Annotated in this window: 99 protein-coding genes and 1 tRNA gene (2 of these 100 cut by a window edge); 40 read left to right on the forward strand and 60 right to left on the reverse strand. The window is 36.7% G+C overall.

The features are described from left to right. On the reverse strand, positions 1 to 604 hold the 5' portion of the coding sequence (locus Q4493_RS10730) for a sterol desaturase family protein (protein ID WP_303452408.1). It extends 149 nt beyond the left edge of the window; only the first 604 of its 753 coding nucleotides appear in the window; the start codon lies at positions 602 to 604; its stop codon lies beyond the left edge, outside the window. Positions 605 to 830: 226 nt separating this feature from the next. Here Q4493_RS10730 and Q4493_RS10735 point away from each other — a divergent pair, with 226 nt between their 5' ends. Both Q4493_RS10735 and gloA read left to right on the forward strand, forming a co-directional pair. After that, entirely contained in the window at positions 831 to 2,714 is a 1,884-nt protein-coding gene (locus Q4493_RS10735) for a winged helix-turn-helix domain-containing protein (protein WP_303452410.1), read from the forward strand. A 172-nt stretch (positions 2,715 to 2,886) separates the two neighbouring features. Beyond that, positions 2,887 to 3,306 (forward strand): lactoylglutathione lyase, encoded by a 420-nt coding sequence (gene gloA, locus Q4493_RS10740; protein WP_303452412.1) that lies wholly within the window; start codon positions 2,887 to 2,889, stop codon positions 3,304 to 3,306. Between the two features lie 70 nt (positions 3,307 to 3,376). On the opposite strand, the gene Q4493_RS10745 is transcribed toward gloA, so the two are convergent. Next, positions 3,377 to 4,273, reverse strand: a complete 897-nt coding sequence (locus Q4493_RS10745) for a LysR family transcriptional regulator ArgP (protein WP_303452414.1) — start codon at positions 4,271 to 4,273, stop codon at positions 3,377 to 3,379. A 124-nt stretch (positions 4,274 to 4,397) separates the two neighbouring features. Here Q4493_RS10745 and Q4493_RS10750 point away from each other — a divergent pair, with 124 nt between their 5' ends. Further along, positions 4,398 to 4,994 (forward strand): LysE/ArgO family amino acid transporter, encoded by a 597-nt coding sequence (locus Q4493_RS10750; RefSeq protein ID WP_303452416.1) that lies wholly within the window; start codon positions 4,398 to 4,400, stop codon positions 4,992 to 4,994. Positions 4,995 to 5,007: 13 nt separating this feature from the next. On the opposite strand, the gene Q4493_RS10755 is transcribed toward Q4493_RS10750, so the two are convergent. Beyond that, the gene (locus Q4493_RS10755; RefSeq protein WP_303452418.1) at positions 5,008 to 7,089 is read right to left on the reverse strand and encodes a fused MFS/spermidine synthase; all 2,082 of its coding nucleotides are present in this window, start codon (positions 7,087 to 7,089) and stop codon (positions 5,008 to 5,010) included. A 245-nt stretch (positions 7,090 to 7,334) separates the two neighbouring features. On the opposite strand from Q4493_RS10755, the gene Q4493_RS10760 reads away from it, so the two are divergent. The 5 genes from Q4493_RS10760 (at position 7,335) to Q4493_RS10780 (ending at position 9,695) form a co-directional block, all read left to right on the forward strand. Beyond that, the gene (locus Q4493_RS10760; RefSeq protein ID WP_303452420.1) at positions 7,335 to 7,574 is read left to right on the forward strand and encodes an RNA-binding protein; all 240 of its coding nucleotides are present in this window, start codon (positions 7,335 to 7,337) and stop codon (positions 7,572 to 7,574) included. Positions 7,575 to 7,868: 294 nt separating this feature from the next. After that, on the forward strand, positions 7,869 to 8,426 hold the full coding sequence (locus Q4493_RS10765) for a hypothetical protein (protein ID WP_303452422.1): 558 nt from the start codon (positions 7,869 to 7,871) through the stop codon (positions 8,424 to 8,426). 147 nt (positions 8,427 to 8,573) lie between these two features. Beyond that, positions 8,574 to 9,083, forward strand: a complete 510-nt coding sequence (locus tag Q4493_RS10770) for a hypothetical protein (protein ID WP_303452424.1) — start codon at positions 8,574 to 8,576, stop codon at positions 9,081 to 9,083. A gap of 130 nt (positions 9,084 to 9,213) precedes the next feature. Then, on the forward strand, positions 9,214 to 9,387 hold the full coding sequence (locus tag Q4493_RS10775) for a hypothetical protein (RefSeq protein WP_303452426.1): 174 nt from the start codon (positions 9,214 to 9,216) through the stop codon (positions 9,385 to 9,387). 41 nt (positions 9,388 to 9,428) lie between these two features. Next, positions 9,429 to 9,695, forward strand: coding sequence for a hypothetical protein (locus Q4493_RS10780; protein ID WP_303452428.1), 267 nt, complete (start codon positions 9,429 to 9,431; stop codon positions 9,693 to 9,695). Between the two features lie 97 nt (positions 9,696 to 9,792). Here Q4493_RS10780 and Q4493_RS10785 read toward each other — a convergent pair whose 3' ends face one another. From Q4493_RS10785 to Q4493_RS10800, 4 genes are all read right to left on the reverse strand, one after another. Continuing rightward, positions 9,793 to 10,125: a PBPRA1643 family SWIM/SEC-C metal-binding motif protein gene (locus tag Q4493_RS10785; RefSeq protein ID WP_303452430.1), complete on the reverse strand. Its 333-nt coding sequence runs from the start codon at positions 10,123 to 10,125 to the stop codon at positions 9,793 to 9,795. Positions 10,126 to 10,268: 143 nt separating this feature from the next. Further along, positions 10,269 to 11,372, reverse strand: a complete 1,104-nt coding sequence (locus Q4493_RS10790; protein WP_303452432.1) for a GGDEF domain-containing protein — start codon at positions 11,370 to 11,372, stop codon at positions 10,269 to 10,271. 509 nt (positions 11,373 to 11,881) lie between these two features. Beyond that, positions 11,882 to 12,007, reverse strand: coding sequence for a hypothetical protein (locus tag Q4493_RS10795; RefSeq protein WP_303452434.1), 126 nt, complete (start codon positions 12,005 to 12,007; stop codon positions 11,882 to 11,884). A gap of 155 nt (positions 12,008 to 12,162) precedes the next feature. After that, the gene (locus tag Q4493_RS10800) at positions 12,163 to 13,068 is read right to left on the reverse strand and encodes a hydrogen peroxide-inducible genes activator (RefSeq protein WP_303452437.1); all 906 of its coding nucleotides are present in this window, start codon (positions 13,066 to 13,068) and stop codon (positions 12,163 to 12,165) included. Between the two features lie 229 nt (positions 13,069 to 13,297). Here Q4493_RS10800 and ahpC point away from each other — a divergent pair, with 229 nt between their 5' ends. Next, complete coding sequence (ahpC, locus tag Q4493_RS10805; protein ID WP_303452439.1) at positions 13,298 to 13,861, forward strand: alkyl hydroperoxide reductase subunit C; 564 nt, start codon at positions 13,298 to 13,300, stop codon at positions 13,859 to 13,861. 126 nt (positions 13,862 to 13,987) lie between these two features. Continuing rightward, a complete protein-coding gene (gene ahpF / locus Q4493_RS10810) occupies positions 13,988 to 15,553 on the forward strand; it encodes an alkyl hydroperoxide reductase subunit F (protein WP_303452441.1) in 1,566 nt (521 codons plus the stop codon). 157 nt (positions 15,554 to 15,710) lie between these two features. Here the strand turns inward: ahpF and Q4493_RS10815 are convergent, their stop codons facing one another. The 15 genes from Q4493_RS10815 to trmJ form a co-directional block, all read right to left on the reverse strand. Next, positions 15,711 to 18,881: an Ig-like domain-containing protein gene (locus tag Q4493_RS10815; protein WP_303452443.1), complete on the reverse strand. Its 3,171-nt coding sequence runs from the start codon at positions 18,879 to 18,881 to the stop codon at positions 15,711 to 15,713. Positions 18,882 to 19,258: 377 nt separating this feature from the next. Then, the gene (fdx, locus tag Q4493_RS10820; protein WP_303452445.1) at positions 19,259 to 19,597 is read right to left on the reverse strand and encodes an ISC system 2Fe-2S type ferredoxin; all 339 of its coding nucleotides are present in this window, start codon (positions 19,595 to 19,597) and stop codon (positions 19,259 to 19,261) included. A 56-nt stretch (positions 19,598 to 19,653) separates the two neighbouring features. Continuing rightward, the gene (hscA, locus tag Q4493_RS10825; RefSeq protein ID WP_303452448.1) at positions 19,654 to 21,528 is read right to left on the reverse strand and encodes a Fe-S protein assembly chaperone HscA; all 1,875 of its coding nucleotides are present in this window, start codon (positions 21,526 to 21,528) and stop codon (positions 19,654 to 19,656) included. A 34-nt stretch (positions 21,529 to 21,562) separates the two neighbouring features. Further along, entirely contained in the window at positions 21,563 to 22,090 is a 528-nt protein-coding gene (gene hscB / locus Q4493_RS10830) for a co-chaperone HscB (protein WP_303452450.1), read from the reverse strand. A 46-nt stretch (positions 22,091 to 22,136) separates the two neighbouring features. Further along, complete coding sequence (iscA, locus tag Q4493_RS10835; protein WP_303452452.1) at positions 22,137 to 22,460, reverse strand: iron-sulfur cluster assembly protein IscA; 324 nt, start codon at positions 22,458 to 22,460, stop codon at positions 22,137 to 22,139. A 12-nt stretch (positions 22,461 to 22,472) separates the two neighbouring features. Further along, complete coding sequence (gene iscU / locus Q4493_RS10840; RefSeq protein WP_303452454.1) at positions 22,473 to 22,856, reverse strand: Fe-S cluster assembly scaffold IscU; 384 nt, start codon at positions 22,854 to 22,856, stop codon at positions 22,473 to 22,475. 86 nt (positions 22,857 to 22,942) lie between these two features. After that, complete coding sequence (locus tag Q4493_RS10845) at positions 22,943 to 24,157, reverse strand: IscS subfamily cysteine desulfurase (protein WP_303452456.1); 1,215 nt, start codon at positions 24,155 to 24,157, stop codon at positions 22,943 to 22,945. Between the two features lie 36 nt (positions 24,158 to 24,193). Further along, positions 24,194 to 24,700, reverse strand: a complete 507-nt coding sequence (gene iscR, locus Q4493_RS10850; protein ID WP_303452458.1) for a Fe-S cluster assembly transcriptional regulator IscR — start codon at positions 24,698 to 24,700, stop codon at positions 24,194 to 24,196. Between the two features lie 153 nt (positions 24,701 to 24,853). Next, positions 24,854 to 25,897 (reverse strand): 2Fe-2S iron-sulfur cluster-binding protein, encoded by a 1,044-nt coding sequence (locus tag Q4493_RS10855; protein ID WP_303452460.1) that lies wholly within the window; start codon positions 25,895 to 25,897, stop codon positions 24,854 to 24,856. After that, complete coding sequence (locus Q4493_RS10860) at positions 25,897 to 26,628, reverse strand: PepSY domain-containing protein (RefSeq protein ID WP_303452462.1); 732 nt, start codon at positions 26,626 to 26,628, stop codon at positions 25,897 to 25,899. The genes Q4493_RS10855 and Q4493_RS10860 overlap by 1 nt, the downstream gene beginning before the upstream one ends. A gap of 65 nt (positions 26,629 to 26,693) precedes the next feature. Further along, positions 26,694 to 29,843: an efflux RND transporter permease subunit gene (locus Q4493_RS10865; RefSeq protein ID WP_303452464.1), complete on the reverse strand. Its 3,150-nt coding sequence runs from the start codon at positions 29,841 to 29,843 to the stop codon at positions 26,694 to 26,696. Continuing rightward, a complete protein-coding gene (locus tag Q4493_RS10870; RefSeq protein WP_303452466.1) occupies positions 29,844 to 31,727 on the reverse strand; it encodes an efflux RND transporter periplasmic adaptor subunit in 1,884 nt (627 codons plus the stop codon). A 158-nt stretch (positions 31,728 to 31,885) separates the two neighbouring features. After that, a complete protein-coding gene (locus tag Q4493_RS10875) occupies positions 31,886 to 32,227 on the reverse strand; it encodes a hypothetical protein (protein ID WP_303452468.1) in 342 nt (113 codons plus the stop codon). Positions 32,228 to 32,504: 277 nt separating this feature from the next. Then, positions 32,505 to 33,314, reverse strand: coding sequence for a serine O-acetyltransferase (gene cysE / locus Q4493_RS10880; protein WP_303452470.1), 810 nt, complete (start codon positions 33,312 to 33,314; stop codon positions 32,505 to 32,507). Between the two features lie 15 nt (positions 33,315 to 33,329). Continuing rightward, positions 33,330 to 34,094 (reverse strand): tRNA (cytosine(32)/uridine(32)-2'-O)-methyltransferase TrmJ, encoded by a 765-nt coding sequence (gene trmJ, locus Q4493_RS10885; protein WP_303452472.1) that lies wholly within the window; start codon positions 34,092 to 34,094, stop codon positions 33,330 to 33,332. A gap of 379 nt (positions 34,095 to 34,473) precedes the next feature. Between trmJ and suhB the strand changes: the two genes are divergently transcribed. The 5 genes from suhB to Q4493_RS10910 all read left to right on the forward strand — a co-directional run bounded on the left by suhB (position 34,474) and on the right by Q4493_RS10910 (position 38,813). Continuing rightward, positions 34,474 to 35,277, forward strand: a complete 804-nt coding sequence (gene suhB, locus Q4493_RS10890) for an inositol-1-monophosphatase (RefSeq protein WP_303452474.1) — start codon at positions 34,474 to 34,476, stop codon at positions 35,275 to 35,277. 260 nt (positions 35,278 to 35,537) lie between these two features. Next, the gene (gene cobA / locus Q4493_RS10895; protein ID WP_303452476.1) at positions 35,538 to 36,341 is read left to right on the forward strand and encodes a uroporphyrinogen-III C-methyltransferase; all 804 of its coding nucleotides are present in this window, start codon (positions 35,538 to 35,540) and stop codon (positions 36,339 to 36,341) included. Positions 36,342 to 36,510: 169 nt separating this feature from the next. Beyond that, complete coding sequence (locus Q4493_RS10900) at positions 36,511 to 37,236, forward strand: SDR family NAD(P)-dependent oxidoreductase (protein ID WP_303452478.1); 726 nt, start codon at positions 36,511 to 36,513, stop codon at positions 37,234 to 37,236. A 4-nt stretch (positions 37,237 to 37,240) separates the two neighbouring features. Beyond that, positions 37,241 to 38,182: an amidohydrolase gene (locus Q4493_RS10905; protein ID WP_303452480.1), complete on the forward strand. Its 942-nt coding sequence runs from the start codon at positions 37,241 to 37,243 to the stop codon at positions 38,180 to 38,182. A gap of 172 nt (positions 38,183 to 38,354) precedes the next feature. Next, positions 38,355 to 38,813 carry an Lrp/AsnC family transcriptional regulator gene (locus Q4493_RS10910; protein ID WP_303452482.1) on the forward strand — a complete coding sequence of 153 codons (459 nt, stop codon included), beginning with the start codon at positions 38,355 to 38,357 and terminating at the stop codon, positions 38,811 to 38,813. Between the two features lie 9 nt (positions 38,814 to 38,822). Here Q4493_RS10910 and Q4493_RS10915 read toward each other — a convergent pair whose 3' ends face one another. From Q4493_RS10915 to Q4493_RS10930, 4 genes are all read right to left on the reverse strand, one after another. Continuing rightward, positions 38,823 to 39,167 carry a YajD family HNH nuclease gene (locus Q4493_RS10915; RefSeq protein ID WP_303452485.1) on the reverse strand — a complete coding sequence of 115 codons (345 nt, stop codon included), beginning with the start codon at positions 39,165 to 39,167 and terminating at the stop codon, positions 38,823 to 38,825. A gap of 99 nt (positions 39,168 to 39,266) precedes the next feature. Beyond that, positions 39,267 to 40,451, reverse strand: coding sequence for a mandelate racemase/muconate lactonizing enzyme family protein (locus Q4493_RS10920; RefSeq protein WP_303452487.1), 1,185 nt, complete (start codon positions 40,449 to 40,451; stop codon positions 39,267 to 39,269). Positions 40,452 to 40,515: 64 nt separating this feature from the next. After that, positions 40,516 to 41,286, reverse strand: a complete 771-nt coding sequence (locus tag Q4493_RS10925) for a class II aldolase/adducin family protein (RefSeq protein WP_303452489.1) — start codon at positions 41,284 to 41,286, stop codon at positions 40,516 to 40,518. 144 nt (positions 41,287 to 41,430) lie between these two features. Next, positions 41,431 to 41,607 (reverse strand): hypothetical protein, encoded by a 177-nt coding sequence (locus tag Q4493_RS10930; RefSeq protein ID WP_303452491.1) that lies wholly within the window; start codon positions 41,605 to 41,607, stop codon positions 41,431 to 41,433. 99 nt (positions 41,608 to 41,706) lie between these two features. On the opposite strand from Q4493_RS10930, the gene Q4493_RS10935 reads away from it, so the two are divergent. From Q4493_RS10935 to Q4493_RS10945, 3 genes are read left to right on the forward strand one after another with little or no spacing between them, the layout of a single operon-like run. Beyond that, positions 41,707 to 42,936 carry a threonine/serine exporter ThrE family protein gene (locus Q4493_RS10935; protein WP_303452493.1) on the forward strand — a complete coding sequence of 410 codons (1,230 nt, stop codon included), beginning with the start codon at positions 41,707 to 41,709 and terminating at the stop codon, positions 42,934 to 42,936. Positions 42,937 to 42,938: 2 nt separating this feature from the next. Then, a complete protein-coding gene (locus Q4493_RS10940; RefSeq protein WP_303452495.1) occupies positions 42,939 to 43,589 on the forward strand; it encodes a TetR/AcrR family transcriptional regulator in 651 nt (216 codons plus the stop codon). Positions 43,590 to 43,610: 21 nt separating this feature from the next. Then, complete coding sequence (locus Q4493_RS10945; RefSeq protein ID WP_303452497.1) at positions 43,611 to 44,222, forward strand: PilZ domain-containing protein; 612 nt, start codon at positions 43,611 to 43,613, stop codon at positions 44,220 to 44,222. Positions 44,223 to 44,288: 66 nt separating this feature from the next. On the opposite strand, the gene Q4493_RS10950 is transcribed toward Q4493_RS10945, so the two are convergent. Beyond that, complete coding sequence (locus tag Q4493_RS10950) at positions 44,289 to 45,572, reverse strand: methyl-accepting chemotaxis protein (RefSeq protein ID WP_303452499.1); 1,284 nt, start codon at positions 45,570 to 45,572, stop codon at positions 44,289 to 44,291. Between the two features lie 242 nt (positions 45,573 to 45,814). Here Q4493_RS10950 and Q4493_RS10955 point away from each other — a divergent pair, with 242 nt between their 5' ends. After that, a complete protein-coding gene (locus Q4493_RS10955) occupies positions 45,815 to 45,982 on the forward strand; it encodes a DUF2897 family protein (protein WP_303452501.1) in 168 nt (55 codons plus the stop codon). Between the two features lie 576 nt (positions 45,983 to 46,558). Next, positions 46,559 to 49,615: a TonB-dependent receptor gene (locus Q4493_RS10960; protein ID WP_303452503.1), complete on the forward strand. Its 3,057-nt coding sequence runs from the start codon at positions 46,559 to 46,561 to the stop codon at positions 49,613 to 49,615. A gap of 113 nt (positions 49,616 to 49,728) precedes the next feature. On the opposite strand, the gene Q4493_RS10965 is transcribed toward Q4493_RS10960, so the two are convergent. Next, positions 49,729 to 50,007 carry a peptidylprolyl isomerase gene (locus Q4493_RS10965; RefSeq protein WP_303452505.1) on the reverse strand — a complete coding sequence of 93 codons (279 nt, stop codon included), beginning with the start codon at positions 50,005 to 50,007 and terminating at the stop codon, positions 49,729 to 49,731. A gap of 143 nt (positions 50,008 to 50,150) precedes the next feature. Here Q4493_RS10965 and can point away from each other — a divergent pair, with 143 nt between their 5' ends. Then, positions 50,151 to 50,753: a carbonate dehydratase gene (gene can, locus Q4493_RS10970; RefSeq protein WP_303452507.1), complete on the forward strand. Its 603-nt coding sequence runs from the start codon at positions 50,151 to 50,153 to the stop codon at positions 50,751 to 50,753. Between the two features lie 66 nt (positions 50,754 to 50,819). On the opposite strand, the gene hppD is transcribed toward can, so the two are convergent. Further along, a complete protein-coding gene (gene hppD, locus Q4493_RS10975; RefSeq protein ID WP_303452509.1) occupies positions 50,820 to 51,863 on the reverse strand; it encodes a 4-hydroxyphenylpyruvate dioxygenase in 1,044 nt (347 codons plus the stop codon). A 245-nt stretch (positions 51,864 to 52,108) separates the two neighbouring features. Then, a complete protein-coding gene (locus tag Q4493_RS10980; protein ID WP_303452511.1) occupies positions 52,109 to 53,851 on the reverse strand; it encodes a Na+/H+ antiporter NhaC family protein in 1,743 nt (580 codons plus the stop codon). 330 nt (positions 53,852 to 54,181) lie between these two features. Between Q4493_RS10980 and Q4493_RS10985 the strand changes: the two genes are divergently transcribed. Further along, the gene (locus tag Q4493_RS10985) at positions 54,182 to 54,913 is read left to right on the forward strand and encodes a transporter substrate-binding domain-containing protein (RefSeq protein WP_303452514.1); all 732 of its coding nucleotides are present in this window, start codon (positions 54,182 to 54,184) and stop codon (positions 54,911 to 54,913) included. A 44-nt stretch (positions 54,914 to 54,957) separates the two neighbouring features. Next, positions 54,958 to 55,596, forward strand: a complete 639-nt coding sequence (locus tag Q4493_RS10990; RefSeq protein ID WP_303452516.1) for a sulfotransferase — start codon at positions 54,958 to 54,960, stop codon at positions 55,594 to 55,596. A gap of 22 nt (positions 55,597 to 55,618) precedes the next feature. On the opposite strand, the gene Q4493_RS10995 is transcribed toward Q4493_RS10990, so the two are convergent. The 3 genes from Q4493_RS10995 to Q4493_RS11005 form a co-directional block, all read right to left on the reverse strand. Next, on the reverse strand, positions 55,619 to 56,590 hold the full coding sequence (locus tag Q4493_RS10995; protein ID WP_303452518.1) for a magnesium transporter CorA family protein: 972 nt from the start codon (positions 56,588 to 56,590) through the stop codon (positions 55,619 to 55,621). Positions 56,591 to 56,738: 148 nt separating this feature from the next. Beyond that, positions 56,739 to 58,088 (reverse strand): M24 family metallopeptidase, encoded by a 1,350-nt coding sequence (locus tag Q4493_RS11000; protein ID WP_303452520.1) that lies wholly within the window; start codon positions 58,086 to 58,088, stop codon positions 56,739 to 56,741. Between the two features lie 47 nt (positions 58,089 to 58,135). Further along, a complete protein-coding gene (locus Q4493_RS11005; RefSeq protein WP_303452522.1) occupies positions 58,136 to 58,777 on the reverse strand; it encodes a hypothetical protein in 642 nt (213 codons plus the stop codon). A gap of 197 nt (positions 58,778 to 58,974) precedes the next feature. Here Q4493_RS11005 and Q4493_RS11010 point away from each other — a divergent pair, with 197 nt between their 5' ends. Further along, entirely contained in the window at positions 58,975 to 60,150 is a 1,176-nt protein-coding gene (locus tag Q4493_RS11010) for an HD-GYP domain-containing protein (RefSeq protein ID WP_303452524.1), read from the forward strand. Between the two features lie 105 nt (positions 60,151 to 60,255). Here Q4493_RS11010 and secF read toward each other — a convergent pair whose 3' ends face one another. From secF to queA, 5 genes are all read right to left on the reverse strand, one after another. Next, positions 60,256 to 61,203 carry a protein translocase subunit SecF gene (gene secF, locus Q4493_RS11015; protein WP_303452527.1) on the reverse strand — a complete coding sequence of 316 codons (948 nt, stop codon included), beginning with the start codon at positions 61,201 to 61,203 and terminating at the stop codon, positions 60,256 to 60,258. Between the two features lie 11 nt (positions 61,204 to 61,214). After that, positions 61,215 to 63,062, reverse strand: a complete 1,848-nt coding sequence (secD, locus tag Q4493_RS11020) for a protein translocase subunit SecD (protein ID WP_303452530.1) — start codon at positions 63,060 to 63,062, stop codon at positions 61,215 to 61,217. 92 nt (positions 63,063 to 63,154) lie between these two features. Further along, the gene (yajC, locus tag Q4493_RS11025) at positions 63,155 to 63,490 is read right to left on the reverse strand and encodes a preprotein translocase subunit YajC (protein ID WP_303452532.1); all 336 of its coding nucleotides are present in this window, start codon (positions 63,488 to 63,490) and stop codon (positions 63,155 to 63,157) included. Between the two features lie 74 nt (positions 63,491 to 63,564). After that, a complete protein-coding gene (gene tgt / locus Q4493_RS11030) occupies positions 63,565 to 64,698 on the reverse strand; it encodes a tRNA guanosine(34) transglycosylase Tgt (RefSeq protein WP_303452695.1) in 1,134 nt (377 codons plus the stop codon). An 84-nt stretch (positions 64,699 to 64,782) separates the two neighbouring features. After that, positions 64,783 to 65,829 carry a tRNA preQ1(34) S-adenosylmethionine ribosyltransferase-isomerase QueA gene (queA, locus tag Q4493_RS11035; protein WP_303452534.1) on the reverse strand — a complete coding sequence of 349 codons (1,047 nt, stop codon included), beginning with the start codon at positions 65,827 to 65,829 and terminating at the stop codon, positions 64,783 to 64,785. Between the two features lie 199 nt (positions 65,830 to 66,028). Here queA and aceK point away from each other — a divergent pair, with 199 nt between their 5' ends. The 4 genes from aceK (at position 66,029) to rimI (ending at position 68,987) form a co-directional block, all read left to right on the forward strand. After that, positions 66,029 to 67,771 carry a bifunctional isocitrate dehydrogenase kinase/phosphatase gene (aceK, locus tag Q4493_RS11040; protein WP_303452536.1) on the forward strand — a complete coding sequence of 581 codons (1,743 nt, stop codon included), beginning with the start codon at positions 66,029 to 66,031 and terminating at the stop codon, positions 67,769 to 67,771. Between the two features lie 91 nt (positions 67,772 to 67,862). Then, a tRNA-Trp gene (locus tag Q4493_RS11045) sits at positions 67,863 to 67,939 on the forward strand. Positions 67,940 to 68,152: 213 nt separating this feature from the next. Then, positions 68,153 to 68,533, forward strand: a complete 381-nt coding sequence (locus tag Q4493_RS11050; RefSeq protein ID WP_303452538.1) for a DNA polymerase III subunit psi — start codon at positions 68,153 to 68,155, stop codon at positions 68,531 to 68,533. Between the two features lie 7 nt (positions 68,534 to 68,540). After that, positions 68,541 to 68,987, forward strand: a complete 447-nt coding sequence (gene rimI, locus Q4493_RS11055) for a ribosomal protein S18-alanine N-acetyltransferase (protein ID WP_303452540.1) — start codon at positions 68,541 to 68,543, stop codon at positions 68,985 to 68,987. Between the two features lie 74 nt (positions 68,988 to 69,061). Here rimI and Q4493_RS11060 read toward each other — a convergent pair whose 3' ends face one another. Together Q4493_RS11060 and Q4493_RS11065 are read right to left on the reverse strand one after the other, a co-directional pair. Continuing rightward, a complete protein-coding gene (locus tag Q4493_RS11060) occupies positions 69,062 to 70,318 on the reverse strand; it encodes a M56 family metallopeptidase (protein ID WP_303452542.1) in 1,257 nt (418 codons plus the stop codon). Continuing rightward, positions 70,311 to 70,709: a BlaI/MecI/CopY family transcriptional regulator gene (locus Q4493_RS11065; RefSeq protein WP_303452544.1), complete on the reverse strand. Its 399-nt coding sequence runs from the start codon at positions 70,707 to 70,709 to the stop codon at positions 70,311 to 70,313. Before Q4493_RS11065 ends, Q4493_RS11060 begins: the two co-directional genes overlap by 8 nt. A gap of 264 nt (positions 70,710 to 70,973) precedes the next feature. Here Q4493_RS11065 and prfC point away from each other — a divergent pair, with 264 nt between their 5' ends. From prfC to Q4493_RS11085, 4 genes are all read left to right on the forward strand, one after another. Next, entirely contained in the window at positions 70,974 to 72,554 is a 1,581-nt protein-coding gene (gene prfC, locus Q4493_RS11070; RefSeq protein ID WP_303452546.1) for a peptide chain release factor 3, read from the forward strand. A 205-nt stretch (positions 72,555 to 72,759) separates the two neighbouring features. Continuing rightward, positions 72,760 to 74,514, forward strand: coding sequence for an arginine--tRNA ligase (argS, locus tag Q4493_RS11075; RefSeq protein WP_303452548.1), 1,755 nt, complete (start codon positions 72,760 to 72,762; stop codon positions 74,512 to 74,514). Positions 74,515 to 74,639: 125 nt separating this feature from the next. Then, positions 74,640 to 75,758 carry an HDOD domain-containing protein gene (locus tag Q4493_RS11080; protein WP_303452551.1) on the forward strand — a complete coding sequence of 373 codons (1,119 nt, stop codon included), beginning with the start codon at positions 74,640 to 74,642 and terminating at the stop codon, positions 75,756 to 75,758. A gap of 97 nt (positions 75,759 to 75,855) precedes the next feature. After that, positions 75,856 to 76,644, forward strand: coding sequence for a TatD family hydrolase (locus Q4493_RS11085; protein ID WP_303452553.1), 789 nt, complete (start codon positions 75,856 to 75,858; stop codon positions 76,642 to 76,644). Here the strand turns inward: Q4493_RS11085 and Q4493_RS11090 are convergent, their stop codons facing one another. Continuing rightward, positions 76,645 to 77,310, reverse strand: coding sequence for an AhpA/YtjB family protein (locus tag Q4493_RS11090; protein WP_303452554.1), 666 nt, complete (start codon positions 77,308 to 77,310; stop codon positions 76,645 to 76,647). 129 nt (positions 77,311 to 77,439) lie between these two features. Here Q4493_RS11090 and serB point away from each other — a divergent pair, with 129 nt between their 5' ends. Continuing rightward, on the forward strand, positions 77,440 to 78,501 hold the full coding sequence (gene serB, locus Q4493_RS11095) for a phosphoserine phosphatase SerB (protein WP_303452556.1): 1,062 nt from the start codon (positions 77,440 to 77,442) through the stop codon (positions 78,499 to 78,501). Positions 78,502 to 78,690: 189 nt separating this feature from the next. On the opposite strand, the gene Q4493_RS11100 is transcribed toward serB, so the two are convergent. Beyond that, positions 78,691 to 81,144 carry a PilZ domain-containing protein gene (locus Q4493_RS11100; protein ID WP_303452558.1) on the reverse strand — a complete coding sequence of 818 codons (2,454 nt, stop codon included), beginning with the start codon at positions 81,142 to 81,144 and terminating at the stop codon, positions 78,691 to 78,693. A 284-nt stretch (positions 81,145 to 81,428) separates the two neighbouring features. On the opposite strand from Q4493_RS11100, the gene radA reads away from it, so the two are divergent. Both radA and Q4493_RS11110 read left to right on the forward strand, forming a co-directional pair. Continuing rightward, positions 81,429 to 82,790 carry a DNA repair protein RadA gene (gene radA / locus Q4493_RS11105; RefSeq protein ID WP_303452560.1) on the forward strand — a complete coding sequence of 454 codons (1,362 nt, stop codon included), beginning with the start codon at positions 81,429 to 81,431 and terminating at the stop codon, positions 82,788 to 82,790. Between the two features lie 280 nt (positions 82,791 to 83,070). Beyond that, complete coding sequence (locus Q4493_RS11110; protein WP_303452563.1) at positions 83,071 to 85,161, forward strand: M13 family metallopeptidase; 2,091 nt, start codon at positions 83,071 to 83,073, stop codon at positions 85,159 to 85,161. Positions 85,162 to 85,306: 145 nt separating this feature from the next. Here Q4493_RS11110 and metH read toward each other — a convergent pair whose 3' ends face one another. The 3 genes from metH to recA all read right to left on the reverse strand — a co-directional run bounded on the left by metH (position 85,307) and on the right by recA (position 91,327). Beyond that, positions 85,307 to 89,005 (reverse strand): methionine synthase, encoded by a 3,699-nt coding sequence (metH, locus tag Q4493_RS11115; RefSeq protein WP_303452565.1) that lies wholly within the window; start codon positions 89,003 to 89,005, stop codon positions 85,307 to 85,309. Positions 89,006 to 89,062: 57 nt separating this feature from the next. Continuing rightward, positions 89,063 to 90,010 (reverse strand): homoserine O-succinyltransferase, encoded by a 948-nt coding sequence (metA, locus tag Q4493_RS11120; RefSeq protein ID WP_303452567.1) that lies wholly within the window; start codon positions 90,008 to 90,010, stop codon positions 89,063 to 89,065. A gap of 285 nt (positions 90,011 to 90,295) precedes the next feature. After that, positions 90,296 to 91,327 carry a recombinase RecA gene (gene recA / locus Q4493_RS11125; RefSeq protein WP_303452569.1) on the reverse strand — a complete coding sequence of 344 codons (1,032 nt, stop codon included), beginning with the start codon at positions 91,325 to 91,327 and terminating at the stop codon, positions 90,296 to 90,298. A 481-nt stretch (positions 91,328 to 91,808) separates the two neighbouring features. On the opposite strand from recA, the gene Q4493_RS11130 reads away from it, so the two are divergent. Both Q4493_RS11130 and Q4493_RS11135 read left to right on the forward strand, forming a co-directional pair. Continuing rightward, on the forward strand, positions 91,809 to 92,432 hold the full coding sequence (locus Q4493_RS11130) for a phospholipid-binding protein MlaC (protein WP_303452571.1): 624 nt from the start codon (positions 91,809 to 91,811) through the stop codon (positions 92,430 to 92,432). A gap of 218 nt (positions 92,433 to 92,650) precedes the next feature. After that, entirely contained in the window at positions 92,651 to 93,505 is an 855-nt protein-coding gene (locus Q4493_RS11135; RefSeq protein WP_303452573.1) for a mechanosensitive ion channel family protein, read from the forward strand. Between the two features lie 143 nt (positions 93,506 to 93,648). Here the strand turns inward: Q4493_RS11135 and Q4493_RS11140 are convergent, their stop codons facing one another. The 4 genes from Q4493_RS11140 to rimK are packed head-to-tail and all read right to left on the reverse strand — an operon-like array spanning position 93,649 to position 96,946. Beyond that, positions 93,649 to 94,539, reverse strand: a complete 891-nt coding sequence (locus tag Q4493_RS11140; RefSeq protein ID WP_303452575.1) for a mechanosensitive ion channel family protein — start codon at positions 94,537 to 94,539, stop codon at positions 93,649 to 93,651. A gap of 12 nt (positions 94,540 to 94,551) precedes the next feature. Beyond that, positions 94,552 to 94,989 (reverse strand): RimK/LysX family protein, encoded by a 438-nt coding sequence (locus tag Q4493_RS11145; protein ID WP_303452577.1) that lies wholly within the window; start codon positions 94,987 to 94,989, stop codon positions 94,552 to 94,554. An 8-nt stretch (positions 94,990 to 94,997) separates the two neighbouring features. Continuing rightward, the gene (locus Q4493_RS11150) at positions 94,998 to 96,023 is read right to left on the reverse strand and encodes a succinylglutamate desuccinylase/aspartoacylase family protein (protein ID WP_303452579.1); all 1,026 of its coding nucleotides are present in this window, start codon (positions 96,021 to 96,023) and stop codon (positions 94,998 to 95,000) included. A 17-nt stretch (positions 96,024 to 96,040) separates the two neighbouring features. Further along, the gene (gene rimK / locus Q4493_RS11155) at positions 96,041 to 96,946 is read right to left on the reverse strand and encodes a 30S ribosomal protein S6--L-glutamate ligase (protein WP_303452581.1); all 906 of its coding nucleotides are present in this window, start codon (positions 96,944 to 96,946) and stop codon (positions 96,041 to 96,043) included. A gap of 149 nt (positions 96,947 to 97,095) precedes the next feature. Here rimK and Q4493_RS11160 point away from each other — a divergent pair, with 149 nt between their 5' ends. Further along, entirely contained in the window at positions 97,096 to 97,944 is an 849-nt protein-coding gene (locus tag Q4493_RS11160) for a LysR family transcriptional regulator (RefSeq protein WP_303452582.1), read from the forward strand. A 199-nt stretch (positions 97,945 to 98,143) separates the two neighbouring features. Here Q4493_RS11160 and Q4493_RS11165 read toward each other — a convergent pair whose 3' ends face one another. The 6 genes from Q4493_RS11165 to manD form a co-directional block, all read right to left on the reverse strand. Then, on the reverse strand, positions 98,144 to 98,440 hold the full coding sequence (locus Q4493_RS11165; protein ID WP_303452584.1) for a hypothetical protein: 297 nt from the start codon (positions 98,438 to 98,440) through the stop codon (positions 98,144 to 98,146). A gap of 3 nt (positions 98,441 to 98,443) precedes the next feature. Next, positions 98,444 to 98,659 carry a hypothetical protein gene (locus tag Q4493_RS11170; RefSeq protein WP_303452586.1) on the reverse strand — a complete coding sequence of 72 codons (216 nt, stop codon included), beginning with the start codon at positions 98,657 to 98,659 and terminating at the stop codon, positions 98,444 to 98,446. Positions 98,660 to 99,059: 400 nt separating this feature from the next. Then, complete coding sequence (locus tag Q4493_RS11175; protein ID WP_303452589.1) at positions 99,060 to 99,899, reverse strand: hypothetical protein; 840 nt, start codon at positions 99,897 to 99,899, stop codon at positions 99,060 to 99,062. A gap of 15 nt (positions 99,900 to 99,914) precedes the next feature. Beyond that, the gene (locus Q4493_RS11180) at positions 99,915 to 101,693 is read right to left on the reverse strand and encodes a transporter (protein ID WP_303452591.1); all 1,779 of its coding nucleotides are present in this window, start codon (positions 101,691 to 101,693) and stop codon (positions 99,915 to 99,917) included. Between the two features lie 13 nt (positions 101,694 to 101,706). Beyond that, positions 101,707 to 102,846 (reverse strand): Gfo/Idh/MocA family protein, encoded by a 1,140-nt coding sequence (locus Q4493_RS11185; protein ID WP_303452593.1) that lies wholly within the window; start codon positions 102,844 to 102,846, stop codon positions 101,707 to 101,709. Between the two features lie 52 nt (positions 102,847 to 102,898). Further along, positions 102,899 to 104,116: a D-mannonate dehydratase ManD gene (gene manD, locus Q4493_RS11190; protein WP_303452595.1), complete on the reverse strand. Its 1,218-nt coding sequence runs from the start codon at positions 104,114 to 104,116 to the stop codon at positions 102,899 to 102,901. 156 nt (positions 104,117 to 104,272) lie between these two features. On the opposite strand from manD, the gene Q4493_RS11195 reads away from it, so the two are divergent. Beyond that, on the forward strand, positions 104,273 to 105,283 hold the full coding sequence (locus tag Q4493_RS11195) for a LacI family DNA-binding transcriptional regulator (protein WP_303452597.1): 1,011 nt from the start codon (positions 104,273 to 104,275) through the stop codon (positions 105,281 to 105,283). A 71-nt stretch (positions 105,284 to 105,354) separates the two neighbouring features. Here the strand turns inward: Q4493_RS11195 and Q4493_RS11200 are convergent, their stop codons facing one another. Further along, a complete protein-coding gene (locus Q4493_RS11200) occupies positions 105,355 to 106,728 on the reverse strand; it encodes an MATE family efflux transporter (protein WP_303452598.1) in 1,374 nt (457 codons plus the stop codon). A gap of 383 nt (positions 106,729 to 107,111) precedes the next feature. On the opposite strand from Q4493_RS11200, the gene mutS reads away from it, so the two are divergent. Further along, positions 107,112 to 109,664, forward strand: coding sequence for a DNA mismatch repair protein MutS (mutS, locus tag Q4493_RS11205; RefSeq protein WP_303452600.1), 2,553 nt, complete (start codon positions 107,112 to 107,114; stop codon positions 109,662 to 109,664). A 154-nt stretch (positions 109,665 to 109,818) separates the two neighbouring features. Here the strand turns inward: mutS and Q4493_RS11210 are convergent, their stop codons facing one another. From Q4493_RS11210 to Q4493_RS11225, 4 genes are all read right to left on the reverse strand, one after another. Then, entirely contained in the window at positions 109,819 to 113,652 is a 3,834-nt protein-coding gene (locus tag Q4493_RS11210) for a hypothetical protein (protein ID WP_303452602.1), read from the reverse strand. Position 113,653: 1 nt separating this feature from the next. Continuing rightward, the gene (locus Q4493_RS11215; RefSeq protein WP_303452604.1) at positions 113,654 to 113,830 is read right to left on the reverse strand and encodes a hypothetical protein; all 177 of its coding nucleotides are present in this window, start codon (positions 113,828 to 113,830) and stop codon (positions 113,654 to 113,656) included. Positions 113,831 to 113,918: 88 nt separating this feature from the next. Next, entirely contained in the window at positions 113,919 to 115,124 is a 1,206-nt protein-coding gene (locus Q4493_RS11220; protein ID WP_303452606.1) for a hypothetical protein, read from the reverse strand. 171 nt (positions 115,125 to 115,295) lie between these two features. Next, on the reverse strand, positions 115,296 to 115,343 hold the 3' end of the coding sequence (locus Q4493_RS11225; RefSeq protein WP_303452608.1) for a hypothetical protein. The gene runs 405 nt beyond the window's last position; 48 of the gene's 453 nt are visible here — the last part of the coding sequence; the start codon falls outside the window, past its right edge — the gene reads right to left on this strand; its stop codon occupies positions 115,296 to 115,298.

Here is a 115,343-nt window from a genome sequence, read left to right on the forward strand (position 1 = left end):
AACGATGAATTCCCAAGCCATGGTGTAAACTATGACTTTCGGGGCGTTGCACAATATAGCCTAACCATTGGGGTGTTTTAATATTTGTATGTTGAAACGTCGCTAACAATATCGACGCGTAAAGAAAATAACTTGCGGCTTCTGGCGTCACACCAATAACCACCACTAAACTCAAACTTCCCAACATGGTAAAACCAATCATATCAAGTGGGCTAAAGTAAAATGCACCGAGCACATCTACCCGTTCTGCACTATGATGCATTTGGTGAAATATACGCCACAACCATTTATTTTGGTGCATGGCGCGATGCCACACATAGACCAAAAATTCAAAAATTAATAACGCGATAAAGGCGCTAACAAAAGGGTTTAACGATTCTAGGTTAACAATTTGAAATTGACTCAAATAACTATCCCATATCATCGGCATATAGGTCGATAAATAAAAATACAGAATAAACATCACTATTGCCCTTGGATACCAGTCTTTAGGTTTAGGCTGTTTTCGACCAGGTGCAATAAACTCAAGCAGTAAAAGTCCTCCAAGAATAACGAGAATTGTGAGTGATACTGGGTCAAGTAATATTTCAATAGGTGTCGGCATTTTTAAAGTCCTTAGTAAACGAAAAAATAACGTTTCCTAGTATGCGCTTTATGCAATTAGTTACTTAACATTTACATAACGATTAGCTAATACTTATCTAATATTTCACTAATCTAATATTTCGCTAATTAATATGCTAGATTGACTAAAGTAACTATTCGTCAATCATTTACCCCTTACATCATCAACCGTAACGTTAAAATAAAAATAGAAGCTTGAGAAAAATATGAAGTATTACGTAGGCACATTTGAAATAGATACCACTCAATTTCAAATCTCTACTGCTAATAAGTTAATTGCCGTTGAACCTAAAGTTTTCGACCTGCTTGTTTATCTGATAGAAAATAGACAACGTCTAGTGAGCAGAGATGAATTATTCGAAAATATTTGGTTAGATCGAGAAGTATCCGACACCACCTTAAGTAATCATATTAAAAGTGCTCGAAAAATTTTGGGGGATGATGGCGATAAACAGGAAATGATAAAAACTGTTCGAGGCCGTGGCTATCAGTTTATTGCCAAGGTAACATCTACTAACTCAGATACTAACGAAGAATTAGTAGCATTAGAGACGCAACCTCAGCTAGGGCACTTTTCTTTAGCAAAAAATCGAAAGAAATACTTAATTTCTTTCGTACTTTTCTTAATAATCATCACTTTAGGCTACTGGCAACTGACCGCGGAAAAAACACCCGCTCAAGATCGACCATATATACTAGTACTTCCTTTTGAAGCTATCGGCGAAGAACAACAGAAATGGCAACCTTTTGCAGAGCAAATGACTCGACAAGTTATTCGAGAATTAAGAAAAATTGCAAGTTTACATGTGGTACCAACCTCCTCCGCATTTACCTTTAAGCAAAATAAAAACCGACAATATATTCAAGAGCAATTACCTAATGTACGTTATGTTCTTTCAGCAACTATTAATATTCATGGAACATCTCAAATTCAAGTGTCACCTGAATTAGAAGAATTAAAGTCTGGTAAATTAATCTGGGATAATCGCTATAGTAGTCGAGTCGATGATACAACTTTTTTTTCTATTCAAACCAATATTGCTACGGCTTTATCTAAATCGCTAAATGTGGCTATAAACGATACAGAAAAAGCTAGCTTAGGCGAGTTACCGACGACAAATTTAAAAGCCTATGAGTTCTATATTGCAGGGCAAAATCATCGGGACATGCTCACTCATCAATCGTTAAAAAAAGCGATAGAATTATTTACACAAGCGATAAAACTCGACCCAACATTTGAAGCGGCTTATATTGCCAAAGCAGATGCTTATCGCCTGATCATGGCCTATTTTGAAAAACCAATTGAAGTATTACCCTTTGTTATAGATACCGTTGCAGAGGCTCTTAAAATTAATCCAAACTCGGCAGAAGCTCGTTCATCTCTTGGTTTAGCATATATTTTAGCTTGGCGCTGGCAAGATGCATGGAACATGTTGAACCAAGCCAATACATTAGATAACAGCATCGCTTTAACGCAACTTGGGTTTGCGCTTTATTATTCAGGAATCGGCGATGTAAATGGTGTAGTAGAATCGTTAGAAAAAGCAGATCAGCTTGACCCTCTCAATATTGAAATTGCCGACTGGGGACATTGGGCTTTAGCCATGGTAGGCGAATTAAACGCGGCTAATAAATGGGCGGATAATAAACTTCAATTACATCCAGACGTTGGTATTCTTTATAGCGGAGCAAGTGTTTCTGCCTCATTAAAAGGCGAACATCAACGAGCCATTAAACTTGCAAAAAAAGGGATAATGTTAGACAAAGATGCATCTTATCCTTTATTAGCCTTAGCACAAGCTTATGGTCATGCAGGAGAAGTAGATAAAATACCGCCTTTATTACAACAAGCGCAAGCCAGCCTCAATTACCAATGCCCCTATGAAACCGCTATAACGTATTTATTGATAAATAACATCGAAGAAACTTTTAAGCAGTTAAATTTAGCGGTGAATTATCGTTCAAACTGTTTAGTTTTTACTCGCAACGATTTACGGTTAAACCCAATTAGGAAAGATCCTCGTTTCACAGCATTATTAGTAAGACTTGGTCTAGATAATAAATCGATTGAAAAATACTCAAGATATTAGGAACGGCAATAAGCTAATCAAATTATCAATAAAAATAGCAAGTCGTAAATTGCTTTATCAAACAAGAGATTGATTACGTTAGTATCAAAATTCTTTATAATAAAAAAACTAGAGCGGCGCTTAAAATTAATTATCGCCGTATTAAACGATGTGAATTTAATAAAGGCTTATAATGAAATTACTCCACACTATGATCCGCGTTGCCGACCTCGATAAATCATTGCATTTTTATTGCGACCTACTTGGTTTAGAAGAAGTAAGGCGTAAAGAAGTGCCACAAGGAAAGTTCACCTTAGTTTTTCTATCTGCACAAGGCTGTGATTATGAAATTGAACTTACTTATAATTGGGGATCAACAGAAGAATACACCAGCGGGAGAAATTTTGGTCATTTAGCTTTTGAAGTAGACAACATTTATTCCCTTTGTGAACAGTTACAATCCCAAGGAGTTATTATTAATCGCCCGCCTCGTTGTGGTCATATGGCGTTTATAAAATCACCTGATGGTGTCTCGATTGAACTACTTCAAAAAGGCGAGGCATTAGCACCACAAGAGCCTTGGTTAAGTATGGAAAACACCGGCACTTGGTAACTCTTTTTAACGATTAGATATACCGTGCTTCAATAGATGATTGAAAATCAGCGTTATGGATTTTTAGCTTTTATATAATCATTTCCAGTTTACTTTTAGCAATAGTAATGGCGAAATTTCGCAGCGACTTTAGCTGCGGACTTTCTGTTTGCCAATAATGCCAATACAAAGGAATATCAATATAATAGCCTGGTACTAAATCAACCAGTTCCCCGTTTTCAATAGAATCACCTAGCTGTAATGTTGGTAAAAGTCCATAACCTAACCCTGCTATCATCGCTTGTTTAAACCCTTCTGATGATGGACAAATATGAGTAAACTTAGGCTGAGTGTCATACAATTCCTTTAAAAACTGGTGCTGTAACTGATCGTGTTCGTCATACACTAAACAAGGTAAATCGGTAAGTTGATGAGCAGAGGTAATGTCATAGCGTTTAACAAAGCTAGGACTAGCGATCACTTTATATCGAAAAGCACCTAACGGGCTTGCTAAGCCACCATTTATCGGAGCTTTAGTCGAACAAATGCAAACCATTACCTCACCAGCCTTCATCCTTTTTAACGCGATAGATTGATCTTCGGCAATTATTTCAAAACGAAAGTCACAGATTTTTTCTTCATCGGGTAACATTAATGCTTCAGGTAACCAAGTCGCTAACGAATCAGCATTTACCGCTAATTTCACCGTTAATGGTGCGCCTTGTACATTGTCTTCTGCCAAAGAGCGAATACTTAACGCCACTTCAAGTTGCCGAACTTGCTGTAAGTGATTCATTAACCGCTTGCCAATTGCGGTAGGTTTTGGTGGTTGGGTGCGGATCAACACCGGCTCGCCAAGCATCGACTCTAACTGATGGATACGCCGACTGACTGCAGATTGGGTAATAAATAACTTTTTCGCGGCTTTTTCAAAACCTCTTTCGCTAACAATTGCAGCTAAAGCGTCCAAAAGCTGATAATCAATCATGATTTTTTTTCATACATCATTATTTATATTCATTTTACTTATATCAACTTTGTCTTTAAGCTGCAATTCTTTACTGATTTACTAGATTGTTTTTAACGAAACATAAAAATAAAGGGTTGAAATAATGTCATTTTTTTCCGGTATGATGCTGGGGTTAAGTTTAATTATTGCTATTGGAGCCCAAAACATTTGGGTATTAAGTCAATGTATGGCGGGAGCAAATCGTTTAGTTATCGGCTTGGTTTGTATTATTTGTGATACTAGCTTAATTCTTATCGGTGTATATGCAGCAAGTGAGCTACAAGAGTGGTTACCAGAATTTATCCCTTTATTTACTTGGGGAGGAATAATCTTATTACTGTATTTAGCGTATGGCTCATTATCGCGTGCAATCAAAGGCACTTCAGGACTACAGTTAAAAACAACGATTAAAGCAACATGGTGGAAAACGGCACTGGCTGCTTTAGCCATTAGTTTATTAAATCCGCATGTTTATCTAGATACGGTTGTTTTACTTGGCAGTGTTGGTGCACTGCAACCCGATCCAACCTTGTTTGCTCTAGGCGCTTGTTTAGGATCCATTATTTGGTTTACTAGCTTGGTTGGTTTTGCGCCTAAATTAAAAGTGATACTAAACTCGCCAGCGCGATGGCGAGTGTTTGACTTTGGCATTGCATCATTATTAGTGATGGTTGCTGCTCAACTATTTTTAATGGCATAAATCGTTTAGCTTTTTATTTCAACACTGACAATAGGTGACTAAAGTCGTCACTCCAAACAACCGGCTTGTCATTATTTGGTATTGTGGTGCGATACGCTTTGGTAACCGAGTTTTCAAGTAACACTTGGTTATTTGTAAGCCATACCCATTGGGTATCGTGGCCATTTTCTGTTTGCGCTTTGGTTTTAAAATAAACCAGTTCTTTATCGCTTTGCTGTGCTAACCCTTGCATTAACGGTAATAAATTTAAGTGAGTGTTAGAAATATGTACCGCTATCACACCATTAGCAGTTAAATGCTGCCAATATAACTTCATCGACTCTACCGTTAACAAGTGCTGAGGAATACTATCGCCAGAAAAAGCATCGATCACTAACAGATCAAAATTTTCACGATTATTGGCATTTAATGTTTTTGTTAGTGACACTCGGCCATCGCCAACAACGATATCAATATCTGCTTTTGAATGTTTTAAGTAACTAAAATACTGGTTAGCAGCCTCAACCACCGCCGGATTTAATTCATAAAACCGATAACTATCACCTTCATTACCATACGCAGCTAATGTACCTGCTCCTAAGCCAATAAAACCGGCATGTAATGATTGTTGTGATTGTTTTTTCATGGCACTTAATTGTTCAATTGCGATAGCAACGCCAGTATTTTCTCGATAATAACTCATCGGAATATGGGCAGTTTCAGGCATTAATGATTGCGTGCCATGTGAAGTTGTACCATCAATTAAACGACGTTCTTTTTTGCCGTCAATTTCAACATCTTTAACACTTAAAATACCGTAAAAATTCCGTTCACTATGCACATCGGTTTTCACATATAAGTTATTTAATTGCCATAATGTAAGGCCACAGAATATTGCAAGCGCGAGACTCGTAAGTGACAATTTATCAACCCGATTATTTTCTCGATATACCGCGACAGAAAATAAAATGAATAAGCCGACAATAGCGAGCGGAAATTCAAGAAATTGCGTGAAAATATTTTGCGCGACAAAAGCGACCAACACACTTCCTAAAAAACCGCCAAAAGCTAGTGTTAAATAGTAAAACGTTAATTTATCAACGGCAGGTTTTAGCCGAGCTAGTTCACCATGACAAAGCATACAAGCCGAAAATAATATGCTCGAATAAATCACCACTTGCGAAGTAATATCAAACTGTGAGCCAATAAAAAACATAAAAATGGCAATAAAAGCCGTTAACATAAAGAGCGCAAACCAATACCAACGCACATACCATTTAGGACTATGAAAACTAATAATAAAACTCAATAAATACAAACACAGCGGCAATACCCATAGAAACGGCACGGGAGGCACATTTTGTGTCATCGCATTAGTAGTAGACACGAGAAATATCACGCCTAATGTTGAAAATCCTAACCACAATAGTGGTGTCCATCGAGTGTAGATACTCACAAAATCATGTTGCTTGCTAATGTCATCTTCCCGTTCAACTCGCGATTCACCACTCAATTTTGGCTGATTATTATTTCGAGCAATTTGCACTAATAACGCCGCCATCACGATGGCATACACAAAATAGATCACTGACCAATACAAGGATTGCTGAGCACTGGTAAAAAATGGTTCAATTAAAAAAGGGAAGCTTAATAATGCGATTAAAGAAGCCACATTGGATAACGAATAAAGTTTATAAGGCGATTGTTTGTGATTTGCCAAACTAAACCAATGTTGAGCGATTGGCCCTGTTGAAGACAAAATAAAATAAGGTAGTCCAATAGAAGTTGCTAGTAACAATAATATGTTTGTTAACGGTAAGTTTTCTGTTTCTGCCAGTTTAGCCACGGTTTCAACGGGTAAACTGCCTATCGGTAATAAACACAAACTTAACAATATTAATACGCTATGTACGAGCGCCTGCTTTTTGAAATCACCTATTTTTGACAATAAATGTGCGTATAAATACCCGAGTAATAAAAAGGCTTGAAAGAATAGTAAACATGCCGTCCAAACTGCTGCACCACCACCAAAATAAGGCAAAATAACTTTAGCAATTAAGGGTTGCACTTGAAAAAGTAAAAAAGCGCCGATAAAAATGGCAATGAAAAAAAGCATAGTAAACCAAAGAAATAAAACAAAGTCGTTATTTAAAAGCAAATACCTTAATAAATCAAAATTTTATCGACTATTAATGGCAGTCTTTTGATATTTTATCAGCCATTTATACAATAAACTTAAACTCCACTAAACAAGCTATGCGCCTATCACTTACCTATTTAACACAATTACCAAGGAATCACTTGGTCTAAAGGCAATAACTTGAGACAATAGAGCATTATTCAATACCTTATTGGTTACCCATGAAACTTTTAGTTCGCAACCTTTCACGCTCGACAACAGAACAAGAAATACGCATTTTATTTTCAGAACACGGTGAGGTGAACGAATGCACCTTAGTGTTAGATCAAGCAACTGGCAAATCAAAAGGCTTTGGTTTTGTAGTAATGCCTAATGAAAGTGAAGCGAATGCCGCAATAACTGCATTACATGAAGCGAGAGTCGCGAAGAACAGGATCAGAGTTAAAATCGCTCAAGACTAATCCCACTTTTATTGTTAATGAAGAACTTATAAAAACTAATACTAAGCATTATCAGTAATTCCCCTGACATAAATAAAGTATCTCTAACACACTGAATGTATTTAATAATATCTTATTTAACCATAAGGGTATTACTATGAAGTATCAGTAATATCCTTCTTATTAGTTAATTAAGCTAAACATCACTAATGTAACAAGTTGAATTTTTAAGTTTTTCTGTTAGTTTAAGAATTAATTCGTAGGCTGATGTTACTGAGAGGTCTACATAATAAGTGTTATGTACTCGGAGGTACTTTGGAAGCTTCAGCATTATTTAAGAGTAGATTGTCCGACATATCACTGAACTTTACTGTCTATAGTGAATTGTTCGACAATACTCATTCTGTAAATACGCTAAATAACTTTCATTCATTCGTTTTTGGTAACTATCAAAAATGCTTAGTTGATGCTCTCTATTTAGAAATAGCAAAGCTATTTGATCCTAAAGGCAAAAAAGATAAGAACTTGTCTTTCTTGTACCTAATATCATTAACTAATGACATTAATCACGCTGAATTAAAAGAAAATTTTGAAGAATTATGCATACTTTTTAAATCATCAAATTTGAAGGCATATCGAAATAAACTCCTTGCTCATAATGACCTTAAAGCCATTCAAGGAGTCAGGGCAGCAAAGCCAGAGGTAACAACTGAAACTCTAAAGGTTTTACTGGAGCGGTGTTGGTCGTTATTTGGTAAAATTGAATATGCTCTTGGTATTACAGATCGTGCTTATCAAACATCTCCTCATATTCTATTGCCTACAGGAACAGGAATAGATGAGTTCATTACAAAATTGCAAAAACGTACATAACAAGTCGTTTAAAAGGACAAAAAACAGTTGGCTGTTTTCGTTCCTCAACATTTTAGCCAACAATTTTTTGCCTCTTAACGAGGCGTTATGTTGCTATTGAAGCTGTGCAGATTGTATTAAAGGTAAATCAACAAGGAGGTATTACTAATGATCGGAATTATAGCTTTATTTTTTCTTGTTATTATATTTGTTATTGTACACAGTATTGCTAATCGCTTTGCGAATGACTTTTCTAGCGAAAACAATCCTAAACTTAGAAAACGTTTATATAAATTCGCATTTAGTTTTTGTGTCTTACTGTTGGTGGGTGATGAAGTTGTCGGAGGTACTCAAATGGCGTATTTTTGTCTTTCAGAGCCTAAATTAGAAATTCTGGTAGATGATCTTAAAGATCGAACTGTTAAAGGGAGCTCTGTTCGTTCACACCAAGAATTCACATTGATTAAAATTATGAAGTTAATTACAACTGTAGTAGATGTTAATACTGGTGAGTTAATTACTAAAACGTATTGGTATAAAGCTACAGGCGGCTGGCTTAGCCGGACTATAGCTTTTAATGGTAGTAAAAAACCAATTTTATTTAATGGGGAGTGCTCAAATACTAAAGAATTTTATCAATTAAGACGCCAAAATAATGTGAAGTATTTACCGCAATAAAAAGACGATTAACTCGCAACATAACAAGCGCATTAAGCATGCAAGGGAAAGTATGAGTGAATATAATCATTTCTCAGACCGATTAAGAGAACCGTTAAATGAGACTACGAGGAAAGTTAGGCGAAATTTAATGGCAGCATCAGTTATTGGAGTTGTACTTACCAAAGTTGGTTTAGTTCCAACAAAAATTTCAGCTTTTGGTGTTGAGTTTAGTTCATCAAACCAAAACGCATTAATGCTTTTATTAGCGAGCGCAATTGGTTATTTTCAATTAGCTTTCTTGTTTACGTATATTCAGAATTAACCGCTTGGCAGCTCCTATTTACTTCTAAAGAAATGGAAGATATGAAAAAGCAGGCGATTCAACATGAAACTGACTTCCTATCAGGTATAAGTGATGACCGTAAATTTCAGGAGCATATTCGACATTTGTATTTTCGAACCAGACCTACTTTCTACATTAGGTTGTTTGTTGAGTTAATCATTCCTCTTGTTTTTGCGTCTTATTCAGCTTATTCACTACTATCAAAAGATATCAGTCAAGAGTCTCAAGTTGAGGCAGTAGTGGAAAAGCATGCTAACAAGCAAATTAATCAGACAGTTCAAGTATGAGCAACTATAGACAATTTCACCATATTCAAACTAGGCGAAGTTTAAGATGTTTTCGAAGTTAAATATGTTTATTTTCCCTAGCAATTATCCTTGATATTTAGCCACAACACTTTTTATATTTTTTACCGCTTCCGCAAATACACGGAGCATTTCGTTCAGGTACTTTTTCAAAACGTTGTGTTTTAGGTTTATTTAACACGGCTTCTAATTCAAGAATATTTTCTTCTTCACTTTCGTTAACCGTGATCTGGCCATGTAAGGCATGCGCTAACAAGGTGCTTTCAATTTCTGTTTTACGTTGTTCAGACTTTACGCTTAGCGTTAATGGTTTGGCTTCACTGCCAAGCTTAACGTTACGCTTTGGGCTATAACCACTTTTTCCGTATTTTCCCATAACATCTATGGTGCCTTTAAAAAAGAATTTCGACATAACGTTTTCCTAAAGAAATTTAGGTGAATTAAAAGTGGCGCGATGTTAACAGCTTATTAGTGTTAAAGCGATGAACTATCAATAAAGGTAATCGAAAGTTCAACAGATATATCACAATAATAAACATTTAGTGTTGGCTGTTTCTATAAAATTATTGCGGTATTACGACCTTCATTTTTCGCTTGGTACAAGGCTTTATCAGCACGAGAGAGTAACTCATCTTGTGTATCATGTATTTGATACATGGTGGCACCAATACTTATCGTTACTTTTCCGGCAGGACCAAAATTAGCCGATGCTATTTTTTGACGTAACTTTTCACACAAAACAGCTAAACTTTGCTCTTCTACTTCAACGGCTATAATAACAAACTCCTCTCCCCCCCAACGAATCAAGGTGTCATTTTCACGCAATGAATCTTTTAATAAATTGGCAATATGTTGTAAAACTTTATCTCCTTGATCATGGCCAAAATTATCATTAATTTTTTTGAAATGATCGACATCAAACATTAAAAAACCAAAGGGTTTTTCATATCTTAGCGCCCGGCCAATCTCTTGATTAATCGTGATGTTGAGCTGGTTGCGATTGAAAATACCAGTAAGTGGATCCGTTAGTGCTAATTGATGCAACTTCTGTTGACTGATAAAAACAGCTTTTCTGGAACGATCAAATATCAATGCCGCTAAAAAGCCAAATGAAAAACTACAAAAAATCCAAAATACATGTATCGCATAAATATCAGGATCTGCCATTAAAAAATAAGAAGATACTATTAAAATAATTGAGGAAATTACTGCAGCAATAAGCGCATATCGAAAGGTAATACCCGAAATAACAAAAACCCAGAACACACCTAAATAACCTTCTATTAAAAACGGACCAAAGTTAGTTAATTTAGTTGTGATATAAGCATGACAAGAAATAGAGATAATCGGATAAATTGAAATTAAAAACATGACATAGTTATAAAAACGTTTTTTATACGCTAATAAACTAATAGTAAGCAGCAAAGGTACAATAATAAATATATGTAATTGCAGCATTAATAACTGTACGTTGGCAGGCGCCCATGATTTTTCAAGAAAAGTGAAAATAAGATACAAAACAGCCGTTAATGCAGTGACCGCAGAAATTTGAATTTGCCGTGAAGGTTTATCCCATTCGATAAAGCGCTTACGAGTATTCTCATCGACAAAATGTCGAGGTGAATCAAAAGGAAGAATTGACTGAAGTAAATTTTTCATTGCTCGTTATCGGGTAAAAATCAATGGAACCCAATATCCCTATAAGGCATAAGAAATTAGCATATCCTTATCAACGAGAAAATTAAAGTAGATTCATTTAATATTATCTTTAAATAATTTTTTCACCGCTCTTTCGTCATATTTTCGCTATTTAAAGCTCATTCGAATGACAAGGTATAATATGCTTTATACGTAATCATTTTGATGAAAAAACATAGTTGCTATGAAACGCATTTAAAACGTAATGGTAGGAAAACCTTGTTAGCAAATAAAAACTAACGGTAAATCATTAGCATACAAGTTTCATACACCTTTAATGCTGCAAGTTCATGCTTAATAAATAATGCACGAATTTTATAAAAATAATCGCAAATAACAACGGGTTATTCCACTATTTAACAAAACTCTTTGTATAGGGAACGTTGAACATTGCGATTAATTTTCTACTAGCCTGTTTTGCTGTTTTTCTATCAATAGCACTTTATCGTCAACTTGCATTAAGTCATGACTTAACGACAAAGTTGATCGCCGTAATAGTTATCTGGGTAATTACATGCTTTCGATTGGTCATTCACTTGATGATTTGTTTCGTTGATCTGCAATAGTGATTTGAACTGGTTTATTAATTTTTTCATTTTCGAGTCCTCAATGTTTAACTAATGTAAGTAAAAGTACGTTAAATTAATCTTTATTCAGATAGGAAAGATTAATTGGCTTTATCATGAGGTCTTATCAACAATTAGTATATTAGATTAATTCAATAACATTAATCTACAAAACTGATTTATAATTACTCGATACATCTTTTCATTAATTCTTGATGAAATATTTCTTTTAACAAGGTGATTTCATTCGTTCTTATATAGTTAGGTCGAATGATTAACGCAATAGTTCGATGCGGACCAGGTTCATTAAGATGCACCGCTCTAAGTTCAGACTCATTATAAATTAACTGATCAAGCGCCATTTGCGGCACTAGCGTACTGCCGAGTTTTCCCGCAACCATTTGAATTAATGTGTGTAAGCTTGCAGAATCAAAATCGGAGTCTTGCTTTTTATTTTGTAAGCTACACGCAGCCAAAGCATGATCTTTTAAACAATGGCCATCTTTAAGTAGCATCAGCTTTTCAACTGCTAGCTCTTCACTGGTAATTTCTTGAAGCTGGCTAGGACACTCATCTTTATGGCTCACCCAATAAAAATCTTCCTGCCAAAATTCAAAACTCATTAAACCATCAATTGAAAAAGGTAACGCTAAAATTGCTGCATCTATGTCGCCATTTCTAACCATATCAACCAAAACATGAGATTGTTCTTCTAATATCTTCAATTTAAACTCAGGATAAGTTTTACGCATTTCAGGTAAAACTTTCGGCAACAAATATGGCCCAATAGTTGGAATAACACCAAGGGTCATGGCATTAGAAAAAGGCTGTTGATCTATGCTTGCCAGTTGTAATAATTCATCAACTTCTAACTTTACCCGTTTTGCTTTATTAAGAATTACCGAACCTTTGGTTGTTACCAGAACCTTTTTATTATTACGCTCAAAGATTGTCACGCCTAATTGTTTTTCTAGTTCATGAATTGCAGTACTTAACGCTGACTGAGAAACATTGCTGGCTTCAGCAGCCTTTTTAAAATGTAAGGTTTTTTCAACGGCCAGTGCATATTGCAGCTGTTTTAATGAAATCATAATATTCCCCCATTGGCATGTGTTTTATATCAGCGTTATTTTAAGCGCAAAGTAAAGTAAAGTATCAAACTATGCTAGCACAGTAATTCTGTTTTACTGAACATAAAATTCAATTTAATCAAATTTACCAATCACAACCTTCACTTTACTATACCTCCATCGAAAGCAAACAAGCTTTCAATACTTAAAACTTAACAAGACATTTTTTTAAACTAGAGAGGAAATACTCATGGCACAGATAGGCAAATTAATCCCAGAATTTAAAGCACAAGCGTTTCACAATGGTGAGTTTGTTGAAGTTACATCGGAAAGTGTGAAAGGAAAATGGTCAATTTTCTTATTCTATCCTGCTGACTTTACGTTTGTTTGTCCGACTGAATTAGAAGATATGGCAAACCAATACGCAGAATTACAAGAGCTAGGTGTTGAAGTTTATGCTGTATCAACAGACACCCACTTTTCACATAAAGCTTGGCATGATTCGTCAGAGGCAATTGGCAAAATTAAATTCCCAATGATTGGCGACCAAACTGGCAACATTACACGCGGTTTTGACGTAATGATTGAAGAAGACCACATGGCTCATCGCGGTACTTTCTTAGCAGATCCTGACGGTGTAATCCAAGTTGCTCACATTCACGCAGGTGGTATTGGCCGTAGCGCTAAAGACATGGTTCGTAATGTTAAAGCAGCACAATATGTTCGTGAAAACGACGGTGAAGTTTGTCCTGCCGCTTGGGAGCAAGGTGAAGCAACATTAACACCTAGTTTAGACTTGGTTGGCAAAATCTAAGCGCTAACTACCAATTGAACGTTATAGCAATTGCTATATCACTCTCCAAAGTACTGGCGAGAACAGGAAGCCCCTTTTCTCGCCTTTTTTATCCATAGTTCACTAGACGATAAAGGCGGAAATACTATGTTAAATAACGATATTTTAAACGCATTAACAACATATACTCAAAATATGACTAACAAGGTGACGCTAGTTTTACAAACTGGTGAACACGAAAAACGAGCAGAATTAGTTAAATTTCTCACTCAATTAACTTCAGTATCAGACAACTTAACCTTAGTTGAACGAGATGAAAATTTACGTAGTCCTATTACTTTTTATTTAGAAGTTGACGAAAAAAATAATGGTATTCACTTTTCAGGTATTCCCAGTGGGCATGAGTTTAATTCGTTAGTACTAGCAATATTACATTCTTCAGGTACTGAGCATAAACTCGATCAAACCTTGAGTAATATGGTGGCAAAAATAAATGAGCCTTTACACTTTGAAGTGTTTATTTCTTTAAGCTGTCATAACTGTCCTGATGTAGTGCAATCGTTAAATCAGTTTGCCTTATTAAACGATAATATAAACAGTGAAATGATTGATGGCGGTTTATTCCAAACACTTGTTAACGAGCGCAATATTCAAGGCGTACCTAGTGTTTATTTAAATGGCGAATTGTTTGCTAACGGTAAAATCGACACGGCACAATTAGTTGATAAGTTAATTGCACGTTTTCCTTATATCCTTCAAGGCGACACTTCGGAAGCATTGCCGTTACAAGATGTTACGATTATTGGTGGTGGCCCTGCCGGCATTGCATCAGCTATTTATGCTGCGCGTAAAGGTTTGAACGTTACCATGATTGCCGATCGCATTGGCGGGCAAGTAAAAGATACAGTAGGTATTGAAAATTTAATTTCGGTACCGAAAACTACCGGCTCTGAATTAACCGGTAATATGCAAGCGCATTTAAATGATTACGATGTCACCATTAAAGAGTTTTTACGCGTTGATCATATTGAAAAAGCAGATGCTAACAAGAATACAGCCCATAAATTACACCTTTCAAGCGGAGAAATCATTGAAAGTAAAACGATTATTGTTGCCACTGGAGCAAAATGGCGTGAGCTAGGCGTACCAGGTGAAAAAGAAAATATCGGCTCAGGTGTTGCCTATTGTCCACATTGTGATGGTCCATTTTTCAAAGGAAAAGATGTTGCTGTCGTAGGTGGTGGAAACTCAGGCATTGAAGCTGCACTTGATTTAGCCGGCATGGTTAATCATGTCACTGTTTTTGAATTTTTACCAAATTTAAAAGCCGATCAAGTATTGGTAGATAAAGCCGAAGCACATGAAAAAATCACTATTATCAAAAATGTCGCGACCAAAGAAGTTATTGCAGAAAATGGCAAAGTTACCGCGATTGCCTATGAAAATCGTGAAACGGGCGAAATAAAACAACAAGCCCTATCAGGTATTTTTGTACAAATAGGTTTATTACCTAATAGTGACTTTTTAAATGGTGTGGTTGAGCGTACACAATATGGCGAAGTGATTATTGATGAAAAATGTCAAACTACAGAGCCAGGCATATTTGCCGCCGGCGATGTGACAACCGTTCCGTATAAGCAAATTGTTATCGCCATGGGAGAGGGATCAAAAGCCTCGTTATCAGCCTTTGATTATATCATTAGAGAGAGTTAATTATATTAATTAAAGAATGTGAAAATACCATATTTGAACTCGATTAACGTTTTAAAAATGGCTAATAAAGAAGAGTAATAGTAATTAAACTATTACTCTTACTTAACTTATTCCAACAAATTTAAAGTAAAAATAGGACACTTAAAAAGCGATACTTTTACTTTACTAAAAGATATTTCATTTTATTTTGTCGAATACAAACTAAACTCATTAACCCAAATAATAAGAAATAATTCACACTTCCCCCACCGTCACTAGAATCTTTACTAGTGTTAGGTGGAGTTATAATAGGAGCAGGCTCAACGCTAAATTCTAATACGCCTTGAGCACGGTTTTTCCCATCGGTGACTTCATATGTAACTGAATCATTTCCTGAATAACCACTATTAGGAGTATATGAATAATCACCTTCACTCGTTAAAGTAAGTGTACCATTTGTAACATCTGTAATAATTGAATAAATTAGATTTTCACCATCCACATCATGAGTTAATAATGCCCCTGAATTAGCACCATTATGACTTACATTCATGTATAAGGACTCTGCCACAGGTAAATCATCGACGCCTTCAATATCAATAACGATGGTCCCTTGCGTGGCACCCTGTTCTACATCCGAAACTAAAACATTAAAAGTAGCTTGGCCATTAAAATTTGGATTCGGTGTAAAAGTAAACATACCATTACTTTGAATACTTACTTGACCGTTAATTCCTGAGTCAGCAACAATAGAAAATGTAAGCGATTGGTCTTCAACATCATTTGCGATAATTTGTCCTTTAATTTGGTTATCTTCCAACCCAGTAAAATCTGCTATTTCAATAACAGGTAAATCATTCACACTTTCTATGCTGATAGATATAGTTTCGCTAACACTAACACCATTACTATCTAAAACTTTAATTTCTACAGAATCAATACCGTAATAGTTAGGGTTGGCTAGATACTCTAACTCCCCAGAATCATTTATACTTGCCACACCATGTGAAGCCGGTGCTGTGATTGTATATGTTAGCTGATCTCCATCAATATCTAAGATATCTAACGACGCTAAAATTTTGGTATCTTCTAAAGTACTTAAAGAGTTCACTCCAACAGTTGGCGCATCATTCACAGGTAATACTGTTACTACAATTTCTTGTTCGGTAAAATTGCCATAAACATCTTCTGCTTTAATCGTAAACTTATCTTCGCCATTAAAATTACTAGTTGGGGTATAAATAAAACCTGAATTGAAAATTAAATCACCATTTACAGGACTCTCGACAATAGACTGGGTAATTTCATCATTATCTGGATCAATAAACATTGCGGTTATATTAATATTTTCATCTTCATTGACTTCGATAGTATTTATTGACGCTTCAGGGGCATTATTAAACTGCATAAATTTAATAACACCAGAATAATAATCATTTATTATCAGCATATTTTCATTAAAATTTAGTTTAGTATCATAAGTCAAATCTATATTTGTTTTAGAGATAAGAACGGGTAGTAACTCATTAGAAAAATCATAAAGGTATATAGCTTCATTTGTAGCAACCACTAATTTTTCATCAATAATAAGAGCAGAAATCACTTCAGCACTAAAATTGGTTTCTATTGTTTTATGTACGATAAATTCGTTCTCGTCATTTAGAGAAGTTATTTTTATAGCAGTACTATTAATGAAATATAAATAATTTGAATTTACAACAGTTGCATAACTATAAGGGTAGATAGGGTCTATCATCTTAATATAAGTTGGAGTGTCATCTTCCTTGTTAGAGAAGAGGTGGTATTTATAGTTTTCACATCCGTCTTTAGCGAGTAGATAATATTTATACTGAACTAAAAGCTCAGGACAAGTATTATCAGATTCAGGAAAATTAACAACCAAAGGTGATTCATACAGTTTATAAGGGCTTGAGATATTAAGTTTTCCTAAAAAACTGCCGCTTTCGTAACTCCAACCAATATAAAATAAATATTGTTCGTCAAAAATAGAGTCGCTATTGAATCCTTGATTGATACTGCTTAATTTATTAAATCCGTCATACTTTTCAAACTCTTGAATAGAAAGATGGCTACTTCCTAAAAATAAATAATTTCCATTTAAAGGAGTAATACTACGTATTGTGGTGTTACTTGATTTTTTTGAATTCCAAGTAATATTGTTCGGCTTACTAATATCTAGAGATACAAGAGAATCATTTAAAACGCTCGAGAAATAGTATGTATCATCGATAACTACTCCAGGACCTTTATAACCACCTTGATAAAATAAATGCTCTGCATTACCAATCAACATATTTTCTTCTATTGGTATTTCCGAGATACCAAAATTACTTGATACTAAGACGAGTTGCTCGTTTACTAAATCAATATCACTAATTTCTATCGAATAACTACTATTCTCTGCATTAGAAAAATCAACTTCTGAACTTTTAGTAACATTATTAATTGTGTCAATACTGTATGATGAAAATAAATTAAGTGATTGAGACCAAAGGGTATTATCAAAATATTCAAACCTATTTGAGCCCCATGTGTAATAATCTGAAAAATTGTCTTCTATAACTATGCCATTATCATTTAACAATAAAGTTTTTAATTTGCTATTAGGATTAATAATTATCCTATTTTTATCGATAGCTGTCGCATGATTAAAATATAGGTCTTGCGTATTATAAATATAACTATTATTTAGCTCATAAGTACTTTCATCATATCGCTCAATTAAAAAATGCCATTCATCAATATCGCGATTGTAATAGTTACCAATAAAAATAATATTATCATCAACAACAAATAGCATTTTTGAATCAAGTGATTCCAAGCTCTCTTTAGCAACTTGAATCACATTTATAATTTCAAAGTCATCATTAATATAATCAATAATAAATATTTGTTTACCACTTACGATGTATATTTTATCTCTAACATACATATTATCTCTATCTGCATAAAAACCGTCATTTAAATTAATAGAAAATTCTAACGTAAAGTCGGTTATGTCATTTTTACTAAATATAGAAAATTTACTAGCGGTAACAATAACTAAGTATTCATTAAATTTCTCAATAACTTGAATATTTGAATTATTTCCTTCGCTCAGAGAAAACCTTTCTATAAGTGAAGCTTCCCCCTCTTTTGTTGGATCGATAACATCGATACGATTTGAGTTGTGAGTCGAAACATAGTAATAACCACTTAATTTTACCATGTGTTTATAAGACGCAGAGCCCCATTCCCCGTAAGGGATTAATTTTGACTCTTGCGCTGAGATTAAATTTGAGACAAGTAAAAAAGTTGCAGAAAGCAACAGTAATAGAAAATATTTCACAAACATTCCTTTGTATTATTTATTTTTATAATTATTCGATTCCGAAAAGATATTACATTTTATTAACAATCGTGTCACGAAGATAATCTTTATTATTTCTCCTTTGATTCTCTACTTGAGTAACAACGATAGGTTAAGTGAAATTGACGACTTGATTAGAACAAATGTGAAGTTTTATTCTGCCTATATTTGTAAGTAATTTGATTAATTCAATTTAGAATAGCAAATGTAGCAAATTACTTATTACAGTAGAAATGTATTTAAAAGCCACTATCCTGACCATTTAGGTGCTCATTCATTTATAAATGAAAAAAGGGTAATAACATCGCTGTTATTACCCTTTTCAAATCAATTTATAATTTATTTTTTAACGCAAATTAGTGATTTTCAGAGACCATATTCACGGTATATTTTGGAATTTCTACCACGAGATCTTCATTAGCAACACGCGCTTGACAGCTCAGACGAGAATCAGGCTCTAAGCCCCAGGCTTTATCTAATAAATCGTCTTCAAGTTCATCACTTTCTTCGAGTGAATCAAAGCCTTCACGAATAATAACGTGACAAGTTGTACAGGCACATACTTTTTCACAGGCGTGCTCTAAATCAATATCATTTTTCAAGACAACATTTAATACGCTTTCACCAGTTTCAGCTTCTAATACTGCACCATCTGGACAAAGCTCTTCATGAGGTAATACTATAATCTTTGGCATCTTCTTCTCTTTAAACTTTTCTAATCTTTTAGTAAATCAATGAATGTTATTACTCGTTATATATCATCAACCGTTTGGCCTGATAAAGCGGTACGAATCGAAGCATCCATTCGTCTTTCCGCAAAAGCACCCGTATGATGATTTAACGTTTCAATAGTTTTCTCAATTTCATCCGCATTATCACCTTGACTCGCTTTTGCTAACGCAGAAATAGCCTCGTTAATAATAGTAAGTTCTTCTGCTGCTAATAAATGGCTATCGGCAGCTAAGGCTGATTGAATAGATTCAATCACCCTTGCCGCTTCAACTTGCTGCTCTTTCAACATACGTGCTTGCATATCTTGCGCAGCGTTTGTCATCGACGCTTTTAGCATGTTGGTGATTTCTTCTTCGGCTAAACCAAAAGAAGGTTTAACTTCAATGCTCGCTTCAATGCCAGTAGACTTTTCCATGGCAGAAACTTCTAATAAACCATCGGCATCTACTTTAAATGTCACACGAATATGAGCAGCGCCTGCAGCCATTGCCGGAATTCCACGTAATTCAAAACGAGCAAGTGAGCGACAATCGTCGACTAATTCGCGTTCACCTTGTAACACATGAATAGCCATCGCCGTTTGACCATCTTTGAAGGTGGTAAATTCTTGTGCTTTAGCGACAGGAATCGTGGTATTTCTTGCAATAACTTTTTCTACTAAGCCACCCATGGTTTCAAGACCAAGAGATAATGGAATAACATCCAATAACAACATGTCACTGTCGGGCTTATTGCCCGCAAGGATATCGGCTTGAATAGCTGCACCAATCGCCACTACTTTATCAGGGTCGATTGATGTTAAAGGTGTTTTGGCAAAGTATTTTTCAGTTTCAGTGCGCACTAAAGGCACTCTTGTTGAGCCACCAACCATAACAACTTCATTTACATCGCTAACGGCGACTTCTGCATCTTTTAATGCACGACGACAAGCGCGAAGGGTTTTAGCAACTAAAGGCTTGATTAATTGTTCAAACTGAGTTTTGGTTACTTCACCAGACCATTGCTGTTCATTCGCTAACGTTAGGTTTAGTTGATAAGTGTCATCAGTGGTTAGTGCTTCTTTTGCTTTACAAGCCTGATCAAGTAATTGACGTTCAATCGATGTCGATAAAGGACGTTCAAGCCCAGCTTGTTCAACAATATGATCAACCAGAGCAACATCAAAATCATCGCCGCCAAGAGCAGAATCACCACCGGTAGCTAAAACTTCAAACACCCCTTTATTTAAGCGTAGAATTGAAATATCAAAAGTACCACCACCTAAATCATAAACCGCAATAATCCCTTCTTGCTGTCCTTGTTGCTCTTTATCTAACCCATACGCGACGGCAGCAGCAGTAGGCTCACTTAATAATCGTAAAACATTCACGCCTGCAAGTTTAGCCGCATCTTTGGTACTTTGACGTTGAGCATCATCGAAATAGGCTGGGACAGTGATCACAACACCCGTGAGCTCACCACCTAACGCCGCTTGCGCACGCTCAGATAATGCCTTCAAGATTTCAGCTGACACTTGAACGGGATTAATTTTTCCTGCACGCGTGACAAAACTTGGATGATTTTCATCACCACAAAAATCATAAGGTAAAGAGTGGTACTTACTTTTGATGTCCGTTAAAGAACGGCCAATAAGTCGTTTGGCAGAAACAATGGTATTTTCAGGATCAATTATCGCTAAAGCTTTGGCTTTATTACCAACTAAAATGCCTGATTCTTGATAGCTAACTACTGAAGGAAGAATGTCTTGACCGTCACTATCGATTAATGTTTCTGGAAGGCCACTTTTCACGGTAGCGACCAATGAATTCGTGGTTCCTAAATCAATACCTACAGCAAGTCGGTGTTCATGAGGGACAGTGCTTTGACCCGGTTCTGCAATTTGTAATAACGCCATGTGGGGCTCGTAATGTCAAAAATGGATGAAAAGATTAATCGTCAAATAATTGATCTTCTAAACGATCTAATTCTAGGTGAAGTTTTTGATAAAACTTTAGTTTTCGTAAATTTTCGCAAGCGTCTTTATTGGCGCTTTCTGTATTTTCTTCTAGTGATGCTTGCATCGCTTTAAATAGTTGTTGAAATTCAGTATCTAAAACTTGATTAGCTTCAAAAACAGCGGCATCGATATCATCAGAAAATTTTATCTCTGCTAACATTTCACGAAGTTCCATTTGGCGCATCAAAAACATATTATCACTAAAAGTCATTTGCTCACTTGGTAATTCAACACCGCGTAAGCTTAATATATATTCTGCGCGTTTAATGGGATTTTTTAGCGTCTCATAAGCATCATTTACTGCGGTCGATTTTTTTACGGCAAGCATTTGATCTTGACTTGAGCCATGGGTGAAGCGATCAGGGTGCACACTTTTTTGAATCGCTTGAAAACGTTCCGATAACTTTTTTAAATCAAGGGTAAACGAAATATCTAGGCCAAAAATTTCAAAATAGTTCACAACTAAAACCTACTAAGACAACTGAGACAATTTTTGCTGGCGGCGATTATACATTAAAGCTTTCACCACAACCACATTCGCCTTTTGCGTTTGGGTTTGTGAACTTAAAGCCTTCGTTTAACCCTTCTTTGACAAAATCTAACTCAATGCCATCAAGGTAAACAAGGCTTTTGCCATCAATTATGATATTGACATCATTAATTGAAAACATAGTATCGTCTTCATTAAGTTCGTCAACAAATTCAAGTACATACGCCAGGCCAGAACAACCTGTTGTTTTTATACCTAAACGCAAGCCAAGGCCTTTACCTCGATTATCAATAAAGCTTTTAACTCGATCTGACGCAGCAGGCGTCATTGTTACACTCATTTAACGCCCTACCTATGAACTGTGCTTTGTACGGTAATCTTCAATTGCTGCTTTAATGGCATCTTCCGCTAAAATTGAACAGTGAATCTTAACCGGTGGTAATGCTAATTCTTCAGCGATAGCGGTGTTTTTAATTTCGCCAGCTTCGTCAATTGATTTACCTTTTACCCATTCAGTTACTAATGAACTTGAAGCAATAGCTGAACCACAACCGTAAGTTTTAAACTTGGCATCTTCAATAATACCAGCGTCACTGATTTTCAATTGTAACTTCATGACATCACCACATGCAGGTGCGCCTACCATACCTGTTGCAACATTCGGATCATTTTTGTCCATTGAACCAACGTTACGTGGGTTTTCATAATGGTCGATTACTTTTTCGCTATAAGCCATGTTACTCTCCTACTTTTTAGCAGCAACTTAGTACTGCTAAAAGTTAAATTTACTAAAATATCAAACAATTATTAACAAAGGGCTGCTTAGTGCGCTGCCCATTCAATTGAGTCTAAATCAATACCGTCTTTAAACATTTCCCAAAGTGGTGACATGTCACGTAAATGACCGATTGATTTTTGAATAATTTCAATTGCGTAATCAATTTCTTCTTCTGTGGTAAAACGACCAAAGCTGAAACGAATTGAGCTATGTGCCATTTCGTCATTCAAACCTAAAGCACGTAAAACGTACGAAGGTTCTAAACTTGCAGAGGTACAGGCTGAACCCGATGAAACCGCTAAGTCTTTTAGTGCCATAATCAATGATTCACCTTCAACAAAGTTAAAGCTAACATTTAAATTACCCGGGTAACGTTTATCTGGGTCACCATTGATAAATACTTGTTCCATGTTGCTTAAACCCGCCCATAAACGGTCACGCATTTTAGTAACATGAGCGATGTCTTGTGCCATTTCTTCTTTAGCAATGCGGCACGCTTCACCCATTCCAACAATTTGGTGAGTTGCTAAGGTACCACTGCGCATACCACGTTCATGGCCACCACCGTGCATTTGTGCTTCTAAACGAATACGTGGCTTACGACGCACATATAAGGCACCAATACCTTTTGGACCATACATTTTATGTGCAGAAATAGATAACAAATCAACTTTAAGTACTTGCATGTCAATGTGAATTTTTCCAACACTTTGCGCAGCATCGACATGAAAAACGACTTTACGTGCACGACACATTTCGCCAATTTCAGCGATGTCTTGAATGACACCAATTTCGTTATTTACGTGCATGATACTAACTAAAACAGTGTCATCACGCATAGCTGCTTCAAGCTTATTTAAATCGATAAGACCATTTTCTTCTGGATCTAAATATGTCACTTCAAAACCTTGACGCTCTAACTCACGACAAGTATCTAAAACAGCTTTATGCTCTGTTTTACAGGTAATGATGTGTTTGCCTTTTTTGCTATAAAAATTGGCTACACCTTTAATCGCTAAGTTATCAGATTCAGATGCACCTGATGTGAAAACAATTTCACGAGGATCAGCGTTGATTAATTCGGCAATTTGGTTACGTGCAATATCTACCGCTTCTTCGGCTTGCCAACCAAATTTATGCGAACGAGAGGCTGGGTTGCCATAAAAACCGTCAGTGGTCATGTATTGCATCATTTTCTCAGCAACACGCTTATCTACGGGTGTTGTTGCTGAATAATCAAAATATATAGGAAGCTTCATTTGGCTAACTTTCTCCAACTCAATAAAATTATTGTACTAGCAGTCATGTACTATATTTGTGGTTGCTATTAAGGTTTCTAAGGTATGTTTTGATTCTGCTTTTTTTTGCAGGCTATCTTGTCTTTTAGAAACCATTTTGACATTTCTTTGTTCAACGAGCTCAGACAAAGTAATGCCTTGTAAAAAATCTTCAATTCTTTGGCTCAACCCTTCCCATAAGGAGTGTGTTAAGCATTGTTTGCCTGATTGACAATCGCCAGTACCACCACATTTGGTCGCATTAACGCTTTCATCTACAGCACTGATAACATCTGCAACGGCTATTTTGGCTGAGCAACGACCTAAACGGTAACCACCGCCAGGACCACGAATACTATTTACTAAACCGTGTTTACGCAGTCGTGAAAACAATTGCTCTAAATAAGACAGGGAAATACCTTGACGATCAGAGATATCAGCTAAAGAAACAGGGCCTGTTGATGCATGTATAGCAACATCAAGCATAGCTGTTACGGCATATCGACCTTTAGATGTTAATTTCATGAATGACCCCTGTTAAATTGCCGCGCAATTTTACATAACCCTACAAAATAGTCAATTGAATACCTGACTACTACACTCAAGTATTCTAATCGTATTCGAGTAATAACTCAAGTAATACCTTAGTAATTTACTCAAGTATTATTATCGCATTAATTAGTTCACAAGCGTGATAGTTTTATTACCTGCTAGAAATTGCTGACAAGATAATCGATAACCCTTTTTTAATTGGCTAACAGAGAGTTTTTCACGTTCAGCTTGGTTGATTGGCGCTGCGGGGGATAATAAAATTCGACAACTTCCACAGGTACCGCCTCCACCACACACGGAAGGAATATTAATATTATTTTCGGTTAAACCATCGAGTAAATTAGTGTGGGCATTTAATATTACTTCGCCTAAAGGTTGCTGTTTTTTATTTAATAACTTTACAGCTCGGTTCTTCGAAAACAAGGTAAATTGATATTGGCCATTCAATGCAAGTTCAATTGTCCAAATAAACCCCGTTAACGTTAACCATAAGGTGATAAAAGCAAATAGAATAATTTGAACACTATTAAAATTTCCTTCCATGCCATAATCCATAAAATGGAGCATAAAGAAAAAGTCAGCAAAACGTTTATCATCATTACTATGACCTACAAGACGCCCGCTACCAACTTCAATATAAATGCTGGTATTTAATTCGTCGTCATAATTTACTCGCCAGGTGGCATTTTGCTCTTTGGGAAAATCATCGTTGCCATTTTCTAAAAAACTTACATTAATTACCTCTCCCGGACCTTTATAGCTTGCCGAAGCTAGCTTTTCAGCTTTTTCGGCATCAATAATAACTTCTTTCCCAGAATAAGCGTCTACAAGCGTGTATTCATTAAGAAAATGTGGATAAAGCGCCCTATTTTGATTTATCACATAAATAGGTTGCGAAAGTAATTGGCTTAAGGTGATTGATACTATAGTAATGGTAGATTTATTCTGGTCGTTTTTACTTTGTTCACTTTGTTTTTTCAGTAATGCCTCTGGTTCAATCAGTCGCTCTATTTCAATGTTCACAGGTTGCACATTAGATATGCGATATTGCGTGCCTTTCGCTTTCGTGTGATCCATTAAATTAAAATAAAAACCAGACCCAAGCCAAATAAGCACTTGTAAACCAACAATTAATGACGCCCATTTATGAATTTTTTTAATAGCTGTCATTATTGGGCTCTCTTATTTGATAAACGAAAATACAATAAAATCAGCCCACTTAAACCTGCCAACAAACCAAAAAAAGAAAAGGTAAAGAGCAAGTTATTATCAACTTCACTGTCTTGATAATCCATGACATGAAAACGAAATATCCAGTCGAACAAGCGCCAAAACTCATGTCGCTTACCGACGATTTTTCCCGAGGTAGCTGAAACATAAAGCGTAGGTTCGGCAAAATCATCAAAATTTATTCGCCATGCAGGTAAAACACTCGCACGTAACTCAAAGGGAGGATTTTCAGTAATTAGCGAAATGCTTACAATATCACCTTCCCCCGTATACTCCTGTTGTGCAACAGCAACTGCATCTATTTTTGTAATAGGTGATAATAATCGACCTGAATTGGCATCCAGTAAAACATTGTCTTCACCAACCTTAAATCGATACACTGGTTTTGTTAAAAAGCTTGAAAGCTCAATCTTTTTAGCTAATGGGTATTGTCTCAAAAGTGCTTTTATCGAGAAATTGACATTGGCATCCACAAGACTAACTTGCTGGTTTTTTACTAGCGTATCACCATGTATATAATCAATATTAAAAAAGACCATATAAGCGCCCGTTACCGACCAAATAACAAATTGCACGCCCAAAAACAGCATTAGCCACTTATGGGTTTTTCGCGTTGCTTTTAGTAAACTAAAAGGAGGCTTTGTCGTTTGCTTTATTACTTCTTTTTGCATGTTTCTACTTCTTTTTATAATTATTATGTTTTGTAATTGTTTAATCATTTATGACTTTAAAGATGTTATTTAGCCTCACCTAGTACTGACATTTGTCCTTTTCGCCATAAAAAATAAACTGCCGGCAACACCAACAAGGTTAAAAATACCGCACTTGCCATGCCACCAACCATAGGGGCAGCAATTCGGCTCATCACTTCTGAACCTGTGCCTGTACCATATAAAATAGGCAATAAACCGATAATAATCGTAGCCACTGTCATCATAATAGGACGAACACGCATACCTGCGCCTTGGATAATAGCCTTGGTCAACTCTTTATTATCAAATGCTCTTTGTTGCCCAGCACATTCATTTTTAGCTTGTAAGTATGCCTGATTCAAATACACCAACATGATCACACCAATTTCAACGGAGACCCCTGCAAGGGCAATAAAACCAACACTTACAGCGACAGAAAAATTAAAACCTTCTAAATATAATAACCACACTCCACCTATCATGGCTAAAGGCAAGGTTCCCATAATAATCGCCACTTCGACAAAGTTTCTAAAACTTAAATAAAGCAAAACAATGATAATAGCGAGAGTGAGTGGCAAGACAAATTTCAACTTCTCTTTTGCACGTTCCATGTATTCATATTGCCCCGCCCAAGTAAGAGAATAACCGGCCGGTAATGAAAGCTCTTTTGCTAGTTTTTCTTTCGCTTTCGCAACATAAGTTCCCACATCAATATTTTCAATATCTATGTATATCCAGCCATTAATGCGAGCATTCTCACTTTTAATTCCCGGAGGTCCCTCTTCAATATAAACCTTAGCGACATCTGCTAATGCAATTCTTTGCCCTTCTTTCGTCACAATGGGGAGTAACTTTAATTGCTCTGGTGAATCTCTATAGTCTTGTGGATACCGTAAATTAATGGGGTATCGTTCTAATCCTTCCACCGTTTGTGCAACATTAACCCCGCCAATTGCGGTTGCCACTACTTGTTGAACATCTGATATATTTAACCCATAGCGAGCCGCCTTTTGTCGATTAATATCGACTTTTATATAACGTCCACCAGCAACGCGTTCAGAATAAACAGAGGCAGTCCCTTCAAAATCTTTCAGTAATGCTTCAATTTCAAGCCCTATCTCTTGGATAACGCGAATATCGCTACCGGCAACTTTGATACCAACAGGAGTTTTAATACCGGTTGCTAGCATATCTATACGCGTTTTAATCGGCATGACCCACGCATTAGTGACACCAGGGAATTTAACTAAGGCATCTAATTCTTTTTTTAAGCTTTCAGTTGTCATGCCATCTCGCCATTGTGCTACGGGTTTTAGTTGAATAAAAGTTTCAATCATCGTTAACGGGGCTGGATCTGTCGCTGTTTCAGCACGACCCACTTTACCAAACACATTATCCACTTCTGGTATGGTGCGAATCAGTTTATTGGTTTGCTGCAATAACTCACGAGCCTTACCAATAGAGATCCCTGGATACGTCGTGGGCATATACATTAAGTCGCCTTCATCGAGTGGCGGAATAAATTCACTGCCTATTTTATTAATGGGCATAAAGCCAACCCAAGTAATTATTAAAGCAGCTACTAAAGTAAGCTTTGGAAAACGCAACACTACTTTTAAAAAAGGCAGATAACTTGCAATCAATAACCGATTAATGGGGTTTTTACGCTCAGACATGATTTTTCCTCGAACAAAATAGCCCATCAGGACAGGGATTAAAGTAATAGCAAGTCCAGCTGATGCAGCCATTGCATAGGTTTTTGTGTAAGCGAGCGGCGCAAACATTCGCCCTTCTTGGGCTTCTAAAATAAAGACAGGTAAAAAACTAACGGTAATAATCAATAAACTAAAAAATAATGCCGGCCCCACTTCTGAAGCAGACTTAGCAACTAATTGCCAACGGACCTCATTGGTTAACGGCTTATCTTTAGCATGAGCTTCGATATGTTTGTGCATATTTTCAATCATAACGATAGCGCCATCAGTCATGGCGCCAATCGCGATAGCAATACCGCCGAGCGACATAATATTGGCATTAACGCCTTGAAAATACATAATAATAAAAGAGACTAAGATGCCAAGCGGCAAGCTAATGATCGCCACTAGCGAAGAACGTAAATGAAAAAGAAAAACGATACAAACAATAGCGACTACGGCCAACTCTTCGAATAGTTTAGCTTGTAAATTATCTACAGCGTTTGCAATTAAGTTCGACCTATCATAAACGGTGATAATTTCGACTCCATCAGGTAGCCCCTGTTTTAGTGACTCGAGCTTAGCTTTCACACCATTAATCGTCTTTTGCGCATTTTCACCAAAACGCATGACCACCACACCGCCAACCGTTTCACCTTCACCGTTTAACTCAGCAACACCTCGTCGCATTTGAGGGCCAGTAGTAATGTCAGCAACATCTTGTAAAAGTAATGGAGTGCCTTTGTGGTTTAATCCTAAGGGAATTGAAGATAAATCAGCAATATTCTTAATATAGCCGGAAGCCGTCACCATATATTCGGCTTCAGCCATTTCAACGACTGATGCGCCTACTTCTTGGTTACCTTGTTTAATAGCGGTTTGGATTAAACTAAGTGGAATATTATAAGCACGTAATTTATCTGGATGAACCACGACCTGATACTGCTTAACCATGCCGCCGATCGCGGCAACCTCAGAAACACCTGCTACGGTTTGTAGTTCATATTTAAGGAACCAATCTTGAATAGAACGCAATTGACTAATGTCATGCTGACCAGTTTTATCAACTAGCGCGTATAAATAAACCCAACCAACCCCAGTTGCATCAGGGCCTAATTGCGGTTTAGCACTTTCAGGTAAACTAGAGGCAACTTGTGATAAGTATTCTAAGACTCGAGACCGTGCCCAATAAATATCCGTGTCATCATCAAAAATAATGTAAACATACGAATCACCGAAAAATGAAAAACCACGTACTGTTTTAGCGCCCGGCACCGATAACATTGCCGTTGTTAATGGGTAAGTAACTTGGTCTTCAACGACTTGCGGCGCCTGACCTGGATAACTGGTTTTAATGATCACTTGCACATCGGATAAATCAGGAATAGCGTCAACCGGTGTTTTATTAAATGCAAAAATGCCAAAACCAATCAGTATTACCGTTAATAACAAGACAAAAAAACGATTATAAACTGACCAGTGAATTATACGTTCAATCATCTATTTACCCTCACGGTTATGCAAGGTTGTGATAATGAATTCGCCATCGATAATGGCAAATGTAAAATCAATCGATTGTTCTTTTTTGAAAGCATCAATTGATAACAACGGTGAGACCACAAAATCCATCGTTGCCGCTTCTCGCCCCCATTTCTCTATTGGCCCTCTTGAAATATTGACCTGCTTCGCAGCTTTATCAATACTATTAACAACTCCGTTCACACGCGCAGAACTTGATGTGTCATCAGAGTCATTCATATCTTCCATCTCATCCATACTTTCCATGTCACCCATACCCGCCATAATATGAATATTCGATAAGATGTTCTCTCCGTTTTCGCGTTGTGATATTTCTACATGCAGCGATAAGCCATTTTCAAGTTGGCTGATATCAACATTTTCACTGACGATAAAGTCCATGGTCATTTCTGGCCAATCCCATTCATCAATCGCTTGATGAGTCATCGTCACCATACGGTGATTTAACATCACCTTTTCGATCCTCGCTTGGGTCCACACTTTTTTCTCGTTCGCTGGTTCACTTACCGAATCGATAGCCGACATACGAAGAAAGTCCGACGTTTTACTCGACTCCGAATCAATTAAAAATTGCGCAGATACGACAATTTTATCGCCTTCATTTAACCCGGAAAGCACTTCAATATGCTCAGCATCTTGATTACCAATTTTTACGGTAATAGATTTAAATTCTCCCTCGTTTAATGCCAAAACCACACGATCTTGTTTGCCTGTTCGTATTAACGCTTCTTTAGGTATTAATAATTGTTGCTGATCATTTGAATCATGAATCGTTACTTGAGCAAACATATTGGGTTTTAGGGATAAATCAGGGTTTTGAAACCTTAATCGAACTCGCACCGTTCTTGTTTCGGCATCCAATATCGGATAAATATAATCAACTTCACCTTGCCAGACATGTTCAGGAAGGTAGTCGAGATTCATCGACACCTTGTCGCCTTGATGAATTTTTCGATACTGACGTTCGAACACTTCAGCCTCAACCCACACTTGTGAAAGATCGCCAATTGAAAACAGTTTAGTGCCAAGTTCCACATAAAAACCTTCACGAATATTAAGATCTTTAACAAAGCCTGATTGGGGAGCAGTAAACATCACATGCTGCTTTACTTGTTTTGTCGATTTAATTTCGTTGAGTACTTCTTGAGGAATGTGCAGCGCTTTTAAACGATTTTCAGAAGCTGCGATTAAGCGTTTATCATTAGCCGCTAACGTTAATAAATATTCTTCTTGTGCGTTAACGAGCTCAGGCGAATATAGTTCATAAAGCGGTTGGCCTTTTTCCACTAAGTCGCCAGTGGCTTTAATATAAAGTTTTTCGATCCAACCGGCGATTCTAGGATGAATATGGGAAAGTTTATCTTCATTGTACGTAATAACCCCGACGGTATTTATCTGATTATCTAACCTTGCGTAGCTTACTTTTGCCGTTCGAACCCCAAGGTTATTAACGACACTAGGGTTAATTTTGACGACACCTTCTTCAGCGTTTCTTTTTGCTTGTGCATAAACTGGCACAAGATCCATACCCATTGGCGATTTACCTGGCTTATCTCTACGATAATTATCATCCATAGGCGCAACCCAATAAAGTGGCTCATTTGTTGTTTGTTCATTTGAAGCAGAAGATTGTTCGTTTGTAGCTGCCGATTGATTTTGACTTGGGTTATGCATAGCTGCACTATGCTGATTAGAACTATCTTGTGTAGAGCTATCTTGCGTAGAATGAGGTATTCGGCTTAATTCGCCAAACTGCTTATCGTAGGAAACACCCACTGCCAAACCAATTAATAGTGCAATTGTGGTTATAAATAATCTGTTGTTTAACGTTGTTTTCAATGACATTACGTCGCCTTACTTCATTTAATTTTTAAATAAAAATCAAATAATTATCAAGTTATAATATTAAGGGAATTATGCTTTTTTATAGCTATTTACTTTCATACTTAATTTTCGTATTCAAGTTGAGAAGCTATATTTAGCGAAAAATGGACAGATCTGTCCTAGGCTAACGGGCTGATTGGAGGTTTAAATAAATAATTGAGGTATTGTGCTTGATGAGCAGAGGCAATAAATAAAATTTTTGTGTGTTGTGCTTGATTTGTAAATATAAAACCCGTTGAATGGTTCATTAAGTTACTGTAACTACAACTGGCGATTTCACACATACAATTTTTGTCACAGCAATCTTCTTGCGTATTTTCTTGCGAAGAGGAGGTAACCTTTGAGGAATCGCCGCTAATATCAGTACTAGAAAACATCATCGCATGTTGACTGTGATCCATCATTTGATGAGGGTTATCACTGGTTATATGAGAAGAAGATAACGCACTAGTTATCATCATGGCAGAACACGAACTAACTGCTGACGCAGAAACTTGTACCAAGAATAGTACCAGTACTATAAAAGTAATCACTTTATTCGTTATTGAGTGCATCACAAAAAGTTCAATTCGCTCGGTTCAGTTAATTTCAAATCGTTATGGTTAGTTGTTTACGTGAATTTATCACTGATTTCACATAATTTAAGCCTATAAGATTATGCTTAGTCTTGCTAAAAATCAATACCTAACAGTGCAACCTAACTTATTCGCACACAAGAAATGACCTGTTCTGTGTTAATTAAATTTCAGGATCAAACGATTCGACATGCGACTGGCGTCTTTCCGCAGCCGCTTTTTCGTCTTCAACAAATTCACCAACACGTAACTCAGGCAGTGCTTCTTGACAAACTTCACCACCTAATTGGTTAATTTCTTTACACAATATTGCAACTTTATTGTCCATTAAATGCATATGATCTAGTAAACGTCCAATTGCTTTAGCGACTGGATCTGGGTTGTCAGATGATACCGCATAAGCATCGAAACCATATTTTTTCGCCACTTCTTCTCTTTTTTCAGAAGTGTCATTAGATTTATTGGGATTGACAATACGTCCTGGGATACCTACGGCGGTAGCACCAGCCGGTAAATCTTTGACAACAACCGAATTAGAGCCAACTTTACCACCTTTACCTATGGTTATTGGCCCTAATACTTGAGCACCTGCACCAATCACAACATTATCTTCTAAGGTAGGGTGGCGTTTACCACCATTCCAACTCACGCCACCTAAAGTGACGCCATGATATAAAGTTACATCGTTGCCTATTTCAGCCGTCTCACCAATGACGATGCCCATACCATGATCAATAAAAAATCGTCGACCTAACGTAGCACCAGGATGAATTTCTACCCCAGTTAACCAACGAGAAAAAGTCGATAATAAACGCGCAATTAACTTCCAGTTATTACGCCATAGTTTATTACTCAACCGATGGATCCAGATTGCATGCATACCAGGATAATTGGTTAATACTTCAAAAGTTGTTCGAGCTGCAGGATCTCTATCAAAGACACTTTTAATATCTTCTTTGATACGGCTAAACATATTATTTCCTATCTTTTATTGTTGATTGCGTTTTGCTGACTTTTCCACTGAAGACAACATTCCACGCCACATTTTTACTTCTTTACTATCAGGTCGAGCACGATTGATAAATCGTCTTAATTTGGTCATCACTAAACCTGGATGACTCGGCACGATAAATCCGGTTGCTTTTAATGCTTGTTCAAAGTGTTCAAACATTCTTTCTGTTTCTTCAACAACAGGATATTGCTCATCATTATCATTTTTTTCAGACGTTTGTTTATCAAATTGTTTTTGCTCTTGTGCTTTTTCATGCGCTAAAAATGCCATGCGAACTTCATAACTTAGCGTTTGTACTGCCATGGCTAAGTTCAAAGAACTATATTCTGGATTTGCCGGTATTTGCACATGAAAATGACAAAGTTGTAATTCTTCATTGGTTAAGCCGCTACTTTCACGACCAAAAACTAAGGCAACCGGATAATCGCTCACTTCAGCAATTAATTTCTCACCACATTCTCTAGGATCTAACATTGGCCAAGGTAAAGTGCGCGATCTCGCACTAGTGCCAACCACTAAACCACAATCAGTTATCGCTTCTTCTAAAGTGCTAACTACCTTAGCATTCGCTAAAACATCGGTTGCACCCGCAGCTAGCGCTTGCGCTTGGCCATTTGGCATTTCTATGGGATCAACCAAGACAAGTTGGCTTAATCCCATGGTTTTCATTGCTCTAGCGGCAGAGCCGATATTTCGGCAATCAGATGTGTTAACCAACACAATACGAACTGAATTTAACATAGTGTTACTGTCTCTCTTTGACCAATGAGTAAATTGTTATTAACTCATAGTCTGGTATAGGCCTAACGGCTAAAAATGCAGACAATATTAACACAGAACAATATCCTTGTACTGAGAAAAAAGCATCAGATTTTGTTATTTTTACTAGTGCAAATGATTATGAATAAGTCATTTAATGTATAAGAAATAATATGTTACTTTTGCTTTTAACTTTCAAGAAATACGCTATAACTAGTAGCAAGTATTAATTTTGAGCAAATATTATCAATTTGATTCGCTTAAATAAGAGAGATTTGTTACAATGCGCGCCGCTAATTTCTGAGTGGAGAAATTAGGTCTCGTTCTTTTACAAAGTTGTTTAAATTATTAAGGTGATGGTATGCATCCTATGCTAAATATTGCTGTGCGCGCTGCGCGTACTGCAGGTAACGTAATTACTCGTGCTTTCGAGCAAGCAGATAAAGTTGAAATTGAGTCGAAAGGTACAAACGATTTTGTCACGAATGTTGATATTGCTGCTGAGCAAGCAATTGTTGAAACTATTCGTAAGTCATACCCAGAACATACTATTATCGGTGAAGAAACCGGTCAACATGAAGGTTCTGATAACGATTTTCAATGGATAATCGACCCTATTGATGGAACAACAAACTTTGTAAAAGGCATCCCTCATTTTGCCGTTTCAATTGCGCTAAAAGTTAAAGGTAAGCTTGATCAAGCGGTTATTTATGATCCAATTCGTGGTGAACTATTTACTGCTAGCCGTGGTAAAGGCGCTCAATTAAACGGCTTTCGTATTCGTGTAAAACAAAATAAAGAATTAACTGGCGCTATTTTAGCAACAGGTTTTCCATTCAAAAAGAAACAACATATGCCTGCTTATATGAATATGTTTCAAGCGTTATTTGAAAAAACGTCTGATATGCGTCGTGCAGGCTCTGCCGCGCTAGATTTAGCTTACGTAGCTGCTGGACGTGTTGATGGCTTTTTCGAAATAGGCTTAAAACCATGGGATACTGCCGCGGGCGAATTATTAGTCATCGAAGCAGGCGGATTAGTAACCGATTTTACTGGCGGTCATAACCATACAAAATCTGGCAATATTGTCGCGAGTAGTCCAGGTTTGTTGAAAGAAATTTTAAAAGATATTCGCCCTCACTTAGGTGATGCTTTAAGCAAGTAATTCACCGCTTAAGCTGTCACTGACTAAGAAAGGTATGTAGTTATTCTGCATACCTTTTTTTTGTTTTTCTGCAAAGAAAAACCTTAATATCTTCGTAAAAATTGTTAGTGTTGCTTTGCTCTAATGCGATCACGACAAATATTACTGATGGGCTAAAGCATAACTAAGAAAAAAATTATCTATCTGGCGAATAGAATACCATGGATAACCTTACGCTTAATCGCTAATATAGAACTCCAGTCCAATGATTAAAGATGTTAATGATGTATTTACCCTCCTCTGCGAAACAAACTTTCGTTCAAGGCGAAGTTGCCCTTGTTGGTACAGGTCCGGGCGATCCAGATTTATTAACATTACAAGCTTATCGTTTTATTCAACAAGCAGACATCGTTATTTATGATCGTTTAGTCAGTAAAGAAATTATGGCGCTAGTGCCCGATTTAGCTGAAAGAATTTATGTCGGTAAAAAGCAAGCACAACACCGTGTTCCTCAAGAAGGTATTAACCAATTATTAGTTGAGCATGCAAAATTATCCAAAAAAGTGGTGCGTTTAAAAGGTGGCGACCCTTTTGTATTTGGACGCGGTGGTGAAGAAGCTCAACATCTGTTAGCAAATAATGTCGCTTGTCATATTGTACCTGGCATGACAGCCGCCTCTGCTTGTACAAGTTATGTAGGTATTCCACTTACCCATCGACAAGTATCACAAAGCTGTACCTTTATTACAGGTCACGTGAAAGATTGCGGGGAATTAGATTTACCTTGGCATTCGCTTAAAGATGAAAAACAAACTGTCGTTTTTTATATGGGTATTAAAAGTTTGCCGATGATCACACAGAAACTGATTGAAGCCGGACGCAGTGCTAACACTCCAGTGGCGCTCATTCATAAAGGCACCACACCAGAGCAAAAAGTCTATCATGGAAATTTAGCATCATTAGAAGTTATGGTAGAGAAATACCACATCAAGCCGCCTACGTTAATTGTGATTGGTGATGTCGTAAAAACATTTGATGAAAATCAATTAGCGGGTATTGGCTACCTAGCGCCTAATCAACCTTAACCTCAGTTTAAACAAACACTGCCCGATAAAATCACCAAGTAAAAGATCTGAGCATTTAACCTTTGATCTTTTCTTCATAACTCAGTTTTTCCCCTTGAAGCTCAATAGCTAACTAGCCGAACAGCTAGGTATTAGGTATGATAATCAAAACTTTGCAATTGAATTGGTTATGAAAAAAACGTGTATTGTCACTGGTGGTAGCTCAGGTATTGGCCTAAGTATCGTAAAATTATTTCTCGAGAATCAATATCGTGTCTTTAATTTAGATTTAGCCCCCTCTGAATATGGTGAATTTAAAGCGTGCGATGTCACAAATAAAAAGCAAGTTGGCGAAATAATCAAAACAATCAGTGACGAATATGTCATTGACGTATTTATTTCAAATGCGGGAATACATTTTTCTGGCACCATAGAAGATACGAGTGAAGCGGAATTTGATCGAGTGTTTAATATTAACGTTAAAGGTGCTTTTTCAGCGATACAAGCAGTTTTGCCAAATATGAAAACCAATAAAAATGGCGCGATTATTTTAATGGCATCCGATCAAGCTTTAATCGCAAAACATAATTCCTTCGCTTATAACATGAGTAAAACGGCACTTGCTTCAATGGCTAAAACCACAGCTTTAGATTATGCCAAGTTTAATATTCGAGCCAATGCGGTTTGCCCTGGTACAATTGAAACACCACTTTATCATCAAGCGATTGATAATTACTGTCAGCGCTCTGGTGCCGACAAGCATAATGTTCATGCAGAAGAAGCAGCGTTACAACCACTTGGACGATTAGGTCAACCTGAAGAAGTTGCAGAATTAGTGCTGTTTTTAGCCTCTGACAAAGCAAAGTTTATTACCGGCAGCTTGCAAGTAATAGATGGCGGTTATACGGCGCAATAACTAAATGGCTGAGAAGAAAGACATTAATGTTATCGACTCACATATTCATCTTTTTGATTTAGAGCAAGGTGAATATCAATGGTTAAAGTCCGATAAGCCACCGTTTTGGCCAGACAAACATATTATTGAGCAAAGCTTCACTGAAGATGATCTTTTGTTAAATGAAGAATTAAAACTTGCGGGCTTTGTTCATATTGAAGCGGGTTTTAATAATCAAGAACCTTGGCGCGAAATTGACTGGTTAGAATCACACTGCCAACAACCTTTTCGCTCAATTGCCGGTATAGATTTAACGCTTAATGATGAACAATTTTCAACTTGTATAAGCCAAATTAAAACCTATAAGTCTGTGGTAGGTGTTCGAGATATTCTAGATGATAACGCCTTTGAATATTTATCTAGCAAACAAGTGAAATCCAATCTAAAACACTTAGCAGATCAACAATTAATATTCGAATTGCAAATGACGTTAACCGATTTAGTCACGGTTGATTTATTGCTTGAGATATTAAAAAGCACCGCAAATTTACAAATTATCATCAATCATGCTGGTTTTCCTCCTAAAAACATTTCGACTGAAAACGCTCAACAAATCCAACAAACTCAAAGCATGAAACAGTGTATATTAGAGAAACAAAAAACAGCCTGGCAACAATGGCAAATGGCGATTAAAAAACTTGGGCAATTTAAGCAATGTGCGATTAAATGCTCAGGATTTGAGATGATAAATCGCCAGTACCAAGCACCTTGGCAAAATGAGGTTATTAATACCTGTCTCACGCATTTTGGCATACAGCGAGTGATGCTTGCCAGCAACTTTCCTTTGTGTTTATTTTCAATTAGCTACCAAGAGTATTGGAAAAATTTGCTTGATAATCCGCTTTATACACAAAATGAACGAGATAGTTTGTGCTATCTCAATGCCAAGCGAATTTATCAATTCTAGCGTTTACCTGTAACCCACTCTTACTTCTCTAAGTCATTTACTTTGCAATTGGGTCCTCACAACATTCTTTTAAATAGAATTCTTGATAAAAGAGTAATAATAGAACAAAATTCTATATAAAATCATTCATACAACATTTAAATTTAATAAAACTCAAACATTGAGAAATACTATGGACGCCTTTGACAAAAAAATACTCGAGATATTACAAAAAGACTGTACGCAATCAGTCAGCGATATTGCCGATCAAATAGGCTTATCAACAACCCCTTGTTGGCGACGTATACAAGCAATGGAAAAAAACGGCATCATCAAAGGCCGTGTTGCGTTGGCAGATCCAGAAAAGCTCAATGTAGGTTTAACCGTTTTTGTGATGATAAAGACCAATCAACATAACCCTGACTGGTTAAATGATTTTAGTCAGATTTCTGAAGACTTCCCAGAAATCAGTGAGTTTTATCGTATGAGTGGCGAGGTAGATTACCTGCTACGCGTGGTAGTTTCAGACATGAAAGCTTATGATGCGTTTTATAAAAAGTTAATTACTCAAGCAAGTTTTGCTGATATTAGCTCGAGCTTTGCTATGGAAGAAATTAAATACTCCACAGCGTTACCCGTTGATTACGTTTAAAACTAATCATTACTTTTTCATCAAAGCTTTTAAATCCGCAAAAGGATTATGAGTAGCTGTGGATTGATTGTTATCTCCAGCTTTTACCTCTGTTTGATATTGGGCATGTTCGGTATATTTTGCATGCTCATTATCATGACAATAAATACATAATAATTCCCAATTACTACCGTCATTCGGATTATTCGTATGATCATGGTCAACATGATGCACAGTTAATTCTTTTAAATTAGAAAAAACAAATTCGCGCGCACAACGCCCACATATCCAAGGAAAAAGTTTTAGGGCTTTATCACGATAGCCTTGTTCTTTTTGTTTGTAATGTGCACTTGTGCCATAACGATCAGATGACATATTTATCTCGCTTAAAACATCAAAATATAAATGAAAATGGATAAATCCTATTATCCATTGCTAATTCAAAAAGTTTTTCAAAACTTAACGTGTATAAGCTTATTTCAACGATTTTACCGTCACATTAGGCGAACGGTAGACAATTTCATCGTTCAATTCTATACCGATCCCCGGCACTTCAGTGACTTCAAAAAAGCCATCTACCGGTTGTGGATCTTGAATACACAATTCTCTGTTCCAGGCTTTCGTGGCATAAGTGTGATGCTCATGAATTAAAAAGTTAGGTATTGCTGTTTCTAAGTGCAGTGATGCCGCCGTTGCCACAGGACCACCACAAACATGGGCTTGAATACGAATATCATACACATCCGCATAATCGCAAACTTTTTTCGCTTCAGTAAAGCCGCCACATAAACCAACATCTGGTTGTAACACATCAATACTTTGGTCTTCAAAATACGGACGAACATCCCAACGATGATATAAACGCTCGCCACCAGCAATAGGGACATTGACGTTATCAGCCACTTTTTTATGTACTTTAGAATTTAAATAATTCACCGGCTCTTCGTACATCATACAACCAACTTCTTCGATAACTTCACCCATTTGAATCGCTGAAGCTGCACCCATTAATGAATGAGACTCAAAAATAATATCTACATCTTCACCTACCGCATTTCGTATTGCACGAAGTCTATCGCCAAATAAGCGCATTTGCGGCTTTGTAAATAATTTTGTTCTATCAAACGAAGACGTGCCATCAAGGTTGTAAACAATAGGATCTACTTTTACCGCGTCATAGCCTTCTGCTACAGCCTTTAACGCGGCTTCAGCATATTCTTCAGGTTGAAATAACTTTTTAATTTCAACGTCCCAATCAAATTGTAATTGGCTGGCATAAGTACGTAACTTATCATTAACTTTACCACCCAATAATTGATAAACTGGCACACCTAAGGCTTTACCTTTAATATCCCAAAGCGCCGTATCAATTGCACTCATCGCAGAATATAAAACAGGTCCGCCGCCCAAACCCCAAAAGCTTTCACGTAACATTTTTGACCAAAGCAGTTCAGTATTAAAGGGATTAAAGCCGATCAATACTGCTTCTGAAATTTCTTTGATCATCGCAGCGGCAGCGCTGTGCCCCCAGTCATAGGCAAGGCCGGCTTCACCAACACCACTTATACCTTCATCAGTATGAATACGAATAAACACCGGGTTCCATGGCGGTCTTTCAGGACATTCAATATCAAATATTTCTACGTGAGTAATTTTCATTAATAACACTCTTTTTTAAAATTAGTTTTAATTGCCAATAAATAGCCTTTGTATACAGATAATCTTAATCAGCAAAGCTAGGATCATGGCGATAAACACGGCGCAACATAGCAGGCCAAGATTTTTGCCCGCCCGTTAATCCCGTATGAACGACACTTGCTTGCGCTTTTATGCCAGCAACAATTTTTTTCGGTGCATAAACCGGTTCCATCCCCGTTGACATTATTTGTAATTGTACTTGGCATGCGCGGGTTAAATCGTACATATGCATAAAAGCATCGCCAATCGTTTGGCCTAACGTTAATGCGCCATGGTTACGTAATAACATAAAATTACTGTCGCCTAAGTCATTTTGTAAACGCAGTTTTTCATCTTCATTTACCGCTAAACCTTCATAATCGTGATAGCTCATTGACGCTAGTGCAAACATTGCATATTGGCTTAATGGTAATAAGCCTTCTGCTAGACTTGCAACCGCAATAGTCTCATTGGTATGTAGATGGAATACGCATTGTTCTTCATGGCGTGCTTGATGGACCGCACTATGAATCGTAAAACCTGCTGGGTTAATGTCAAAAGGACAATCAGGGTCAATAATATTGCCATCGATATCAATTTTTACCAGATTAGAGGCGGTGATCTCATCAAAAGTTAAGCCAAAAGCATTGATCAAAATATGATCTGTATTCGGAATTCTTGCAGAGATATGCGTATAAATTAAATCATCCCAGCCATGCAGGGCAACTAATCGATAGCAGGCAGCTAAATCAATGCGGGTCTGCCACTCTTGTGCTGATACCTTATTTTTCAAATTTAATTTCGGAAGTTCAAACATACCTGTTCCTTTCTAAGCGTATCAGGAGTAATGGAGTTATTCAGTCGTATTTTAATCAAGCTTGGTTTTGAATAAAAGATAGTTATCATCACTTTTTAATCTAAGTAAGCCTGAATCATTTATTGAAGCCAGCCTTGTGAAGAGTTATTCAATTGCCAACTTAACAATCGCAATAATAATTAGCGCAAAAACTAATATTCGTGTCCATTTTGAATATTTCACTTGTTCTTGTTCTTCCATTGGCTTGCCAAATCGCTCACCTAAAATCACCATTAAAATTACCGCTAAAAAGACTAAACCTAAAATAACTAATAGTGTCATAATAAAATAACTTTGTTTGATAAAAGTAAAAGTTAACATAGAATATCAAATAGTTAACCGATAACCTATTTTCGTCTATAAATGGCGAGGTAAAATGTAATGACAGAACTTGATGACTTTATAGAAAAACGACGATTTATTATTCGTCTAGGCAAAGCATTACATAAGTTTGGTACGCCTGCATACCGTTTAGAAGCGCATTTACAAAGTATTTCTCAGTCTTTAGGCTTACAAGCCAGTTTTATTATAACGCCAACGTCTTTAACCTTTATATTAATGGACGACGACGATAATCAAAATTACAACCATATTTTAAGAGTTACTCCTGGTGATATTGATTTAGGCGCTTTAGCACGTACTGATGAGTTGGTTGATGAAGTTAGTTCAGGTCAGCGCAGTTTATCTGAAGCAATTGTTCGACTAGATGAAATCGCAAATAAATCTAACCCTTATGGCCGAATATTAACCTTTTTTGCCTTCGCCGCTTCTAGCGGTGCATTTGCCATGTTAATGCGTACCAGCTGGAATGATGTTTTTTGGTCTACCCTATTGGGTTCTTTAGTCTGTATTTTTGTTTTTTGGTCTGAGCGCTCAAAGCGTGTTACTGAAATGCTAGAGCCATTATCAGCATTAACCTGTGCTTTATTAGCGTCAGGTATTACCTTAATTGATCCAACCGTAAATGTACCTTTGGTTATATTATCTAGCATTATTGCATTTATACCCGGTTTAGCATTGACACTTGGTTTATCAGAGCTTGCCGCAAGAAATTTAATGGCAGGAACCGCTCGAATAATGGATGCTATTATGGTGTTATTTAAACTCTACTTTGGCGCGGTGTTAGGCATCGCCCTAGGAAAAAAAATATGGGGAGAAGTAGAATATATCGTCCCTCATGTCATGCCAAATTGGACATCCTGGGCTGCCGTTACCACGCTATCAATTAGCTTAGTCATATTATTTAAAGCAAGAAAAAAAGATGCTCCGTGGGGGATAATTTCAGGTTATGTCGCTTTTGGTGCCAGTATGTGGGGTGGTATTCATTTAGGTATTGCATTAGGCGCTTTTGTGGGTGCATTTGCCTTAGGGATTTATAGCAATCTTTTCTCACGTATCATGAATTTACCTTCAAGTATCGTAAAACTATTAGGGTTAGTCGTACTGGTTCCGGGAAGCAAAGTGTATATTGGTTTAAATACCGCAATATCAGGACAAGAAATGATAGGTAATAGCGCCGATATTGGCTCGCAAACATTTTTAATTTTTATGTCATTAGTTGCAGGTCTTATCTTCGCGAATGTTATTTATCCATCCAGAAAAATGTTATAGAAATGGCTATTAATAAAAAAACGGTTAAAGCAAAATCGAAAGACAAAGTCTCATATCATCATGGCGACCTCTATAGTGCCTTATTGAAAATAGCGACAAAGATGTTAAATGAGCAAGGTATAGACAGCCTTTCACTGCGTAAAATTGCTGAAAATGTTGGTGTTTCTAGAACGGCAGCGTACCACCATTTTAAAGATAAAAATGATCTATTATGCGCCATTGCCGCACAAGGTTTTAATCAATGGCAAAAACATGCTGAAAAAATATTTACTAATAATAACCTAACGAAAGAACAACAATATCGTGACTTTGTTTATGGTTATATTCACTTTGCCACTAAGAATCCAAATTTATATGATTTAATGTTTGGTCGTACAATTTGGAAAGATCGGGGCAGTAACGAAACCTTGCGTCTTGCGGCTTTTCCTAGTTTTGATTTTCAAGTAAAAATGACCAAGCATTGGCAACAAATGGCTTTATTACCAAGCAGCGAATCATCATTACGTTTGGCACAAGTTATTTGGGGAACTTTACATGGCATTGCTAAATTAATGATCGATGGCATTTATACCGATAACTCAAGTGTTGATGAAATGTGTGAATGTGCGGTGAATTTATTTTTATCAACCGCGCAATCAACCAGTCATTCATAAAAATGAATCAAAGGAAATCTTATGACCAGCAGTAATACATTAACTAAACTTGAGCAATTTAATGAGTTTTTCACCATTGAATATGAATTTAGCGTCAATGTTAGCTTGCTTGAGAAAGACAAAACCTATGATTACCAAAGCTTTCTTAATCAGATGCCTACTCCATTTAAAATGGCAAGTGACATGGCGACTTTAGATCAGGCAGCACTTAGACCTTTGCAGGCGTTAAGCGGTGTTGCTGGTCAACTTGTTGATTATCTTAATCATCAAGCACAAAAAATAGATCTTTTGATGGGCTATATTTTAAGTCAACAAGTCGAAGAAGCACACCAATATCAAGGGTTAACTTTTGGCGGTGGTGGCATTACTTTTTCTAGCGATACCAAGTTTGATTTGGAAGATTATCTTGAACTGAAAATATTTATTCAAGATGATAATTGTGCGGTTTATTGTTTTGGTGAAATCATTGACATAGAACAAATAGACAATACTTCTGTTTATAAAGTCATTTTTCACTTAATTCGAGATGAAGACCGAGAAATATTAGTGAGAGCCAGCTTACATAAACAATCTGAACAATTAAAAGCTTTGGCTAAAAAACGTCAGCAATCTTCAGAGGATGCCAATCAATAACAGTTTTAAATTGCCAATAAAAAAGAGCTAAATCTAGCTCTTTTTTATCAACTTATTTTAAAAAAGCTAAACGCAAATTCTGTTTAGGGTTCTATCAACGTCTTCGGCAGTCGCTTTTTGTTGTTCAGCATGCTCCGCAACTATCGTCAAACCTTTATTAATATCTTGGCTCAATGACACAACAGCCGCCATATTATCATTGATAGAAGCAGTAGATTGTTGCTGTTGCTCTGTGCCGTTAGCAATTTGTGATGTTAAAGTATTAACTTCAGTAAAAACTTGACCAATCTTTTCTAAAGCGTCTACAACTTCTTCAGATTGTTGCAAACTGTCTTGCGTGAGGCTTTCACCTTTAGCGATAGCATTTACCGCATTGGTCGATTTTTCTTGTAAGCCTTCAACCATAGATTGAATTTCAACAGTAGACTCTTGGGTTCTGTGCGCTAATGCTCTAACTTCATCTGCAACAACGGCAAAACCTCGCCCTTGTTCACCTGCGCGAGCTGCCTCAATTGCGGCATTTAATGCTAATAAATTCGTTTGATCAGCAATGCCACGAATAACATCAAGCACGGAACCGATACGAGAACATTCTTCTTGTAATAAGGCTAACTCATTTGCCATTTCAGTAACTTCATTAGCAAATGCAGCAATGGTGTCTTGACTAGTATTTGACGCTGTAGTTCCTTGTTGCAACAAACTTAATACTTCATTTGACGTGTCACTCACTTGTGCAGCCCCTTGAGACAAGGTAGTAGATGTTGATGCTATTTCATCGATTGAAGCGGCCATTTGTTCAATTTGATCAGCGGATTGATCAACTATAATCACAGAGTCGCTGATTTGACTAGTTAATGAGCCAGCTCCTTGCCTTAACGTATCAGATTCATCTCTAATTTCTTTAATAACATCGGCTAAATTAGCAATAAATAAACTCAATTCATTAACCACATCAGCAAGGTCATCGCTTTTATCATCTTTCAAAGGCGCAGGTGGCGCCTGATCTACACTAATCACTAGATCTAAATAGTGCTTTAAATTATCGATTCGATTAGCTAAAAATTGTGTTGAAAAAAAGAAGCTAGCGGCAACCTGAGCTATCACTAAAACTAAGAGTAATGTTACTACACTACCTTTTTCCATATTTTCAGTAAAAAGAATGACAAACAACAGTGCAATGAAGCCAATAATCGCACTAGGAAATAATAATTTAATATGTAATCGATTGAACATAATCCATCCAATTTTGTCTTGTAGAATTTTATTATTGTCTAAATAAATATTAAGCCAAGTTAACTTATATTTACTCTCTTGCATAAAGTTACAGATAAATAGACGAATTTGCGACATATATTTTGCAAATTAACCGAAAATTTCATCGTTTGTATAACAAGATGTTTAGCTCAAGTTAGCTAGGGGCTGTTGATCTTTCGAGATTGTTTTTTCAGCATTTTGTTGGGTAGTTATACAAGGCAGAGCCTTTGTAATATGGTTTTTAATATTTGTCAGAAACAATCATAGACGAAGCTAAAATCCATCAGTAACATAATACTACCCTATAAAGTCGATTTATCTATAACCTGAGCACCCAAATGAACTTAACCATACTCTTACTTATTTTTTGCTGCTTGGCAGTTGTAATAGGATCTATTATGACGATTAGAAAGTCAGCGAATAAATTTATTTTATCCGAAGAACAGAAAAAGAAAATTAAACAAAGGGAAATAGAACAACAACAAAAAGATAAACTTCAGAAATAACCCACCATGAAAACCTGAATAGTATTCTCCAACTTTTACCATCAAAAGTCTGTTTTTCTATTGTTGTTACACTTCTTACAATTCTTACATTTTATATATGAAATACATTCACTTAGCAGTGTAACATAATATTTACAACAACAACTAACGCTGTAACCAATTGTTTTATATAACAAAAAATACAAAACCTCTTTTTCTATGTTTTAGAAGTTTTAATTAAATCATATCAATACACACAAAAACACAATATAAACCATTGTTTTATATACTAAAAAAACACAATCCAACAAAAATGACGCTTTGAGGCTCCTATTTGTGTCTTTTTAGAAATATTTCGCACAAGGAAAACACTTAAAACCCTGTTTTACATGAATTTAATAGCACTTAAAAAATATTACCATTTGTAACTAAATGGTTAAAACCCTGATATGCCGGTTTGTATAAAAAATGGAGTTAAGTTTAGTATCTCATTCGACTAAAAATGTCGAATAAAAATAAAACTTACAAAGTAACTTTCAGAAAGTTTAACTTTGTAAAAAACCACAAAAATCACTCAAGTGATTCAGGGAGAATAAAATGAAAAATTCAAATACACATTATTTGAAAACATTTAAACGTTCGCTTACTGCAATTGCCATATCGACAGTTATCGGTATGTCAACAGCGTCAGCAGAAGATATTAAAGGTAATGTAATAGTTACTGACGGCACAACAACGGGCTTATCAGTTAAAGCCGTTAACACTGCAACAAATACGACTCGTTCAGTTGACGTAGATGCTGATGGTTCATATCGTCTTTCTAAACTGCCTACAGGTTCATATGAAGTCACAGTTTCCAAAGGGAATACAACATTAGCAAAAGAAACTATTCGAGTATCTTTAGGTAATAATACTACTGCTGACTTTTCTGTAGAGTCATCAGTTGAAGTGATCAGTGTTACTGGTTCAAGAGTGTCTATGGTTGATGTATCTTCTATGGATTCAGGCTTGACTATCGGTGAAGGTGATATCGATAGAATGCCAATAGCACGTAATTTAACTGCTGTGGCATTATTAGCACCTGGTGTTGTTCTAGGTGACAATAAATTTGCTGGCGCAGGTGTCGGCTTCGCATCATTTGGTGGTTCTTCAGTTGCAGAAAACTCATGTTATATTAACGGACTTGAAGTAACTAATACTCGTCAAGGTTTAGGTTGTGGCTCTGTTCCATTTGAATTCTATAATGAATTTCAAGTAAAAACAGGTGGTTACTCAGCTAAATTTGGTCGTGCAACTGGTGGTGTTATTAACTCAAACACTAAAAGTGGTACTAATGATTGGGAATTCACAGCGTCAGCTACATTCCAACCCGATAGTTTAAGAGAAGAAGGTTCTGTATCTCGCCAAAATGGCGGTACAGGTCGAATTTTCCGAGATACACGATCAGATGTTAACGGTTCTACAGAGTTAACTTTCTCTGCTGCCGGCCCTATCATTGAAGATACATTATTTATCTACGCGTTAGTTAACCCAAGAGACACAGAAAGAAGTTACACAGACTTTACTGGTCGTGACCAAGATAATGGTGTTTCTGAGTTCCGTGAGCGTGAATCTTCTGGTTCTGACAACTTGTTCTGGGGTGGTAAAATTGATTGGGATATCAATGAAGATCACCGTTTAAGTTATTTCACTTACTCAGATGAGAATACCGCTGAAGAGAAAATTTATCGTTTCGATGGTGCAAACGGTACTTATGGTAATGAACTGATCGATACAGAAATTCGTGATCGTGGCGGTAAAGCATGGAGCCTTAGCTACACAGGTTATCTTACTAATGACTTAGTTGTTACTGCGATGACAGGTAACATTCGTACAGAATATACCACGAATATTGCTAACCAAGAATGTGCGTCAGTTGCTGATTCTCGTAACACAGCAAACCCAGCACAAGGCTGTGGCTCTGGTGGTCGCATTGGTCAAAATTATGATGATAACGATCAAACACGTATTGATATCGAATATCAACTAGGCGATCACACAATTTCTGCAGGTTATGATTACCAAAAACGTTCATCAACTAACCGTATCGACAGAATGGCGGGTGATCACGCATGGACTTATAACACGATTGCAGCTGATGGTAATTTAACAACCAATGGTATTAACTATACTAATACCACAGGTGCTGCTCATGATTATGTAGCTGACCGTATATTTATCGGTGGTGGTGACTTTTATTCAGACTTAAAAGCTTACTACATCGAAGATAATTGGCAAATTACTGATGACTTATTATTATCAATTGGTGGTCGTATAGATGAGTTTGATAGCTACGCGGTTGGCGGTGGTTTATTAACATCATTTAAAACAGACATTGCTCCTCGTTTAGGTTTTAGCTGGGACGTAAATGGTGACGGTGAATCAAAACTTTACGGTACATTTGGTCACTATTATCTACCTGTTGCGAATAACACGATTTACCGTGTAGGTTCTGGTATCAGTGATTCAACGGCTTACTACACCTTCGATAGTATTGATCCTTCGACAGGTAACCCTGTCAACCCAACGCCTATTACAGGCAACATCACATCTTCAACAAGCATCAGCAGCCCTGCTATTGCTCCAGCTAATGAAGTGTTCCAAGCACAAGAAGCCGACCCATTCTCTAAACAAGAGTTTACTATCGGTTATGACCAAGCGCTTAATGATAACCTATCAGTATCAATCCGCGGTACATACCGTACTATCTTAACTGCGTTAGACGATTACTGTGGTAAGTACTCTTATCCACATTGTGTGATGTTAAACCCAGGCGAAGCTTCTAGCTGGTATAAAGATGGTTTATATTGGGATGGCTCTGCATGGGGGGATGCTGGTGGAAATACAACCGATGGTCAACCAGATCCAGGCTCTTTACGTAAGCATACTAAAGAAGAAATCGGATTACCTGAAGCGAAAAACGATTACTTAGCATGGCAATTATCAACTAAATACAATCAAGATAATTTCCGTTTTGACCTAACTTATACATGGTCACGTAGTACTGGTAATTTCGAAGGTGGTGTCAAATCTGATATCGGTCAAGCAGATGCGGGCTTAACACAAGACTTTGACTTTGCAGCATTAATGGATGGTTCAGATGGCTATCAACCAAATGATCGCCGTCACGTATTCAAGTTCTTCGGTAGCTATGACTATAACGATGACTTAACGTTTGGTGTTAATGCAACATTATCAAGTGGTCGCCCATTGTCTATCTACGGTAAAGGCCATCCAAGTGATGATCCTAACTTATTCGGTGGTTGGGGTGATTTCTTCTACACCTATCACGGTTGTGATTTAACTGATGATGGTGCAGGTGGTCAAGAGTGTTTAAATGAAAACAAACATTATAATAAACACCCTCGTGGCTCAGCTGGAAGAACTTCTTGGACATTCAATGTTGATTTATCTGCAAGCTATATGTTTGAAGTTTCAGGTATCGATATGAGAGCATCTGTAGATGTATTCAATGTGTTAAACAGTCAACAAGCAACTTCTTTAAATGAACATTATGAGTCAGGTTCTGAAGGTACTACCAACTCTTGGTATGGCGCAGCATACTCATGGCAAACACCTCGTTACGTACGTTTAGGTTTAGAAGCACGCTTCTAATTTAAGCTAACGTCAATAACTAAAAAAGCCTCTGATGAGGCTTTTTTTTTATGCACAAAATAATGCGATTTAACCACGTAAATAATGATGACTCTTACGCTTCATTTTATAGTTTAATTACGATAAATAGTTTGAATCAAATGGTAACCAAAACGTGTTTTAACGGGTCCATGAACGGTTAATACTTCTTTTTTAAAGACCACATCATCAAATGCTTTCACCATTTGGCCTTTTTTAAATTCACCTAAATCCCCTCCCTTTTTCTTCGACGGACAAGTTGAAAATTTCTTCGCCATTTGACCAAAATCTGCACCTTTCGCAATTTTCTCTTTGATCTGAGCCGCTTGTTTTTCTGTTTTGACCAATATATGCCTTGCACACGCTAACGCCATTAGGGTTCCTCTTTATTACCTTATTCGGTCAATTATATCTTAATTTCATAAAAATATTGCCTTATAAAAAGCGGAAGTGCTTTGCTTCAAGGAATAAATTGACATAAAATGTCGAGCTATCTTTAGTCAACAATGAGGCTGGCATGTCAGATTTAAATGATTTATTTGAAAACAATAGACGTTGGGCTGAAAAGATCAATCAAGAAGATCCCACCTTTTTCGATAAACTCGCTAAACAACAAAAACCAGAATATCTATGGATAGGTTGTTCTGATTCACGTGTTCCTGCAAATGAGCTTCTTGGCATGATGCCAGGTGAAGTATTTGTGCATCGCAATATTGCCAATCAGGTTATTCATACGGATCTCAACTGTCTTTCAGTGATTCAATTTGCCGTAGATTACTTAAAGGTGAAACACATTATTGTCTGTGGTCATTATGGCTGTGGCGGTGTGTTAGCGTCTATGGATAATGAAAGTTATGGCTTAATTGATAATTGGTTACGTCATATAAAAGACGTGCATCGTTTCCATCAAGAAAAACTCGATGCAATTACCGACCATACCGAGAAATTTAATACCTTGTGTGAACTTAATGTAATCGAACAAGTTGCTAACGTCTGTAATACCACTATCATTCGCAACGCATGGGAAGCTAAACAAGATCTCACTGTGCATGGCTTCGTTTATAATTTATCCGATGGTATTTTAAAGAACCTGAAAGTGTCTTCTTCTAGTGACTCATGAGATAAATAAAAAAGTGTAAACCCAAAAAAACCGGCGAATTTGCCGGTTTTTTTCATTACACGAGGTTTATAACACACCACGTTCCATTTGATTCAATTCAATAGATTTAAACAAGGCAGTAAAGTTGCCTTCACCAAAGCCTTGATCATCAACCCGTTGGATCATTTCAATAAAAATAGGACCAAAAATATTTTTAGTGAAAATTTGTAATAAATAAGAATTTTCTTTTTGGCTATCCACTAAAACTTGGTGATCACGAATTCGTTGGTGATCTTCCTTCACCCATGGAATACGATCAAATACATCATCGTAATATTCTGGGACAATATTCAAGGTATCAATAATATCTTTATCTAGCCTATCTAATGAGCCTAATAAATCTTTTGAGATAAAAGCTAAATGCTGAACACCTGGACCATTATATTCATCTAAATATTCGTCAATTTGATTATTCTTTTTCCCTTTACCTTCATTAATTGGTAAACAGAAGGTGCCACAAGGTGATTGTAATGCATAAGAAACTAACGCCGTTTTTTCGCCTTTAATATCAAAATAGCGAACATCAGAAAAACCAAAGATATCTTTATAAAAATTTGACCAATACTCCATGGTACCTTGATGAACATTATTCGTTAAATGATCAACACGTAGAAAGCCTTTCTCTTCGTTGATCACTGGCTCAGCGATATCTTCAAAATCATCTTCGTAAATAGAGCCTTCAGCACCAAACTTATCGATAAAATAAATTAAGCTATCACCAATGCCGTAAATTGCCGGATAAGGTAGTTTATTATCAGCATCTGCTGCCGACTTAGCACCACGCTTTACTGCTTCTTCAAAAGCAAAATTTGCATCATCTACTCTCCACCCCATAGAACAAATGGCTGGACCATGGCTTTTAGCAAACTCTTTAGAAAAACCGGCTTGTTCATTATTCAATAAGAAATGAATGTCATTTTGATTAAAATAATCAATATCACGTCCTTTAAACTTTTTAGTTTTAGAAAAACCAAAGCCGTAAAAGGCATTTTCCATAAAGTCAGAATCTGGTGACGCGTACTCAGTAAATTCAATACCACGTAAATTTAACGGGTTAGCTAGTTCAGTCATGTTTATCTCTCTTTAACATCAATAAAGTCATTATCACCATGTTAAATAAGAAGAGAAAGCTTCGAGAAAATAGAGTGCAGTATGCTTACGTAAAACTTTATGTACGATAAAATCGTTCAATAAAGATTCGACTCAAAGCAAGGCCAATCAATGCCTACAAAAAGGATGTAAAGTTATTATTACACTAGATTTGATATCACAATAATTTAGAAATTATCTTAAGCAATGCTAGAAAAACTTAATCATTAAGCAAGAAAGTAAACACATGCTGTCCATAACAATCCTGCCATTACTGCGGCAAACGTTGCCGGTACAATTTGTGACTTAACATGATCCATTAAATCACAACCCGTTGTCATAGCACTTAAAATCGTGGTATCAGAAATTGGAGAGCACTGATCACCATAAACACTACCGTTTAATACTGTCGCAAAGCATATCATCATAAATATTTCTGGATTAGCCAAGCCCTGTGATTGGCAAACTGCCCAAGCTAATGGCATAGCTAAAGGAAATGCGATGGCATAAGTTCCCCAACTTGTCCCGGTTGAAAAAGCGATAACCATAGTGATTAACTGTAAAATTACAGGCAAGGTCCAAAATGGTAAATGTTCACCTAATTGCGAAACTAAATATAAGCCGCCACCAATTTCTTTACTGATTGTACCTATAATTACGGCCAACATTAAAATAACCGATGCCATCACAACCCCTTTTAGACCATTACCAAAGCCATCAATTAAATCCATTAATGACATTCCTTTACCTAGAGCAATAAACGCAGACAATAAAAGCGCAGCACCAAAGGCCCAGTTAATCTTAGGAGATTCAAAAACAACGAAAGTAATAACGGCAGTCGCAACTAAAGTGATTAAAGGAAGAATAAACTCTAAGTGATGAGAGTGATAACCTTCCGGTACTTCACAGCGTTGTAATTCTTTGGCACTTAATGGTTTTGCATTTGGCGCATCTAGCTCGCCAGTAGTTAAAGCTCGATGCTGAGCAGCACGAATACGTTTACCTGCAAAAGTAGTGATATTCAAACTCAACAATAAAGTACCTAAAACCGCCAATATGCCATAAAAACTAAAAGGAACACTTGAAAAGAAGAACGCGATGCGATCAGATTCGGTCGCTAAAAAGGATACGCCCGGGACAAATATAAGGGCTTGCACATATGCGGGCCAAGCATTGAAAGCAATAACGGCGGCAATTGGAGAAGCAGTAGAGTCAACTATATAACTCATTTCTTCATGACTGACCTTGGCTTTATCAGCCAAAGGTCTAACTGTCGTGCCAACTAAAACAGTACTCATAGTACCGCCTTGAAAGAACAGAATCCCCATAAACCAAGAAACTAACTTGGCTGATCTTGGCCCTTTAACATAATGCTCTGTCATGTAGTGAGCAAATGCTTGCGCGGCACCAGTTTTCGACCAAATACCTAAAAGGCCCCCTAACAGCCATAAATAAAGCAATAACAAGCCCGCTGCCCCTTCACTAGCAAGATTTGGAATAATGACACTGTCGGTAAGATCATAATCGCCAAGCATTAATGCACCCACAACAATGCCACCAAATAAAGCGGTTAAAGGCTCTCTTGTGATCAAACATAAAGCGATAGTAATAAACGCGGGTAATAACGACCATAACCCATAATGAAAAGCGGGCTTTAACAGAAATAGCGATTGATTATCATCTATCACCCACTGTTGTTTCATGGTTGGTGCTTGGTTAAGCTGATTGAGGTGTTGCTGGTTTAACTCAGATGTTTGATAGGAAACCACATCAGTAATTTCAACTTCCTCTCCTTTATATTTATAAGCATTAACCCCTTTATCAGTTTGGTAAATATCATAAACATAACGCTGTTCAAGCCAGGTTTGGTCAACGTTATGATGTATATATATCGCTAAACTAAATCCGGTAATAAAAATGAATAGGGCTAAACGGTTAAGGTTAGAAAATAAAGTCATCGTTGAAAACATTGATTGTCCTATGCTCTTAGTGGCATTAATAGCTCAAACATAACAAACTTTTTAAGCGAATAATGTTTATTCTTATAACAAAGTTTACCTTTATTTAAACCATTTAGTCATTTTACTTTTGATAATACGGCATTCTTTATTAAAGGTATTGGTTTCCAACGAAATAATACTTGTAATACTTAACGGAAGTATCACGGTTAATTTTACTTTTTTGTCTTTATTTTTACTCTTCTCAATTCAATTAAAAAATAACTATTAGTTTGATTTACTTCAGCTATAATAATTTTGATCACAGCTATTAAAAGAAGATTGAATTTGTATAAGTTGTTATTGAAAATCCCTTTTGTACTTTGTTTGTTACTTTTCTCTAGTTGCCCGATCGCAAAAACAGCCATTGATCTATTTATTTATGTTGATAAACCCCCTTTCACTGTCGATAAAAATGCAAAATTAGGCTTAAACTACGACTTTGCCGCAGCGCTAAATAGACACTCTAAAGAATTTCATTACTCAATCGTTCATATTCCTAAGCCAAGAATATTAACAGTGGATAATAATCCTGGTGTTGTTTTATGGACCACGCCTACATGGGTCGATGATACTGCTATGAGCAAATATGATTGGATTTTAGATTTAATTCCAGAGCAGGAATTATATATTACCCACGACAAAACCATGCATTACCAAGAGGAAAGTTCATTACACAATAAAACTATCGCCACAGTAAGAAGCTATACCTACTTTAATTTAGAAAAATTATTTAAAAACAAGCTCGCAATTCGTGTCAATGTTCATAATGAAAAAGCGGTGGCGTTAATGCTAATGCATAAAAGAGCCGATCTTGGCGTTATCGGACTTCAAACATTCGAGTATTTCAAACGAACCATTCCTGACATTAATGACCATTTAAAAATCTTAACCGGTTATAATAAAGTGTTTCAACGTAGTATTTTAATCAGTCAATCGACCCCTGAGATAAAACAAGATATTCAAGGTTGGCTTAATTCAGAAGAAGGGAAAGCAGAATGGCAGGCAATAAAAGATAAGTGGTTACTCCACTAACCCATACAATATGCATTCTCTTTCTATTTTTATAGATACTACACATGACAAATCAAAAAACATTTATCCTCGGCTTACCCAGAACAGGCACCACTAGCATTTGTAGTAAATGTCTTGAATTAGGTTTTACCGTAGCCCATACCGCTTATACACAAAAAACGTTTAATAATGCTGAAGTAATTGCAGACACGCCTATTTTTACTGACTTTCAAGCGCTTGATGAATATTACCCCAATAGCAAGTTTATTTATTTAGACAGAGATCTTAGTTTATGGTTGCCATCAATTAAACAATTATTACAACGAATGCACCATAATCTTACTCGAAATGATGGTGGCTTTAATCCCTACTTAAAAAGATGCTATCTACAAATTTTCTCCCCATTTACCTTAGAAAATATCAATAACGATCAGTTTTTAACTGATTGCTATTTAAAGCATAAAAAAGATGTGAGCGATTATTTTCTAAACCGAGATAACGATTTTTTGTTAATAGACATCAGTCAAGCAGAAAGCTTAAACCAATTACAATGTTTTTTAGGCTTAGATAAAACCTCAGACAGTTTTGAAAAATTAAATCGTGGCGGTAAAGTAACCGCTTGGAAAGATATTAAGCACCCTTCAAAAGTAGAGTCTACCCACAAGGGTAGGATCTCAACTTTAGCATATTTACAGCAAGACTAACTTTCACGATTGATGGTTAAATTTATAACCATTTCTTACGTTTAAACAAAACGACTAACGCAACTGAAATCGTGAACATAACGCCTAACAAAATAAAATAACCATTTTTAGCTTTTAACTCTGGAATATACTCAAAGTTCATTCCATAAATACCCGCTAAAAAAGTTAACGGCACAAATAACGCGGTGATAACCGTTAAAATACGCATTGTGGCATTTAATTGATGTGAAGTGATCGACATATAACCATCAACTAAATCGCCACAAATATCATAATACATTTGAGAAAGACTTAATAACCTATCTAAACGCTCTCTTAAATCATTAACTGTATGAATTTCTTTTGCGGTAATTAATGACGTTTCTTCATCTTCAAGCAAGGTATTTAAAGTATTACCTATGGCAACGTGATAGTTAAAGGTCCGTCTAATTTTTACCAATTGAGAACGATAACTGGTAATTTCTCGCATCATTTTATCATTACCACTTAATTGAAATTGATCTTCAATTTTTTCTAATTTTGTCTCGAAAGAAAATAACTGCTTTAAATAATTACCACAACTACTGTGAAAGATCATGAGCGCTAAATGCATAGGACTGCGCTTTAAATGTTTTTCGCTTGCAAGATTGAGTAACGAATTGATAGCAATCGAGCTTTCAGTGTGGCAAGTAATTAAAATACGATGTCCAATGAACATACTAATTTGCAAGTTTTCAAAATTTAAACTTTCATTATTCGCGACAAAGCCTCGATACAATAAAAAAATATAATCATTAAACGCTTCTACTTTTGGCGGATGTCTATCTCTTTGGGTATCTTGAATCGCTAGTTGATGACAACCAAAGTCTTCCAGCATCTTCTTTTCTTTGGCTCTATCTAATCCTTCAAGATCAAGCCATAAAAAACTATCATCGTTGTTTTGCCATTGTTGGATAAGCTCTTCACCGCCTAATTTAGGAGGGGTATTGGACGATACTAAAAGAGATTTAATCATTAATTTTTACCTTATTGAAACAATATTTATTGTCGTCAGTTAAAGTCTGTTGTTTATATAAAACAACGCACTTCCAATAAATTAACTTTGGTCTGAATTACACAAAAACTCAACAAATGTAATCCACGTCAATGCCAAACATTGAGTTTTATTTATGCTTAATTATATGCAATCTCGTTTGCCTTTCATCAAAGTATTGTACTTTTTCCCCATTAAAAAAAGCGTCTTCTTCAAGCATAATGCGAATCTCTTTATTCCATATTTTCAAAAAGATGGCATTATTTAATTCAATCGAATATGCCGTATTAGCGTGCAAAGGATAATCCCCACTACCTGCAACACCTTGCTGTGCATCCCACATGCCAATCGTAGTACCTGCTCCGTGACCATGAAAGCCAATTGGGTGAGTATAAATAGTGGGCGTTAATCCTTGAGCAACTGCTTGACTTCTCGCGTTTTTCAACACTTCATTGCCAGTTTTCCCAAGGATAAAGTTGTCAGTAAGAATATCTTGCAGTTTATTGCCTAATGTAAACGCGGCAATTAATTCTTCTGGTGCTTGTTTTTCATTTTCCTTCAAAACATAAGCATGCTGCTGAATATCCGTATTTAATCGTAAATAATGAATACCAAAATCTACATGAAGTAAATCACCAGGTATAATGATATTTTCTTGATAGCCATTAGTGAAACTATCGACATGATCAAACTTTTTATTATCTTGTCGTTGAATACTCACGCTAGGGTGAAACCAAGTTTGCAATCTTAATTTACGCACTTGCTCTCGAAACCACCAAACCAAATCATCCGTCGTTGTTTTGCCAACTTCAATGACATTATTTGAAAAACCTTGAGCAATAATGTCGTGGGTTAAAGCAACCATGCTTTCATATACCGCTATTTCATCTGGGATACGTTGCTCTAACCAGGCAACACCTAGCTTCTCGGCAGAGAAAACACGTGATTGATACTGTTTTGGTAAAACTGCAAAGAGTTTTTCTTTTTCAGTAGCTGTCAATCCGTCAGCATGCGCCCAATGTTGAGATTGATTAAGGCCAATTTTCTTAGGATCATAGTGTTTTATTAAGGCTAGCAATGCTTGCCATTGATCAGGATGTTTGGTTTTATCCCATGCTTTTTTGAAAAGATCGCCAATTTTATAAGGCGCAATCGCATAAGCACTTACCGTGTTATCTAGGTTTTTAGCAAAAACAAGCATGGTTGTACGACGTGCTGATAACCACTGGGCGGGTAAAAATGTTTTTAAGATAGGGTCTTCATTATATTCCCGACTGATCATTAACCAGAAATCTATTCCCGAATCATCCATTAATTTTGGTAATAACTGCTCTACTCTTTGACGAGTATTGTTATTGATAAAGTTCGCTCGCTGCTCCATAGTTAAAACAGTAGCATCATCAAAGGTGATGTTATCGAATGCTTTACCAGAAAAAGTCACTAGCAATAACGTTATAATAATTATAAATTTAGTGTCCATAAAACCTCTTTATCACCGTTATTAAAATACTCAACCGTTTAACTCATCTACTTTATTGCATCTTTATCAGGAACATTTTCTTCAGCTGTATCATCTTTGACTATTTTTTCTTTGGACGTCTCAATTGGCAGCTGTTTTTTCATATAAGCAATACTTTCCACAGGGATGACAATCGCTTCTTTTTCATCAAGATCATAAAAATAAGAGAAGCGACTTGAAGAGCCTAATAGTGCTAGCTTTTGTTCCCCTGTATCGTTTGGTAATAAAGCACTGTAACCATCAAAACTACCCGATTTAATTTTTATTGTGTTATCAATTGCTAAGTTTTTAACAAAAATCACCGTTATGACTGTAATAGCTAAACAAAAAAGGATGGGGTCAGAGTATTTAGGCTTCATGGTTCTTTCAACAAATCGGCCATAACCGCTAAACTTATCCCTAGCCCAAAGTTCTAGTTTAAAGGAAAGAAGGTAAAATATTAGCCAAAAAACAAATACGACTATCGATAAAGGTTCAAGTATAGACGCAAGTAAAAAGTCACTTAAATCAGCAAATTTTAATATTTCGATACCAAATTCTGCATAAAAGTAGTAACTATAAATCACCCCTATAATTGTGACGATAAAATAACAAATAGATAATAGTAATGTCGGATGCTCTTTAGCATATACACGAAGTAAATTATTCATATTATTTTTAATGTTTCATTATTAACTTCACCATACTATATCGAAGATATTATTAACTAAACATTAAATTAAGGTAAATTCATGAAGCAATTCAAGTGAATACTTCGCAAACCCTACAAAATAAGCTAAAGTTGGGTAATAAAAATTAAACGGTCAATGCCTAAAAAAATAATAATAATAAGGCTATAATTCTTAATATGCTTAAAGACTTAACGATTGATGAACTAAAAGTAGGAATGTTTGTGAAAGACATTTTCCTCAAAGATAGTGATCATAAAGTAAAAAATCAGGGAGTGGTTAACTCAGCAAGAACCATTGAGCTTTTAAAAAAGCAAGGTGTGGTTCGTGTTGTCATTGATTGTGAGCAATCAAATTTTTCCGACGATGAACCAGACATCGAAGATAATGAATCCGACACTGAAAACGATGTTGAAGAAACTAGTTTAACCGATGAGTTTGCACGTTCGTGTGATATCTACCAACAATCAGCAGAAAACGTTAAAGCGCTAATGCTAAATGCATCATCAGCTAAACCTCTTTCTATGGAAGCTATGACAGTGCTTGCGGGTGAAATTACCAATTCGATCACCCGAAATGAACACGCAATGACGATACTCACACGTATTCGTCAAAAGTCGAATTATCAATGGGAGCATGCCATTAACTGTGCGGTGCTGATCTGTGGTTTTTCACTTTATCTTGGTTTCAAAAAAAATACCGTTCAAGAATTAACCTTAGGCGCATTAATACATGACATAGGCTCAGCAAAAGTATCGAGAGCCATTTTAGAAAAGCAAGATAAGTTAACTAAAAATGAGATGTCAGTAGTGCAAAAGCATGTGCTTTGGGGAATGGAGCTTTCTAAAAGAGAAGGTTTTTCAAGCCCAATTCTTTCAGATATGTTAGTGAATCATCACGAAAGGCTTGACGGCTCAGGTTATCCAAGAGGCATAGCAGGCGATAAAATATCTAAACTTTCTCGAATTACTGCTATCGTTGATGTTTACGATGCAATGACTGCCGATAAACCTTATAAAAAAGCAATGCTCCCTCAAGCTGTTTTTCGTCATCTTTTGAATGAAAAGAAAAAATTTGATGCCGATATTGTTCAGCAATTTATCAAATACCTAGGCATACACCCGGTTGGTTCATTGGTTGAATTATCGAATGAGAAAATAGCCATTGTAATTGAAGGAAATAGAACGGATCCCCTTAAGCCTAAAATAAAAGTTATATACAGCCTGAAATTAAATAGCTATACCAAACCGGTAGACTTTGATTTAACCCAAGAAGAATTCGTGATTATTAACTCGATTAAAGCCAGTGATTATCAAATAAATCTCAATAAAACCATTCGAGATATTGTTACTTAGCCAAGGCCTTATTTTCAATATAAGATGAGTAAGAAAACGCCCATAAAAAAAGCCAATCACCTGTAGTGATTGGCTTTTAAAGTATTTGCTCAAACTAATAATACCTTATGGCATCATCATTTCTTGATCAGCGCCTTCTTTTTCAATCACTTCTGGGATCAAATCTTCTTTCGATATACCTAAGGCAAGTGCAACGGCACTAGCGACATAAATAGAAGAATAGGTACCAACAAAAACACCAAATAATAACGCGGTAGCAAAACCATGGATAAGTGCGCCACCTTGATAAAATAAAGCGATTAATACTAACAAAGTGGTAATTGAAGTAATAAAGGTTCGACTTAAGGTTTGCGTTAAAGAAATATTAATAATTTCCGCTGGGCCGCCTTCTCGAATTTTTCTAAAGTTTTCTCGAATTCGATCAGAAACAACAATGGTATCATTTAATGAGTAACCTATTACCGCTAAGATTGCAGCTAATACTGTTAAATCAAACTCTAATCCTAAAAAGGAGAATAAACCTAAGGTTAATAAAACATCATGAAATAAGGCAAAAACTGAGCCTAGTGCAAAACGCCATTCAAAACGAAATGCGACATACACTAAAATACAGATAAGTGCTGTAAGCATGGCTAAGCCGCCCTGCTCAGTTAATTCATCACCAACACTTGCACCAACAAATTCGATACGACGCATCACTAACTTTTGGCCTGTACCTTCTTGTAACATAGATAAAATTTGATTACCTAACATTTCCGCTTTAATGTCTTCACGTTGTGCTAAACGAATAACAACATCGCGCGAACTACCATAAAGTTGTACAACGGCATCATCAAAACCATTAGTGTCCATGATTTGACGAATTTTATTTAAGTCTGCTGCTTGCTCAAAACCAACTTCAATTAAGGTTCCCCCAGTAAAGTCTAAACCAAAATTTAACTTATTTATCGATAACGAAGTTATTGCCGCTAACATGATGAGAATACTAAAGATCATCGCAACTTTGCGATGCTTCATAAAATCAACGGTTTCTTTCAATTTTAATAATTGCATATTTTGATCACCTATATTGAAAGCTTGTCGAGACGTTTTCCGCCCCACACAGAATTAACGATTGTTCGCGTACCAATAATGGCCGTAAACATTGATGTGATAATACCGATAGACAAGGTGATAGCGAAGCCTTTGATAGGACCTGTTCCCACTGCATATAAAATTATCGCCGCAATTAACGTGGTGATATTCGCATCAAGAATAGTTGAAAATGCCGCATCATAACCTTGATGAATAGCTTGCTGTACTGATTTACCTTCACGAAGTTCTTCTCTTATTCGTTCAAAAATCAATACGTTAGCATCAACTGCCATACCAACGGTTAATACGATACCTGCCATACCTGGTAAAGTTAACGTTGCTCCCGGAATTAAAGAGATAACGCCAACAATTAGCACTAAGTTAGCCGTCAGCGCTAAGTTTGCCACCACACCAAAGGCGCGGTAATAAATCAACATAAAGATAAAGACAAGCGCGAAACCGCCCATAATTGCTTGAAAGCCTAACTGTACGTTTTCAGCACCTAACGTTGGACCAACAGTTCGTTCTTCAACAATACGGATTGGCGCAATGAGTGCACCAGCTCTTAACAGTAAAGCTAGGTTATGCGCTTCAGCTTGCGTGCCTGAACCTGTAATTCTAAAGGTTTTACCTAAACGACCTTGGATTGTAGCAACACTAATAATTTCTTCGATTTTTTCATAAACAATGTTGCCTTCAGCATCAACTCGATCTGTCGGTTTAAACTCAATAAAAACCGTAGCCATTGGTTTACCAATGTTATTTTTCGTCGCGTTTGACCATTTACTGCCGCCAGGAGAATCAAGGGTTATATTAACTTGAGGACGAGAATATTCATCAAAGCTAGAACCTGCATCAACAATATGATCACCGGTTAACATCACGCGTTTTTTCAATAATGATGGACGACCATCGCGATCATATAATAATTGAGAACTTGAAGGAACACGGCCGTTCAATGCCGCGCTTAAGTCGCCATCACTATCAACCATTCTAAATTCAATCGTTGCCGTCGCACTTAAAATTTCTTTCGCTTTAGCCGTATCTTGAACACCTGGTAACTCAATAATAATATTCTTTTGGCCTTGGCGTTGAACTAATGGCTCTGCAACCCCTAGTTCATTAACACGATTACGAATAATCGTAATATTTTGTTGCAGGGCATACTCTCTAATTTCTTTAAGTTTCTGCTCAGTCATTGATGCAGACAATGTCATTTTGTCACTGTTGTCTTCAAACAATAAATCACGGTATCGTTTTGATAAGAATGATTCAGCAATATCTACGTCTTCAGCATTTCTAAATTGTATCTCAATGGCAGATCCAACTTCTTTGACACTACGGTAGCGAATATTTTCACCACGTAAATCAGTACGAAAATCACCAATCATGCCGTCAGTAGCTTTAGCAATGGCTTCATCCATATTCACTTCCATGGTAAAGCTTACGCCACCACTTAAGTCTAAGCCTAGCTTCATAGGAACACCGCCTACGCTTGCTAACCAATCTGGCGTGTTTGGCGTTAGGTTTAAGGCAACTGAATATTTATCACCAAGATTTGATTCTAATAAATCACGCGCTTTAAGCTGGTTTTCAGTATCAGAGAACTTCGTTAAAATTTGACCGTTTTCAAAGGTGATTTTTGAATAATCAATGCCTTCTTTTGTCAATTGTGACTTAATGGTGTCCAGTGTTGCCGCATTTGCTTCTACGCCGCGTAAACCTGACACTTGTACTGCTGGAGATTCACCGTAAATATTAGGTAACGCATAAAGTGCACCTATAGCTACGACAAATAGTACCAACAATTTTTTCCATAATGGAGAATGGTTTAACACAATGTCATCCTATTTTTATCAATGGCTTATTGTAGTATTTCATAAAATAACTGGCTGAAATTTAATTAAAGCCAGTTATTTAACAATGAATACTATAGATTTTTCATTGTACCTTTAGGTAATACTGCATTAACAGCAGCTTTTTGAACGGTAACTTCAGTACCTTCTGCAATACTAATCACGATAAAGTCTTTATCATCAGACACTTTAATGATTTTACCAACAATACCGCCTTGCGTTAATACTTCATCGCCTTTAGAAAGGGCTGACATTAAACCTTTATGCTCTTTGACACGCTTAGCTTGTGGACGATAAATCATGAAATAAAATACAAAACCAAACACTAATAACATGATAACCATTTCCATACCGCCGCCTTGTGGTGCTGGTGCCGCAGCTGCATGTGCTTGACTAATAAATAAACTCATAATTTCCTCTTATACTTCTTCTATTAAATGATAATTTTTATTGTAAATTGGTCATTTTCACAACCAATTAATCGTTAAACTTGTTCACTTCCTGGCGCTAAAGGAGGCACAGGTAAATCACGTAACGCATAAAATGCTTCGACATATTCAGTTAACTTACCTTGCTCAATAGCATCACGCAATTCTTTCATAATACGCTGATAAAAACGTAAATTATGTAAGGTGTTCAATTGCGACCCTAAAATTTCATTACACTTATCTAAATGATGTAAATAAGCTCGTGAATAATTTTTACAGGTATAACAATCACATTCTGCATCTAAAGGGCTAGTATCCGTTTTATGTCGTGCATTACGGATTTTTAATACGCCGTTGGTGACAAATAAATGTCCATTACGGGCATTTCGTGTTGGCATCACACAATCGAACATGTCGATACCGCGACGCACACCTTCTACTAAATCTTCAGGTTTACCTACTCCCATGAGATATCGGGGCTTATTTTCAGGGATCAAGGGGGTGGTATGATCTAAAATTCTAACCATATCCTCTTTTGGCTCGCCTACTGACAAACCACCAATTGCATAACCATCAAAATCAATAGCTTTTAAGCCTTCCACTGAAATTTCACGTAAATCCTCATACATTCCGCCTTGCACTATGCCAAATAACGCATTCGGGTTTTCTTGGTGAGCATCTTTAGAACGCTGCGCCCAACGTAATGAAAGCTCCATAGAGTCTTTTGATTCTTGGTGAGTAGCAGGGTAAGGCGTACATTCGTCAAATATCATCACAATATCTGATCCCAGTTTTCGCTGAACTTCCATAGAACGTTCAGGCGTTAGCATAATTTTTTCGCCGTTAACCGGAGAGCTAAATTTCACACCTTCTTCGGTGATTTTACGCATTTTACCTAAGCTAAAAACTTGAAAACCGCCAGAGTCAGTTAAAATAGGTTTATTCCAATTAATAAACTCATGTAAACCGCCATGCTGTTCAACAATATCAGTACCAGGGCGAAGCATTAAATGGAAAGTATTGCCTAAGATAATTTCAGCGCCAATATCTTCCACTTCTTCAGTTTTCATTCCTTTAACCGTGCCATAAGTACCAACGGGCATAAAGGCTGGTGTTTCAACAGTGCCACGAGCAAAGGTTAAACGCCCTCTTCTCGCTTTACCGTCTTTGTTAATTAAATCAAACTTCATTGCTTTAACGGGTGATTTTTCTGTCATATTAAATTCCTCAACCAACTAGCGAAACAGGCCAGCGGTTTAGTTTCATCGCATCAATTAGTTCGTTTTTTTGGTTAGCAGCATGGCATCACCATAACTAAAGAAACGATATTTTTCGGCAACAGCATGTTGATAAGCTGTCATGATATTTTCGTAGCCAGCAAACGCGCTCACTAACATTAATAAGGTTGATTCGGATAAATGGAAATTGGTAATTAAGGCGTCGACCACTTCAAATTGGTAACCTGGCGTAATAAATATATCTGTATCACCATAAAATTCTTGCAGTGGTTGGCCTTTTTTAATTGACGCTTTAGCCGCACTTTCAAGAGATCGAACTGAAGTGGTACCAACCGCAATAACACGGTTTCCATTGGCTTTAGTTTCAGCTATTTGTTCGACTACTTCTGCGGGTACCTCAACATACTCAGCGTGCATAATATGATCGGCAATCTCATCAACACGAACCGGTTGGAAAGTACCGGCTCCTACATGTAAAGTGACAAAAGCAAAATTAACGCCTTTATCGCTGAGCTTAGCTAACAAAGCATCATCAAAATGTAAACCGGCTGTTGGCGCCGCAACAGCGCCTGGCTTTTCATTATAAACGGTTTGATAACGCTCTTTATCGCTCTCTTCGTCGGGACGATCAATATAAGGAGGTAAAGGCATGTGGCCAACTTCTTCAAGCACTTGTAAAACAGTGTCTTGCGAATGAATTTCACATTCAAATAAAGCGCCATGCCTTGCCACCATAGTGGCATTGACTTTATTTTCAAGCAGTAACTTGCTGTTCACTTTCGGCGATTTACTCGCGCGAATATGAGCTAAAAAACGCTTATCATCAAGCAGACGCTCAACCAAGACCTCAACTTTTCCACCACTTTCTTTTTGACCAAATAAGCGCGCTGGGATCACTCTAGTATTATTAAATACCAATAAATCACCTTGATTTACTTGGTTTAATATTTCAGTAAAGGTTGAGTCAGTAATTTCACCACTATTACCATCAAGAGTCATCAAACGACTCGATGATCTATTTTCTTTGGGGTAACGAGCAATAAGCTCTTCGGGTAAATTGAAGGAAAAGTCGGCAACACGCATGATATTTTAAGAATATTTACTCAGTGAAAAACCGCGTAATTTTAGAGATCATAGCAACGAATAGCAAGTAAAACCGCGTGAACGACTTTACTTATGGTATTAATTATCACTGAGCTAAATGTTGGCCATTGATATAAAATATCTGCCTTAGCCGTGTTTGTATCGTATGCTGAATAAAAGTTCTTCATGATGCTGTGCTATGAATGATTATAATTTAACGCAAACCTATGCTATTGCGAAAACCATTTTGAATGGATTTGAGCGCCATATTTTTTTATTTACAGCCATCACGCGTTCAGCAAAAGAGCGCTTTGAAAAATGCCAATGGCAAGCCATTCATAAAGCCGCAAAAGATCGAACCGACTACTTTGATAAACGTGTCACAGAAACCCTAAGTACGATAAAAAAAGATTTTGGTATTGAGCTGTTAGACAAACAACTTTGGCAAAACATCAAAACTTGTTATGTCGAACTACTCTTACACCACCCACAAGCTGAGTTAGCAGAAAGCTTTTATAATTCAGTATTTTGCCATTTATTTGAACGAAAATATTATCATAATGACTTTATTTTCGTACAAGCAAGCGACTTAACTGAACAACAAATCTCTGCTGCGCAAATTTATACTCGCTACCCTCTTGCAGAGAAAGGATTAAGTAAAACGATTACTCATATCATTAGAAACGCGAGTTTTTCCGCACGATTTACTCACCCTAAAAAAGAGTTTAGTGCATTAGTGCGGGCCTTTATCAAAAAGCCCCAATTAGCCAAGTTTCCTCTTGAGGCACTAAAGCTCGATATTCTCAATTTTACTTTTTATCGCAATAAAGGTGCGTATATTATCGGCCGTGTGATTTCTCCTGACGGTGAAACACCTTTTATTGTCGCCATAGTCAATGACGAGAAAACAGGCCTTCACCTAGATGCATTACTAACAGAGCCAGAAAATATGGCGGTAGTGTTTGGTTTTGCCCGATCCTATTTTTTTGTAGATTGTTTATACCCACAAGCCCTAGTTAGCTTTTTACAAGGCTTAATACCGCATAAAACCAGAGCAGATTTATACTCCGCCATTGGCTTTCATAAACAAGGGAAAACGCAATTTTATCGCGACTTTTTGCATCATTTAGCTAGCAGTGACGATCAATTTCAATTAGCTGACGGTATCAAAGGCATGGTGATGTCAGTTTTCACCTTACCTTCTTACCCCTACGTATTTAAAATTATTAAAGACAAGTTCGCGCCTAGTAAGAAGATGACGAAATCAGACGTCAAAGCAAAATATCGCTTAGTGAAATTACACGACAGAGTTGGACGAATGGCTGATACTATGGAGTATTCTGAAGTTGCCTTTCCTAAAGCGCGCTTTTCTCAAATATTACTAGATGAGCTGATGCAAGTAGCGCCTTCAATTATCCGCTTTGAAGATGAACTTATTATCATTCAACACTTATATATAGAGCGCAGAATGACACCATTAAACATATATTTAGCCGATGCTAGCGATGAAGAAATCGATGAAGCTATGTTTGGTTACGGGGAAGCAATCAAACAACTCATTGCGGCAGATATATTTCCCGGAGACATGTTATTAAAAAACTTCGGTGTTACGCGTCATGGCAGAGTAATATTTTATGATTATGATGAAATCACTTACATGAATGAAGTCAATTTCAGGGTGATTCCAGAAGCGGTTACCGAAGAACAAATTTTTGCTGCAGAGCCATGGTACTCGGTCGCCCCTGGCGATGTTTTTCCTGAAGAACTAGCAACCTTTGCCTTAGCAAACCCTAAATATCGCAAAGCATTTTTAAAACATCACAGTGAATTACTCGATGCTAACTATTGGCAAAAGCACCAACAAAATATTGCTCAGGGAGTCATTGAGAATGTTTATCCCTACCCTAAAGAGTTAAAATTAAGCCAAAACGAGTTAAGTTAAGGCAAATTGCATATTTATTAGCCGAACAGTATAAAATTATTATTTAGCGCTTTACCTTTGTAATTGCTTGGGTATAATTCGTCTCCGTTGCAGGGGTGTAGTTCCAATTGGTAGAACAGCGGTCTCCAAAACCGACGGTTGGGAGTTCGAATCTCTCCACCCCTGCCATTTCTTTTCCAATTCTCGTGTTATCTACTTATATATTCTTAGTAAATTTTTATAGATCAAATACATAAATTTGTCAGTTTAGAGCCCTTTTTAACGCTTTAATCAAGATGATTTAATCAACATAGATCGCAGAGTTCAAATACCGCTTAACAAGTAGCTTTTTGCTATTTATACTGCGATGATAGCCAAACTAATTTTAAAGACAGAGTGCTAATGACTATCACCACAAGACAATTCAATCACTTAAAAGCGATGGGCATTACCTTGTGGCAGCGTAAAAATCTTGAGCAGCCTTCAAGTGAAGATCACAAAACGCCGGTTAATAATATCACCGGAGATTTTTCTGCCAATGAAATTAACAATCTACAAATATTTCAAGATATTTTACAAGCACTTTCTATCGAGTCTGCTGATATATCCTGGCAACAGTCGCACCTCGACTTAGGCTTATTTAATTGGCAATTTACTGATAACACTAATATTAGTTATGACAAAAAGGTACTCATAACACCAAGTCTCGATAAAATTGCTCAATCATCAGCCATTAAGAAACAACTTTGGCAAACCATTATTCAACATAACTTAAATACTTAAGAACGCTATGTCGCTCACATTTTCACCTATTACCCTAAACGATGTTGGCTCATTAATGCCGATAGAAAACGATTGCCATTCTCACCCATGGAGTGAAAAAACCTTTCAAAGCTGCATTGGTGGACGTTACTTTGGTTATTATCTTAAAGATAACTCAAACAATATTACTGGCTTTTATGTAGGCGAGTATATTCTGGGTGAAGCAACGCTGATGGATATCTGTATTGCACCAAAATTTCAAGGCAATGGCTACGGCAAACATTTACTTGAACATTATCATCACCAAGCTAAATTATTGGGTGCTGAAAAATGGTTACTTGAGGTACGAGCAAAAAATATCTCAGCGTTAATGATGTACATTAATAATGGCTATACTGAAATTGCTCGAAGAACCGGCTATTATCCAAGCGCCATAGGCTATGAAGACGCCATCGTGATGCAAAAGTCGTTGTAAATTCATCATGAGTTATTTATAGAGATGAAAAAAAAGCTTATCAAAATGAAAAGCTTTTTAGTGGAAGAATATAACTACTGAGTCACTTTAATTTTTTCAATAAGATTAACATCTTTGAAAGTCGATTCAGGACTCATTCTAAAATCAAGCTGCACTAGTTGGTTTTTATGATAATCACCAGTTGCATCATATTTCCATTGTTTCAATGCTGTTATTGCCACACGATCAAAAACATAAGCAGGAACACCATCCATTACTTCAACATTTTTCACTTCTCCTTCCCCGTTTATATCAAACTTCAAAACCACAGCACCTTCAATTTCCTCTTCTACAGCTTTTAGCGGGTATTTAGGTTCAACACGATAAGTTGGCATGGCTTCTTTTTTAACGGCAGGCGGTGTCCTGTGTTTCTGTGTGCTGTTGCCATCACCAATATTGCCAGCATAACTTAGCCCAGACAATAGCGTGACAGATAATACTGACGCTAATGCTAAACTCACTTTTGATGCTTGTGTATGCGTTTTTATATGTTTTATACGTTCAAACATGATCTCTTTATCTCCATATTTCTTAAAGGAAAGTTGAGCAAAAGCAAGAGGTGGCGTTGTTTCTGCCGCCACAAGCAGTGCTCGACTATAATTGATCCTGCTTGCAGATTGTTTTCGCGCCAAAACAATTTGATCACAGGAAAGTTCTTGATCTCGGCGAAAGCGAAAGTACGCCAACCAAACCAAGGGCTGAAACCAAAATAACGCTAATAATACAAAGGCTATTAAGTTCCAATAAATGTCATTGCGATCAAAATGACAAATTTCGTGTTCCAGAATTAATGTTTGCTGCTCTTCGTTATACAAAGCAGTAAATTCTTCCGGTAATAATAATTTTTGATTGAAAACACCAACAATCATTGGGCTATAAGTGTGTGCACTTTGAAACACAGATAGTTTTTCAGGTAGCTTAATCGGTAAAGTATCCGCATCAAATTTAACGAAGGTTGTTTTTCGTAAAAACTGTAAATGTGAGACTAACCAGTAAACTATCATCAGCGAGGAGATTAACACCCAACAAGCGATTAACCATTCAACAGTAAATTGTTGTTGTAACGTTTGCGTGGGTAGCACAATAAATTGCTGTATTTTTGCATCGGCAAATTGAGAGTTATGAAACCAAGTGATTGGTAAACTATATAAGGACAATCCTAAAGGTACATATATCCATAAGAAATAGACTTTTTTGGGCCCTAATTTTCTTAACAACAAGCGATGAGATAGTAAAATTATCGATAAAATAATCGTCAACGGAGCTAACCAGCTAATGAGTAAATCAATCATTTTCTTCCCTCTTATTTTCTTGCTCCCAAGAAGAAATAATTTGTTTTAACTCTTCAATATCGTCTTTTTCTAAATGCTTATTTTTCGCAAAACTTGCAATTAATGGTGAAACTCTGCCACTAAACATGCGTTCAATAAGGCTTTGACTTTCAGAGTGTGTATAGGCTTCGCGCTCTACTAATGGGTAATAAAAGTAGCGTCGTTGCTCTTGTTCAAAACTAATCGCAGCTTTTTTTACTAAACGATTTAACAAAGTTTTAACGGTTTTATCATGCCATTGTTTTTTTTGGTTTAATCGTTCAATAATTTCATTTGCAGTCGCTGGATGCTTTTGCCATAGCACCTCAAGCACTTCAAACTCTGCAATGCTAATATCTACACTTTTTTCCATTTTCTTTGCCTTGTGATTACTCATCTTGAATTGAACCATTCAAAATAAAAAACTACCTATTCCAACAATGATTACAAATGTAATCACCAATAAAGAATTACACTTGTAATCAATATTGTCAAATTATTATTGGTTTAAATTAAAATGGATAAAAAAAAATTAAGTGAATCTACAGATTATTGCTGCCTTAAACACTTGTTTTCGATATAATGTTGCGCTTTAAAAATTCGCTAATCGTTCATTATTTTAAAACAGGTATTTTGCATGTCGCTACAACAGCAGGAAGTCGACCTAAGACGCACCTTTGCTATTATCTCGCATCCCGATGCAGGTAAAACCACTATCACTGAAAAAGTATTACTTTTCGGTCAAGCTTTACAAAAAGCAGGCACAGTAAAAGGTAAAAAATCAGGCCAACATGCAAAATCAGACTGGATGGAAATGGAAAAAGATCGTGGTATTTCAATTACCACGTCGGTTATGCAATTTCCGTATGCAGACTGTCTTGTTAACCTGTTAGATACTCCTGGTCATGAAGATTTCTCAGAAGATACTTACCGAACGCTTACCGCCGTTGACTCTTGCTTAATGGTAATTGATGTAGCAAAAGGTGTTGAAGCCAGAACCATTAAATTAATGGAAGTTACTCGTTTAAGAGATACGCCCATCATTACTTTTATGAATAAAATGGATCGTGATGTGCGCGATCCAATGGAAGTAATGGACGAAGTAGAAGATGTTTTAAAAATAAAATGTGCTCCTATTACTTGGCCGATCGGCATGGGGAAAGAATTTAAAGGCGTTTATAACATTTTAACTGACGAAACGTTTCTGTATCAATCAGGACAAGGTCACACCATACAAGAAAAACGCGTAATTAAAGGTTTAGATAACCCAGAGCTTGATAGCGCCATAGGCCATTATGCTGATGACTTACGTGAAGAATTAGAACTGGTGGTTGGTGCCTCTCATGAATTTGATTTAGATGAATTTTTAGCCGGCGAATTAACTCCAGTATTTTTTGGTACCGCATTAGGTAACTTCGGCGTTGACCATATGCTTGACGGCTTAACTAAATGGGCACCAAAACCATTACCTAGACAAACAGATACTCGCGAAGTATTAGCCACTGAAGAAAAGTTCTCAGGTTTTGTCTTTAAAATTCAAGCAAACATGGATCCGAAACATCGTGACCGTATCGCATTTATGCGAATTTGCTCGGGTAAATACGAGAAAGGCATGAAAATGCGCCAAGTGCGCATTGGTAAAGATGTAAAAATTGCCGATGCCGTTACTTTTATGGCAGGCGATCGCTCAAACGTAGAGCAAGCCTTTGCCGGTGATATCATAGGTTTGCATAACCACGGCAGTATTCAAATTGGTGATACGTTTACCGCTGGTGAAGAGATGAAATTTAGCGGTATTCCAAACTTTGCACCAGAAATGTTCCGTCGTATACGTTTACGCGATCCATTAAAAGCGAAACAATTGCAAAAAGGGTTAATTCAGCTTTCAGAAGAAGGCGCGGTACAAGTCTTTAGACCTTTAATGAACAACGACATGATTGTTGGCGCGGTTGGTGTGCTGCAATTTGAAGTAGTCGTGCAACGTTTAAAAACAGAATATAACGTTGATGCGATTTATGAGCCAATTAGCGTGGCAACAGCACGTTGGTGTACTTGTGATGATGAACGTACGTTAGAGCAATTTCAGAAAAAAGCGTTTGATAATTTAGCGTTAGATGGTGGTGATAATTTAACTTATATTGCACCAACGATGGTTAATTTGAATTTGGCTCAAGAGCGTCATCCGGATATACAATTCCATCAAACCCGAGAGCATTAATTTTGGCGGCATATATTTCGTTGTAGTTGCATTGTTTTAGCTTTTTCATTTGTCACTTAGTACACTAAGCTCCTCATGAAAAAGCTCAACGGCTTTACTAAAACTCATCTATATTATTGCCAAAAACGTCTATTAAAATAGCTAAAACAGCTTTATAAAGATTATTTAGGTCAGGTTTTACCTGATCACAAAAAGAGTTAAATAAATGAATATTAAACAACTACTTTCAGAAAAAGTGCTAGCAGCCATGGTTGCGGCCGGTTTACCAGAAAATACTAACCCTGCATTAAGTATTTCCAACCGTGCTAATTTTGGTGATTATCAAGCAAACGGTGTCATGGGCGCGGCTAAAAAGCTTAAAACTAATCCTCGTGAATTAGCCAGTAAAGTAGTTGAACATTTAAACCTAGATGGTATTGCTGAAAAGGTTGAACTTGCAGGCCCAGGTTTTATTAATATTCACTTAGACCAAGCGTGGTTAGCAACTCAATTAACTGCCATTGCAAACGATGAAAAATTAGGTGTCTCACAACGTATCACAGGTACGGATGATAAACCTCAAAATGTAGTGGTTGATTACTCAGCACCAAACCTTGCTAAAGAAATGCACGTGGGGCATTTACGCTCAACCATTATTGGTGATGCAGTAGTGCGTGCCCTTGAGTTTCGTGGCGACAAAGTGATTCGTCAAAACCATATGGGTGATTGGGGCACACAATTTGGCATGTTATTGGCGCATTTGAGCGACAAGTTACAAGCCAATGAAGTGGCTGAAACGGCGCTTGCCGACTTAGAAAATTTTTATCGTGAAGCAAAAATTCGCTTTGACGAAGAAGAAGGTTTTGCCGATAGAGCACGTAATTACGTGGTTAAACTACAAAGTGGTGATGCCGATTGTGCCGTGTTATGGCAACAGTTTATAGATATTTCTATTGCACACAGCGAAGAAATTTATCACAAGTTGAATGTAACGTTAACCCGTGACGATATTATGGGTGAAAGCGCCTATAACCCTGATCTTCCTAAAGTCATTGATGAGTTATTAGCAAAAGAAATCGCGGTAGAAGACCAAGGTGCAAGAGTTGTTTTTATTGACGAAATGGCGAATAAAGATGGCGAGCCTTCGGTATTTATCGTGCAAAAATCTGGCGGCGGTTATTTATACGCGACAACCGATTTATCAGCTTGTCGCTACCGTAGCGGGCAATTAAATGCCGATCGCATCATTATTTTCACTGATGCTCGTCAAGCGCTACATTTCAAACAAGTAGAAATTGTTGCCCGTAAAGCTGGCTTTTTACCAGAACATGTTGGTTATGATCATTGCCCATTTGGCATGATGATGGGCGATGACGGTAAACCATTTAAAACACGCACTGGTGGTACAATCAAATTAGCAGAGTTATTAGACGAAGCGGTTGTTCGTGCCAAAGAAGTAATCGCAGAGAAAAATCCTGATTATTCTGATGAAAAACTTACCGAAGTAGCGCAAAAAGTTGGTATCGGCGCAGTTAAATTTGCCGATTTATCAAAAAACAGAACCAGTGATTATATCTTCAACTGGAAAACAATGCTGAGCTTTGAAGGCGCAACCGCTCCTTATTTACAATACGCATATTCACGTATTCAAAGCATTTTCTCTAAAGCTGAGGTGAACCTTCAAGAATTTGATCAGCATTTTGCGATTGTGGAACCACAAGAAAAAGCTTTAGCATTAAAGCTATTACAGTTAGAAGATGTCATCGATGCAGTAATCAATGAATGTACACCAAATTTATTATGTAATTATCTTTATGAATTAGCGAGTTTATACATGAGCTTTTATGAAGCCTGCCCAATTCTAAAAGACGGTATTGATGAACACGTAAAACAATCGCGTTTAGCCTTATGTGCACAAATATCAAAAACCCTCAAACAAGGGTTAGATATTTTAGGTATTGAAGTAATGGAACGCATGTAAGTTTATTTCATTAAATTAATACCCTAATCAGGTATTGCTTGCCAACAGAGAACAAGCACAATAACTTAATAAACTTAGTATTAGGTTTGAACTAATGATAGATAGTTCATAGTGAAGGAATTTTAATGAAAGTTTTGCTAATTGATAATAAGAGTAAATCATTAACTCATCTCAATGATTTACTCAAACAGCAACTTTGTCAGACCGCCAGTGTCACTGAGCCACTTACAGGTTTAAAACTGCTACAAAAACATAACTTTAATGTTGTGATCGTTGCTGACGATATTAGTAAAACGACTGTTGTTAACTTATTAAAAGCTATCACAATTAAATTTCCCAAGCTTATTCGCATAGCCCATGTAAGCAAACCTATTGCTAAAGTTAACCACTATGCGCATTATGTTTTTACTTCGCCAGTTGAGCCTATTAGCGTTATTAATACCGTGTTATCTTTTCAAGGCAATCATAAAAAAATAACCAAAGATATTATTGTAAAATCAGTCGCTAAAGTTAAAGCATTACCTAGTCCACCTAAAGTGTATTTACAACTGAATGCTATCTTAAAAAATGCGAATACTGATTCGGACAAAATTGCCGATATTATTACGCAAGATCCGGCATTAGCAGCGAAAGTCATTCAAACGGCAAATAATATTTTTGGACAAAGTGATAAACCGTTATCGTCAATTGCAGAAGCGATCACCAAACTTGGTGTTGATACGTTAAGTTGTATTGTGATGACGGCAGAGATGTTTTCTTATCAACCAGACATTCCCAATTTCTCCTTAATTGACGAGCAGGCACATTGCTTGGCAACAGCTCGATTTGCTGCATCTCTAGTCTCGTCAGAGCTAAAACAAGACACCCTCTTAGCTGGCTTATTACACGATATTGGCAAGTTAGTATTATTTGAAATTGATATGGCACTCACGTTAAAGTTTTTCGCTAATGATGCTAGAACGTCAGATGCAATTGAGTTAGAAGAGAAGATTTTTTCTACGGATCATACTCAAATTGGCGCTTACCTATTACATACGTGGAGTTTTCCATATTATCTGATTGATGCGGTTCTCAACCATCATCAACCCAAAAAACTGTTAGGTAAGCAACTAGGAATAAGCCAAGCGGTATACCTTGCCAATTGTTTATTAGAAGAAAAAGATGTTGATAATGAGTTTTTACAACACTTTAACTTAACGGAAAAAATTGAACAATTAAAACAAAAAGCGCTAAGGTTTAAATAACCCAATTATTCATTTCGCGATTACCAATCGCGATGCTTAACCTAAGATTATCGAACTTGGTTTTGCGTGGTTTTGCACGGTTTTATAGGGAAAAGTAATGAAGTACTTTACTGATAGTCATTGCCACATTGATTTCCCCGCGTTTGATGAAAATCGACAACAAATTTTATCACAATGCTATGATGCGAATATTCACAAAATCATCATCCCTGCCGTTTCGCCATCAACATGGCAGTCGGCACTAAACCTTGCTAAAAGTAATCAATCATCTTGTCAGCTTTTTCCCTGTTTAGGTATTCACCCTTGGTATTTAAACGGGCTAACTCAAGATCACTTAGTACAATTAGATGAAACCATAGCGAGCAATAGACAACAACTCATTGCGATTGGCGAAACAGGTTTAGATGGCGTAATTGCCAAAGAGCAAAATAATTTAGCTTTACAGCAATATTTTTTTGAATTTCATCTTGAGATGGCCAATAAATATGATTTACCTACCATCATTCATCACCGCCGCACACATCAAGAAACAGTCAAACAATTAAAATTAACACCGGTAAAAAAGGCCGGCATCATTCATGCCTTTTCAGGAAGTTATCAGCAAGGTAAGGCATATATTGATTTAGGCTTTAAATTAGGAATCGGCGGAACCATTACTTACCCTAGAGCAGAAAAAACGATAAAAGCGGTTAAGCGATTTCCCGTTGATGCCTTGGTATTGGAAACCGATGCGCCTGCTATGCCATTATTTGGTATGCAAGGTAAAAACAACAGCCCGCTTAATTTATTGATTATTTTTGATAAGCTAGCGGAAATTCGCGATGAGTCAAAGCAACAATTAGCAGAAAGTATTGAAAATAATATTCGTGAGTTATTTAAGTGTTAATTAACGCAAACGAAAGCCTTGACGACTAAAGCGATTTAACCCTCGAGTTAAAAAGAAGCCAACAACCACAGCTAAAATCATCATTAAACGAACCAAATCATAATGTTCAGCGGCTTGAGCTTCAATTTCTTTAGTTAATGAATGATTAGCGACCGTGAATCTAATATATCCCTCTAATGTGCTGATATTAACGTTTTGATCATCACTCGCGTGGTCACTTCCCTCTTGAACACTAACCTCTCGAATAAAGGTTGAATATTTATCGCTACGGTCTGCCTTGTTCGATGAAATGCCATATAAATCATTTATCGTTGAGTATTCTTGTGAAGCAATAAGTAACATGCCGGTTTTATCATAAAAACTAAGCTCTTTTATCCATGGAGCTTTGGCAATATCATCAAAGTAGTGCTGTATATTTTTGCGTTCATTAGCATCGTCGCTTTGTAAAAATATTTGCGTAGCGCTAGTGATCTGCATTAAATATTGCTGGCTGATCTGATTAAAGTGTTTAGTGGTTGATTGCTGATTATTGCCATAACTAAACACCCAAAGATTCATTAACACAATGATCAAAAAAATAGCTATAGCTAATTGCATTATTTTATTATAAATCGGCGATATTTTAGGGTATAAAGGCTGTTCGGTATGTGTCGTCAATTGTGTCATTGCACCGTATTAAACTTCCAACTTACTTAACACTATAGAATGTTCTGTTGGACTTTTAAATATCAGCTGATAATAAAATTAATTTTCGGCTGATAAATTCTACTTTCTAACTATAAATAAGGCTTAATTGTGTCAATTGCTGTTAACGAAATTTCATTAAATCATCTTAAAACTCAAACCTTGGCTGACTATATTTCGATAACGCAACAGTCTGATATTTTTCCAATCACTTGCCAATTAACTGAAACAACATTCATTCTTGCCCAGCATTGCCAAGTTAATAGCAACGAATACAAAGCTTCAAGCCTTGCTACATTACCGACGATATCTGAAATAGAACTAGTACTCTTTAGCGAAACAAGTTTTCAACAATTATTAACGATAACTAAGCAATGTCAGCTTGAAATAAACGCTATTACCGCGATAAATCACCGTAATGCTTTAGTCAGTTATCGTTTTTCGGTGCAATGTAAAAACCTCGATGAATCAAAAGCACAACTAGCTAATATCGCATTAAGCGAAAAAATAGAGGCGGCATTAATTAAAAATGCTCCAAAGCTTGAACAAGCTGGGGTGTTAGTCATGGATATGGACTCAACCACTATTGAAATTGAATGTATTGACGAGATAGCAATGCTAGCAGGTGTCGGTGAAGAAGTTGCTGCGGTTACAGAGCAAGCCATGCAAGGGAATTTAGATTTTTCACAAAGTCTACACGAAAGAGTATCAAAGCTTGCCGGCTCTCCTGTAAGCATATTAGCAGAGGTCGCTAAAAACATTCCTTTAATGAATGGCTTAGAAACACTAATTGCAGAGCTTAAACAACATCAATGGCGTATTGCAATTGCATCTGGTGGTTTTACTTATTTTGCCGATCATTTAAAAGACATGCTTAATTTGGACGCGGCTCACGCCAATGTTTTAGAGATTGTAGATAACACCTTAACTGGTAAGGTACTTGGTGATGTAGTTGATGCTCAAGCAAAAGCAGATTGTTTATTATCATTGCAAAAACAATATCAATTACCATTTCAACAAACGGTTGCAATGGGTGATGGTGCAAACGATTTAGTGATGATGAATGCCGCTCACTTTGGCGTAGCTTTTCACGCAAAGCCAATTGTATTAAAACAAGCGGACAGTGCGATTAACTTTGCAGGGCTTGACTGTTTAATACATTGGTTAGCTTAATAAACTTTGGAAACACCACTTTAATTTATCTGTATTTTTAAATAAAAGGTTTGTGTAAGACAATTAAACTTACTTGTATGCACATCCGCAGTACAAATAAGTGTTAATGAGAAAATAGCCAGTAAAGTGATGACATTTTTTGGTGCGAATTTAAGCGTATTTATTTAAATACGCTAACTATCCAATCAATTATTTATCGATTAAATGATATCTGATCATCGCCTCTTGGGTAATATCAAAAACCTGAGCAACACCAGCAACGCTCCAAATATCTTGTTCTAGTTGTTTACCTCTATGTATCGCATAAGAGCTAATGTAGCTTAATTCAGGATTTAGATATTGCATATCAGGGTCATCAGTTCGAGAAACCACCACTTTCAAACAGAAAAATTCTCCACGTTTTAATGCATTACTAATAAATATTTTCTTTAACTTATCTGATTGCAATTCTGAATCAAGCTTAGTGGTAACCGCTTTATCCACCATTTCATTTTCTGGATTTATCGAAACATATAAAATATCTGCAAGAGGACTATCACCTGATTGCATTTTTTTTAAGGTCGAATTCATTAAACTGGTTGCTTGAAGATTATTCAACAACGGGTACAAGTTATAATGATGATTTCTATCACTTAATTGCTTACAGTATGAAAGAATTCGCGAGTTTTTATGATTGGTAGCAATGGTTTCTATTTTATAACGACTACCACTGGTTTGAATCATCAAAGCGACTGTTTGTAAACTAGCACTATAAATATTACGAAGCGCTTTCGCTAAACCAGGACTTAACATTGCGTATTCGTCTGGCGTCAATTTTTCACGATTTTTTTGAATTAATGCTTTAAAAAACGCACGGCCTATATGTTGGTGTTTTTCAACAAAGACACGCAAATTGATAATTGATTTTGAGCTATTAACCCGCATTACTTCATACGGAAGACTTTGCAGTTCAAACGATGAGGTAATTTTTTGTAATTGTGGGAAGGTAATATTAACAATATCACCTCGTTTTAAATTCGACGGCTTATCTAACTCTATTTTTAAGCCTGATGTAGAAAAGTCATGAGAAACCCCTGTCGAAATAACGCCATCAGAATCCACCGTGGCAGATGTTTTATAAACAAAACGAGGTTCTTGGCGTTGGTTATTATAATTAATGCCAACATCATCAACATCAGTACCGTCAGCTAGCCGCTTATGTCCAAAGTTTTTTAACTTACTCGTATTAATATTATCAAAAGGTAAAGTTTGATAAAACGCATGAATATTTTTATCGGTAATATTCAACACAGTAACAATCGAGGTTAACGTTGATAACGAATTTTTTACATCATCGGGCGTCGGCGTGTTTAAATATTCATCTTTTTTTGCCAAGGTGTTTGCTAAAGTCAGTGGCGAATCGGCAAGTTCACTATTCACAGCTAAATAACTAAGTTGTGATATGGCAAAACTTTCTTTTGATGCAGCAAAACCTAAAAATTGCCTCATAAATTCTGGATCTTCATCCAATTGAATATTATCGGCCGTATAAAAATACATCTTGCCTTGACTGACATGAATAAAGCTATAAACCAGTACCGACTTACCTAACATAGCCGCTTTTTTAATTCTTAAAAAACGGTCGGCGGTAATTAAAAAACTTAACGCAGATTGGCGTCTTTCATCTTGCCAATATTGATAAATATTTTGATTGTTATGGCACGTTAAGGCAAAGCGAGGGACAAGTTTGCCTTGTACATCTTCAATAAAAATAGGTAACTCATTAGATTTTGGTAAAGCAAACTGTTCAAAACTACGAGACTGTAAAGCCGAAATAGTATTATCTAAATTAATTTTATAACGTCGTTTATTGCCCTGAATATAGCCTTTTAAAAATTGTCTAAAACCATCTTTTTCTACCGAAGACGAGTAAACCCTACTAACACCCACCAGTTGTATCCCTTCAAGAATTTGAATATTGCGCACTTCATAGGTAAATTTTTCTTTTTTATCAAACTGAAACTCACCTTCTAATCCTGAAAATCTAAGGGTAATTAATTGTCGAATTTTAATGTTTTCAACAGAGTTAAAACGAAATTTACAGCCATTCACACTTATATCAGAACAAGTAGCTTCAACCATTTTATCTTCAGAAAAGTATACTTGCAGAGAAATAGCAAAGTTCATCCGTTCTTCAGCACGATTAAAATAAGGACCAAAGCTATACAATTGAGCAGGATATTGCGATTTGGCGAATACTTTAGCGGGCTTTGCTACTATATCAGGTGACTGAATTTGATTTTTTTCTTTTTGATAGATAACACGAAAGTTATTTTCAGTATTCATAACCGCTTCATACACACCAAAGGTATAAGCTTGATAATCAGAAAAGGCTTCTTCAAATACCCGAATAGCAACATCATCAAGGTAATGTGTTCTTTCTTCGTGCTCAAATGCGCGACATTCGCCGTCTACATGTCCTCTTAAATCGATCAATCGAGTACAAGGGTTTGCTAAGCGTTTCAATTCCATTTTTAACAAAAAACGTTCCGTTTTAGGAATTTTCTTTGTTACGGTAGCAAACTCAGTTTCAAAATCTTTTGATAATACTTTCCCTCGAAATTCATCGATAATGGATTGATATTTTGAAAAATTATTAGTCATTAACGCTTCTATTTATTTACAATAGTGGAAATAAAAAATGTTATATTTAGGGGCTGTTGATCTTTCGCGGTTAAATTTTGTTCGAAATAAAATCGTTTTAATCGCGGCGAGTAGTGTGTAGCCTAGTCATTCTAAGCAAATACTACCCAACAAAATGCTGCAAAAAAAATCTCGAAAGATCAACAGCCCCTAAGTTAAATCATTATAAATTGATTAACTTAAATGTTATATCATTATATTTTAGTTTAACTTTAAGCAAAATTCATACCCTTAAAAGGTCAAAGATGGCAAAAAACAAAACAGCATTTGTCTGTACTGACTGTGGAGCCGAGCATTCACGTTGGTTAGGTCAATGTAACGAATGTAAAGCTTGGAATACAATTTCTGAGTTTAGGCAGGCTAAAACACCAATAAGAGCCAGTAATTTATCTGGTTTCTCCGGAATGGTTGGCACAGAAGTTCAAACTCTTGACACTATTGACCTTGCCGAACTACCTAGATTTTCCGCTGGTTTTTCAGAATTCGACCGCGTACTTGGCGGCGGTATAGTACCTGGTAGTGCTATTTTAATTGGTGGCGAACCTGGCGCAGGTAAAAGTACATTACTACTGCAAACCATGTGTGCACTATCTGAACACATGTCTGCGTTATATATAACCGGTGAAGAATCATTACAACAAGTTGCCATGCGAGCGAAACGTTTAGGGTTAAAAGCCGATTCTTTAAAGTTACTGTCAGAAACTAGCGTTGAAAATATTTGTCATATCGCTGAAAAAGAAAAACCTAAAATTGTAGTTATCGATTCAATTCAAGTGATGCACATGGCGGATATTCAATCAGCGCCGGGTAGTGTTTCACAGGTAAGAGAAGCCGCGGCTTTCTTAACTCGCTTTGCCAAACAGCACCACGTAGCGATGATTTTAGTCGGTCATGTCACTAAAGACGGTAGCTTAGCGGGACCGAAAGTATTAGAACATTGTATTGACTGCTCTATTATGCTTGAAGGTAGCACTGACTCTCGTTATAGAACACTACGAGGTAATAAAAATCGCTTTGGTGCCGTTAACGAACTTGGCGTATTTGCCATGACTGGAACCGGGTTAAAAGAAGTGAAAAATCCCTCGGCAATCTTTTTATCTCGCGGCGAAGAAAACACTCCGGGCAGTATAGTCATGGTACTGTGGGAAGGAACTCGACCTTTATTGGTTGAAATTCAAGCACTTGTTGATCATTCCGCCTTAGGTAACCCAAGGCGAGTTGCCGTTGGCGCAGATCAAAATAGGCTGTCGATGTTATTAGCCATCTTACATCGTCATGGCGGCTTGCAAATGAACGACCAAGATGTGTTTGTTAACGTAGTTGGCGGTGTAAAAGTTGCTGAAACAAGTGTCGATTTGGCGTTGATCTTAGCTTTAGTGTCAAGTTTTCGAGATCGCGCTTTACCACAAGATCTAGTGGTATTTGGTGAAGTAGGTTTATCTGGAGAAATTCGCCCGGTACCAAGTGGCCAAGAACGAATTAATGAAGCGGCAAAGCATGGCTTTAAACGTGCCATTGTCCCATTCAATAATATGCCCAAAGAAGCAATAAAAGGCATGGAAGTGATAGGCGTTAAAAAGCTCAGTGAAGCTTTAGATGTCATCTAATAAACAATTTCTTAATCTAGATAGGTGGTCATTTTCAAACTATTCTTGACTGGTAATAAATGATTTTTATTACCAGTCAAAAATCATGCAGGTTAAATTATACCTTCAAAGTTTAATCGTCTTTAACTTCGTCAATACCTCCCTTATAAATTTGGCAAAACCTTCACTCACCTTTCAAATTCAGCGTATTAGCTTAGAAAAGTTGACTTTATCTACCATCTAGACAAAATGGTTGTGAGAAAATTTATCACTATATATTTATAACAATAAGAGAATTTCCATGAAAAAATCTTTAATTGCACTATCAATCACATCTGTTTTATTAACAGCCTGTGGTGAAAGTAAACAAACACCAGTTGCAGAGACTAAAATAGAAAAATCAGAACAATCAATAACTCAAGTAACTGAACAAAAAGCAGAATTAGGAAGCTTCGGGGTAGATTTATCAGCACGTAATGAAGCGATTAAACCCGGTGATGACTTCTTTATGTATGCAAGTGGGACTTGGTATGACAATTATGAAATGCCAGCTGATAAAACGCGATTTGGTGCTTTTACTGCATTAGCAGAGCGTAGTGAAAGACAAGTTAAAGAGATTATTGATGATGTAACCTCTCGTACTGATCTAAACGCTGATGAAAAAATGATCGCAGATTTTTACCAGAGTTATATGGATACCGAAAACATCAACAAGCTTGGCTTATTGCCAATTCAAGTTACGCTTGATGAAATTGCTACAGCTTCTACAGTAAAAGACATTACTAAGATTTTCGGCGCATCATGGTTAAATGGTACCACTAGCCCTATTGGCGGTAGTATGTGGTTTAACCGTTTAGATGCCGATAAATATGAAATGTCTATTGGTGCTGGCGGTTTAGGTATGCCAGACCGTTCATATTATTTAGAAGACAATGAACGATTTACTAAAATTCGTGCTGCCTATGTCGCACATATTGCTGAAATGTTAGCTTTTGCTCAAGTAGAAAACGCAGAGCAAAAAGCCCAAGCGATTTTAGCTTTAGAAACGAAAATTGCAGAGGGTCATTGGCCACGTGAAAAACGTCGTAATCGAGATATCACGTTAAACCAAATTAAGCGTACCGATCTTGCAATAACTTATCCAAACTTTGATTGGGAAACCTACTTTTCAGAAACAGGTTATCAAGTCCCACAGATTAATATTTCTCAACCTGAACCAATCAAAGCGATGATCGCACTATTAAACAATGAAGATATTAACGTGTGGAAAGATTATTTGACTTACCATACGATAAAAAATAATGCTTCATTCCTTTCAGAAGACGTATTTGCCACTAACTTTAAGTTTTATGGCACTGAATTACGCGGTCAGAAAGAAGCTAAGCCACGTTGGAAAAGAGCGGTCTCTCAAATGTCAGGCACTCAATCTTTAGGTTTTGCTATCGGTAAAGTTTACGTCGCACGCTACTTTCCTGAATCATCAAAACAACAAATGGCTGAGCTTGTTGAAAATTTACGTAAAGCCTTAGGTGAGCGTATCACGAACCTTGAATGGATGGGTGAAGAAACGAAAGTAAATGCTCATGAAAAACTAGCCGCGTTTAATCCGAAAATTGGTTATCCAGACGTATGGCAATCATTCGATGGGTTAACTATTTCTGCTACTGATTTAATGGGCAACCTGAAAAACCTTCGTAAGTTTTTCCGCGAGGACAGTATTTCAAAAGAGTTAAAGAAAACAGATCGTAATCGCTGGGGAATGACGCCACAACGTGTCAACGCCTACTATAACAGCTCATTTAATGAGATAGTTTTCCCTGCTGCAATTTTACAACCACCATTTTTTGATCCAAATGCAGATCCAGCTGTTAACTATGGTGGTATAGGCGCCGTTATTGGTCATGAAATGGGGCATGGATTTGATGATCAAGGCTCAAAATCTGACGCGAAAGGTGTTCAACGTAATTGGTGGACAGATCAAGACAGAGAAGCGTTTGATGCAAAAGCAGATGAACTTGCCGCTCAGTACAGTCAATATGAGCCAATTCCAGGTAACTTTGTTAATGGTAGAAATAGTTTAGGTGAAAACATTGGTGATGTGGGTGGTTTAGCGATGGCTTACCATGCTTATAAACTAAGCCTAAACGGAAAAGAAGCACCTGTAATAGACGGAGTTACCGGTGATCAACGCTTCTTTCTAGCATGGGCGCAAGTTTGGAAAGAAAAACGCACTGAAAAAAGTATGTTAAGCCAGCTTAAAGGTGGAACACATGCTCCAGGGCGTTTTCGCGCACAAGCACCAAGAAACCATGATGCATGGTACAAAGCGTTTGATGTTAAAGAAGGCGATAAGCTTTACTTAGCCCCAGAAAAACGTGTGCGTATTTGGTAATTATTCAATCATCTAAGGTTGATAATTAATCGCCGTTCTCTTCCGTTCATGGAAGCACGGCATACTTTACATCCTGTAAATAAAGGCTGCACCTGCAGCCTTTTTTATTGAGTCTTCAAAGGATATTTATCAACGATAAATAATGTTATTCAGGCTCATAATCTAAGTTTGCCGACAACCAACGTTCTGCTTGCGGTAATGTCATTTCTTTACGCGTTGCGTAATCAATCAATTGATCTTTTTTCAACTTAGCAACCGCGAAATATTTACTGTCAGGATGGGCAAAATACCAACCGCTTACCGCCGCTCCTGGCCACATTGCAAAGCTCGACGTTAATTTCATCCCAATATTTTCTTCCACATTCAGCAGCTCCCACAACAAGCCTTTTTCAGTGTGCTCAGGGCAAGCAGGATAACCTGGCGCAGGACGAATACCTTGATACTTTTCACGAATTAAATCGTCATTAGCAAATGATTCTTCTGGTGCATATCCCCAATATTCTTTGCGTATTTGTTCATGTAGATATTCGGCACTTGCTTCTGCTAACCTATCAGCCACCGCTTTAATTAAGATACTATTATAATCATCAAATTCAGCGTCAAAAGCTTTAACCAATTCATCACAACCAAAGCCCGCAGAAACGGCAAAAGCTCCCATATAATCTTTTACGCCTGATGCTTCATCTGCCACATAATCCGCTAAACAACGATTAAATTGCCCTGAAGGTTTTTTACTTTGTTGACGAAGTTGATGCAGCTTCATTAAAGGTTTTTCACGTTCATCATTCGCAAAAACGACTAAATCATCCTGCTCCCGATGGGCGGGGAATAATCCAAATACGGCTTTTGCCGTTAATTTTTTATTGTTTATCACATCGTCAATCATCGTATTAGCGTCGTTAAATAACTTCGTCGCTTCTTCGCCAATGACGTCATGTTTTAAAATAAGTGGATATTTACCTGATAGCTGCCACGTCATGAAAAATGGCGTCCAATCGATATAATTTCTCACCACATTTAAATCAAGTTCCTCTATAACAGTTACCCCTAACTTGTTTGGCACTTTAGGCGTGTATTGTTCAAAACTTAATGGAAAAGCATTCGCACGAGCATCTTCTAAAGAAATTAAACTCGAACGAGGGCCTTTTTTGTAATGACGCTCGCGCACACGAACATATTCATCTTTTTGTCGTTCAAGATAAGCATCTCGTTTAGATTCATCTTCTGATATAAGCGTACTTACCACAGAGACAGAACGAGAGGCATTTGGCACATATACTACAGGATGCTCATATTGAGGCTCTATTTTTACTGCGGTATGCGCTTTAGACGTTGTTGCACCACCAATTAATAACGGTAAATTCATCTCAAGGCGTTTCATTTCTTTAGCAACATGAACCATTTCATCAAGCGATGGTGTGATCAAACCTGACAAACCAATGATATCGACATTTTCTTCTTTCGCGACACGTAAAATATCTTCACATGACACCATGACACCTAAGTCGATAATATCGTAGTTATTACATTGCAATACTACGCCAACAATATTTTTACCAATGTCGTGAACATCGCCTTTCACGGTAGCCAGTAACACTTTACCATTTGACTTTATTTCAGTTTTTTCCGCTTCAATAAATGGGTTCAGATGAGCAACCGCTTGTTTCATCACTCGAGCAGACTTCACCACTTGCGGTAAAAACATTTCTCCTGCGCCGAATAAATCTCCAACAACATTCATCCCATCCATTAAGGGTCCTTCAATGACGTCTAATGGTCTTACCGCCTCAAGACGCGCAGCTTCAGTATCTTCAATAATAAATTCATTGATACCTTTCACTAATGAATGCTCTAAACGTTTATTCACAGGTAGCTCTCGCCATGCTAAATCGGCTTTATTACTTTGATTTCCTGCTTGTCCGCGGTAAGTTTCAGCAACATCGAGTAAACGCTCTGTTGCGCCATCGTCACTATTTTGAATAACGTCTTCAACCGCAACACGCAAATCTTCAGGAATGTCTGAATAAATAGCCAGTTGCCCTGCGTTAACAATTCCCATGTCCATACCATTCTTAATGGCATGATATAAAAACACCGCATGAATCGCTTCTCGCACGGGGTTATTACCACGAAATGAAAATGAAACATTAGAAACACCGCCAGAAATCATCGCATATGGCAGGTTCTCTTTAATGTCAGCTACGGCTTCAATAAAATCTACTGCGTAATTATTATGCTCATCAATACCCGTTGCTACAGCAAAGATATTCGGGTCAAAAATGATATCTTCAGCAGGAAAACCAATTTCATCAACAAGAATGTGATATGCACGTTTACATATTTCATATTTTCTTTCGCGGGTATCAGCTTGCCCTATTTCATCAAACGCCATGACAATAACGGCGGCACCATAACGGCGCAATAACTCTGCTTGATGACGAAAGTTTTCTTCGCCCTCTTTTAAACTAATCGAGTTTACGATGCCCTTACCTTGTATACATTTAAGACCTTCTTCCAAAATATCCCATTTGGAAGAATCCAACATAATAGGTACCTTAGCGATATCAGGCTCACCGGCAATTAAATTTAGAAAACGGATCATGGCAGCTTTTGAATCAAGCATGCCTTCATCCATATTAATATCAATAATTTGTGCACCATTTTCTACTTGCTGTAATGCAACCGCGATGGCTTGATCATAATTTTCTTCGGTAATAAGTCGTTTAAAAATTGCCGAGCCGGTGACGTTAGTTCTTTCACCAACATTCACAAACAAAGTGTTTTCATCAATGGTTAGTGCTTCTAACCCAGATAATCGACACGCAATTTGACGCGCTTCAACTTTACGAGGTGCAATATTCGCGACGGAATCTGCCATGCCTTTAATATGCGCTGGTGTAGTACCACAACAGCCACCAATAATATTTAAAAAGCCTGCATTTCCCCACTCGGCAACATGAGTATTCATGTCTTCAACACTAAAGTCATATTCACCAAAAGCATTAGGTAAACCGGCATTCGGGTGAGCAGAAACCGCACAATCAGATATCCGGCTTAGTTCGGCAACATATTGTCTTAACTCAACAGGCCCAAGTGCACAATTCAAACCAAAAGAAATAGGTTTAGCATGACGAAGTGAATTATAAAAAGCTTCGGTTGTTTGCCCTGATAATGTTCTCCCTGAAGCGTCGGTAATCGTGCCTGAGATCATCACTGGCAAGCGAACATTAAGCGTTTCAAAAACGGTTTCTACCGCAAAAATAGCCGCTTTAGCGTTTAACGTATCAAAAATAGTTTCAATTAATATTAAATCACTCCCACCTTCAATTAACGCTTTGGTTGACTCAATATAAGCCTCCTTTAATTGATCAAAGGTGACATTACGAAACGCAGGATCATTAACATCAGGAGAAATTGAGCAGGTTCTATTCGTTGGCCCTAAAACCCCGGCAACAAAGCGCGGTTTCTCTGGATTTTTTGCCGTATATTCATCCGCAACTTGGCGTGCGATTTTGGCTGCTTCACGATTAATCTCGGCACTATATGCCTCCATATCGTAATCTGCCATAGCAATAGTTGTCGCATTGAAGGTATTAGTTTCAAGAATATCAGCACCTGCTTCAAGGTATTCAGCATGGATGGCTTTAATAACATCTGGTTGAGTCAGCACTAACATGTCGTTATTGCCTTTAACATCTAAATGCCAATCAGAAAATCTTTCGCCACGGTAATCTTGCTCTTCAAATTTGTATGCTTGAATCATGGTACCCATAGCACCATCAAGTATTAATATACGTTGTGCTAATTGTTGTTCAAAATTTTCAAACGATGCTGATTTTTTCATACTACTCTCAATGTGTTCTAATAAGAAAAACGACGTCAATAATGTAATTATTCGTGTTTAAACTTGGTTTTCTGGCTGTCTTGCTCGAATGTTCGACGCATCTAATAAATAAGGTGTTATTTGATAAACATAATAGTTGAGCCAATTGGTAAATAATAAACTGCCATGACTACGCCATGAACTATGCGGTCTTTTAGTCATATCATTATTAGGATAATAATTTTCAGGCATGATTGCCTTTTCGTCGATATTTAAGTCACGATGATATTCTTCATCTAACGTAGTCGCATCGTATTCAGGATGGCCAGTTAAATACACTTGCTGCTTATTTTTACTCGCCACCACATAAACACCCGCCTCTTCTGACTCGGCAATAATTTTTAATTCAGGTACACTTAAATAATCGGCTTTATCAATATAACCATAGCGAGAATGTGGCACATTAAAAAACTCTTCAAAGCCTCGGGTTAACTGCTCTTTTGGATCAACAGGGCTATGCTGATAAACACCCGAAAGTTTTTTCTTTCTCAGATGACGGTTTAGTCCATAATGATGATATAAAGCGGCATGCGCAGCCCAACATGAAAACATGGTTGATGTGACATTATTTTCAGCCCAATCAAACACTTCGCAAATTTTATCCCAAAATGTTACTTTTTCGTACTCGAGCAAAGCTAAAGGTGCGCCTGTGATTATTAACCCGTCATATTGCGTGTCTTTAATGTCATCAAATAAACAATAAAAATTATCTAAATGCTCTTTCGGAGTATGCTTTGATTCATTGGCATGAATACGAACAAAATCTATATTAATTTGCAGCGGCGTATTCGACAACATTCTTAAGATTTGCACTTCAGTTTCAATTTTATTCGGCATCAAATTTAAAATCGCTACTTTCATCGGACGAATGTCTTGATTTGCCGCGCGATGCTCTGACATTACAAAGATATTCTCTTTATCTAATATCGATAAAGCCGGTAATTCATTAGGGATTTTAATGGGCATAAAGAGTACCTACAACACTGACATTCAACATAACATTTTGCGATTAAACTCGTGCACATAGTTCATACACAGTATAGACACTACTGTGCCTTTTAACTTTGGCTATGTCAACTTCTAAACGTATAGACGTCTAAATGATTTTATTTCATCTTATAACTTTTATCTATTGTGATGGATATACACAATATTTTTCACAACTTGCTTGAATCAGCCCCCATAAAAAAGCCATTACAAGAGTAATGGCTTTTCGAGATTTATTTGAGTTGCTAAGCTAGTTATTTCAGCTTATTGCTCAGTAACTGCTTCTTCTTTTTCAACCTTATCCGTTGCTTTTGTTAATAACAACTCTCTTAAACGACCATCAAGCTCTTTAGCAACTTCTGGTTTTTCGGTTAAATACTTAGTCGCATTGGCTTTACCTTGGCCAATACGGTCACCATTGTAGCTATACCAAGAACCGGCTTTTTCAACCATTTTATGTTGAACACCTAAATCAATTAACTCGCCTAAGCTATTAATACCTTCACCGTATAAAATTTGGAATTCAACTTGTTTAAATGGCGGAGCAATTTTATTTTTAACTACTTTAACACGCGTTTCGTTACCAACAATTTCATCACCGGCTTTCACAGCACCGATACGACGAATATCTAAACGTACAGAAGCGTAGAATTTTAGTGCATTACCACCGGTTGTTGTTTCTGGTGAACCAAACATCACACCAATTTTCATACGAATTTGGTTAATGAAAATCATCATAGTATTCGATTGTTTCAAGTTACCGGTAAGCTTACGCATTGCTTGAGAAAGCATACGAGCTTGCAGACCCATGTGAGAATCTCCCATATCACCTTCAATTTCAGCTTTAGGTGTAAGTGCGGCAACAGAATCGACAACAATAACGTCAACGGCACCAGAACGCGTTAACATGTCACAAATTTCTAATGCTTGTTCACCGGTATCTGGTTGAGAAACTAATAATTCATTAATATTCACGCCAAGTTTTTCAGCATAAATAGGGTCAAGGGCATGTTCTGCATCAACAAACGCACATACTTTACCGTTGCGCTGAGCTTCAGCGATAACTTCTAACGTTAAGGTTGTTTTACCACTTGATTCAGGACCGTAAATTTCAACAACTCGTCCCATGGGTAAACCGCCAGCTCCTAACGCAATGTCCAATCCAAGTGAACCTGTAGAAATGGTTTCTACATCCATACTGCGATTTTCGCCCAGCTTCATAATTGAACCTTTACCAAATTGACGTTCTATTTGGCTGAGTGCTGCAGATAGTGCTTTTTCTTTATTATCGTCCATTTCGTGCTCCACAATTTTTATCTAAAAACTAACTTATGTGACGAAGTATACTGTATGACCGTACAGTATCAAGCTTTTTTACAATTATTTTTATTTCTTTGCAGAAAACAAAAAACAGAGACTTTTAATTAGTTGTTTTTAAAGAGAAACTTTAACGTTAATAACTTTTGGAATTTTCAACTGAAAAAGTTACTTTTACTTTTTAAACGTTGTTTTTTATATTTACACAGGTGTTTTCACAGTTGTTAATCGGTATAAAAATGTTATCTACCGTTTAATAAAAACAACTCGCTAAACGTGCGTTATTTAGCATTAAAATTAAAGAGGAATATTAAAGAAGAAGGTTAACCAACGATTAACTTACACTTATTGCCACTTAATCAATTTTTTTGATTGATATAAACAATTTATTACGCTTGCCTGTTTTCATTTTCCCCATACAATCACCGCAATTATTAATACAAATTAAATAAAGAATACAATGAAAAACCCCTATGAAAGAAACATCAATATCTTTGTATTGATCTTTGTAATATTAACAATTTTAATTTCTTCCTTAGCGTTAGCGAATGACGTTTCACCAGAAGAAAAAGTTAAAAACGTATTTACTAATATAGAAGCAGCTCTGATCCCTTTAAAAAGTGCTAATCAACTATCTCGTAGCAATATTCGCGTAGTTTTAGAGCAGTATTTATTACCAGAAGTTAGTACACAATATTTTAGCCATAAAGTATTAGGACTTCATTTAGCTAAATTATCTCCTGAGCATAAAGAGGCGTTCAGAACTGAGTTAACAAGCCAATTACTTAATACTTATAGTCATTTACTAAGCAAGTATGATAACGAAGCCATCAACATTGGTACGAGTTCACTTTCAAAAAGCGGTAAAGTAGCTATGGTGAATATGACGATTATTGGTAAAAACAAATCCAATAAAGCCATATTAAAACTTATAAAATTGCGCGATGAAACTTGGTTGTTTTATGATATTGTGGTTGAAGGCATTAGTATGTTGGAATCTAAGCAAAAAGAAATCAACGCAAGTTTAAACAAGTTAGGTCCAGAGCAAACGTTAATACAACTACAAAATATTAGAGGTAGTTGATCTCTCAATTAAATATATGATTACCGCTTAAAGCAAATAGTGATCGAAACGTTTAATGTAAGATTTGGGTATTCCCGGTACACATTAAGCGTTTCGATTGCTATTGTAGCCGTTAATCAATAACAGAACTTAAATAAAAATTTAACCATCGCTAACCAAAGAAGGCAAATTTCTTTATAATTATTCACATTCAGGACAAAAGGTTATAAAAATTTTACATGGAATTATGGGATCAGATCAGTAGTTTAACGGCATTATCACCAACATTTTTCAACAATAAGTTCGTGTTATCCATATTATGTATTAGTGCTTTTTATTTATTGAAGTTGCTGTTAGTTAAGGTGATCAAAAAGAAGTCAAAACGCGATAAAAGATTACAAATTAATATCGTCAATAATATTTATACCGTATTGATGATCGTCTTGATCTTTAATATTTGGACAGAGGAAATTCAAAAATTCGCTTTTTCCATTGCCGCTTTTATCGTTGCAATTGTGTTAGCAACAAGAGAATTCATTCAGTGTTTCATTGGCTTTGTTTATATTTTATCAAGTAGACCCTTTAGAATTGGTGACTGGATTCAAGTAGGTAATTACTTTGGTGAAGTGCACTCCACCGATTGGGCAAAACTTACTTTATTAGAAGTAGATAAAGACAGTTATCAATATACCGGTAAAACACTGTATTTACCGAATAGTCAGCTTATTACCTCTGTCATTAAAAACCTTAACTTTTTGAAACGTTATGCTATGCACCATTTCACTATAGTAAGAGATGACAGTGTCAATCCATTTGAATTTATTGATCAATTATATGAAAAAGCGAATGCATATTGTGCAGACTTTAAAGATGTAGCGATGCGATATAATCAGCTGATTGAAAATCGCTTAGACATAAATATTGCTGGACCAGAGCCTCATATTCAAGTGGCTACGTCTGATATTGGTGATACCCAAGTATTCTTTACCGTTTTTTGCCCAACGGATACGGCATTAGAAATAGAACAAAACTTAACCGCTGACTTTATGCGTTTATGGTTTGAACAGAAAAATAAAATAGCCAAAACAAAATAATTTATTAGAAATAATAAAGTACAAAAACTAAAGTACCGAAAGATGAACTATAGATAAATCAACATGGAAGTAGTACTCCTACTTCCATGCTATTAGTCAGCATAGTTATTAACCAGCATAGTTATTTGCATAAATAAACTTGCTTAGCTTTCAGGGGTAGCGTTTGAATTAACACCCTGTTTTATGAGCGTTAATGAACCATCAACATGCACATCCCGTTGAGGAAACGCGACAACAACCTGATGTTTTTCAAACAATTCATCTAAAGTAAAACGAATATTACTGCGAGTAACGCGTAAGCCGCCTTCAACCTTAGAATTTATCCAAAAATTAACTTCAAAGATTAACGCATTATCACCAAAGTCTTCAAAACTAACGACTGGTTTAGGATCAGTTAACACTTCTTTTTGCGCTAAAGTTGCTTCTAAAATCAAATCAGCCACTAGTTTTGCTCTGGTACCATAAGCAACCCCAACACGCACACTAGTACGCACTAAACTGTCTTTAAGCGTCCAATTCACTACCGTATTTTCAAGCAATTTACTGTTGGGAATTAATAAATGTACGCCATCAACTCGTCTAATTCGCGTTGAACGAGTGTTAATTTCTTCTACTACTCCTTTGGCATTTTCAACCTCTAAAAAATCACCTATGCGAATAGGCCGTTCCCACATTAAGATCCAACCGCTAATAAAATTATTGATAATATTTTGCGCGCCAAAACCAAAGCCGATAGCAATAGCACCCGACAAAAAAGCAAAAGCTGCAATAGGAACATTAATGAGATCAAGGGTAGTAATAAATAAAATAGTTATCGCTGTTACGTATAAAACACGTTGCAATAAATGAATAAGATTAGGATCAGTATTTTTAGACGTTAAACGTTTAGTAACAATTCTTGCCGTCCATTTTGTTACTAATAAACCGATATAAATAATAAGGGGAATTAATAATAATTCCCCTAAAGAAATAGGTTGTTCAGAGATTGTAAAAATCGGGGTCGACAATATGGCTTTAATATTAGCAAAATTCATACTCTCTCCTTTTTACGTTTTCATCGCTAAAAAAACCTGTGAAGGGTCGACTAAAAATTTATTGCCAATCGCTTCACGTCCAAACAGCATGAGATAACTCATATCAGAACGGTCGGTTAACGTTATTTCAATCGACCATTTTTCATTACCAAGTATAACCGGTGTGCGAATCACATAACGCTGCTCAGTATTGCCATTCGATGACTTTACTTTTCTAATATCGCTAATCGCCGCCGTACAATTCACAATGGTCTCAACATTATAGGCGTCAGGATGAATATCAAAACTCACGCACCTTTTACCATTTTTAGTCACTTTAGTAATATTATCAACATGTAACGAAGAAGTTTTTGCTCCGGTATCTACCCGAACTTGTAAATCATCAATCGCAAGTTCAGGTAAGGCAATCGATTCTAGACAACCGATAATTACTTTATTTTCCGTACTCATATTCATTCCTAAATATCATTATGCTCTGGTAATAATTGTTCTTGCACCTGTTCAATATGTTCTGCAATTTCTTCATCATCTTCACTAAAGTAAGCAACATGAAACATCGCTTCACCTTCTTGTACTAAAGGAATATTCTGCTTACCAATTAAAATACCTGACCGCGTTGCTTTTACTAAATCAAGTACTTCACCATATGGACTGCCTATTTCAGCTAACACTTGTCCTTTGGTGATTTGATCGCCTAATTCAACCACGTTATGTACTATGCCACTTGCGTTGGCTCTCACCCATTGGCTACCATTGGCGATAAAAGGCACTACTTTCTTGCGTTTAGTTGCGCTACTTTTTCGTTTCATGCCTAAATGTTGTAATACATTTAAAATGCCTTTCATGCCAGCACGAATTGAAAATTCATCAAACCTTAATGCTTCACCTGCTTCGTACAATAATATTTTCGTTTCATTTTTAATTGCCGACTCACGCAATGAGCCATCAACTAAATTAGAATTTAATACCACTGGCACAGCAAATACTTCAGCTAACTCTTTGGTTTCAGCATCAAGCATATTCGCCCGTATTTGCGGTAAATTTGAACGATGTATCGCCCCTGTGTGTAAATCAATACCATAATCGCAATGTTTCACTATTTCATTAAGAAATATATGAGCGACTCGCCCTGCTAATGAACCTTTTGCTGAGCCAGGAAAGCAGCGGTTTAAATCGCGTCTATCTGGCATATAACGGCTTTGATTCACCACGCCATAAACATTCACCATAGGTACGGCAATAACCGTCCCTTTAATGATTTTAAATTTATTTTGGTTGATTAAACGCCTGATGATCTCAATACCATTTAACTCGTCACCATGCACCGCTGCACTAACAAAAATAGTAGGGCCAGGTTTCTTTGCGCGAATAATATGCACAGGTAAAGAAACATTAGCATCGGTATATAACTTGGCAACCGGCAGTTCAATTTTCTTTTGCTCACCGGGTAAAATATCAAATTCACCTATACGTAAAACATCCATCACACTTTTTCCTAAAATTAACCATTACCACGTGTTTGAGTTTTATTTGGTTTCGCGTTTTTTTCTAAAAAATGAAAAACCATACTTGCTACATCTTTGCCTGTCGCAGTTTCAATACCCTCAAGCCCTGGAGATGAGTTGACTTCCATGACCATAGGACCACTTTGCGAACGTAGCAAATCAACGCCACACATATTCAACCCCATCGCTTTCGCTGCATTTACCGCCGTTTCGCGCTCTTCTCTTGATAACTTAACAATTTCAGCAGAGCCGCCACGATGAAGGTTAGAGCGAAACTCCCCTTCAGCACCCTGACGTTTCATTGCCGCAACAACTTTACCACCAATCACTAAACATCGAATGTCTGCACCGCCTGCTTCTTTAACAAACTCTTGTACTAAAATGTTTGCCTTTAAGCCCATAAATGCTTCGATAATCGACTCAGCCGCTTTAGCAGTATCCGCTAAAACTACACCAATGCCTTGTGTGCCTTCTAGCAATTTAATAACAACAGGTGCGCCACCAACATTTTTTATTAAATCTTTAATGTTATCTGGCTTGCTAGCAAAACCGGTACGTGGCAAGCCAATCCCTTTTCTTGATAATAACTGCAAAGAACGTAACTTATCGCGCGAACGACTAATAGCCACAGACTCATTGATATTAAAAGTGCCCATCATTTCAAATTGTCTTGCAACCGCAGTGCCGTAAAAAGTCACCGAAGCACCAATACGTGGAATGATTGCATCATACATAGGTAATTCTTTACCATGATAACGCACACGAGAGCGAGCACTAGTGATATCCATATAGCAATGCAAGGTATCGATAACATCAACTTCATGACCTAATGCTTCACCAGCTTCTTTTAATCGACGGGTTGAGTATAAATTTTCGTTTCTTGATAAAATTGCCACTTTCATAATAATTCCTTACGTTCCACTGAATTTTTTAATAATTTAAAAGGTGTAAATATTTAGGCGGAGTGTATAGTGAAGAATTCAAACATTAAAACGCTATATTTTTATGAGTTCAATCAAAAAAATCGATTAGAAGCGTTTTCGGATATTTTATGAAGATAGAATTATTAAAAACCTTTTTAGAAGTCAGTAGGACTCTACACTTTAGAATTGCATCAGAAAATTTATTTATCACGCAATCAGCTGTTAGTGCCCGAATAAAGTTATTAGAAGATGATCTAGGCGTTTTATTATTCGATAGAAGTCAAAAGCATTTAAAGTTAACTTCGGAAGGAAACAGACTGATAAAACACGCGAATGAAATGATTTTTATGTGGCAAAAAACCAAGCAAGATGTTGGTCTAGCTGATAGTGGCGCACATCAATTAGTGATTGGTTCTATGATGTCGATCTGGGATATCGTCTTACAAGACTGGCTTAAAAAAATTCATCGTAATTTTGAAGAGATTAACTTACTCACTAATACCTATTCGCCAAATGAATTAAGAAAAGGCATTTTAAGTCGAGTGATAGATCTTGCATTTTTATTCGAGCAGCCATTTGTTGAAGATTTAATGACGGAAAAAGTCGCTTCTGTTCCCTTGCATTTAGTAACGACAGAGCCGAATGAAAAGAAAGAGCCGTTCTCTTTAGATAACTATATTATGGTGGATTACGGCGAAGCGGTGAATGCGCAGCATTTACGAGAATTTCAAGACGCGCCACCGGCAAAACATCATATGAGCCAACCTAGAATTGCCCTTAATTTTCTGTTAGATGCAGGTGGTAGTGCTTATTTACCAAGACAAATGACCTTTGAATATATCGAGAGTAATAAATTGTTTTTAGTCGAAGATGCCCCCGTTTATTCGCGGGAAATTTTTGCCGTGTATTTAGCTAAAACTCAGAAAAAAGAAATCATTGAAGATGTTTTACAGCTTTTTCCGTATGTTTCTATTTAAGGTTTTTTAAGATTGTTAACACTATGACAAAAACGCTAAGCCGAATACTCGTAGCAAAATAAAGTAACTCAAATGAGTCAGCCCACTTTATCAATTTTATATACTTGTACTTAAATTAAATTGAATTAACTATAAGTTGAGTATCATTAAAATGAGCTAAAAAATTTGAGTTACTTAAAGCTTTTGCTAAATGACAGAGTTATTTAATGGTATCCGGAATATCATCAACCTTAGGTAACTCAGTAATTGGCTGATAATCAATCATTTCTAATTCATCATTAATGCAAGTCATTAAATAATCATGCATATCAATATCAGCAATTTCATCTTCTACAGCATCTTCTTTACAATTCATTAGTAAACTAATGACAAAATCTTTATCAGCAACTAATTTATCTAATGCTACTTCTTCACCGTTGGCAATATTTAAGGGTAAAAATAACGCCGCTACAACTACTAATACTTTTTTCATCACTGTCACTCTTGTGTTAAACATAGGTTAGATATCCCAATGGTCGCTAAATGAATTTAGTTGTCTATTTAGCATTTTTGTTTCACATAACGAATCTAATCGTTGTCTTATTCGATCTCTTTGTTTAGCCGACTTCCTTGACATGGTTTTTTGTGTTGAACTATAAGCAATTTCATAACCCGCTATACCAGAGTCGAATTCGTCGTCGATTGTTTCTGTTTCATCGTATGTATCAATAATCATTTCTTTACCTTATAAAAATAATCATCATTGGATTTTCGAGTAAATAATGTGCCTAAAATATAAAATAGAAAAGCGAAATATTTTCGCTTTATCAATCAAAAAATTTGATTAAACACGGTAGCGATATTTATTTTATTACTTACATTTTTAGAAGTAGATTAGGGCGTGTTGATCTTTCGAGGTTAAATTTTGTTATTACTGATTTAATTTTGAAATTGAGGCGTTGGAAAATGAGAACTTACTGATAGGTAAACTGGAGTATTTATGAAACTGTTTATTTGTGAAGTGACTTATAAAGCAATAATTATCGTATAAGCTAATGAAATTATTATTTAATTAATGAAGTCGCTTGTTAGACAATAAACGGTACAACAAGCGAGGGAATAAAGGGTGATCAACTTCACTGAGATGAGTGAATTATTTGTTGAATTTTACTTTCAACATCAGAATAACTCGTTGACTCAATAAAACCAATGGAAAAGGTTTGTGGCGTGGTAAAGTATTTTTCTTTATTATGACGACCAAATCCCATCACAGTCATATCAGGTCTACTAACATAATCATCAGCTAAATCATCATCTTGGTGATGAAAAAGATATAACATTCGCTCAGAATTACTATCACCAAATGCTGTCCATTCTGGCGAAGGCAAATCCCCTAAACGTGGTTCAAAAATGTTATGTGCTATACGGTCTTCTGAGGCATACCAAAAACCAGATTGGGCCATTTTACCGCCGGGGATCCCTTCGTATAACACCCAATATTTATAGCCGCTGCTAACTTTTGTCATCGTAAAGTCGCTGCGATCAGGGTAAAAATCCCATTGGCCACGCCAATTTTTATTCCCCGAAATGAATACAATGCGAACATGATCTGACTTTTCAATTTCAATTATTGACGTTGAAGTCTCAGTACTCGCCATCAAAGCATGAAAATAATTACCATCTTGCTTATGTACGGCATTTGGGAAACCACGATATTCACCTTTATGGCCTGAGCCTTTTTTAGGATGAAAACCAAGCCAATCGACACCGTTTCTATCAAGCATACTTGACAAACCACCGCCTTGTTTTTCCAAGAAATAAGTAGCTGACGGTGTCGTTATAATATAAGCATTGAGATTACCGGCCGATTTATCAGTTCCATGGGTTAACGATACTGTATTCGCTTGAGCGGTAGTCACAACCACAGTTACAAAATAAGCGACTATAAAAACACATTCTTTTAATATATTTTTCATGTAATAAGTAAAGTCCTAAATCGCTTTATCAACGCTGGTGCTGACAACTGAATGAATTGACGTTTTACGGGCACTTTTTCTTAATAACAAACCAATACCAAGTATCACCAAGGCACAGGCTAAAAACACCAAACGTCCCCATAATGGATTAGGGATTAATGTCATCAATAACATGCCACTGCCCATAATAACCACCATCAAACCTAACTTATCTCTTTGCTGACAGTCGTAATCATCTTGCTCAGCATCAGCAATTACGGGCGTAATAATGTCAGTGAAAAACTTATCGGTTTCTTGCTTATGACTATCTTTTTCTTCTTGATAAAAAAATGTCGTTAAACAAAAGAAAGACACCGTTATAAGTAAGTGACCTGCAATGGTCAGCATAAGGTTCATGTCAACTGACTCTCGTCGAGTCAGCTCTTCAATACCTATCCAGCTGGCAAAAACTTGTGGCGTTAATATATTCATCATAAACCACGAGACAAATAAGCCTAAAATAACGGTGACCCAAGGCGCCCATTGCGGTGTTTTTTTAATGAATAGACCAAAAATTAGCGGGATCAATAAAGGTACCTGAATCATCGTTGAAACTGACATCATCAGTTCAAATAAACTCAGTTCTTTTAATGACTTAAAAAATAAAGCAAAACCGATTGCCAGAATTCCACAAGCAAAACTGACAATTTGGCTAATCTTTAATAACGCCTTATCATCCATGCTTTTTTTGGCGAAAAAAGGCTGATAAATACTTCGAACAAAAATACCGGCATTTTTATTTAAGGCAGAATCCATCGAAGACATAGAAGCGGCAAATAAGCCCGCGAGTAGTAAACCTACCGTACCAATTGGCATAGCATTTCGAGTAAACACTAAATACACAGCATCACTAGCCTTGTTACCCAACTCAGGATAAGCAGCGGCTGCGTCTGGATACAAAATTGCCGATGCCCAAGGGGGAATAAACCAAATAATACTCCCCACTCCCATTAACACCATGGCAAGTAATGAGGCTTTTCTTGCGTTATCTGAATCTTTCGCGTTTAAAAAACGAAAGGAGTCATTCAAATTCATGATAGTGATCATTTGCTTAGCAAGAAAAAATACAAAAGTACCAACGAGTAATAAACCGTAATTCATGTCTGGCCCCATGATAAAATCTGTTGGAAACTCGTTTATCATTACGGTAGGCCCGCCTACTTTCACTAACGCGATAATCGCACACGCAATTGAAACAACAGCAACCACTAGTGTTTGCACGAAATCAGACGCAACTACCCCCCACGCTCCTGATAACACAGAAACAAAAAGAACCGTTAAACCAGAAATAATAATGGTGTAACTAATGTCGGTATCAAACACTACGCTACTAAAAACGCCTAAAGCATTCAGCCAAATGCCGGCATTAATTAAGCTAAAGACAATCAACGCCCATGAAAAAAATTGCTCATTTTGGTGGCCAAAACGTCGACGAATACCTTCTGTTGGCGTATCAACTCGCATTTGACGAAAACGATGAGAAAAATAGGCCCAGCCGCAAAAATAAGCAAAGGTGTTTGCGAAAAAAACTAAACATACCGCAAAACCATCAGTGAATGCTTTACCTGCAGCTCCCGTAAAAGTCCAAGCTGAAAACTGCGCCATAAATGCTGTTGAACCTACCATCCACCACAACATTCGCCCACCTCCGCGAAAGTAATCGCTAGTGGATGATTTAGCCATATTTTTAAAGGCGAAACCTATGCCGACTATCAGTAAAAAATAACCAAAAATGACAATATATTCATACAACATAAAAACAGCCTTGTTACGATAAGTGAGTTACATCTTGGTATTTGTCATTTTTTCTAATTATATCAATTAACTGTTGGTACTGAGCACCTTCTTTGAAGGTTTGATATGGTGCAACAGACTCCCCCTGAATATCTTTTACAAACTCACGTACTAAATAAGCCCAGTTTCTTTCGGTATCGCCTTCAACATCTGGTACTGACGCGGCAATATCACTAGGTAAAGGCACTTCTTGCCAGTCTTTATTTTCTCCCCAAAGATAAAGCGGACCACTGCCATAATGCCCTTTAATATAAAGCGTTCCTTTACTGCCATAAAAGGCAATATAATCTTCATGAAAACGCGGGTGTAAGCCTCCATGTTTAAACAAAACCGACACTGGCTTTGCGGCAAATTCACTTTGCAGTTTTGCTAATACCGTATAAGACCATTCAACATTACTCTCCCCCCATTTTAATGACTCATCCGTCAGATCATCCGGAATAAAATCTCGGCGTTTTTTAAAGTTATGGACGCCTTCAACAATTGGCGCTTTGCCTAAATCGTCCCTTACCTCGCCATTAATCGCTAAAATTTGTTCACCGATTACCGACGTTACAATGGAAAGTTTATGAGTGAAGTTATTGTTCAGTCGGCCGCCACCGTCTTCTTTCCTATGTGACCAACCAAACGGAATATCGCGTTCTAAGTTGAAGTGCGAAATACATTCAACTTCTAATGGCTCACCAATAGCCCCTTCAGCCACTAATCTTTTTGCGTGCAAGACTTCTGGCATATATCTAAAGCTTGACGCGAATGCTGTTTTCACTGGTTTGGCAAGCGCCAATTGATAAAGCTCTTTAGCCGACTCGCCACATTGAGTTAATGGCTTATCGCTAAAAACATGGCAGCCAAAGGCTATCGCTTGTTTTATCGGTTCAACATGAGCACCACCTGGCGTGCCAATAGAAACAACATCAGGTTGACACGCTTCTAAGGCTTGTTGCCAGTTGGTACCGGCATAAGGAATATTCATTTCTTTTGCCACTTGCTTCACTACGCTTTCTGTACGGCCAACAATGCCAACTACTTCAGCATTGGCTAATCTAAAGGCTTCTGCATGCCCTTGTCCTGCAAACCCAGTTCCATGAATTAATACTTTTACTTTCTTACTCATTATCTTTCCTAACTAATATAAACTGAAAAAACCAAGATATTTGAATTTACTCTTACCAATTCCACACGGTGCCATCTTCAAGACGACAAACCGGTAAATAGGAGCGTTTATATGGCAACTCTTTTGCGGCGTCCTCATCAAAATCAACCCCTAACCCGGGCTCATCACTGACCATCGCCATGCCATTTTCAACGGTGACACTATGCTTAAACACTGCTTGAAGTTGCTCGTTGCCAAAACCAACAAACTCTTGGATACCAAAATTAGGTGCCCAAATATTTAAATGCATATGCGCAGCTAAACAAATAGGCGATAAATCTGGCGCGCCATGTGGCGCTGTTTTAACATTAAATATAGAAGCAAAGTCTGCGATACGCCTTAACGAGGTAATACCGCCAGCATGAGTTGCTGCCACTCGAATGTAGTCAATTAATTGCTCTTGAATGAGATCTTTGCAATCCCAAAGCGTGTTATAGGTTTCCCCTATCGCCATTGGTGTTGTGGTGTGTTGGCGGATCACTCGATAGTTTTCTTGATTTTCTGCCATCGAAGCATCTTCTAAGAAGAGTAGATTGTATTTTTCTAACATTTTGCCGAGTTTAGCTGACTCTATAGGCGTTAAACGACTATGAACATCGTGCACTAACTGCACTTCATCACCTAATCGAGCTCTCGCTTGTTTAAATAATTCATCAATCATTTGAAAGTATTTGGCTGTTGACCAGTCTTCTTCAGGAGGTAATGGTCGATTGCCTTGCAACTCAAAATAATCTTTTTTATCACCTAACACGCCATAAGTAACTTTTAAACCCGGTATAGCAGATTGAAGTCGTATTGCTTTAAACCCTTGGCTGATTAACGCTTCGGCTTTATCTAAAGTATCGGTAATGCTCTCGCCATTAGCATGAGCATATAAAGTAACGCCTTTGCGACTTTTCCCACCCAGTAATTGATAAACAGGCAATCCGGCGACTTTGCCTTTAATATCCCATAACGCCATGTCTATTGCTGCTATTGCCGCCATATTAATCGGCCCTTTTCGCCAATACACGCCACGATACAAGTATTGCCAAATATCTTCAATATCGTGTGGATTTCGGCCAATAAGACAAGGCGCAACATGCTCTTGCAAGAAAGCAACTACCGCCATTTCACGCCCATTTACGGTAGCATCACCTAAGCCAAAAATACCGGTATCTGTTATCACTTTTACCGTGACAAAGTTTCTTCCCGGGCTACACACAAATACCTTTATATCTTTAATGAACACCTGTTCGCCTCACTATCTATTACCCTTATCCAATGGTTTTAACAGTAAACATCTAATCAACTAAATCGATTTACTAAACCGGTTTAGTTGATTAATTTAACACAACAATGCATCATGTCAACCTGAGTTTGCTTTTTACCAATAGAACAACCCCGAATGCCAAAAATTAAAATAATTGATGTTGCACAATGCGCAGGCGTATCAAAAAGTACGGTATCTCAATACCTTAATGGCCGTTTTGATTACATGTCGAAGAAAACCAAAGAGAAAATTAAAGCGGCGGTAGATGAGCTAAATTACATTCCAAACCCAATTGCTCGTAGTCTTAAAACCGATAAAACCAAAACCATTGGCGTAATTGTTAGAGATATTACGGGTTCTTACACAGGTAAAGCGATTAGAGGCATCGACGATTTTTGCAAGCAACATGAATATAACGCCATTATTTACAACAGTGACTTTGATCCTGACGTTGAAGCTAAAGCGTTATATGCCCTAAGCCAACTACGTGTAGACGGTATTATTATTGCGTCATCAGGTAACAACCCAACAATCATTGCTGAATTAGAAGAGAAAGCCTTACCAATTGTGCATTTTCAACTTGAGCACGATAATCAAGCAAAAAACATTATTTTATCTGATTATAAACAAGCATCATTTACTGCAACCAAATACTTAATTGAATTAGGTCATAAAAACATTTGCTTTGTCACTCAAGACTTTACTGAAGTACATTCGAGAAATGAACGCTATCAAGGCTATGCTGATGCATTAAAAATGTATAATATCCCCTTAAATAATGACATGTTACTTTATTGGGATAGAACAAAAGGCTTTCATCAATCCCCATTGAATTTACTGAGTAGTACTGCACCACCAACGGCATTTTTTACCCAACATTTGGCCGTCACCACTCAATTGCTAACGGTATTAAATAATGCCAATGTAGCGATACCTGAAGATGTTTCAATATTAGGCTTTGATGATGTTCCTATGGCTGAGTTTTTTAAGGTACCTATCACTGTCGTTAAACAAGAACCTTATACTATTGGCAATAAAGCGGCTGAGTTACTGCTTAGTATGATCAATAATAAACAACAAGCACCACAAAAAATAACCATTCCTTGCCAGTTAGTTGAAAGATTGTCTTGTAAAAAAATACACTAAAATTAATGCAAGATGAGAAAACGCTACATAAATATAATAAAATAAATAACCGATAAATCTGCGAGAAAGAGCTATTTTTTCATTAATTTTAACGTTTTATAAAACGGGATAAACTTTATTAACTCTTCGATCACTAGCAATGAAAATGCCCAATACAGAGGAAGTTGGTAATATAAAATCATCATTGAACATGCTGGCAACACAATAAACCATTGAGTAACAAAATGAATTTTTAATACGGTTAAACTTTTACCTAACGCCCTTAATACATTACCCGCTAAAGCGTTATAAGTTTTTACTATCGGTAAAAATATATATAAGGGCGCAATGCTCGACAAAGCGATATAGGTTTCGCTTGCGATATTCGGATAAATAAAATGAATGGACAAGCTCAACAAGTAAAAGCCTAGTGCCGTAATGACCGCCCCTATCATCGCTATCGCCACACTACTGATGATCATGTATTTTATTTGATAGGTTTGGTTTTTCCCGATTGCTTGGCTAATGCATATCGCTGATGCATGCGCCCATGAATTAACAAATTGAGCACCAATGCGAATCCAAGGAAATATTAAAGTCACCGCAGCATAGGAATAAATACTTAACTGTGAAAACAACAGTAAATACACTGTGGCACCTACCGCTAAAATAATATAATTTGCGGCAATGGGATAAATTTCAATAAAATGACGTTTACATTCGGTAATAAACAGCGATAGTTGACGGTTAATTGTAAGTTTGACTTGACCGTGAATTTGCCACAATAAATAAGCACAACGTAAACAAACCGCTATTAAACTTCCATAAGCGGCTCCCGCTAGACCTTTACCTTGAAAACTTAATTCACTCAAATTAAATAGTGAAAACAATGTAATATCGGGAAATTGCCAGCCAAAGACCAGTAAATAACTGATCAGGGCATTGATCGGCAATTCAAAAAGATATCCTTTTAAGGGGATATGAGACTTACCCGTACCATTGAAAAAAGCGGTACAAACTTGCGTGCTCGCAGTGACTAGCACCATATATTGACTAATAGAAAGATAAATTAGCGCTTGCTCTGCTAGCTTTTTATCTTGACTAAGCCAAGCAATTACCCCCTCACTGAAAGTTGCTAAACCTATAAAAAAGATAATGGCGGAAATAACGTTTATCGCTAACCCAGAATAAAAGGCCAACGACAAGGCATATTGACTTTTAGCGCCAAAAGCACGACCAACCACTAACTGCGTACCGTTAGATAATGCGAATTGAATTCCCAAAATAAAAGCGATTAATGTTGATGCTATCCCCATCCCTGCCAGAGCAACTTCGCCTAATGGCGCTACAATCAATGTATCAACCATCAACATTGATTGCATAAGCAAACCATTTAAAGCAATTGGCCAAGCAATGGACGCGTTCTTTTTAACAAAGGGGTTTAAGAAAAGATGACTTTTTATCAAACAGTAACCTCAAATTTATATTTTCTAGAGCAAGCTTAACGTGAATACCGACAAATTAAATTCAGGCGCTTTTGTGAAAAAGATACCGTTACCTTTAACGTTTTTTGAAAGTAATTTATTTTGCTATTAGTACCGATTGCCATAGCAGAAATATTTTTATATCAGTATCATTAAGGTACTTTGAGTTTATCTCTGTTACACAGGTTTATTTTCAGCAATAATTTACAACAACAATTTATAAAAACAATAAGTAAAAACTAAAAATCGCCGTTAATGCCTTACCTTAACGAAAAATCGAGTATTACCGAAAGTTTAATTTTCACTATCATATACGACGTTAATTTGAGTCATTCAAATTTTAAATAGAAAAGCATAATAAAAACATGACAGATTTATCACAACACACCCCTATGATGCGCCAATACTTAACCATAAAAGCGGAATTCCCAAATATTCTCGTTTTTTATCGTATGGGTGATTTTTATGAATTATTTTTTGATGATGCAAAAAAAGCGGCTGATTTATTAGATATCTCGCTGACAGCTCGCGGCAAAACAGGTGGTAATGCAATTCCTATGGCCGGTGTGCCGTACCATGCTGTCGAAAATTATTTAGCAAAATTAGTACAATTAGGAGAATCTGTTGCGATATGTGAGCAAATAGGCGACCCCGCCACCAGTAAAGGGCCTGTTGAACGAAAAGTAATGCGAATTGTGACACCGGGCACCGTCAGTGATGAAGCGCTATTAACCGATAAACAAGATAACTTATTAGTGTCAATTTACGAAAATAATAATGGTTTTGGCTTAGCTTATCTTGATATGACCAGTGGTCGATTTGTCGTTTGCCAACCAACAACTCGTGAACAGCTTCAAGCAGAATTACAGCGACTTTCTCCAGCAGAACTTTTATACCCAGAAACTTTTGATGCCTACTCTGTGATTGAACATATGAAAGGCTTGCGTCGCCGTCCCGATTGGGAGTTTGATTTACAAACGGCTCACACCCTATTAAATAAACAATTTGGTACAAAAGAACTTTCGGGCTTTGGTATCGATGATAAGCATATTGGTTTATGTGCTGCCGGCTGTTTATTGCAATATGTTCAAGATGCACAACGTAGTGCGTTGCCACATATTCGCTCTATTCTTGCTGAATCGGCTCAATCTGGTGTGATATTAGATGCGGCAACTAGACGAAATTTAGAATTAACGCAAAACTTACAGGGAAGTAGTGAGAATACCTTAGCGGCTATTCTAGATAAATCCGCCACTGCCATGGGCTCTCGATTACTTAAACGATGGTTGCATTTTCCGTTGCGTGATATAAACGCGTTAACCGCTCGGCAAAATGCAATTGCTGAAATTTTATCTCGCGATATGCAAGCAGACCTATATCAACAATTAAAACAAATTGGCGATATTGAAAGGATTGTCGCTCGTATTGCGTTACGTTCAGCACGCCCTAGAGATTTTGCCCGATTAAGAAATGCTTTATTTCAATTACCACATCTACAAACTCTTATACAAAGCAACGATAACCAACACTTAGCAACATTAGCTAAGCATACTATGCCAATTGATATACTGGCAGAATTACTAGAAGCAGCCATTGTTGAAAACCCACCGGTGCTTATTCGAGATGGCGGCGTTATTGCAAAAGGTTATCATGGCGAGCTTGATACGCTTCGTGACTTAAGTGATGGAGCGACCGAATTTTTAGCTCAACTAGAAGCCCGCGAAAAAGAAAGAACTGGCATTCAAACGTTAAAAGTTGGCTATAACAAAGTTCATGGTTTTTACATTGAAATTAGCCGAAGTAGCTCTCATCAAGTACCTGATGACTATATTCGTCGACAAACGTTAAAAAATAACGAACGCTTTATAACGAATGAGTTAAAGCAACATGAAGAAAAAGTATTAACGGCACAAAGTAAATTTTTAGCACTTGAAAAGCGCCTTTATGATGAACTATTTAATCAAGTGCTCCCTCATTTAGAAAAGCTACAAAATCTCGCTCAATCAATCGCACAATTAGATGTGTTAAATACCTTTGCAGAGCGCGCTGAAGCCCTTAATTATGTAAAACCAGAATTGGTATTAGAAAGTGGCATAGATATCGAAGCTGGTCGACATCCTGTAGTAGAACAAATGACAGAAGATGCCTTTATCGCTAACCCTGTCGTTTTAACCGAACAGCGAAAAATGTTAATTATCACCGGGCCAAATATGGGGGGTAAATCCACTTATATGCGACAAACGGCATTAATAGTTTTACTGGCTCACATTGGCTGTTATGTACCGGCAAGTGCTGCAAAAATTGGCTTAGTAGATAGAATATTTACCCGAATCGGTGCTTCTGATGATCTTGCTAGTGGCCGATCAACCTTTATGGTTGAAATGACCGAAACCGCCAATATTTTACATAATGCTACCAATCAAAGTTTAGTGTTATTAGATGAAATTGGTCGAGGTACAAGCACATACGATGGACTTTCTTTAGCCTGGGCATGTGCAGAAATGCTCGCGTTAAAAATCAAAGCATTTACGCTTTTTGCAAGTCATTATTTTGAACTAACTTTATTAGCTGAACAAATAGATAGTTTAGCTAATGTTCACTTAGACGCCTTAGAGCATGGCGAAAAAATTATTTTCATGCATGCGGTGCAAGAAGGGGCAGCAAGTAAAAGCTTTGGTTTACAAGTAGCGCAGTTAGCCGGGGTGCCTCGAGCGGTTATACAACGAGCAAAACAACGTTTAGCCGAGCTTGAAAATCAACAAGCGCCATCAATTGCGCCTGCTGAACAAGCTTTTGAACAATTGGCATTAATAGATAACAATCATCCAATTATTAATGATTTACAAGCAATTGATGTCAATGAGTTAAGCCCTAAACAAGCACTTGATCTACTTTTTCAACTCAAAGAAAAACTATAACGTTTGAAGCAACAAACTAACGACCAAAAAAACCAGCGCAAGGCCAAGCTGATACGGATATGTGGATCTAATATAGATTGCTTTATAGTTTTGGCAAAACAAAGCCCACTTTTCTAAGGTGGGCTTTTTAGTATTATTACAACAAAGATCTTAATTATTTTCTTTTTACATTAACTCTAATGTTTTTATCATCTTCAAGCTTACCATCCTGTGATGACCAACTTGTAACAAAGAAATCATAATACTTTAATGCTTTTAATAAACTATTATTTATCTTTGAATCTTTAATAACCGTGTAACTAGGCTTGTCTAATATAGCTTCTAAGTCTTCGTCTATTAAGCGTAAGCACTCAGCAACTTCTTCTTCACTGATGTATTGAATTTGCCCCAATAATACACCTACTTTTGAATCATATTCTAATAGAGATGAAAGCGTTGCTCTGATAATTTTCATAGGCAATTGGGGGGTAGAAGCTACTGGTTCATAATTGCCATTTGAATGCGGATAGGAGATCAATTCAATAAGGGCTTTGTTTGGCTCATTTTCATCAAGCAAATGGTATCTTTGCTCGATCAGTAACTTTTTATCTGCCTTATCAAGTTGATCGCTACTGAGTAAACAGATCAGTTCACAATCCTCTAAGACAAATTCTTCTAACAGAGTTTGATTATCAACAAAATTATCAAAATTTCTAACTGAATACATCAGTAATAATGTGCTATCCAACTCTTTCAAAGTAGCGTAAACATTAACATCAACTTCAAGCTTATCGCTGTTAATTAAATACTTTATTTTATCTATAGAAAGGGAATCAAGTTCTTCATACGAATAATCAAGTTCATAGGCGTTATTGTATCTTTCAAAAGTTTGAGAACTAATAGAGTTGCTAGATAAAATAAACTTGTACTCATTGAGTTGTTTCTTTTGAGCGATACAGTCATCACTTGCAAGTAAATCAACAGATTTTTCCATGCAGCCTGAAATAACTTCAGTCCAATCTTCACCTAGTGAGATAATAAAATCTAGATTTTCCCAAGTAGGTGAAAATTTACCTTTTTGGATGAGTGGCGATAGTATTCCATCTTGTTTTTTAAATTTAATTAGTGACTCTATTGAAAAATTAACACCCTCTATGATGTTTAGCTTTTTCTGCAATTGAATTTCTTGTCTTTCAAGAATTTCAGCTACATTTTCATCACTGGCTAAAATTAAATTTTCAGAAACGAGTTGAGCAATTGCGTTTACATTCTGATTGAAAAACTCATTGAAGCTTGTGTGATTAGTGGAACTTATCTGGAAATAGTTTAATCGACCATTTTCAATTTCAACATCACAAAACTCCAACATCACTTGCAAATTAGCTGTATTTACTATGAACATTTGATTTTTAAGCACATGTTCCAAAAACTCTGCGCTCTTGTTTGATTTTTCAAGAAACTGAAATTTAACTTCGATGCTTGATAAAACTTTAAATAGTTTTATTTTGTCGCTTTCATTTTCAGGCATTAGCTGAGAAATAGACTCAGTTGAATCTATGTACTGCTTAATTTCGACTCTGTTTTTATTAATTAAATTTATAGCTCTTGAATTGCCTTCACCAATAGAGATAAATGAGTTAACTAAAAGCTCATTTTTGTCATCTTCTTTTAAATCTGCATTTTGTATTATGTCAATCCAAAAACTATCCCATTTAGCTGTAAGCGCTTTTAACCAATCGACTTTACTATCTACTTCTCTAAAACTCTCGCATATCAAGTCATGATGCTTTCTCGTGTTAATGAATAAACTGTCAATCATGGAGTTTAGAGGTGCCACATCATTGTTCTTAATGAGATGATTAATTATATCGTAATTAAAGAAACAAACTGTCCGATAGTCATCATCATCCAAATACTCTAATGTTTCTTTAGGGTTAATAATACGCTGATATCTATCAGTATCTTCCCTGTCTTTAACTGACATGACATAATCCATATCACTGTTTGTCATGTGACCTTCATGAAAGTGAGTGATGTATAGGTGATAGTGTTTGTCTACATAACCTTTTTCTAATAGATGCATTAGTAACTTTTCATTTTTGATTTTCGTCAAAAGGTCATTTTCTTCATCTGCAAATAGATCAGCTTTAGAGCTTGTCTTTAACAGTTCTTTTGAGGACAATCCTCTTAACCGATCTAGCTCTTCCTTAAGGGCGTTCAATTCTCCGTTAAGGCTTGCTCTTATAGATAAGGCTTTGTCTTCTATTCTTTCTCTGCGAGTGTCGTAGTCAGGCATTATTTCATCAAGCAACTTAGAGAACTTAAAATGGCTGCGTGTATTACTCCCTGACTGATAGCTATAAACTACATTTTGAGTAGAGTGTAATATTTCATCAAATACTTCAGGCTTAATAACTTCTTTAATTGGATTACTATTCAGATGAGTAATTCCGTGATTTGCTAACTTTTCAAACACATGAATTAAACAGTAAGAGTTTAATTCCTCTACTGAAGAAGTTAGCTCTCTGTCTGATGTTTTAATTCTATTTTCCACAGATTCTATGTCTTCAATTAAAGCTAATTCCCTTTCTTTTTTAAATCTCGTTTCATTATTGAAGAATTCAGCCAACATGCCCTTTCCATTGTGCAAGAGGGCAAAGTCATCACAATAAATATTTTTGTAAACAATAAATGAGAAAAGCTTCTGCTTGTCCAGTTTAGGAAAATTTGGCTCAAGGATATCTTTATAAATACCGAATTCAGAGACGATATTTTTCATCATTCGCATATCATCTACATATACGGATATATCACGCAGAAACGATTCATCTAAACTCTTATCAAGTTCGTCATTTGCGTTCAAAATTAATTGTTTTAATTGAGGGTATGAATTGGATTTATTTGCTATCGGAATAACGGGGATTATAGCATCAAAGAACTTTGTTCTATCTTTTCCCTTAAATACATTGTCACGAAGTGCATAAATGAATCTAACTTTTTGCTTAACATCCTTACTGTCATTTATTAGTTTGTTTAATTCTTTGAGTTTGATAAATATATCAGGCTCTTTGAACCTATCTATATCTTCAAAAATAACAACTTCACTTTTTTGTGTAGCAAAGTAATAGATAATCTCTTCTAAATAAATGTTAAATATCGAATCTTTTTTCTGCTGGTCGAAAGCGACCTCCGCCTTCATAGGATTAAACTTAGTAAGATTTAACTTGCCTAAGTGTCTATATAGATCTTTTGCAATAAGTATTGGCAAGCCAATAAAATAGCTAACTAGCCAAAGATGGATATTGTAAATAGAAGGAGAGGAAAAGATTGAGTTTAATACTAATTTAGGAGACTGCTCTGGTATATAAACTCCAGTAGCAAGAAGTGATAACCAAATAAATACACTTATTACTACTAAATAGCTTTGATAAAGTGAAACAGGAACTGGAAATATTCGTCTAAAACGAGAATTTGGTGTTTTTGAGCTGTCGGTTCGATACAAAAGTTGTTGAACTATGCTTTTTTCAATCTTACTTAATACGTCAACATCATTTCCATTTGATGTAATTGTACCATCAGGATTTACATTCGGAGTTGGAACTTGCGCTCGATCTTCAACACCGTCCGTTTCTTTTGTGCTTTTAAAAGAAGCCAGAGATATTGAGGTGTGTTTTAGAAATGGGTAGCGTCTTAAGAATGTATTAATAAAAGAGCTTTTGCCACCCGAATATGGTGCCGTAATTGCGATTTCTGAAACGCTATCCCTTCTGTTAACAAGAAAGTCATTTAACTTTTCGATGTACGGCTCTACATTTTGAGCATTATCTGTAGGGCATAGATCAGGATAACCTTCATACTTGTTAGAAATGGACTTGCCACTAAGCTTTATGAGCGCCCAGCAAGTAGTAGCGATTAATACTTTTAGCCAATTAAGGATTCTGCCGGGAATACCGATTAAATAAAAAAATAGTGCCTTCAAGTTGTTCCATAACCAAGCAAATATAAACATCTTATACCTTCAAATTCTTGTCTTCTTTTAAGTTAATTAAAAAGGGAAAGTCTTCTTGTGCTTTCTTCTCAAACCACTCTTTTAGAGACATACCTTCCTTTTTTACAGCCTCATGTAGCTTTTCTTTAAACAGAGGGTCTGTCTCAATTACAACTCTACCTGACTTACCAATAGCCATTTTACTTACCATTTTGATTAACTAGCCAATAGTGTTATGTAATGTAACATAACACGGTAATTTTATCAATTAGAACATTATGTTATGGTTATCTTCCTGAGTACTTTTCGAAATAAATAATTTTTTCTAGGTCAACATTACCTTTAGCTAACCCTAATCTTGTCGCTGGAGTTGCTTTATATTTTTTCGAAGTATCACAATAGTTGTAAAAAACACGATATATATCAGCTAATTTTTGATACATAACTGGATTGTATGGACTATAGCCATTCCAGATTCTGTGATTGTTAGAGCCAGATTGAAAAGGTCTTTCAAATATACTTACTCTTCGTCTTAGTTTTTGAAAAAATCGGTCTACAGCGTGCAGAGAGCCTTTGCGGTACAAATTTGCCTGATGCTCTAAGTCAAATCGCTGAATATTTGTAAAAGACGATATCATTTTGCTAGGTTCTCCCATGAAAGGAACTGGGTTTTTAATCCAAGCATCTACTGATCCTTCTGGTCGATATGGAGATTGAATACTCTCAATTATCATGTAATTAATAACACGCTTTCTTTGCTGGCTAGATAATGAGTCGTAGGGAATCCCACAAAATTTTTCAATAATATCCTTTGATTTTTGAAACTCGTTTCGCTTGTTGTCAACGGTTAACTCTTTTTCCATGTTAACAAGAAAACCATCGCATCTTCCCTCTATGATTTCTTCTTTAAATGCCGCTAAAAACCATGTTTTCATACCTGAGTCCAAGTCCAGATAAAAACGAGTCATTTCCGTATTTCGAGTCAGCTTTCTTAGTAGAAAGAAATGAGCCGCCATAGTATATTCATTGTGAACTTCCATGCCTTGAGATGGTAATGCGGTATATTTATCGTAAAGTTCTGAAGAGATATCATCATCTTCTAACATTTCGATAGTTTTGTTCTTAATGAATTCTAACTGAGAGCCGGACAGCCGCTTTTTCTTATTAGCACGCTCAGCTTTTGTGTTTTCGAAGTCTGTTCTTAACCATAATCTAGCAAACTTTCGATTATGCTTGAGCTGTTTTGAATCTTTGATTTCTTCAGCTTCTCTTTCAACCTCTTCTGGGACCATGTTAGGGTCATAGTTAAAATTAAAAGCAAAAACGTAATCAGAGCTAAGGTCTGCTGTTGCTATTCCGTAAAACTCGCAGTTTTTCTTACTTTTCCTATTCGTCCAGTTGCTTTTTTGAGAAATCCTATCAGTGCAAAGGTAGAGCCTGTCTAATTTTTTAGATTCATATAATTTTCTTTCTCTATCTGCCACAAAAGCCATACATTGACGATGAAGGAAATCTATTCGTCTGTATACAGCGCCCATACTGAGATCAAATCTAAACTCAAGTACTCTAAAAGGAGACTTACTAACTAGACTCTTGAGGAAAACTTTGTCCAACTCTGTCTTACTATGAGGTCTATCTATTGGTTTAGCAGTAAATGATGTTCCTCAGTCTTTGCAATGAAAACGCTGAGTACCTTTAGCAGTTAATCCCCG

The organism is Colwellia sp. 1_MG-2023 (assembly GCF_030546755.1).
Classification (GTDB): Bacteria; Pseudomonadota; Gammaproteobacteria; order Enterobacterales; family Alteromonadaceae; genus Thalassotalea_H.

Excerpts from the sequence above, each read along its gene's own strand:
- Q4493_RS10735 (WP_303452410.1), top strand. The coding sequence starts at position 831 with ATGAAGTATTACGTAGGCACATTTGAAATAGATACCACTCAATTTCAA.
- gloA (WP_303452412.1), top strand. The coding sequence starts at position 2,887 with ATGAAATTACTCCACACTATGATCCGCGTTGCCGACCTCGATAAATCA.
- Q4493_RS10745 (WP_303452414.1), bottom strand. The coding sequence starts at position 4,273 with ATGATTGATTATCAGCTTTTGGACGCTTTAGCTGCAATTGTTAGCGAA.
- Q4493_RS10750 (WP_303452416.1), top strand. The coding sequence starts at position 4,398 with ATGTCATTTTTTTCCGGTATGATGCTGGGGTTAAGTTTAATTATTGCT.
- Q4493_RS10755 (WP_303452418.1), bottom strand. The coding sequence starts at position 7,089 with ATGCTTTTTTTCATTGCCATTTTTATCGGCGCTTTTTTACTTTTTCAA.
- Q4493_RS10760 (WP_303452420.1), top strand. The coding sequence starts at position 7,335 with ATGAAACTTTTAGTTCGCAACCTTTCACGCTCGACAACAGAACAAGAA.
- Q4493_RS10770 (WP_303452424.1), top strand. The coding sequence starts at position 8,574 with ATGATCGGAATTATAGCTTTATTTTTTCTTGTTATTATATTTGTTATT.
- Q4493_RS10775 (WP_303452426.1), top strand. The coding sequence starts at position 9,214 with ATGGCAGCATCAGTTATTGGAGTTGTACTTACCAAAGTTGGTTTAGTT.
- Q4493_RS10780 (WP_303452428.1), top strand. The coding sequence starts at position 9,429 with ATGAAAAAGCAGGCGATTCAACATGAAACTGACTTCCTATCAGGTATA.
- Q4493_RS10785 (WP_303452430.1), bottom strand. The coding sequence starts at position 10,125 with ATGTCGAAATTCTTTTTTAAAGGCACCATAGATGTTATGGGAAAATAC.
- Q4493_RS10790 (WP_303452432.1), bottom strand. The coding sequence starts at position 11,372 with ATGAAAAATTTACTTCAGTCAATTCTTCCTTTTGATTCACCTCGACAT.
- Q4493_RS10795 (WP_303452434.1), bottom strand. The coding sequence starts at position 12,007 with ATGAAAAAATTAATAAACCAGTTCAAATCACTATTGCAGATCAACGAA.
- Q4493_RS10800 (WP_303452437.1), bottom strand. The coding sequence starts at position 13,068 with ATGATTTCATTAAAACAGCTGCAATATGCACTGGCCGTTGAAAAAACC.
- ahpC (WP_303452439.1), top strand. The coding sequence starts at position 13,298 with ATGGCACAGATAGGCAAATTAATCCCAGAATTTAAAGCACAAGCGTTT.
- ahpF (WP_303452441.1), top strand. The coding sequence starts at position 13,988 with ATGTTAAATAACGATATTTTAAACGCATTAACAACATATACTCAAAAT.
- fdx (WP_303452445.1), bottom strand. The coding sequence starts at position 19,597 with ATGCCAAAGATTATAGTATTACCTCATGAAGAGCTTTGTCCAGATGGT.
- hscA (WP_303452448.1), bottom strand. The coding sequence starts at position 21,528 with ATGGCGTTATTACAAATTGCAGAACCGGGTCAAAGCACTGTCCCTCAT.
- iscA (WP_303452452.1), bottom strand. The coding sequence starts at position 22,460 with ATGAGTGTAACAATGACGCCTGCTGCGTCAGATCGAGTTAAAAGCTTT.
- iscU (WP_303452454.1), bottom strand. The coding sequence starts at position 22,856 with ATGGCTTATAGCGAAAAAGTAATCGACCATTATGAAAACCCACGTAAC.
- Q4493_RS10845 (WP_303452456.1), bottom strand. The coding sequence starts at position 24,157 with ATGAAGCTTCCTATATATTTTGATTATTCAGCAACAACACCCGTAGAT.
- iscR (WP_303452458.1), bottom strand. The coding sequence starts at position 24,700 with ATGAAATTAACATCTAAAGGTCGATATGCCGTAACAGCTATGCTTGAT.
- Q4493_RS10855 (WP_303452460.1), bottom strand. The coding sequence starts at position 25,897 with ATGACAGCTATTAAAAAAATTCATAAATGGGCGTCATTAATTGTTGGT.
- Q4493_RS10860 (WP_303452462.1), bottom strand. The coding sequence starts at position 26,628 with ATGCAAAAAGAAGTAATAAAGCAAACGACAAAGCCTCCTTTTAGTTTA.
- Q4493_RS10865 (WP_303452464.1), bottom strand. The coding sequence starts at position 29,843 with ATGATTGAACGTATAATTCACTGGTCAGTTTATAATCGTTTTTTTGTC.
- Q4493_RS10870 (WP_303452466.1), bottom strand. The coding sequence starts at position 31,727 with ATGTCATTGAAAACAACGTTAAACAACAGATTATTTATAACCACAATT.
- Q4493_RS10875 (WP_303452468.1), bottom strand. The coding sequence starts at position 32,227 with ATGATGATAACTAGTGCGTTATCTTCTTCTCATATAACCAGTGATAAC.
- cysE (WP_303452470.1), bottom strand. The coding sequence starts at position 33,314 with ATGTTTAGCCGTATCAAAGAAGATATTAAAAGTGTCTTTGATAGAGAT.
- trmJ (WP_303452472.1), bottom strand. The coding sequence starts at position 34,094 with ATGTTAAATTCAGTTCGTATTGTGTTGGTTAACACATCTGATTGCCGA.
- suhB (WP_303452474.1), top strand. The coding sequence starts at position 34,474 with ATGCATCCTATGCTAAATATTGCTGTGCGCGCTGCGCGTACTGCAGGT.
- cobA (WP_303452476.1), top strand. The coding sequence starts at position 35,538 with ATGATGTATTTACCCTCCTCTGCGAAACAAACTTTCGTTCAAGGCGAA.
- Q4493_RS10900 (WP_303452478.1), top strand. The coding sequence starts at position 36,511 with ATGAAAAAAACGTGTATTGTCACTGGTGGTAGCTCAGGTATTGGCCTA.
- Q4493_RS10905 (WP_303452480.1), top strand. The coding sequence starts at position 37,241 with ATGGCTGAGAAGAAAGACATTAATGTTATCGACTCACATATTCATCTT.
- Q4493_RS10910 (WP_303452482.1), top strand. The coding sequence starts at position 38,355 with ATGGACGCCTTTGACAAAAAAATACTCGAGATATTACAAAAAGACTGT.
- Q4493_RS10915 (WP_303452485.1), bottom strand. The coding sequence starts at position 39,167 with ATGTCATCTGATCGTTATGGCACAAGTGCACATTACAAACAAAAAGAA.
- Q4493_RS10920 (WP_303452487.1), bottom strand. The coding sequence starts at position 40,451 with ATGAAAATTACTCACGTAGAAATATTTGATATTGAATGTCCTGAAAGA.
- Q4493_RS10925 (WP_303452489.1), bottom strand. The coding sequence starts at position 41,286 with ATGTTTGAACTTCCGAAATTAAATTTGAAAAATAAGGTATCAGCACAA.
- Q4493_RS10930 (WP_303452491.1), bottom strand. The coding sequence starts at position 41,607 with ATGACACTATTAGTTATTTTAGGTTTAGTCTTTTTAGCGGTAATTTTA.
- Q4493_RS10935 (WP_303452493.1), top strand. The coding sequence starts at position 41,707 with ATGACAGAACTTGATGACTTTATAGAAAAACGACGATTTATTATTCGT.
- Q4493_RS10940 (WP_303452495.1), top strand. The coding sequence starts at position 42,939 with ATGGCTATTAATAAAAAAACGGTTAAAGCAAAATCGAAAGACAAAGTC.
- Q4493_RS10945 (WP_303452497.1), top strand. The coding sequence starts at position 43,611 with ATGACCAGCAGTAATACATTAACTAAACTTGAGCAATTTAATGAGTTT.
- Q4493_RS10950 (WP_303452499.1), bottom strand. The coding sequence starts at position 45,572 with ATGTCGCAAATTCGTCTATTTATCTGTAACTTTATGCAAGAGAGTAAA.
- Q4493_RS10955 (WP_303452501.1), top strand. The coding sequence starts at position 45,815 with ATGAACTTAACCATACTCTTACTTATTTTTTGCTGCTTGGCAGTTGTA.
- Q4493_RS10960 (WP_303452503.1), top strand. The coding sequence starts at position 46,559 with ATGAAAAATTCAAATACACATTATTTGAAAACATTTAAACGTTCGCTT.
- Q4493_RS10965 (WP_303452505.1), bottom strand. The coding sequence starts at position 50,007 with ATGGCGTTAGCGTGTGCAAGGCATATATTGGTCAAAACAGAAAAACAA.
- can (WP_303452507.1), top strand. The coding sequence starts at position 50,151 with ATGTCAGATTTAAATGATTTATTTGAAAACAATAGACGTTGGGCTGAA.
- hppD (WP_303452509.1), bottom strand. The coding sequence starts at position 51,863 with ATGACTGAACTAGCTAACCCGTTAAATTTACGTGGTATTGAATTTACT.
- Q4493_RS10980 (WP_303452511.1), bottom strand. The coding sequence starts at position 53,851 with ATGTTTTCAACGATGACTTTATTTTCTAACCTTAACCGTTTAGCCCTA.
- Q4493_RS10990 (WP_303452516.1), top strand. The coding sequence starts at position 54,958 with ATGACAAATCAAAAAACATTTATCCTCGGCTTACCCAGAACAGGCACC.
- Q4493_RS10995 (WP_303452518.1), bottom strand. The coding sequence starts at position 56,590 with ATGATTAAATCTCTTTTAGTATCGTCCAATACCCCTCCTAAATTAGGC.
- Q4493_RS11000 (WP_303452520.1), bottom strand. The coding sequence starts at position 58,088 with ATGGACACTAAATTTATAATTATTATAACGTTATTGCTAGTGACTTTT.
- Q4493_RS11005 (WP_303452522.1), bottom strand. The coding sequence starts at position 58,777 with ATGAATAATTTACTTCGTGTATATGCTAAAGAGCATCCGACATTACTA.
- Q4493_RS11010 (WP_303452524.1), top strand. The coding sequence starts at position 58,975 with ATGCTTAAAGACTTAACGATTGATGAACTAAAAGTAGGAATGTTTGTG.
- secF (WP_303452527.1), bottom strand. The coding sequence starts at position 61,203 with ATGCAATTATTAAAATTGAAAGAAACCGTTGATTTTATGAAGCATCGC.
- yajC (WP_303452532.1), bottom strand. The coding sequence starts at position 63,490 with ATGAGTTTATTTATTAGTCAAGCACATGCAGCTGCGGCACCAGCACCA.
- tgt (WP_303452695.1), bottom strand. The coding sequence starts at position 64,698 with ATGAAGTTTGATTTAATTAACAAAGACGGTAAAGCGAGAAGAGGGCGT.
- queA (WP_303452534.1), bottom strand. The coding sequence starts at position 65,829 with ATGCGTGTTGCCGACTTTTCCTTCAATTTACCCGAAGAGCTTATTGCT.
- aceK (WP_303452536.1), top strand. The coding sequence starts at position 66,029 with ATGAATGATTATAATTTAACGCAAACCTATGCTATTGCGAAAACCATT.
- Q4493_RS11050 (WP_303452538.1), top strand. The coding sequence starts at position 68,153 with ATGACTATCACCACAAGACAATTCAATCACTTAAAAGCGATGGGCATT.
- rimI (WP_303452540.1), top strand. The coding sequence starts at position 68,541 with ATGTCGCTCACATTTTCACCTATTACCCTAAACGATGTTGGCTCATTA.
- Q4493_RS11060 (WP_303452542.1), bottom strand. The coding sequence starts at position 70,318 with ATGATTGATTTACTCATTAGCTGGTTAGCTCCGTTGACGATTATTTTA.
- Q4493_RS11065 (WP_303452544.1), bottom strand. The coding sequence starts at position 70,709 with ATGGAAAAAAGTGTAGATATTAGCATTGCAGAGTTTGAAGTGCTTGAG.
- prfC (WP_303452546.1), top strand. The coding sequence starts at position 70,974 with ATGTCGCTACAACAGCAGGAAGTCGACCTAAGACGCACCTTTGCTATT.
- argS (WP_303452548.1), top strand. The coding sequence starts at position 72,760 with ATGAATATTAAACAACTACTTTCAGAAAAAGTGCTAGCAGCCATGGTT.
- Q4493_RS11080 (WP_303452551.1), top strand. The coding sequence starts at position 74,640 with ATGAAAGTTTTGCTAATTGATAATAAGAGTAAATCATTAACTCATCTC.
- Q4493_RS11085 (WP_303452553.1), top strand. The coding sequence starts at position 75,856 with ATGAAGTACTTTACTGATAGTCATTGCCACATTGATTTCCCCGCGTTT.
- Q4493_RS11090 (WP_303452554.1), bottom strand. The coding sequence starts at position 77,310 with ATGACACAATTGACGACACATACCGAACAGCCTTTATACCCTAAAATA.
- Q4493_RS11100 (WP_303452558.1), bottom strand. The coding sequence starts at position 81,144 with ATGACTAATAATTTTTCAAAATATCAATCCATTATCGATGAATTTCGA.
- radA (WP_303452560.1), top strand. The coding sequence starts at position 81,429 with ATGGCAAAAAACAAAACAGCATTTGTCTGTACTGACTGTGGAGCCGAG.
- Q4493_RS11110 (WP_303452563.1), top strand. The coding sequence starts at position 83,071 with ATGAAAAAATCTTTAATTGCACTATCAATCACATCTGTTTTATTAACA.
- metH (WP_303452565.1), bottom strand. The coding sequence starts at position 89,005 with ATGAAAAAATCAGCATCGTTTGAAAATTTTGAACAACAATTAGCACAA.
- metA (WP_303452567.1), bottom strand. The coding sequence starts at position 90,010 with ATGCCCATTAAAATCCCTAATGAATTACCGGCTTTATCGATATTAGAT.
- recA (WP_303452569.1), bottom strand. The coding sequence starts at position 91,327 with ATGGACGATAATAAAGAAAAAGCACTATCTGCAGCACTCAGCCAAATA.
- Q4493_RS11130 (WP_303452571.1), top strand. The coding sequence starts at position 91,809 with ATGAAAAACCCCTATGAAAGAAACATCAATATCTTTGTATTGATCTTT.
- Q4493_RS11135 (WP_303452573.1), top strand. The coding sequence starts at position 92,651 with ATGGAATTATGGGATCAGATCAGTAGTTTAACGGCATTATCACCAACA.
- Q4493_RS11140 (WP_303452575.1), bottom strand. The coding sequence starts at position 94,539 with ATGAATTTTGCTAATATTAAAGCCATATTGTCGACCCCGATTTTTACA.
- Q4493_RS11145 (WP_303452577.1), bottom strand. The coding sequence starts at position 94,989 with ATGAGTACGGAAAATAAAGTAATTATCGGTTGTCTAGAATCGATTGCC.
- Q4493_RS11150 (WP_303452579.1), bottom strand. The coding sequence starts at position 96,023 with ATGGATGTTTTACGTATAGGTGAATTTGATATTTTACCCGGTGAGCAA.
- rimK (WP_303452581.1), bottom strand. The coding sequence starts at position 96,946 with ATGAAAGTGGCAATTTTATCAAGAAACGAAAATTTATACTCAACCCGT.
- Q4493_RS11160 (WP_303452582.1), top strand. The coding sequence starts at position 97,096 with ATGAAGATAGAATTATTAAAAACCTTTTTAGAAGTCAGTAGGACTCTA.
- Q4493_RS11165 (WP_303452584.1), bottom strand. The coding sequence starts at position 98,440 with ATGTTTAACACAAGAGTGACAGTGATGAAAAAAGTATTAGTAGTTGTA.
- Q4493_RS11170 (WP_303452586.1), bottom strand. The coding sequence starts at position 98,659 with ATGATTATTGATACATACGATGAAACAGAAACAATCGACGACGAATTC.
- Q4493_RS11175 (WP_303452589.1), bottom strand. The coding sequence starts at position 99,899 with ATGAAAAATATATTAAAAGAATGTGTTTTTATAGTCGCTTATTTTGTA.
- Q4493_RS11180 (WP_303452591.1), bottom strand. The coding sequence starts at position 101,693 with ATGTTGTATGAATATATTGTCATTTTTGGTTATTTTTTACTGATAGTC.
- Q4493_RS11185 (WP_303452593.1), bottom strand. The coding sequence starts at position 102,846 with ATGAGTAAGAAAGTAAAAGTATTAATTCATGGAACTGGGTTTGCAGGA.
- Q4493_RS11195 (WP_303452597.1), top strand. The coding sequence starts at position 104,273 with ATGCCAAAAATTAAAATAATTGATGTTGCACAATGCGCAGGCGTATCA.
- mutS (WP_303452600.1), top strand. The coding sequence starts at position 107,112 with ATGACAGATTTATCACAACACACCCCTATGATGCGCCAATACTTAACC.
- Q4493_RS11210 (WP_303452602.1), bottom strand. The coding sequence starts at position 113,652 with ATGTTTATATTTGCTTGGTTATGGAACAACTTGAAGGCACTATTTTTT.
- Q4493_RS11215 (WP_303452604.1), bottom strand. The coding sequence starts at position 113,830 with ATGGCTATTGGTAAGTCAGGTAGAGTTGTAATTGAGACAGACCCTCTG.
- Q4493_RS11220 (WP_303452606.1), bottom strand. The coding sequence starts at position 115,124 with ATGGCTTTTGTGGCAGATAGAGAAAGAAAATTATATGAATCTAAAAAA.